This is a genomic window from Hymenobacter swuensis DY53 (genome assembly GCF_000576555.1).
In the GTDB taxonomy this organism is placed as follows: domain Bacteria; phylum Bacteroidota; class Bacteroidia; order Cytophagales; family Hymenobacteraceae; genus Hymenobacter; species Hymenobacter swuensis.
In genome coordinates, this window is record NZ_CP007145.1 from 803,131 (window position 1) to 918,473 (window position 115,343).

General features: G+C 59.4%; 90 protein-coding genes and 3 tRNA genes (2 of these 93 only partly in view). 51 read left to right on the forward strand and 42 right to left on the reverse strand.

All coding sequences use genetic code 11. From position 1 onward, the window contains the following. Together HSW_RS04930 and HSW_RS04935 are read left to right on the forward strand one after the other, a co-directional pair. Nucleotides 1–451, forward strand: partial view of a DUF3050 domain-containing protein gene (locus HSW_RS04930; protein WP_044001059.1) — the 3' portion only. It extends 344 nt beyond the left edge of the window; only the last 451 of its 795 coding nucleotides appear in the window; its start codon lies beyond the left edge, outside the window; it ends in the stop codon at nt 449–451. 94 nt (nt 452–545) lie between these two features. Beyond that, nucleotides 546–860, forward strand: coding sequence for a hypothetical protein (locus HSW_RS04935; protein WP_197031943.1), 315 nt, complete (start codon nt 546–548; stop codon nt 858–860). A gap of 81 nt (nt 861–941) precedes the next feature. Here the strand turns inward: HSW_RS04935 and HSW_RS04940 are convergent, their stop codons facing one another. Further along, the gene (locus HSW_RS04940) at nt 942–1,544 is read right to left on the reverse strand and encodes a hypothetical protein (RefSeq protein ID WP_044001061.1); all 603 of its coding nucleotides are present in this window, start codon (nt 1,542–1,544) and stop codon (nt 942–944) included. Between the two features lie 265 nt (nt 1,545–1,809). On the opposite strand from HSW_RS04940, the gene metG reads away from it, so the two are divergent. Continuing rightward, complete coding sequence (gene metG, locus HSW_RS04945) at nt 1,810–3,855, forward strand: methionine--tRNA ligase (RefSeq protein ID WP_044001062.1); 2,046 nt, start codon at nt 1,810–1,812, stop codon at nt 3,853–3,855. 181 nt (nt 3,856–4,036) lie between these two features. Here metG and pth read toward each other — a convergent pair whose 3' ends face one another. From pth to HSW_RS04970, 5 genes are all read right to left on the reverse strand, one after another. Next, a complete protein-coding gene (pth, locus tag HSW_RS04950) occupies nt 4,037–4,606 on the reverse strand; it encodes an aminoacyl-tRNA hydrolase (RefSeq protein WP_044001063.1) in 570 nt (189 codons plus the stop codon). A 210-nt stretch (nt 4,607–4,816) separates the two neighbouring features. Then, on the reverse strand, nt 4,817–5,389 hold the full coding sequence (locus HSW_RS04955; protein WP_044001064.1) for a 50S ribosomal protein L25/general stress protein Ctc: 573 nt from the start codon (nt 5,387–5,389) through the stop codon (nt 4,817–4,819). A gap of 152 nt (nt 5,390–5,541) precedes the next feature. Next, nucleotides 5,542–5,718, reverse strand: a complete 177-nt coding sequence (locus HSW_RS24105) for a hypothetical protein (protein WP_155832825.1) — start codon at nt 5,716–5,718, stop codon at nt 5,542–5,544. A gap of 32 nt (nt 5,719–5,750) precedes the next feature. Next, on the reverse strand, nt 5,751–6,680 hold the full coding sequence (locus tag HSW_RS04965) for a ribose-phosphate pyrophosphokinase (RefSeq protein ID WP_044001066.1): 930 nt from the start codon (nt 6,678–6,680) through the stop codon (nt 5,751–5,753). A 200-nt stretch (nt 6,681–6,880) separates the two neighbouring features. After that, a tRNA-Gln gene (locus tag HSW_RS04970) sits at nt 6,881–6,953 on the reverse strand. Between the two features lie 264 nt (nt 6,954–7,217). Between HSW_RS04970 and atpD the strand changes: the two genes are divergently transcribed. The 3 genes from atpD (at nt 7,218) to HSW_RS04985 (ending at nt 10,312) form a co-directional block, all read left to right on the forward strand. Next, a complete protein-coding gene (gene atpD, locus HSW_RS04975) occupies nt 7,218–8,723 on the forward strand; it encodes a F0F1 ATP synthase subunit beta (protein WP_044004136.1) in 1,506 nt (501 codons plus the stop codon). A gap of 108 nt (nt 8,724–8,831) precedes the next feature. After that, nucleotides 8,832–9,071, forward strand: a complete 240-nt coding sequence (gene atpC, locus HSW_RS04980; protein WP_044001067.1) for an ATP synthase F1 subunit epsilon — start codon at nt 8,832–8,834, stop codon at nt 9,069–9,071. 119 nt (nt 9,072–9,190) lie between these two features. Beyond that, complete coding sequence (locus HSW_RS04985) at nt 9,191–10,312, forward strand: trans-sulfuration enzyme family protein (RefSeq protein WP_052346776.1); 1,122 nt, start codon at nt 9,191–9,193, stop codon at nt 10,310–10,312. A gap of 186 nt (nt 10,313–10,498) precedes the next feature. Here the strand turns inward: HSW_RS04985 and HSW_RS04990 are convergent, their stop codons facing one another. The 3 genes from HSW_RS04990 to HSW_RS05000 form a co-directional block, all read right to left on the reverse strand. Then, nucleotides 10,499–11,647 (reverse strand): DegT/DnrJ/EryC1/StrS family aminotransferase, encoded by a 1,149-nt coding sequence (locus HSW_RS04990; protein WP_044001069.1) that lies wholly within the window; start codon nt 11,645–11,647, stop codon nt 10,499–10,501. A gap of 104 nt (nt 11,648–11,751) precedes the next feature. After that, the gene (locus HSW_RS04995; RefSeq protein WP_071883063.1) at nt 11,752–12,453 is read right to left on the reverse strand and encodes an acetyltransferase; all 702 of its coding nucleotides are present in this window, start codon (nt 12,451–12,453) and stop codon (nt 11,752–11,754) included. Continuing rightward, nucleotides 12,450–13,094, reverse strand: a complete 645-nt coding sequence (locus HSW_RS05000) for a sugar transferase (RefSeq protein ID WP_052346130.1) — start codon at nt 13,092–13,094, stop codon at nt 12,450–12,452. The genes HSW_RS04995 and HSW_RS05000 overlap by 4 nt, the downstream gene beginning before the upstream one ends. 83 nt (nt 13,095–13,177) lie before the next feature. On the opposite strand from HSW_RS05000, the gene ispE reads away from it, so the two are divergent. Next, nucleotides 13,178–13,999, forward strand: a complete 822-nt coding sequence (gene ispE / locus HSW_RS05005) for a 4-(cytidine 5'-diphospho)-2-C-methyl-D-erythritol kinase (protein ID WP_044001071.1) — start codon at nt 13,178–13,180, stop codon at nt 13,997–13,999. Nucleotides 14,000–14,081: 82 nt separating this feature from the next. On the opposite strand, the gene HSW_RS05010 is transcribed toward ispE, so the two are convergent. From HSW_RS05010 to tgt, 3 genes are all read right to left on the reverse strand, one after another. Continuing rightward, nucleotides 14,082–15,017 carry a DMT family transporter gene (locus HSW_RS05010; protein ID WP_044001072.1) on the reverse strand — a complete coding sequence of 312 codons (936 nt, stop codon included), beginning with the start codon at nt 15,015–15,017 and terminating at the stop codon, nt 14,082–14,084. A gap of 122 nt (nt 15,018–15,139) precedes the next feature. Beyond that, nucleotides 15,140–16,216 (reverse strand): LptF/LptG family permease, encoded by a 1,077-nt coding sequence (locus HSW_RS05015; protein WP_044001073.1) that lies wholly within the window; start codon nt 16,214–16,216, stop codon nt 15,140–15,142. A 138-nt stretch (nt 16,217–16,354) separates the two neighbouring features. Then, nucleotides 16,355–17,485, reverse strand: a complete 1,131-nt coding sequence (gene tgt / locus HSW_RS05020) for a tRNA guanosine(34) transglycosylase Tgt (RefSeq protein ID WP_044001074.1) — start codon at nt 17,483–17,485, stop codon at nt 16,355–16,357. A gap of 144 nt (nt 17,486–17,629) precedes the next feature. Between tgt and HSW_RS05025 the strand changes: the two genes are divergently transcribed. From HSW_RS05025 to rsmG, 3 genes are all read left to right on the forward strand, one after another. Next, on the forward strand, nt 17,630–18,751 hold the full coding sequence (locus HSW_RS05025) for a glycosyltransferase (RefSeq protein ID WP_155832826.1): 1,122 nt from the start codon (nt 17,630–17,632) through the stop codon (nt 18,749–18,751). Beyond that, the gene (locus tag HSW_RS05030; protein WP_044001076.1) at nt 18,742–19,356 is read left to right on the forward strand and encodes an RNA polymerase sigma factor; all 615 of its coding nucleotides are present in this window, start codon (nt 18,742–18,744) and stop codon (nt 19,354–19,356) included. The genes HSW_RS05025 and HSW_RS05030 overlap by 10 nt, the downstream gene beginning before the upstream one ends. An 86-nt stretch (nt 19,357–19,442) precedes the next feature. Beyond that, nucleotides 19,443–20,063 carry a 16S rRNA (guanine(527)-N(7))-methyltransferase RsmG gene (gene rsmG / locus HSW_RS05035; protein WP_044001077.1) on the forward strand — a complete coding sequence of 207 codons (621 nt, stop codon included), beginning with the start codon at nt 19,443–19,445 and terminating at the stop codon, nt 20,061–20,063. Nucleotides 20,064–20,215: 152 nt separating this feature from the next. Here rsmG and HSW_RS05040 read toward each other — a convergent pair whose 3' ends face one another. Together HSW_RS05040 and HSW_RS05045 are read right to left on the reverse strand one after the other, a co-directional pair. After that, nucleotides 20,216–21,790: a MutS-related protein gene (locus HSW_RS05040; RefSeq protein ID WP_044001078.1), complete on the reverse strand. Its 1,575-nt coding sequence runs from the start codon at nt 21,788–21,790 to the stop codon at nt 20,216–20,218. A 531-nt stretch (nt 21,791–22,321) separates the two neighbouring features. Beyond that, nucleotides 22,322–23,308, reverse strand: a complete 987-nt coding sequence (locus HSW_RS05045) for a YheT family hydrolase (RefSeq protein ID WP_044001079.1) — start codon at nt 23,306–23,308, stop codon at nt 22,322–22,324. 239 nt (nt 23,309–23,547) lie between these two features. On the opposite strand from HSW_RS05045, the gene rpsT reads away from it, so the two are divergent. Next, nucleotides 23,548–23,805, forward strand: a complete 258-nt coding sequence (rpsT, locus tag HSW_RS05050; protein ID WP_044001080.1) for a 30S ribosomal protein S20 — start codon at nt 23,548–23,550, stop codon at nt 23,803–23,805. 255 nt (nt 23,806–24,060) lie between these two features. Here rpsT and pyk read toward each other — a convergent pair whose 3' ends face one another. Continuing rightward, the gene (pyk, locus tag HSW_RS05055) at nt 24,061–25,500 is read right to left on the reverse strand and encodes a pyruvate kinase (RefSeq protein ID WP_044001081.1); all 1,440 of its coding nucleotides are present in this window, start codon (nt 25,498–25,500) and stop codon (nt 24,061–24,063) included. A 162-nt stretch (nt 25,501–25,662) separates the two neighbouring features. Further along, nucleotides 25,663–26,091 carry an IPExxxVDY family protein gene (locus HSW_RS05060; RefSeq protein WP_044001082.1) on the reverse strand — a complete coding sequence of 143 codons (429 nt, stop codon included), beginning with the start codon at nt 26,089–26,091 and terminating at the stop codon, nt 25,663–25,665. A gap of 162 nt (nt 26,092–26,253) precedes the next feature. On the opposite strand from HSW_RS05060, the gene HSW_RS05065 reads away from it, so the two are divergent. The 7 genes from HSW_RS05065 to lgt all read left to right on the forward strand — a co-directional run bounded on the left by HSW_RS05065 (nt 26,254) and on the right by lgt (nt 33,425). Further along, nucleotides 26,254–26,490, forward strand: coding sequence for an acyl carrier protein (locus tag HSW_RS05065; RefSeq protein WP_019948606.1), 237 nt, complete (start codon nt 26,254–26,256; stop codon nt 26,488–26,490). A gap of 178 nt (nt 26,491–26,668) precedes the next feature. Further along, nucleotides 26,669–27,916 (forward strand): beta-ketoacyl-ACP synthase II, encoded by a 1,248-nt coding sequence (gene fabF, locus HSW_RS05070; protein ID WP_044001083.1) that lies wholly within the window; start codon nt 26,669–26,671, stop codon nt 27,914–27,916. Nucleotides 27,917–28,039: 123 nt separating this feature from the next. Then, complete coding sequence (gene rnc / locus HSW_RS05075; protein ID WP_044004138.1) at nt 28,040–28,789, forward strand: ribonuclease III; 750 nt, start codon at nt 28,040–28,042, stop codon at nt 28,787–28,789. Between the two features lie 323 nt (nt 28,790–29,112). Further along, nucleotides 29,113–31,047 (forward strand): NAD(+) synthase, encoded by a 1,935-nt coding sequence (nadE, locus tag HSW_RS05080; protein WP_044001084.1) that lies wholly within the window; start codon nt 29,113–29,115, stop codon nt 31,045–31,047. Between the two features lie 259 nt (nt 31,048–31,306). Continuing rightward, nucleotides 31,307–32,005 (forward strand): DUF433 domain-containing protein, encoded by a 699-nt coding sequence (locus HSW_RS05085; protein ID WP_155832828.1) that lies wholly within the window; start codon nt 31,307–31,309, stop codon nt 32,003–32,005. Then, nucleotides 31,983–32,393 (forward strand): PIN-like domain-containing protein, encoded by a 411-nt coding sequence (locus tag HSW_RS05090; protein ID WP_044001085.1) that lies wholly within the window; start codon nt 31,983–31,985, stop codon nt 32,391–32,393. Before HSW_RS05085 ends, HSW_RS05090 begins: the two co-directional genes overlap by 23 nt. Nucleotides 32,394–32,426: 33 nt before the next feature. Next, the gene (lgt, locus tag HSW_RS22525; RefSeq protein WP_052346132.1) at nt 32,427–33,425 is read left to right on the forward strand and encodes a prolipoprotein diacylglyceryl transferase; all 999 of its coding nucleotides are present in this window, start codon (nt 32,427–32,429) and stop codon (nt 33,423–33,425) included. A 193-nt stretch (nt 33,426–33,618) separates the two neighbouring features. Here the strand turns inward: lgt and fbaA are convergent, their stop codons facing one another. From fbaA to yidD, 3 genes are all read right to left on the reverse strand, one after another. Further along, a complete protein-coding gene (gene fbaA, locus HSW_RS05100) occupies nt 33,619–34,707 on the reverse strand; it encodes a class II fructose-bisphosphate aldolase (protein ID WP_044001086.1) in 1,089 nt (362 codons plus the stop codon). A gap of 179 nt (nt 34,708–34,886) precedes the next feature. Further along, nucleotides 34,887–35,777: an SdiA-regulated domain-containing protein gene (locus HSW_RS05105; protein WP_044001087.1), complete on the reverse strand. Its 891-nt coding sequence runs from the start codon at nt 35,775–35,777 to the stop codon at nt 34,887–34,889. A 186-nt stretch (nt 35,778–35,963) separates the two neighbouring features. Then, entirely contained in the window at nt 35,964–36,185 is a 222-nt protein-coding gene (gene yidD, locus HSW_RS05110; RefSeq protein WP_044001088.1) for a membrane protein insertion efficiency factor YidD, read from the reverse strand. A 133-nt stretch (nt 36,186–36,318) separates the two neighbouring features. On the opposite strand from yidD, the gene HSW_RS05115 reads away from it, so the two are divergent. From HSW_RS05115 to HSW_RS05125, 3 genes are all read left to right on the forward strand, one after another. Further along, nucleotides 36,319–38,598, forward strand: a complete 2,280-nt coding sequence (locus tag HSW_RS05115) for a S46 family peptidase (protein WP_044001089.1) — start codon at nt 36,319–36,321, stop codon at nt 38,596–38,598. A 239-nt stretch (nt 38,599–38,837) separates the two neighbouring features. Continuing rightward, complete coding sequence (locus tag HSW_RS05120; RefSeq protein ID WP_155832830.1) at nt 38,838–39,719, forward strand: hypothetical protein; 882 nt, start codon at nt 38,838–38,840, stop codon at nt 39,717–39,719. Then, entirely contained in the window at nt 39,716–41,821 is a 2,106-nt protein-coding gene (locus tag HSW_RS05125; protein WP_044001091.1) for a ComEA family DNA-binding protein, read from the forward strand. The genes HSW_RS05120 and HSW_RS05125 overlap by 4 nt, the downstream gene beginning before the upstream one ends. A gap of 117 nt (nt 41,822–41,938) precedes the next feature. Here HSW_RS05125 and HSW_RS22530 read toward each other — a convergent pair whose 3' ends face one another. The 5 genes from HSW_RS22530 to HSW_RS05150 all read right to left on the reverse strand — a co-directional run bounded on the left by HSW_RS22530 (nt 41,939) and on the right by HSW_RS05150 (nt 53,482). After that, nucleotides 41,939–45,529: a reprolysin-like metallopeptidase gene (locus HSW_RS22530; protein WP_052346133.1), complete on the reverse strand. Its 3,591-nt coding sequence runs from the start codon at nt 45,527–45,529 to the stop codon at nt 41,939–41,941. Nucleotides 45,530–45,904: 375 nt separating this feature from the next. Continuing rightward, nucleotides 45,905–47,860, reverse strand: a complete 1,956-nt coding sequence (locus tag HSW_RS05135; RefSeq protein ID WP_052346134.1) for a DUF3857 domain-containing protein — start codon at nt 47,858–47,860, stop codon at nt 45,905–45,907. 5 nt (nt 47,861–47,865) lie between these two features. Next, complete coding sequence (locus HSW_RS05140) at nt 47,866–49,905, reverse strand: DUF3857 domain-containing protein (RefSeq protein ID WP_052346135.1); 2,040 nt, start codon at nt 49,903–49,905, stop codon at nt 47,866–47,868. A gap of 166 nt (nt 49,906–50,071) precedes the next feature. Continuing rightward, nucleotides 50,072–52,102 (reverse strand): transglutaminase domain-containing protein, encoded by a 2,031-nt coding sequence (locus HSW_RS05145; RefSeq protein ID WP_155832831.1) that lies wholly within the window; start codon nt 52,100–52,102, stop codon nt 50,072–50,074. 177 nt (nt 52,103–52,279) lie between these two features. Next, nucleotides 52,280–53,482 (reverse strand): MFS transporter, encoded by a 1,203-nt coding sequence (locus HSW_RS05150; protein WP_044001093.1) that lies wholly within the window; start codon nt 53,480–53,482, stop codon nt 52,280–52,282. Nucleotides 53,483–53,683: 201 nt separating this feature from the next. Between HSW_RS05150 and HSW_RS05155 the strand changes: the two genes are divergently transcribed. Beyond that, entirely contained in the window at nt 53,684–55,378 is a 1,695-nt protein-coding gene (locus HSW_RS05155; protein WP_071883064.1) for a catalase, read from the forward strand. Nucleotides 55,379–55,469: 91 nt separating this feature from the next. On the opposite strand, the gene HSW_RS05160 is transcribed toward HSW_RS05155, so the two are convergent. Then, on the reverse strand, nt 55,470–56,960 hold the full coding sequence (locus HSW_RS05160; RefSeq protein ID WP_044001094.1) for a hypothetical protein: 1,491 nt from the start codon (nt 56,958–56,960) through the stop codon (nt 55,470–55,472). 151 nt (nt 56,961–57,111) lie between these two features. On the opposite strand from HSW_RS05160, the gene HSW_RS05165 reads away from it, so the two are divergent. From HSW_RS05165 to HSW_RS05185, 5 genes are all read left to right on the forward strand, one after another. Next, complete coding sequence (locus tag HSW_RS05165) at nt 57,112–58,989, forward strand: ABC transporter ATP-binding protein (protein WP_044001095.1); 1,878 nt, start codon at nt 57,112–57,114, stop codon at nt 58,987–58,989. A gap of 198 nt (nt 58,990–59,187) precedes the next feature. Continuing rightward, nucleotides 59,188–59,949, forward strand: a complete 762-nt coding sequence (locus HSW_RS05170) for a hypothetical protein (RefSeq protein ID WP_155832832.1) — start codon at nt 59,188–59,190, stop codon at nt 59,947–59,949. Between the two features lie 195 nt (nt 59,950–60,144). Next, entirely contained in the window at nt 60,145–60,741 is a 597-nt protein-coding gene (locus HSW_RS05175; RefSeq protein ID WP_044001097.1) for a hypothetical protein, read from the forward strand. A 35-nt stretch (nt 60,742–60,776) separates the two neighbouring features. After that, nucleotides 60,777–61,241 carry a GNAT family N-acetyltransferase gene (locus tag HSW_RS05180; protein WP_052346136.1) on the forward strand — a complete coding sequence of 155 codons (465 nt, stop codon included), beginning with the start codon at nt 60,777–60,779 and terminating at the stop codon, nt 61,239–61,241. A gap of 137 nt (nt 61,242–61,378) precedes the next feature. Then, the gene (locus HSW_RS05185) at nt 61,379–61,990 is read left to right on the forward strand and encodes a DUF4136 domain-containing protein (RefSeq protein ID WP_044001098.1); all 612 of its coding nucleotides are present in this window, start codon (nt 61,379–61,381) and stop codon (nt 61,988–61,990) included. A gap of 8 nt (nt 61,991–61,998) precedes the next feature. Here the strand turns inward: HSW_RS05185 and HSW_RS05190 are convergent, their stop codons facing one another. The 4 genes from HSW_RS05190 to HSW_RS05205 form a co-directional block, all read right to left on the reverse strand. After that, the gene (locus HSW_RS05190; RefSeq protein ID WP_052346137.1) at nt 61,999–62,985 is read right to left on the reverse strand and encodes an XdhC family protein; all 987 of its coding nucleotides are present in this window, start codon (nt 62,983–62,985) and stop codon (nt 61,999–62,001) included. 106 nt (nt 62,986–63,091) lie between these two features. After that, nucleotides 63,092–63,589: a hypothetical protein gene (locus tag HSW_RS05195; protein ID WP_044001099.1), complete on the reverse strand. Its 498-nt coding sequence runs from the start codon at nt 63,587–63,589 to the stop codon at nt 63,092–63,094. Then, nucleotides 63,538–65,862: a xanthine dehydrogenase molybdopterin binding subunit gene (locus HSW_RS05200; RefSeq protein ID WP_052346138.1), complete on the reverse strand. Its 2,325-nt coding sequence runs from the start codon at nt 65,860–65,862 to the stop codon at nt 63,538–63,540. The genes HSW_RS05195 and HSW_RS05200 overlap by 52 nt, the downstream gene beginning before the upstream one ends. A gap of 142 nt (nt 65,863–66,004) precedes the next feature. Beyond that, nucleotides 66,005–67,477: an FAD binding domain-containing protein gene (locus HSW_RS05205; protein WP_044001100.1), complete on the reverse strand. Its 1,473-nt coding sequence runs from the start codon at nt 67,475–67,477 to the stop codon at nt 66,005–66,007. 391 nt (nt 67,478–67,868) lie between these two features. Here HSW_RS05205 and HSW_RS05210 point away from each other — a divergent pair, with 391 nt between their 5' ends. The 3 genes from HSW_RS05210 to HSW_RS05220 all read left to right on the forward strand — a co-directional run bounded on the left by HSW_RS05210 (nt 67,869) and on the right by HSW_RS05220 (nt 71,180). After that, nucleotides 67,869–68,987, forward strand: coding sequence for a fatty acid desaturase family protein (locus HSW_RS05210; protein WP_044001101.1), 1,119 nt, complete (start codon nt 67,869–67,871; stop codon nt 68,985–68,987). Between the two features lie 182 nt (nt 68,988–69,169). Continuing rightward, on the forward strand, nt 69,170–70,099 hold the full coding sequence (locus HSW_RS05215) for a hypothetical protein (RefSeq protein ID WP_155832833.1): 930 nt from the start codon (nt 69,170–69,172) through the stop codon (nt 70,097–70,099). 16 nt (nt 70,100–70,115) lie between these two features. Further along, nucleotides 70,116–71,180 (forward strand): MJ1255/VC2487 family glycosyltransferase, encoded by a 1,065-nt coding sequence (locus HSW_RS05220; protein ID WP_044001103.1) that lies wholly within the window; start codon nt 70,116–70,118, stop codon nt 71,178–71,180. Here the strand turns inward: HSW_RS05220 and HSW_RS05225 are convergent. Further along, nucleotides 71,177–71,767: an HD domain-containing protein gene (locus tag HSW_RS05225; RefSeq protein WP_044004148.1), complete on the reverse strand. Its 591-nt coding sequence runs from the start codon at nt 71,765–71,767 to the stop codon at nt 71,177–71,179. The genes HSW_RS05220 and HSW_RS05225 overlap by 4 nt on opposite strands. Before the next feature lie 177 nt (nt 71,768–71,944). Between HSW_RS05225 and HSW_RS05230 the strand changes: the two genes are divergently transcribed. Next, nucleotides 71,945–74,641 (forward strand): cyclic nucleotide-binding domain-containing protein, encoded by a 2,697-nt coding sequence (locus HSW_RS05230; RefSeq protein ID WP_044001104.1) that lies wholly within the window; start codon nt 71,945–71,947, stop codon nt 74,639–74,641. Between the two features lie 47 nt (nt 74,642–74,688). Here the strand turns inward: HSW_RS05230 and HSW_RS05235 are convergent, their stop codons facing one another. From HSW_RS05235 to HSW_RS05250, 4 genes are all read right to left on the reverse strand, one after another. Further along, on the reverse strand, nt 74,689–75,735 hold the full coding sequence (locus HSW_RS05235; protein ID WP_044001105.1) for an adenylate/guanylate cyclase domain-containing protein: 1,047 nt from the start codon (nt 75,733–75,735) through the stop codon (nt 74,689–74,691). Next, on the reverse strand, nt 75,725–76,120 hold the full coding sequence (locus HSW_RS05240; RefSeq protein WP_044001106.1) for a response regulator: 396 nt from the start codon (nt 76,118–76,120) through the stop codon (nt 75,725–75,727). The genes HSW_RS05235 and HSW_RS05240 overlap by 11 nt, the downstream gene beginning before the upstream one ends. A gap of 57 nt (nt 76,121–76,177) precedes the next feature. Beyond that, a complete protein-coding gene (locus HSW_RS05245; protein WP_231501354.1) occupies nt 76,178–77,500 on the reverse strand; it encodes an ATP-binding protein in 1,323 nt (440 codons plus the stop codon). A 99-nt stretch (nt 77,501–77,599) separates the two neighbouring features. Continuing rightward, nucleotides 77,600–77,890, reverse strand: a complete 291-nt coding sequence (locus tag HSW_RS05250) for a hypothetical protein (RefSeq protein ID WP_044001108.1) — start codon at nt 77,888–77,890, stop codon at nt 77,600–77,602. A 191-nt stretch (nt 77,891–78,081) separates the two neighbouring features. Here HSW_RS05250 and HSW_RS23725 point away from each other — a divergent pair, with 191 nt between their 5' ends. Then, nucleotides 78,082–80,073, forward strand: a complete 1,992-nt coding sequence (locus HSW_RS23725; protein ID WP_081768257.1) for a peptidylprolyl isomerase — start codon at nt 78,082–78,084, stop codon at nt 80,071–80,073. Nucleotides 80,074–80,181: 108 nt separating this feature from the next. Here the strand turns inward: HSW_RS23725 and HSW_RS05260 are convergent, their stop codons facing one another. Both HSW_RS05260 and HSW_RS05265 read right to left on the reverse strand, forming a co-directional pair. Beyond that, nucleotides 80,182–83,532: an FG-GAP-like repeat-containing protein gene (locus tag HSW_RS05260; protein ID WP_081768258.1), complete on the reverse strand. Its 3,351-nt coding sequence runs from the start codon at nt 83,530–83,532 to the stop codon at nt 80,182–80,184. 181 nt (nt 83,533–83,713) lie between these two features. Next, nucleotides 83,714–84,055: a cupin domain-containing protein gene (locus HSW_RS05265; RefSeq protein ID WP_044001110.1), complete on the reverse strand. Its 342-nt coding sequence runs from the start codon at nt 84,053–84,055 to the stop codon at nt 83,714–83,716. Nucleotides 84,056–84,225: 170 nt separating this feature from the next. Here HSW_RS05265 and HSW_RS05270 point away from each other — a divergent pair, with 170 nt between their 5' ends. Then, nucleotides 84,226–85,062, forward strand: coding sequence for a serine O-acetyltransferase (locus HSW_RS05270; RefSeq protein ID WP_044001111.1), 837 nt, complete (start codon nt 84,226–84,228; stop codon nt 85,060–85,062). A 94-nt stretch (nt 85,063–85,156) separates the two neighbouring features. Then, complete coding sequence (gene cysK / locus HSW_RS05275) at nt 85,157–86,077, forward strand: cysteine synthase A (protein WP_044001112.1); 921 nt, start codon at nt 85,157–85,159, stop codon at nt 86,075–86,077. 220 nt (nt 86,078–86,297) lie between these two features. On the opposite strand, the gene HSW_RS05280 is transcribed toward cysK, so the two are convergent. The 5 genes from HSW_RS05280 to HSW_RS05300 form a co-directional block, all read right to left on the reverse strand. Then, a tRNA-Ala gene (locus HSW_RS05280) sits at nt 86,298–86,371 on the reverse strand. 37 nt (nt 86,372–86,408) lie between these two features. Then, nucleotides 86,409–86,482 (reverse strand) — tRNA-Ala (locus HSW_RS05285). A gap of 141 nt (nt 86,483–86,623) precedes the next feature. After that, nucleotides 86,624–90,190, reverse strand: coding sequence for a TonB-dependent receptor (locus HSW_RS05290; RefSeq protein ID WP_044001113.1), 3,567 nt, complete (start codon nt 90,188–90,190; stop codon nt 86,624–86,626). 209 nt (nt 90,191–90,399) lie between these two features. Further along, entirely contained in the window at nt 90,400–93,594 is a 3,195-nt protein-coding gene (locus HSW_RS05295; protein ID WP_044001114.1) for a TonB-dependent receptor, read from the reverse strand. Nucleotides 93,595–93,741: 147 nt separating this feature from the next. After that, nucleotides 93,742–94,425, reverse strand: coding sequence for a C40 family peptidase (locus HSW_RS05300; protein WP_231501355.1), 684 nt, complete (start codon nt 94,423–94,425; stop codon nt 93,742–93,744). A 45-nt stretch (nt 94,426–94,470) separates the two neighbouring features. Here HSW_RS05300 and HSW_RS05305 point away from each other — a divergent pair, with 45 nt between their 5' ends. Continuing rightward, nucleotides 94,471–95,880 carry an FAD-binding oxidoreductase gene (locus tag HSW_RS05305; protein ID WP_044001115.1) on the forward strand — a complete coding sequence of 470 codons (1,410 nt, stop codon included), beginning with the start codon at nt 94,471–94,473 and terminating at the stop codon, nt 95,878–95,880. Nucleotides 95,881–95,989: 109 nt separating this feature from the next. On the opposite strand, the gene HSW_RS22535 is transcribed toward HSW_RS05305, so the two are convergent. Then, nucleotides 95,990–96,502: an acyl-CoA-binding protein gene (locus HSW_RS22535; protein WP_052346140.1), complete on the reverse strand. Its 513-nt coding sequence runs from the start codon at nt 96,500–96,502 to the stop codon at nt 95,990–95,992. A gap of 126 nt (nt 96,503–96,628) precedes the next feature. Here HSW_RS22535 and asnB point away from each other — a divergent pair, with 126 nt between their 5' ends. From asnB to HSW_RS05385, 16 genes are all read left to right on the forward strand, one after another. Continuing rightward, entirely contained in the window at nt 96,629–98,536 is a 1,908-nt protein-coding gene (gene asnB / locus HSW_RS05315) for an asparagine synthase (glutamine-hydrolyzing) (protein ID WP_044001116.1), read from the forward strand. Between the two features lie 57 nt (nt 98,537–98,593). Beyond that, complete coding sequence (locus HSW_RS05320; RefSeq protein WP_044001117.1) at nt 98,594–99,325, forward strand: glycosyltransferase family 2 protein; 732 nt, start codon at nt 98,594–98,596, stop codon at nt 99,323–99,325. A gap of 76 nt (nt 99,326–99,401) precedes the next feature. Further along, nucleotides 99,402–100,739 (forward strand): UDP-glucose dehydrogenase family protein, encoded by a 1,338-nt coding sequence (locus tag HSW_RS05325; protein ID WP_044001118.1) that lies wholly within the window; start codon nt 99,402–99,404, stop codon nt 100,737–100,739. Nucleotides 100,740–100,847: 108 nt separating this feature from the next. Next, on the forward strand, nt 100,848–101,834 hold the full coding sequence (locus HSW_RS05330) for a UDP-glucuronic acid decarboxylase family protein (protein ID WP_052346141.1): 987 nt from the start codon (nt 100,848–100,850) through the stop codon (nt 101,832–101,834). Nucleotides 101,835–102,088: 254 nt separating this feature from the next. Continuing rightward, the gene (locus HSW_RS05335) at nt 102,089–103,642 is read left to right on the forward strand and encodes a hypothetical protein (protein WP_044001119.1); all 1,554 of its coding nucleotides are present in this window, start codon (nt 102,089–102,091) and stop codon (nt 103,640–103,642) included. A gap of 64 nt (nt 103,643–103,706) precedes the next feature. Next, nucleotides 103,707–104,654, forward strand: coding sequence for a glycosyltransferase family 2 protein (locus HSW_RS05340; protein ID WP_044001120.1), 948 nt, complete (start codon nt 103,707–103,709; stop codon nt 104,652–104,654). Between the two features lie 200 nt (nt 104,655–104,854). Beyond that, entirely contained in the window at nt 104,855–105,763 is a 909-nt protein-coding gene (locus HSW_RS05345; protein WP_231501356.1) for an ABC transporter permease, read from the forward strand. 41 nt (nt 105,764–105,804) lie between these two features. Then, entirely contained in the window at nt 105,805–107,064 is a 1,260-nt protein-coding gene (locus tag HSW_RS23730; RefSeq protein ID WP_081768259.1) for an ABC transporter ATP-binding protein, read from the forward strand. Beyond that, nucleotides 107,058–107,681: an acyltransferase gene (locus tag HSW_RS23415; RefSeq protein ID WP_081768260.1), complete on the forward strand. Its 624-nt coding sequence runs from the start codon at nt 107,058–107,060 to the stop codon at nt 107,679–107,681. Before HSW_RS23730 ends, HSW_RS23415 begins: the two co-directional genes overlap by 7 nt. Before the next feature lie 63 nt (nt 107,682–107,744). Next, the gene (locus HSW_RS05355; protein WP_052346142.1) at nt 107,745–108,542 is read left to right on the forward strand and encodes an FkbM family methyltransferase; all 798 of its coding nucleotides are present in this window, start codon (nt 107,745–107,747) and stop codon (nt 108,540–108,542) included. A 37-nt stretch (nt 108,543–108,579) separates the two neighbouring features. Continuing rightward, nucleotides 108,580–109,890 carry a glycosyltransferase family 4 protein gene (locus HSW_RS05360; protein ID WP_044001121.1) on the forward strand — a complete coding sequence of 437 codons (1,311 nt, stop codon included), beginning with the start codon at nt 108,580–108,582 and terminating at the stop codon, nt 109,888–109,890. 27 nt (nt 109,891–109,917) lie between these two features. Further along, nucleotides 109,918–111,084, forward strand: a complete 1,167-nt coding sequence (locus tag HSW_RS05365) for a glycosyltransferase family 4 protein (RefSeq protein ID WP_081768262.1) — start codon at nt 109,918–109,920, stop codon at nt 111,082–111,084. Nucleotides 111,085–111,090: 6 nt separating this feature from the next. Then, a complete protein-coding gene (locus HSW_RS05370) occupies nt 111,091–112,074 on the forward strand; it encodes a glycosyltransferase family 2 protein (RefSeq protein WP_052346143.1) in 984 nt (327 codons plus the stop codon). A gap of 59 nt (nt 112,075–112,133) precedes the next feature. Further along, nucleotides 112,134–113,129 carry an NAD-dependent epimerase/dehydratase family protein gene (locus HSW_RS05375; protein WP_197031944.1) on the forward strand — a complete coding sequence of 332 codons (996 nt, stop codon included), beginning with the start codon at nt 112,134–112,136 and terminating at the stop codon, nt 113,127–113,129. Beyond that, on the forward strand, nt 113,129–114,343 hold the full coding sequence (locus tag HSW_RS05380) for a glycosyltransferase family 4 protein (protein ID WP_052346144.1): 1,215 nt from the start codon (nt 113,129–113,131) through the stop codon (nt 114,341–114,343). Before HSW_RS05375 ends, HSW_RS05380 begins: the two co-directional genes overlap by 1 nt. A gap of 47 nt (nt 114,344–114,390) precedes the next feature. Further along, nucleotides 114,391–115,343: the 5' portion of a DegT/DnrJ/EryC1/StrS family aminotransferase gene (locus HSW_RS05385; RefSeq protein ID WP_044001123.1), read on the forward strand. 151 nt of this gene lie beyond the right edge of the window; only the first 953 of its 1,104 coding nucleotides appear in the window; the start codon lies at nt 114,391–114,393; the stop codon falls past the right edge of the window.

A 115,343-nucleotide genomic window follows, 5' to 3' on the forward strand; every position in this document is an offset into this window, starting at 1 on the left:
TGCCGATACCGCTCCCATCGAACGGTTGCTGGATGCCTTGGCCGCCGGCCACACGGTAGCCGAGGCACTGGAAGCGGCCAACGCGCCGGTATCAGTGCGAGAGTTCGTGTTGGGTACGTTTGCCATCATTGAGTCGGGCAAGCCCCACGCCGTGGCCGCCGCCTTCACCTTCGGCCGCGAAGACGTAATTCCCGACATGTTCCGCCACCTAGTAGCCGACCTCAACCACCGCTTCCCCGGCCAACTCGACACGTTCAGCTACTACCTCAACCGTCATATTGAGCTGGATGAGGAGGTGCATACACCCCTGGCGCAGCAGATGGTGCGCGACCTGTGCGGTCAGGACGCCCGGCGCTGGGAAGAAAGCCGCGTGGTAGCGGCCCAGTGCATGCAGGCCCGCGTGGGCCTTTGGAACGGCATCCAGGCCGATCTGCACCTGATTCACGCGTAAAACTCAACTTACCCTGCGTAAGGCTCGTTAACCACGGAAGCTGGCTTGCATTGGGCTGGCTTCTGTGGTTTTTGCTATGAAACGGTATCTTCTTTTGCCTGCTCTGTTGTTACTAGGAGCCTGTACTACGTCGGAAACGGTAACGGAGGAAGCCGCTGTGCGCCGCCCACCGGCCCGCATCCTCACCGATGCTGACCGCCAGGCTGCATATAATAGTAACGCCGGTTACGGCGGCTCCGTGCCCGATGCCACACCCGGCCGGGTACTCGTCCGGGAGCAGGCCAGTGGTATCAATTCCCGTAAGCGCCCCGAAACCCTCAATACCAACGACAACAACACGACCACGCCCGAGACCCGCCTGCGCCGCGTAAACGGGGCCCCCGCCGACACCTTGCGGCTGCCGAATTAAACATCAGCCGGATAGTTTTTAATTACTTCTCATAAGCTAACGGCCCGCGGGCCGTTAGCTTATGAGAAGGGGGAGAGCCGCCTACGCAGTAACCTCGCTGGAACTGTCGGCAGAAGCTGATGGGGTAGGGACGGGTTTCTTGGCCGTTGGGCGCGAGCGGCTGGGCGTGGCCGGTTTGGCCGCTGGTTTAGCCGCCGTCGGAGTTGCTGGTTTGGCAGCCGTTGCGGCTGGGCGGCTGACAGTGCTGCGGGAGCGAGCGGGGCGGGCCGTTGCGGGCTTAGCAGCCGGGGCAGGGCCTTCTGAAGTAGTAGAAATGCTGTCGGAAGCGGCGGGAGTGCCGTTTTCATGGTGGCGCACTATCGTGTGCAGGGCCTGCTCGAAAAGATGCTCCATATCCACATCCAGCCGCTGGGTGGCATCTTTCACTACCTCCTTCAGCTTGGCTTTGGTTTCCTTACGGATGCGCTTTACCACTTCGCTGATGCGGCCGTCCAGCTCTTTCTGTAGCTGCTTGGCGGCCGTTTTCAGGGCTTTTTTCTGGTTGGACTTCTTGGCGGAGCGCGCGTCAGAAATGGCGCTGGAGGTCGATTTAGCAGCTTTAGCGGCCTTCTTCTGGGCTTTCTCGGCTGGGTCTTTCTCCTTCTTGATCTTTTTGGCCGGTTTTTCCTGTTCGGTGTTTTTCATGACGTAAGCAGATGGGAAGAGAAGTGACTGAACCGTATTACGTAGGCCGCCGCCGTAAGTAGTCGAAATATAGAAGGATTTATAGGTGAAGTTGCTTATCCCGCCGACAAGCCTGCGCGAAACCGGCGCGGCGGTTGTTGGTTACGGGAGTCGGCCGCAGGTGCGGTAGCTGTGCGGTCGGCCGGGTGTTTCCTCTTTTTACTCGTTCCTTTGCACTCCCGTTGCCGAATCCGGCGATGCTCACGTTGCTTTTTTGCTTGCTTATATGGCCTCTCTTCCCCAACGCTACACCGTTACGGCCGCGCTGCCCTACGCCAACGGCCCCGTGCACATCGGCCACCTGGCCGGCGTGTACCTGCCCGCCGACATCTACGTGCGCTACCTACGCGCCCAGCAGCGCGACGTAAAATTCATCTGCGGCTCCGATGAGCACGGCGTGCCCATCACTATCCGGGCCCAGAAGGAAGGCGTCACGCCCCAGCAGGTGGTGGACAAGTACCACGCCATCATCCGCGACTCGTTCCAGGATTTCGGCGTGTCGTTCGATGTCTACTCGCGCACGTCCTCCCAAACGCACGCCGAGGTAGCCAGCGGCTTTTTCAAGAAGCTCTACGAGGAAGGCAAGTTCATCGAGCAGACTTCCGAGCAGTACTATGATGAGAAGGCCGACCAGTTTCTGGCCGACCGCTACATCGTGGGTACCTGCCCCAACTGCGGCAACGAAAACGCCTACGGCGACCAATGCGAGAAGTGCGGTACCTCGCTCAGCCCCACCGAGCTCATCAACCCCCGCTCCATGCTCTCGGGCAACCACCCCGTGCTGCGCGAAACCAAGCACTGGTACCTCCCGCTGGATCAGTACGAACCCTGGCTGCGCGAGTGGATTGTGGAAGGCCACAAGCAGGACTGGAAGGCCAATGTGTACGGCCAGTGCAAAAGCTGGATTGACCAGGGCCTGCATCCCCGCGCCGTGACTCGCGACCTGGACTGGGGCGTGCCCGTGCCGGTAGCTGGGGCCGAGGGTAAGGTGCTGTACGTATGGTTTGATGCGCCCATCGGCTACATTTCGGCCACTAAAGACCTGCTGCCCGACACCTGGGAAACCTACTGGAAAGACCCCGAAACCAAGCTGGTACACTTCATCGGCAAGGACAACATCGTGTTCCACTGCATCATCTTCCCCACGATGCTCAAGGCCCACGGCGACTACATCCTGCCCGATAACGTGCCCGCCAACGAGTTCCTGAACCTGGAAGGCGACAAAATCAGCACGAGCCGCAACTGGGCCGTGTGGCTGCACGAGTACCTGCAGGATTTCCCCGGCCAGGCCGATGTGCTGCGCTACGTGCTCTGCGCCAACGCTCCCGAAACCAAGGACAACGATTTCACCTGGAAAGACTTCCAGGCGCGCAACAACAACGAGCTGGTGGCCAACCTCGGCAACTTCGTGAACCGGGCCGTAGTGCTGACGCATAAGTTCTTCGCGGGCAAAGTACCCGCCGCCGTGGGCTTCACTACCGAAGACGAGGACGTGCTGCGGCAGCTGCAGGAGTTCCCGGCGCGCATCGGGGAGCTGATCGACAACTACCGTTTCCGCGACGCGCTGAACGAGCTGATGAACCTCTCGCGCCTCGGCAACAAGTACCTGGCCGATCAGGAACCCTGGAAGCTCATCAAAACCGACGAGGCCCGCACCGGCACCGTGCTGCACGTGTCGCTGCAGCTGGCTGCTGCCCTCGTGACACTGCTGGAGCCCTTTCTGCCCGAAGCCGCCGCCCGTCTGGGTGGCATGCTGAACACCAAGAAAGGCACCTGGCCCCAGGCCGGCCGTCCCGACGCGCTGCCCGCCGGTCACCAGCTGGCCGAGGGCGCCCTGCTATTCACCAAAATCGAGGATGCCACCGTGGAAGCCCAGGTGCAAAAGCTGCTCGACACCAAGAAAGCCAACGAGCTGGCCGCCGCCGTATCGGCCCCCGCGAAAGAGGATGTCAGCTTCGAACAGTTCCAGCAGATGGATCTGCGCATCGGCACCATCTTGGCCGCCGAGAAGGTCGCCAAAACCAAAAAGCTGCTGAAGCTCAGTGTTGACCTTGGTTTCGACGAGCCCCGCACTATCGTCTCGGGCATTGCCGAGCACTTCCTGCCCGAGGCCCTCATCGGCCAGCAGGTGCAGGTGCTGCTCAACCTCGCCCCCCGCGAAATCAAAGGTATCCAGAGCCAAGGCATGCTCCTAATGGCCGAAAACGCCGACGGCGTGCTCGGCCTCATGCAGCCCAGCAGCCCCGTGCGCCCTGGTTCCGGCGTAGCGTAAGTTGCAATAGGGTGTCTGGCTGCGAAAAGGACGAAGCAATCCGTCCTTTTCGCAGCCAGACACTTCCTTCAACCAGAAAGCCCTTGACGTACCATACGTCAAGGGCTTTCTGCTTATTCATGGTTTCGCGCTTTGGTCAGGACAGATTGCTTCGTCGTGCCTCCTCGCAATGACAAACCGGCTACTTTACGTTTACCACGTTCATAGCCCGTTCCACGCCCATAGCGCCGAAGGCCAGCACCGCTTCGGCGGCTTTTTCTAGGCGGCCTTCCAGGTCGATGTTCTCATCGGCGGAGAAGGGGCTGAGCACGTAATCCACCTGCCGGCCCTTCGAGAAGCTGGAGTCGATGCCGAAGCGCAGGCGGGCGTACTCGTCGGAGCCAAGCGTTTCCTGGATGTGCTTGAGGCCGTTCTGGCCGCCGGCCGAGCCTTTAGCTTTCAGCCGCAGCTTGCCAAAGGGCAAAGCCAGGTCGTCGGTGACAACCACCATGTTTTCCTTGGTGAGCTTGAGGGTGCTCAGCCAGTGGGCGGCGGCCTTGCCGCTCAGGTTCATGTAGGTGGTGGGCTTCACCAGCACGTAGGTGTGGCCTTTGTGCTTGATTTCGGTGGTGAAGGCGTGGCGGCCCAGCTGCCAGGGCGCGGCTTCATGCTTGCGGGCCAGGTAGTCGCCTACCATAAAGCCTACGTTGTGACGCGTATCAGCATATTCCGGCCCGATGTTGCCCAGGCACAGCACAAGAAACTTGCTCACGGATTTGTAGCGGATTAGAGTCGGGTTTTCGCGGATTTGGTAGCCGAAAGATATTCAGCCAGCCGCAATCAAACAGCACGTAACGGATGCTGCGTGCCTATAAAAAAAGGCTGCCCTGCGAACAGGACAGCCTTTTTGAAAAGATTTTTACGGAAAATCGTCCACAAAATATGTGGAAATTCGACGCTAATCCGCTAAAATCTGGAAGCCTTACTTGTCGGCCGACATCTGGCCTTTCAGGGCACGTGGGATGGCCACGGTAGCAATGGGAGCCTGCTCACTGGTCAGGATGGTGTAGTTGTTCGGAACAACTTTGCTCACCTTGATCGACTTGCCGAGGCCCAGCTCCGAAATATCTACTTCCACGGAATCGGGCAGGTTCTCGGGGGTAGCACGTACTTTGATTTTGCGCAGCTTGCTTACCAGTTTGCCACCGGCCAGTACACCCGGCGAAACGCCAACGTACTTCACGGGAACGTCCATCTTCACTTCTTTGCCTTCCTGCAGCTCCAAGAAGTCAACGTGCAGCAGCATTTCGTTCACGGGGTGAAACTGCGAGTCCTGCACAATGGCGCGACGGATGTCGCCTTCAATGTTCAGCTCAACTACGTGCACCTCGGGGGTGTACAGCAGCTCGCGGAACAGGATGGCCGGTACGGAGAAGTGAATTTGCTCAGCGCCGCCGTACAGTACGCAAGGTACGTACGAGTCGAGGCGGAGCGCCTTGGCGTCCTTCTTACCGAGATTCGCTCTTTTAAACCCTACAATCTCGAGGCTTTTCATAAATGGGTGCTTTTGAGGAAAAAACGCATGCCCAAAGCAGGCAAACGGGCCGCAAAGATAGGCGGATTGTTTGGGAGTTAAAAGCTAGGCTGCATAATCACTCCCTCGTTCTGATAATCCTGACTCGTCTGCCACTTGTGGGCTCCTCAACATTATTGGAAAGTTACCCAAACGACAAAACGAATGAAGGCCAGCAGCGCCAAGCCGTCAAATAAGCGCAACAGACCTTTACTGACAGATTTAGCAGCAAATGCCCATCCGCCAACACTTATCAAGGAAGCAAGAATTATTGCGCCAGCTATTACTGCTGATACAGAGTGCTTCGGCATGATGCAATTATGAGAAGAGAGCTACATTGAGCTTACACGAACAATGAGCTGATGCTTTCGTGCGAGACTACGTTGTGGATAGCCTGCGCGAATAGCGGAGCCAGCGAGATAACCCGGATTTTGGGGTTTTCTTCCTTCAGCGGCAGCGTGTCAGTGATGACCAGCTCTTCCAGGGCCGAGTTGCGGATCCGCTCGTGGGCCGGACCGCTCAGCACCCCGTGCGTAATCACGGCGCGTACTGATTTGGCTCCGCGCTCCATCAGCAGCTCGGCGGCTTTGCAGATGGTGCCGGCCGTATCCACGATGTCGTCCACCAGCACCACGTTCATGCCCGTCACGTCGCCGATTACCTGCATGGAGGCAATTTCGTTGGCCCGCAGGCGCATTTTATCGCACACCACAATTTCAGCCCCGAACTTCTTGGCGAAGGCCCGGGTACGTACCACGCCGCCCACGTCAGGTGAGGCGAAAATGAGGTTATCGAGATTCAGGCTCTTGATGTAGGGAGCCGTCACGGTAGCGCCGTCGAGGTGGTCCACCGGAATATCGTAGAAGCCCTGAATCTGGCCGGCGTGCAGGTCGCAGGTCATCAGGCGGTCGGCCCCCACGCTCTGAATCATGTTGGCCACCACTTTTGCCCCGATGCTCACGCGCGGCTTGTCTTTACGGTCCTGACGGGCATAGCCCATGTAGGGCATCACAATGTTTACCTTATACGCCGAAGCCCGTTTGGCCGCGTCCACCATCAGGGCCAGCTCCATCAGGTTTTCGGCTGGCGGATTGGTGCTCTGAATCAGGAATACGGCGCAGCCCCGCACGCTTTCGTTGAAGCTGGGCCCGAGCTCCGTATCGGCGAAACGCTGGATGCTCAGGTCGCCGAGCGGAATGCCGTAAGCGGCGGCAATCTGGGCACCTAGCTCGTGAGACGCATTGCCGGCGAAAATTTTAACCTGCTGTGACATGAAAAGGGGGAAAGGGAAAAGGGAAAAAGAATCCCGGCTCCGGTCAGCTCGTTGGGGTGTTGCTGCCACAGGGTGTTGGGGCAGTCAGCAAACCAGGAGCCGGCCAAGGCCGGGATGAAAAAGACAGAAACTGAAAAAGCGAAAGGCGCCGACTCTTCCGGATGAGGAAGAATCAGCGCCTTTCGCGTTGGGATAGTCGGTTGTCCGACCAGGGCTCGAACCTGGACTTTCTTGAATCAAAATCAAGCGTGTTGCCAGTTACACCATCGGACAATTTCAAGCGGCTGCCGGTGTAAGCGTGCCGTTTGGTTGTGCAAATGTACGGCGAGTTTTATTCGAGGCAAATTTCCGGGTAAATATTTTTTGCGGGTCTGGCACTTCAGTAGGGCTAAATTGAGGTTTTAAACCTGATTTTCAGAAGCTCAGCTTCTGAAAAAAAAGTTGAAAGACGTGTGCTGCGTCCTGCTTTGGCAATGCCGGGATTAAGCCGTAGTTTTGCGCCCTGAAAAGATGCACCCCATCCAACCATACAACGCAATGGCGAATACCGGCAAAATCACCCAGGTTATTGGTCCCGTCGTGGACGTGAGCTTCGCGGGTGAAGGCTCCAAGCTTCCCAATATTCTCGACGCTCTCGAAGTCACGAAAGACAACGGCCAGGTGGTCGTGCTGGAAGTCCAGCAACACTTAGGTGAAGACCGGGTGCGCACTATCGCCATGGACTCGACCGAGGGCCTGACCCGCGGTGCCGCCGTGCGCGACCTGGGCGCTCCCATGTCGATGCCCACGGGCGAAGGCATTAAAGGCCGCCTGTTCAACGTTATCGGCCAAGCCATCGACGGCATTCCGCAGCCCAAGAGCGACGGCGCCCTGCCGATTCACCGTCAGGCCCCGCCTTTCGAAGACCTCGCTACCTCGTCGGAGATTCTCTACACGGGTATCAAAGTAATTGACCTGCTCGCTCCTTATGTAAAGGGTGGCAAAATTGGTTTGTTCGGTGGTGCCGGCGTAGGAAAAACCGTACTCATCATGGAGCTGGTAAACAACATCGCCAAGGCCTACGCTGGTCTGTCGGTGTTTGCCGGTGTGGGTGAGCGTACCCGCGAAGGCAATGACCTGCTGCGCGAATTCATCGAGTCGGATATCATTAAGTACGGCGACGAGTTCAAGCATTCGATGGAAGCCGGTGGCTGGGACCTGACCAAGGTTGACCAGAACGAGCTGCTCAAGTCGCAGGCAACCCTCGTGTTCGGCCAGATGAATGAGCCTCCCGGAGCCCGGGCCCGCGTAGCCCTCTCGGGCCTCACGGTAGCCGAGAACTTCCGTGACGGCGACGGCACCGGTGCCGGCCGCGACATCCTGTTCTTCATCGACAACATCTTCCGCTTCACGCAGGCGGGCTCGGAAGTATCGGCTCTGCTGGGCCGGATGCCTTCGGCTGTAGGGTACCAGCCCACGCTGGCTACCGAAATGGGTGCCATGCAGGAGCGCATTACCTCCACCAAGCGCGGTTCCATCACGTCGGTACAGGCCGTATATGTGCCAGCCGATGACTTGACTGACCCGGCTCCGTCGACGACGTTTGCCCACTTGGATGCTACTACCGTACTGAGCCGCAAAATTTCCGAGCTGGGTATCTACCCCGCCGTGGATCCGCTGGACTCCACTTCCCGCATTCTGTCGGTAGAAGTACTGGGCGAGGAGCACTACAACACCGCTCAGCGCGTGAAAGAGATTCTGCAGCGCTACAAGGAACTGCAGGACATCATCGCCATTCTGGGTATGGACGAACTCTCGGAGGAAGACAAGCTGACCGTAACGCGTGCCCGTCGGGTGCAGCGCTTCCTGTCGCAGCCCTTCCACGTAGCCGAGCAGTTCACCGGTCTGAAAGGCGTATTGGTTGACATCAAGGAGACCATCATCGGCTTCAACGGCATCATCGACGGCAAATACGACCACCTCCCCGAGGCGGCCTTCAACCTGGTGGGCAACATTGATGATGCCGTAGCCAAGGGTGCCAAACTGATGGCCGAAGCCAAGTAATTTCTTCTAATGTGAGGAATGTACTGATGAGAGAAATGTGAGTACGCTCCGGCGGCACACTCTCAGCAGCACATTCAGCACATTTTCACATTGCTCACATTAGAAAAGATGCATCTGGAAATCATCACGCCCGACCGTAAGGTGTTTGAAGGCGAGGTTACATCGGCCCGGTTTCCGGGGGTTGATGGCCTGTTTGAGGTTTTAAACAACCACGCCCCGCTAATTTCGGCCCTGAAAGCCGGCGACGTGGTGCTCAACGGCGGTACTACTTCCTTCCACATTGAGGGCGGAGTAGTAGAAGTGCTGCGTAACAACGTAATCGTGCTGGCTGAAGGCGCTTCGGCGTAAGGCTACCCCGGTTTCATACTTGCTTTGAAAAGCCTTTCCTTTGCGGGAAAGGCTTTTTCTTTTTTCACGCAGTGTTTCGGGGTGCCGTCCACTGCGAACTACTGCGCGAAATTCACCCTATGCATATCCACCCCAAAATCACCCCGATTTACCAGACCTCCGTTTTCAAGTTTGAGGATTTGAACGAGCTAGAGCTGTACTTCGGGGAGCCTGGCAGCCGTTACCTGTACTCGCGCAACGGCAACCCCAACTCCGACGAGTTGGCCGAGGCCGTAAACCGACTGGAAGGCGGGGTTGGGGCAGTGGCTACAGGCTCGGGAATGGCGGCCATTTTCGCGGCCCTGCTGGCGTTCTGCCAAGCCGGGGACCATGTGCTGTGCGCGGCCGATATCTACGGCGGGTCGTCGTCGTTGCTGAACCAGGAATTGAGCCGAATGGGCATTACGGTGACGTACGTGCCATTTGAGGAACTGTACGCGCTGGACCGCTTCGTGCAGCCCACCACCCGACTGCTGCTCTGCGAAACCATGAGCAACCCGCTGTTGCGCGTAGCCGACCTGCGCCGCCTGGCCGACGGTTGCCACGGCCTGGGTCTGAAGCTGGTAGTGGACAATACCTTTGCCTCACCCATTATCACCCGGCCGCTGGCGCTGGGGGCCGACGTAGTGTTGCACAGCGTGACGAAGTATATTTCCGGCCACTCCGATGTAACGGCCGGCGTCACTGTGGCCGCCGATGCGGCCGTAGCTGCCCGGCTGAAGCAAGTGGGGGTATTGTATGGCCTTACGTTGAGCCCAATGGAAAGCTGGCTGGCCGTGCGGGGCCTCAAAACGCTGCACTTGCGTATGCCTGCCCACAGCCATAACGCCCTGGCTATTGCCAAGTTTCTGCAGCAGCAACCTGCTGTGCGGGCTGTTTACTATCCTGGCCTGCCCGATCATCCGCAGCACGTGCTGGCACAGGAGCAGGGCGGCGGGCTGTTCGGCGGCATGATGTCGATTCTGCTGGCTGATGATGCAACGGTGGTGAACCGTTTTATGCAGCGGAGCCAGCGGTTCCCGTTTGCGCCTTCCCTGGCCGGCGTTGACTCGTCGCTGTCGTATCCACTTGGTACTTCGCACCGCTACCTCACACCCGAGCAGCAGGCCGAGCTAGGTATCACGGTGGGGTTGGTGCGGCTGTCGGTAGGTATTGAGCCGGTGGAGGAGTTGCTGGCCGACTTGGCGCAGGCGCTGGCATAAACTATAGACCGCTGTTGCCCGAATCCGAATAAAAGGTATATATGGACCAGAGAAGATGTGAAACTCGTTGAAAAACTAGTTGTATGCGTTTGACAGGCAGATTTGCGTTAAACTACTGCGTGTAGGTTTTGTGCGTTGAATACCCTCTTTGGAACTTTATATACTAAAAAGAGTCAGCAATTCTGCTTATTTTGGCATAAGTAGGTCGTGTATAGCTCCGGCAACCCGCTGTAAATCAACTTCCGTCATGGCCGAGCCAGAGGGCAGGCAGAGGCCACGAGTAAACAGATGAGTGCATACCTCACCGCCGTAGGAAGGTACAGTAGCAAACAGCGGCTGTAGGTGCAGCGGCTTCCAGAGCGGACGGCTTTCGATGTTGTGGGTTTCTAGGTGCAGGCGCAGCTGTTCCGGTGTAATGGCGGTTTCAATGGGGTTGAGCAGCAGGCAGGTGAGCCAGCGGTTCGAGTGGCTGCCGGCCGGCTCGATGGGGCCGAAGGATAGGCCGGGAATAGCAGCAAGGTGCTGCCGGTACCACGCGTAGATTTCACGGCGCTTCTTGACCCGGTCTTCCAGCAGTTCCATCTGGCCCCGCCCGATGCCGGCCAATACGTTGCTGAGGCGGTAGTTATAGCCCAGTTCCGAGTGCTGATAATACGGGGCGTCGTCTTTGGCCTGGGTGGCCCAGAACCGGGCCTTCCGGGCCCATTCGGCCGAGTTGGTTACCAAGGCCCCGCCGCCGCTGGTAGTCAGGATTTTGTTGCCATTGAAGGAGAAAACGCCTACATCACCAAAACTGCCCAGCGGCTGACCTTCGTAACGGCTGCCCAGCGCCTCGGCGGCATCCTCCAGTATGGGTACGCCAAATTCAGCGGCCAGCGCCAGAATTTCGCGCAGTCGGCAGGGCATGCCATACAGATGCACGATGATTAGGGCTTTAGGTAAGCGGTTCTGATGTTTGCGTGCCTCTAGGGCTTCGCGGAGTCGTTCTGGGCAAAGATTCCAGGTTTCGGCCTCGCTATCAATGAAAACAGGCGTGGCCCCCAGATACAGAATAGGGTTGGCAGTGGCTACGAAGGTAAACGAAGGACACAGCACCTCGTCGCCGGGACCAACGCCCAAGAGCCGCAGCCCCAAATGAATGGCGGCCGTACCTGAGGTGAGAGCCACGCAATACCACGCCCCGGTAAACTCGCAGATGTCGCGCTCAAACCCATCCAGATTAGGGCCTACGGGCGCTACCCAGTTGTCTTCGATAGCCTTACTCACGTAGTTAAGCTCGTGGCGGCCCAGGTGGGGTGGGGAAAGAAACAGCCGGTCGTAATCCTGACTACGCATGAAAAAGCGGGAACTGAAAGCGAATACGGGGACAAGATGTGAAAACTACCGTTTGCCGGAGCGTTTTCGATCTAGCGGTTCCGAAAAATCGACTACTTCTACCGCTATGTGCTCCCGATTCGGCGAGCCAAGACCCTGGCCGGCACACCTACCGCCGTGCAGTCAGCCGGTAAATCACGCACGGCTACGGCCCCGGCTCCCACTACGGTTTGCGCTCCTACCCGCACCTGGTTGATGACGGTGGCATTAGTGCCCAGATACACACCGGTTTCGAGGTAGGCCTCACCGCCAACATTGGCATGCGGCATGAGGGAGCAGAAATCCTCCAGTACGGCATCATGGCCAATTGTACAGCCAAGGTTGAGCAGAACGTGCTGCCCCAGCGCAATATCGCAGGTTAGAATACAGCCCTGACTGATGATGCTGCCCGCCCCGATGGTAACGCGTTGGTAAGGCTGCAGTGCTACGCTGGGGTGAATGAGCGTAGCAAATGTGAGTTGAGACGACATGATACGTGCCACCACGGCGGCCCGGCTTTGGCTGCTGCCTACTGCTACCACCACCTGCTGCGGTTCTGGCCGGGCGTTCAGGTCGGCCACGGAGCCGAGGTAGGGCAGCCCGTGCACGGTAGCGGCAGCTGGGGGCCGGTCATCGTAAAAGCCGGTCACGTTCCACCGGGGCGCTACCTCATTGATCTGGCGAATCAGGACCAGCACTTCCCGGCCCAGCCCACCCGCGCCCACAATAACCAGACGGGGCAACGTGGCCAGAGTAGCAGGTGAAGCAGCAGGGACGGGACGATTCATGGAGCGGAAGAGGAGGGAGGCGTGCCCGTAAAAGCCGACATGGTGGCTTGGCCTGGGGCGGCAATATCGCGCGCACCCAGCACGCGGCCTACGGTATGCAGCAAAATTCGTATATCCAGCCCAAACGACAGGTTATCGACATACCACACGTCGTAGGCAAATTTCTGTTCCCAGCTGATGGCATTGCGGCCGTTTACCTGCGCCCAGCCCGTGATGCCCGGCCGCACGGCGTGGCGGCGGGCCTGCGTGGGTGAATAAAGCGGTAGGTATTGCTCTAATAGCGGCCGGGGACCTACTAAGCTAATGTCGCCGCGTAGCACGTTCCACAGCTGGGGCAGCTCATCGAGGCTGGTGGCACGCACCCAGCGGCCCAGACGCGGCAGGCGCGCGGCATCGGGCAGCAGTTGGCTGGCCGCGTCGCGCTGAGTGGTCATGGTCTGGAGCTTGAAGAAGGTAAATACCTGGCCATGTAAACCCGGTCGGGGTTGTCGGAACAGCCAGGAACCGCCGTTCTGCCAGGCCAGCAATGGGGCCAGCACCGCTAGTACCGGCAGCGACAGCAGCAGCGCGGGCGCAGCCAACGCCACATCGAGCAGGCGTTTACCGTGGCGGGCGTACCAGGAAGTGACGGCGGTGGACATAGCGGCAAAAATACGGGGAAATGTAGGGCGCGTTTGACTTCGGCGGTCAGGGGTTTAGCTTGCGCCATATTTTACCGCTTCGTATGCTCGTTTTTCCCAACGCTAAGCTCAACCTCGGCCTGTACGTTACCAGCCAGCGGCCCGACGGCTTTCGTAACCTCGAATCGGTGTTTGTGCCCTTACCGTGGTGCGATGCGCTGGAAGTGCTGCCGGCCCCGGCCGGTACTGATACGACGTTGACACTAACGGGTATCCCCATTCCCGGCGAGCCGACTACTAATCTGTGTTTGCGTGCCTACGAGTTGTTAAAGGCCGATTTCGCGTTGCCGGCCATTCGGATGCACCTGCACAAAGTAGTGCCCATCGGGGCCGGACTGGGCGGCGGCTCCGGGGATGCGGCGTTTGCCCTGCGCGCCCTCAATGACCTGTTTACATTGAATCTATCGGCCGAAACGCTGGAAGCCTACGCCCGTCGCCTGGGCTCCGACTGTGCCTTTTTCATCCGTAATCAGCCGGTTTTTGCCTACGAGAAGGGCGACGTATTTGAGCTGGTGGCACTGAACCTGACGGGTACGGCCTGCCTGGTGATTTATCCCGGCCTGCACATCAGCACCGCCGAAGCGTACAGCCGCGTGCACCCCCGTACCCCGCGCCACGACCTGCGCACCGCCCTCAGCCAACCCCTGGAGACGTGGCGCCACACTATTAGCAACGACTTTGAGGAAGCCCTGACGCCGTATTATCCGGTGCTGGCCGACCTCAAAGCGCAACTCTACGCTGCCGGAGCCGCCTACGCCAGCCTCTCGGGTTCCGGCTCGGCCGTGTACGGCCTGTTTCCGGGCCTGGAAATACCCCCGCAGCTGCCGCTGCCCGCCGAATATCAGGTGTGGGCCGGACGGCTGTAAATGGTGAGATAGTGAACTGGTGAGTTTGACGTTCAATATGCGCAGTTGGCGCAAACAGGACGTCAAACCCACCAGTTCACCACTAGCCCACCAGCACATCAACGGCCTCAGCCTGACGCTGGCGGCGCTTCATCCACTGGTCGAGGACGGGGTGAATGAGTACGCTGAGCAGGATAACCACGGTGCCTAGGTAGAAGCCGGTAGACAGCTTCTCCTGACCGAAGCCGGGGATGTGCAGCGTGTACATCAGCACGGCCAGCAGAATGCCGTACACCGGCTCCAGGTTGATGGTCAGGTTCACCACGAAGGCCGAAATGCGCTTCATCAGCTCTACCGAAGAAGAAAACGCATACACCGTGCACACGCCCGCCAGTAGCAGCAGCCACAGCCAGTCATAGCCCTGCCAGGCCAGCTGCAGGCCTTGGCCCTCGGTGAAGTAGTGGCCGTATACAGGCATGAACAGGACGATACTCAGGCAGGCCCCGGTCATTTCATACAGCGTGAGCTGAAACGGGGTGTGGCGCTTCACCAGCTTAGAGTTGAACACGCTGAACAACGCCGACAGCCCCGCCGACACAATAGCGACCAGTAAGCCGGCCATCTGGTCCAGTTCGGCCTGCGACACCAGGTACAGGCCCACCATCGTCAGCAGGCCTAGGCCCACCTCATAGGGGCGTACTCGCCGCCACAACACCAGCGGCTCCAGCAGGGAAGTCCAGAGGGCCAGTGTGGCCAGCCCGGCCAGACACACACTTACTGAGGAGAGGCGGGCGGCTAGGAAAAAGGTAATCCAGTGCGCCGCCACCAGCACCCCGATACCCAGCATCTTGAGCGCCTCGGTACCAGCTACGCGCCAGGGCTGCCGACGTACTATCAACAGTACTGCCAACCCCGCTGCCGCCAGCAATGTGCGCCAGAATACCAGCTCCACCGGCGGTACCGATATCAGCTTGCCCAGAATGGCCGTGAAGCCCCAGAGCAACACAATAAAATGCAGACGCAGGTAGTCTTTTAGCATGAGGTAAAATGGTGATTCGGTGAGTTGATGATTTAGTGAGGTGGTGAGCTTGACGTTCAGTCCGCGCAGTTGGCGCAGGCAGAACGTCAAGCTCACCACCTCACTAAATCATCAACTCACCGTTATTGCGGTATTACCCGGTACAGAATGGCTCCGACGGCGGTGAATACGATGCTGGGGACCCAGGCCGCCAACATAGGCGAGAGAGTGCCCACGGCCGCCAGGTTGCGGCTCAGAATCACGAAGATGATGAATACAAAAGCCAGCACGAAGCCCAGCGCAATCTGCCCGCCCACGCCGGCCCGGCTCTTGCGCGCGCTCATAATCACCCCAATGACGGTGAGGATAAACATGGCGTAGGGATAAGCGAATCGCTCGTGTTTTTCGCTGAGGTACACCTGCGTATCATCGGAGCCGCGCGCTATTTTCTGGTTGATGTAGCGGTTCAGCTCCGGCAGCGTGAGGGTTTCGGCCAGGCGGTAGGTGCTGGCGAAGTCCTTCGGGTACAGGTTGAACACCGTATCGCGGGCGGGCATGGTTTTGAGGGTTTCCTTTTCGCCATCAAAGGTGCGAATGAGCTGGGGCGTGAGGTGCCAGGCCCGCTTGGTAGAATCCCAGGTAATGGCCTCGGCCGTTATGCGCCGCTTGAGCAGCTGCCCGTCAATGGTTTCCAGCGCAAACTTGTAGCCCACGTTGTTCACATTGTCGTAGCTCTCCATGAAGGCATAGTCACGGGGGCCGATTTTGATGTGCACGTTACGGCCGCTGAACCGATAGGGGTTCTTGATATAGGCCTTCTCGAACTGCACCCGCGTCTTGTTGGCAATGGGAATCAGCCAGCCCGTCATGGCCATCGTGAGAATCCCCAGAATGGCGCTGCCCATGATGTAGGGTAGCAGAAACCGCTTGAAGCTGATGCCCGAGGCCAGCATGGCTACTACTTCGGTTCGCTCGGCCAGCTGGGCCGTCACGAATACCACGGCAATGAATACCGTGATGGGGGAAAGCAGGTTGGCGAAGTACGGAAACAGGTTCACGTAATACTCCGACAGAATCTGCCACGCCCCCAAATCGTGCTTGAGAAAGTCGTCGTTCTTCTCTGTGAAGTCAATCACGCAGATAACCGACACGAGCAGCACCACCGCGAAGAAAAACGCGGTGAGAAACTTCTTGAGGATGTATTTATCGAGGAGCCGCACGGGTCGTGTTGAGTTGTTGGTTTTTCGTTTTTTGAAGCAGATTACCCCGCTGTATTGTGAAAGAATAGATGGGGGCAAGACGCTTTGCGCAGGTCATTGGCAGATCGAAAAACGAAAAACCAACAACGAAAAACGAACCTACAATCTTGTCATCACCTGCTTCACCATTCGGTCCTTCCACTCGCGGAAGGTGCCAGCCAGAATCTGCTGGCGGGCCTGCTTCACCAGCCACAGGTAGAAGGTAAGGTTGTGGATGGAGGCAATCTGCGGGCCCAGCATTTCCTTGCTGTGGAACAGGTGGCGCACGTAGCTGCGCGAGTAAAAGGTGCTCACGTAGCCGCCCAACTCCTCGTCAATCGGCGTGAAGTCGTCGGCCCATTTCTTGTTGGCAATGTTCATGATGCCTTGCGTGGTGAACAGCATGCCGTTGCGGGCGTTACGGGTCGGCATCACACAGTCGAACATATCTACGCCCAGCGCAATGTTTTCGAGGATGTTAGCCGGCGTGCCCACGCCCATCAGGTAGCGCGGCTTATCCTTGGGCAGGATGTCGCACACAATTTCCGTCATCTCATACATCATGTCGGCCGGCTCGCCTACGCTCAGGCCCCCGATGGCGTTGCCCTCGCGGCCCTGCTCGGCAATAAACTCCGCCGATTTCACGCGCAGATCCTTGAACGTGGAGCCCTGCACAATCGGGAACAGCGTCTGGGAGTAGCCGTAGTGGCCCTCGGTGCCGTCGAAGCGCGTGATGCAGCGCTTGAGCCAGCGGTGCGTCATATCCAGGGAGCGGGCGGCGTAGCTGTACTCGCAGGGCCAGGGCGTGCACTCATCGAAAGCCATGATGATGTCGGCCCCGATAGTGCGCTGGATGTCCATCACGCCCTCGGGCGAAAACAGGTGCTGCGAGCCATCAATGTGGGAACGGAACTTCACGCCTTCCTCCTTGATTTTGCGCGTGCCCGACAACGAGTACACCTGGTACCCACCCGAGTCGGTGAGGATGGGCCGGTCCCAGCCGTTGAACTTGTGCAGCCCGCCGGCCTTACCGATGACTTCCAGCCCGGGGCGCAGGTACAGGTGGTAGGTATTACCGAGAATGATCTGGGCGTTGATATCGTCTTTCAGGTCGCGCTGCTGTACGGCTTTCACGGTGCCGGCCGTGCCCACGGGCATAAAAATGGGCGTTTCAATGGCACCGTGGTCGGTGTGCACTACGCCGGCGCGGGCTTTGGAGTGCGGGTCTTTGGCTACGAGGTCGAAGGTCATGCGGAGGTTGAGTTGTCAGTTGCCGGTTGGCAGTTGCCAGTCAGCATTCCAAAAAGAACCATCTGATAACTGACAACCAGCAACTGCTACAAGCGCAAAGGTACTCCGAATGCCTACTTTTGCCCTCCGAAACCCCGTGCTGCTTTGTCTTTCTCCCTTTCCCCCGCCATGTGGCTCCTGCTGGCCGTTGTGCTGGTGCAGCTCTATTACGCGGCCTACTACTTTCTGCCCTTTGCCCACCGCCCTCCGGAGCCCGCCACCGGCCCCGACGACGAGCCCGTATCGGTGCTGGTGTGCGCCCACAACGAGCTGGAGAACCTGCGCCGCCTGCTGCCCCTGATTCTGCAGCAGGACTACCCCGCCGGCTTCGAACTGGTACTCATCGACGACAGGTCCGACGACGACACCTACCTCTACGTGCAGCAACTCACCCAGTACTACCCGCATGTACGGCTGGTATCGGTGGCGCGCACACCTGACGGTTTGTCACCTAAAAAGTATGCCCTGACACTGGGCATCAAATCGGCCCGCTACGAGCGGCTGCTCTTCACCGATGCTGACTGTATTCCGGCCACCAATCAGTGGATCAGATATATGCAGCGAGGCTTCAATCGGCCCGCCGATATGGTTCTTGGGTACTCCGCCTACGCGGAGGAACCGGGTTTTTTGAATAAATTAATCCGGTTTGAAACCTTGCTGACGGGGGCACAGTATTTGTCCTTCGCGTGGCGTGGCCAGCCTTACATGGGCGTTGGGCGCAACCTGGCCTACACCCAGCCGGTCTTTTACCAGACAAAAGGATTTGCCTCCCATATCCGCAGCCTCAGCGGCGACGATGACCTGCTGGTGCAGGACGCCGTGCAGCAACAGGCGCGGGTGGCGGTGGCAGCGGAGCCGGGAGCCCACACGCTCAGCGAACCAGCCCACACCTGGGGCGAGTGGTGGCGGCAGAAACGGCGGCATCTTTCGGCCGGTCGGCAGTACCGCCTCGCCGACCGGATCCGCATCGGAACGTTTATCGGCGCGAATCTGCTGTATTACTGCATGGCAATCGGCCTGCTGTTTTCCCGCCCCGATTGGGTACCTTTGGCTACGGTGTGCCTCGTGCGCACCGGCGCTATTCTGGCCGTGTACTATCAGCTCGGCCGCCGGCTTGAGGAGCGGTTGCCCGTAGCGTGGCTGCCTTTTCTCGATGCTGTGTATTTTTTTTATTATCTCGCTCTGGGAATCTCGCTGTTCCTCTACCGTACGCTCCGATGGAAGTAAATCAGGAAAAACAGTTCTCCGCCAAAGCCAAGCACGACTTCAAGCTGATTCGGGCCGCTGTGGAAAAGAACGATGGCAAGGCGTACGCCGAGCTGATGCAGATCTACAAGAAGCCCGTGTACCACGTGGTGTTGAAGATGGTGCGTAACCCCGACGACGCCGAGGACCTCACCATCGAAGCCTTCGCCAAGGCCTTCCGCAACCTGCATAAGTTCAACCCCGAGTTTGCCTTCAGCACCTGGTTGTTCCGCATTGCCACCAATAACTGCATCGACTTTATTCGCAAGAATAAAATCAAGACGATGTCGATTGATTCGGCCATCAAGATTGACAACGGTGACGAAATAACCATCGACTTCCGCGACCAGAACCTGAACCCGCAGGAGACGGCCATCAAAAACCAGAAAATCGAAATTATGCAGCACGTGGTGTCCCGGCTGCCCGATAAGTACCAGCGCCTCGTGACGCTGCGCTACTTCGATGAACTGAGCTACGAGGAAATTGCGCAGGAGTTGAAAGCGCCCCTCGGCACCGTGAAAGCCCAGCTACACCGCGCCCGGGAGCTGCTCTATGACATGGTGAAAAACAAAAAGGAAATCATCTAGTGTAAAGCCCCGCCGCAAGTCGGGGCTTTTTTTGTGTTATCCTGAGTGGAGCGAAGGATGACAGACGTGTTTACCTTTGCCCCACGATGAACCTGATCAACCACTACTTCCCGCACCTCTCCGACCACCAGCGCCAGCAGTTCCAGCAACTTGATACCGAGTTCCGGGACTGGAATGAGCGCCTCAACCTGGTAGCCCGCACCGATGTGGACAACCTGGAAGAGCGTCATTTTCTGCACTCCCTGGCCATTGCCAAAGTGGTGGAATTTGCCCCCGGCTCTTCGGTGCTGGATGTTGGTACGGGCGGTGGCCTGCCGGGGCTGCCGCTGGCCATTTTGTTCCCGGAGGTGAAGTTTCACCTAGTGGACAGCATTGGCAAGAAGATTCGGGCGGTACAGGAAATGGCTCATTCGCTCCACCTAACCAACCTCACCGCCGAGCAAATCCGCGCCGAGCAGTTGCGCCCCAAGTACGACTACGTGGTGAGCCGCGCCGTGGCCCGCCTGGCCACCTTCCACACCTGGATTGCCCACCGCTACAAGCCCCGCCACGAAGCCGCTCCCAACAGCGGCCTCTACTACCTCAAAGGCGGCGACCTGACCGAGGAAATCCAGGAATCCGGTCTGCAAGCCACCGTCATCGACTTGCCGGACTTCTTCCAAGAGCCGTTCTTTGAAACCAAGAAGGTAGTAGTGGTGCCCGCGTAGGGCGCAAGCACTTGCTGCCCCACCGTTTGCACTACACAAGAAAGCGCAATACAACATAGCTTGCTACTGTTGTATTGCGCTTTTTGGCTTGCTATGGCTTCCTGCTACTTAGCTGAATCAGCCGCAGAAATCAGTTCTTCCGTTTGGGGCAGTTATATACTCTCGGCCTGCGCTTGTGTAGACAATATGGCGCTAAGCGCCTGCGCGGCGGCTACCACCTGTGCCGGGTAGTGTAGGCGCGCCAGCAACCGGATGGCGTTGCGCGTGGTCAGTGGCCCGGCTTTGAGGCGGTAGTCGAAATACCAGTCTTCCGCCGTGACCGTCTCGCAAAAGTGGTATTCGGCAAAGCATGACTGCAATAGCGCGCCCAACTCTCCATCGTGGGTGGCCGCCATTACCCAGCTGCGGGGCTGCAGGTATTCCAGCACGGCTTTGTTAGCCGCAATGCGCTCCTGGGTATTCGTGCCTTTGAACAGCTCATCCAGCAGCAGCAGGTAGCTGTTGGGAGCCGCGTCGCAGGCCAGCAGCAACTGCCGCATGGTTTCGGCCTCCACTAAGTAGTAACTCTTGCCCGTGGGCAGGCTATCAGCCAGACTGAGGCTGGTGAGCACCCTGCAAAAAGGGGCATGGTAGGCGGTAGCCGGGCAGGTGGCTATGGTCTGGGCCAGCAGGGAACTCACGCCCAATGTGCGCATAAAGGTGGTCTTACCCGACATATTCGAGCCGGTAAGTAGTACGCCTGACCCGGCCAGAGTCAGGTCATTCGGCACGCACCCCAGTACCAGCGGGTGGTAACCGGCCTGCAGCCGGATGCCCTCGGCCGTCGGCCCGAAGTGGGGCACGCAGGTGGCGTGGCGCTGGCGGAAGCTGGCCACCGCCAAGGCACAATCGACGTAGCCAACTGCCTCAAAGACCGTCCGGATGGCGGGCGCGTGTTGCTGCACAGCCACCCGGCAACGGGCATACAGCAACACGTCGAGCAGCAGTAGCATCTTGAGCAGTTCCAGCAGCCAGCTGTCTGCTACCTGAAAGAACGCTACCTGCCGCACGAAAGCCCCCAGCTGGACCAGGGGCGCTGCCAGTTGCTGAAGCGGCCGAAAGGGTAGGTCCGCCTGCTGCAACTCCCGCCCCGCCCGGTGCAAGCGGCCCAGTTGCAGCAGCGGGCGAACACAGTGCTCAATCCACTGACGCTGCCAGAAATGAAACACCGCATTGGTGAGGGCCAACGAGAGTGTCCCTACCCAGAGCAAGGGCAGCCAAAAGCCCCCCAGCAACGTGGCCACCAGCCCCAGCGCGAGCAGCGGCGCGAAGCGGGCGCCGGGCACTGTGGGGAGCGGTTCGCCACTAATCAAATCGACCTGGTAGTACGCCTCGTGAGCAGTCAGCTGGCCGAGGGCGAGCAGGGCTTGCCCGCGCGCGCCGGGTTGCTGCGCCAGTAGCGTTGCGGCGGCATCAAACTCGCGTAAGGCGGCCTCGTCGGCGAGCGGGCTGCGCAGGCGGTGGTACAAGCACTGCTGACCTATTCGGCTCACCGTGGTATCAAGCAATTCGAAGAGCAGGTCGCCGTTCAGGTCCGCCCAGGTTTGGTCCGGCAGGCGGTGGTAGGTAGACTCGTGCTGTACGAGGTCGTAGTAGCGGGTTACCAAGGGAAAGTGGGCGGAGCGCGTAGCTGGCTGCTGCCAGGCCGCCTCCAAGCGGGCTAAGCGCTTGCGGGAAGAAGTCCACATAAGAAACAGGAGCCGCTACCAGAGCGTGGGCAGTTCCCCCTAGTAGTTGCGGACATCATGAAAGGTAGCTAGATAGCGAGGATAAGAAAACTTCCCGCGTCGGTGTTAGGAGCGGCAGGTGTAAAACTGGTGCGATTCTGAAATAGAGGCTGTAACAGGGGTGGGGGAATGAGGAATAGGAGAAGAAAGAGCTGCAAGCGTTACAGCGCCTTGGGCACAAACGCCTGCCGGTACGCAGCTGCGCACCAGCAGTAGAAGGCGTGCAATCTAAGCAGATGCAGTTATAGCTGTTTCGTGAACAGTGTATGGCTGTTATAGAGATGCGACACTTTGCGTCTCTGCGTTGAACGGCATCGTTGAATCGGCCCGACTAGAAGACGTGAAGTTTCGCATCTCTACACTGTTCGTGAAACCACTATAGCATGCTTTATCGGTTGTCAGGCATCTGTTGACCAGGTTTCAGAGCACTACAAAAAGCAAATCAAACCGGAACAGGCGGAAAACGTCAAACAATCCGCCGCTCCGACTCCATCATCCCGGCACTTCCGCCGTCAGAAACTGCACCGCCCGCCGCTCGGAATAATAGTCGCCGTCCGGCGTGCCCTCGCCGAAGCCGACGTGGCCGCCGTCCGTGGGCGTTTCCAAGAACAGGTAGGGGCTGCCGCTGGCCGCGTCGCGCGGGAAGCAGGAGGGTGGCAGAAACGGGTCGTTCTGGGCGTTTACCAGCAGGGTGGGTATCCGGATGCCACTCAGGTACTGGCCGGAGCTGGCATGCGCGTAGTACGCATCTGCCGACTTGAAGCCGTGCATGGGTGCCGTAAACCGGTCGTCGAATTGGGGGAAGTCGAGAAGCGCGTCGAGGTCGGTGAGGTCTACCTGGCCGGGGAGGAGAGCCGCTTTCTGGCGCATTTTGGCGCGCAGGGTTTTCATGAAGCGGTTGAGGTACACCCGGTTCTCGAAGCGGCCGATCTGGTAAGAACTGGCTTTCAGGTCAGTCGGCACCGAAAACACGGCCGCCCGCTGCACTTCCTTCGGCACCCGGGCCGCATTTTCGCCCAAGTACTTGAGTGTGACGTTGCCGCCGGCCGAGAAGCCCGTGAGGAAGACGCGGCGGTAGCGGGCCGTGCCCAACGCGTAGCGCACTACAAAATCCAGGTCGTCGGTGTCGCCGAGATGGTAGGAGCGGAGCAGGCGGTTCATTTCGCCGCTGCAGCTGCGGTAGTTCCAGGCCAGCGCATCAAGGCCGGCGTGGTTGAGGGCCCGTACCATTCCGCGCACGTAGGGCCGGCCAGCGTCACCCTCCAAACCGTGCGATACAATGGCCAGTGTATCGCACGGTTGCCCGACGGGCCGGCGCGACCAGTCTAGGTCCAGAAAGTCGCCGTCGTCAGTTTCCACCCGTTCGCGCTGGTAGCGCACCTCCGGCACCGTGCGCCAGAGGCTGGGAATGATGGTTTGCAGGTGGCCGTTGAACTGGTAGAACGGCGCTTGGTAAGGGGAGTCGGCAATAAGTGGCATGGCGAAAACGGCTAGGGATGCGCAATCAGAAATGCCCGGCAGGAACGGCAAATAAGATACGCAAAACAGACTTCAGCAGCACAAATAACCGCCGAAAAGTTCGACCGACCGGGAAAGCGGAAACGGCTGTGCTGCTCCAGCTATTGGTTGTGACTTCCATTTGCAATTTCCAATCAAAGCCTTACCTTTGCACTCCTCAATTGAACTGAATTCGAGCAGAAGACCTTTTTCATATCCTCATGGCAAACCACAAGTCGGCCCTCAAGCGCATCCGTTCCAACGAAGCAAAGCGCGTATTGAACCGTTACCAGGCTAAATCTACCCGCACCGCCGTTAAGAAACTGCGTGCTACCACCGACGTTTCGGCTGCTCAGGAGCTGCTGAAGAAAGTATCGTCGATGCTGGACCGTCTGGCCAAAAAGAACATCATTCACAAGAACAAAGCCGCCAACAACAAATCGAAGCTGGCTAAGTTCGTGAAGTCGCTGGCTGCGTAAGTAGTTCATCGGCTTTCTGCTCTTGATAGATGAAGGCTCCGGGCGCAAGCTCGGAGCCTTTCTACATTGGCATAAAGCCAAGCTGCTGCCGGTGTGCGGGTCAGCTGTCGGGCCATATGTCCTCGTTCGGATGTCAGCTAACGATGAACGGCCCAATGACTTTCAGCCGCCGGACCGAAAAAGCCCTATTCAGTCGCAAAGAAAAGCCCGCGTAACAGCTGTTACGCGGGCTTTTTGCTTCAGTCAAAACGTTGCTTACGCCACGCTCACTTTTACCATATTTGTCTTGCCCTTCTCATTGATGGGCATGGAAGCGGTGTTGATGAAGATGTCGCCTTTCTGCAGGTGGCCGGTGGTCGTTAGGGCGTATTTGATGTCCGAAACGGTGCTGTCGGTACTCACCATCCGGTCGTAGTAGAAACCCCGCACGCCCCACACCAGGCTCAAGGTAGTGAGCAGGGAACGATTATCGGTGAAGATGAAGATGTGTGCCTTGGGGCGGTATTTGGCAATCTGGAATGCGGTGTAGCCCCGGTGCGTCATGCCGGTAATGGCCTTAGCCCCTGTGTTCTTGGCCAAATGGCAGGCCGCCGACAGCACGCTGTCAACCATGAAGGTCGGCGCCTCGGAGGAAATGGGGTGCCAGTGGTGAAACAGCGCGGGCATCTGGGTTTCCACGCTCATAATCGTGCCCACCATCGAGCGGATTACCTCGGCCGGGTAAGCACCCACGGCCGTTTCGGCCGAGAGCATCACGGCATCGGCCCCGTCGATAACGGCGTTGGCCACGTCGCTGGTTTCGGCGCGGGTGGGGCGGGGAGCCGTAATCATGCTTTCCATCATTTGGGTAGCCACGATTACCGGCTTGCCGGCCTTGTTGCACTTGTCCACAATCATTTTCTGGGCCATCGGCACCTCTTCCATCTTCACCTCCACGCCCAGGTCGCCGCGGGCAACCATTACGGCGTCGGTCATGGCAATGATTTCGTCGAGGTTCTTAAGCCCTTCGGGCGTCTCGATTTTGGCAATCACGCGGGCCGTTTTGCCACTCTCAGCAATCAGGCTCTTGATAAAGCGGATGTCCTCGGCGCGGCGGGCAAACGACAGCGCAATCCAGTCCACGTCGTTTTCCAGTCCGAATTTCAGATCCTCAATATCCTTTTCCGTCATCGACGGGGCCGATACCTCGGAGTCGGGTAGGTTGATGCCTTTGCGGGGCTTCACCAGGCCGCCGTAGATAACTTCCACGTCCACTTCCGTGTCCCGGTCGGTGGCCAGCACACGCAGTTCAATCTTGCCGTCGTCAATGAGGATCATGTCACCGGCCTTCACGTCGCGGGCCAGGCCCAGGTAAATCGTGCTCAGGCGCGTGGCCGTGCTGATTTCCTTCTCGCCGCATACCAGCTTGATTTTGTCGCCGGCTTTGATTTCTACGCCGCCGCCTTCTACTTCGCCGAGGCGAATTTTGGGGCCCTGCAAATCCTGCAGCAGGCCCACGTTGGTGCGCATATCTTTATTGAGGCGGCGCACTGTATTAATCACCGAGAGGTGATCTTCGTGGCTGCCGTGGGAGAAGTTGAGCCTGAATACGTCCACGCCTTCCCGCATCAGCATACCCAGCTTCTCATACGTGTTGGAGGCGGGGCCAACGGTGGCAATAATCTTGGTTCTATTAAAGTGTGGGCGAGATTCCATGAGGTGTTGTATGGTCAAAAATTCGTGACTGCAGTAGGCGATATTCCCGGTTTTCTGAGCACGGCGAAGGACCTTAACCCGGTAGAAAGCAAGCGTCATAACGACTTGCGCCAGCGGAATAAGGTCCTTCGCAGGACTCGGGACGAGAATCTATTTCAAAACTCAAAAGAGCAGATTTTCTTTGAATTTAAGGTCATTCGGGTCAAACTGACTGATTAGCTGTACCTCGGGCAACGCGGCTAGCTGCCCAAGCAGGGCCTCTGGCGGCAGGCTGCTGGTACCGGTGCTGACCTGAAGCAGGTAGTCGTACTCTTTGATATCGGGGGCTAGGAAGGGCTTTTTCAGGGGCGAGGGGTCAACGGAGCGGTTGCGCAGCAGGCGCATGGTGTAGTGCTCGGTGGCGTGCAGGTAGTTGCTGATGACGAGGCGGCCCTTGTGCAGCAGGTCGTAAATCAGGTCCTGCTGCTTCACCAGGCGCAGGTGCAACGTGCGGTTAAGCACCCAGGCCAGCGTGTGCTCCCGGCTCGACGAAACAAGCCCGAACAGGTCGAAGTCGCACTCGTAGTCCACCTCCAGCGTGAGGGTTTTCATGGGCAAGGGCAAAAGGAAGGAAACGCAAAAATACGCACCGCAGTACCCGCGTGGAACTCTGCGGGCCATAATCTTGCACCCGGAAGATTCAAGAGGCGAAGTTTGACAATGTTAGCGAAGATGGTGTTATTTGTGCCGAGTTTTCCTTAAACCCCCACGGAAATGTCTGAAATTGCAGAAAAAGTAAAAGCCATCATCATCGATAAACTCGGCGTAGAGGCTTCGGAAGTAACGCCGGAGGCTTCTTTCACCAACGACCTGGGCGCTGACTCGCTCGATACCGTTGAGCTGATCATGGAATTCGAAAAAGAATTCAACGTGTCTATCCCAGACGATCAGGCTGAAAACATCGGCACCGTGGGCCAGGCTATCAGCTACCTCGAAGAGCACGCCAAGTAGTCCAGTATTGAGTAAATGGTATTGAGTAGTTAGATTCCGCTGAGCTGTCAGACATTCCGGCATACTCAATACCACTTACTCACTACCGAAGTACTACCCAAGTGCTTACCGGCCGGCCTGCCGCCGGCCGTTTTGCTTTTCCAGTGATTTCCTTTCTTTCGCTTCTCTGAGCCAGCCTATGTCTCTTCGGAGAGTTGTCGTGACCGGCCTGGGTGCCATTACCCCGCTGGGCAACACCGTACCCGCTTATTGGGAAGGCCTGCGAGCCGGCGTGAGTGGGGCCGCCCCCATCACCCGCTTCGACGCCAGCAAGTTCAAGACCCGCTTCGCCTGCGAAGTGAAGAACTACTCCCCCGACACGTACTTTCCCACCAAGGAAGGTCGGAAAATGGACATCTTCACCCAGTTTGCCCTGATTGCCGCCGATGAGGCCATTCAGGATGCCAACCTGGAGGGAGTGGACAAGGACCGGGTGGGCGTTATTTGGGGTTCCGGTATCGGGGGGCTCACGTCTCTGCAAGCCGAGTGCATTGCCTTCGCCAACGGCGACGGCACGCCCCGCTTCAACCCGTTCTTTATTCCGAAGATGATTGCCGACAGCGCGTCGGGCAACATCTCCATCCGCCACAAATTCCGGGGCCCGAACTTCGTGACCACCTCGGCCTGCGCGTCCTCTTCTGACTCCATCATCTCGGCCTTCAACTACATCCGCCTGAACATGGCCGATGTGATGGTGACTGGGGGCTCGGAGGCGGCCATCACCGAATCGGGGGTGGGCGGCTTCAATGCCCTTAAGGCCATGAGCGAGCGGAACGACGCCCCCGAGCAAGCCTCCCGCCCCTACGACAAGGAGCGTGACGGTTTTGTACTGGGGGAAGGGGCTGCCTCGCTGATTCTGGAGGAATATGAGCACGCCAAGGCGCGCGGGGCCAAAATTTACGCCGAGCTGATTGGTGGCGGTATGTCGGCCGATGCGTACCACATTACGGCCCCCGACCCCGAGGGCAACGGCGTAGTGCTGGTGATGCAGAATGCGCTGCGCGACGCCGGTATCACGCCCGCCGATGTGGACTACATCAACACCCACGGCACCAGCACCCCGCTGGGCGACGGGGCCGAGGTGAAGGCCATTCAGAAAGTATTCGGCGAAGACGCCTACAACCTGAACATCAGCTCTACCAAGAGCATGACGGGCCACCTGTTGGGGGGAGCCGGCGCCATTGAGGCCGTGGCCTGCATCCTGGCTATGCAGCATAGCTTGGTGCCGCCCACTATTAACCACTTCACCGACGACCCCGAACTGGACCCCAAGCTGAACTTCACGTTTAACAAGGCCCAGTCCCGCGAGGTGAACGTGGCCATGAGTAATACCTTCGGATTTGGCGGCCACAATACGTCGGTCATCTTCCGCAAAATCGCTTCGTAATGTGGAAAATGTGATTGAATGTGCTAAATGTGAAAAAGAGGGCTGATTTGCTGCTACGGTCAGTCCGGTAATTACATTTCGCACATTCAACACATTCAACTACATTTCTCACATTTGAAAAAAATGCCCAAGCCCGGTCAGCCCCTGCCGTTATTCGGTTTTTTTCGCCGACTGCTGGGCCGTGACCGGGCTTTTCGGCAGGCTATTGCCACGCTTACGGGCCACTCGCCCGATAACGTGCGCCTGTACCAGTTGGCCTTTACGCACTCCTCGGTGGTGCGGCAACAGGGCGAACAGGCCCGCCACCAGAGCAACGAGCGGCTGGAATTCCTCGGCGACGCGGTGCTGGGCACGGCCGTGGCGGAGTACCTGTTCCGCAAGTTTCCGTACGAGCAGGAAGGCTTTCTGACGGAGATGCGCAGTCGCATCGTGAACCGGGAAAGTCTCAACGCCATTGCCCTCAAAATCGGGCTGGATAAGCTGGTGCAGCTGGACGCCGCCCAAGGCCGGGCCGCCCGGTCGCGCTCCGTGAACGGCAACGCCCTGGAGGCACTGGTAGGGGCCGTGTACCTCGACCAAGGCTACAAAACAGCCCGCAAGTTTGTGCTCCATCGCCTCATCAAGCCCTACGTGGACGTGAAGGCCATGACCCAGACGACCACCAACTTCAAGAGCAAGCTGATTGAGTGGGCCCAGCGCAACGGCAAAAACCTGCGCTACGACCTCACCGGCGAAGCCCGCCCCGGCGGCGTGATGGAGTTTTCGGCCACGGTAGTGGTGGATGAAAACCCGGTGGCCGTCGGCATGGGCCTCTCCAAAAAACAGGCCGAGCAGCTCGCCGCCGAGCGGGCTCTGGAGACGTTGGGGGTGTAAGAATCTGGTTGATTTAGCCGTGAACGATGTAGAGATACAATATTTTGCGTCTCATCGTTGAACGGTTGGCATCAAATGGTAGCGGATTCAGCAACGACGAGACGCAAAATATTGCGTCTCTACACTGTGCCGACAGTTTCAACACTTAACTCAAACGGCTTCTAAGAAAACTGCGCCTTCTGCGTAAACCACCGCGTCCTCTTTGGGCTAACCTCGTACCAACGACGTAGTCCGCAGAGGACGCGGTGGTTTCGTAGAGGGCGCAGTGGTTACTTAATCTGGGGAAATGGAGTTGTTTTGCAGAACGAACCTTCCCCGAACCCATGCGAATAGCCGGCGCCGCCCTCAACCAGATACCCTTCGACTGGACCCATAACCTGCGCACCATTCAGGAGGCCATTACCCAGGCCAAGACCGCCGGGGTGGAGCTGCTGTGCCTGCCCGAGCTGTGCCTCACCGGCTACGGCTGCGAGGACCTGTTTCTGAGTGATTGGCTACCCGAGGCCGCGCTGGGGTATCTGCAGCAGGTGCGTCCTTGGACGGACGGGATTTGCGTGGTGGTGGGCCTGCCCATTCGCCTCAATCACCGCACCTACAACACGGCTGCCGTGCTGCGCGACGGGCAGATTCTGGGCTTCGCGGCCAAGCAGTTTCTGGCCAACGACGGCGTGCACTACGAGCCACGCTTTTTCCACCCCTGGCCAGCCGGCGAAACCACCACGGTGCAGTGGGAAGGGGAGGAGTGGACCCTGGGCGACATGATTTTCGAGCACCAGGGCGTAAAGTTCGGGTTTGAAATCTGCGAGGATGCGTGGCGGCCCGACGACGTGCGGCCCGCCTGCCGCCTCGTGGGCCGGGTAGATTTGATTGTGAACCCCTCGGCCTCGCACTTCGCCATGAGCAAGACCGACGTGCGCTACCACCTCGTCACGGAGGCCTCGCGCAACTTCCGCTGCACTTACCTCTACGCTAACCTGCTAGGCAACGAGGCCGGCCGCATGATTTACGACGGCGAAATTCTGGTGGCCCGCAACGGCCATCTGCTGCTGCGCAACCAGCTCATGAGCTTCAAGGAAGTGGACATGGAGTTTGTGGACGTGGATTTCAGCCAGCCCCTGGAGCCCGCTGCCGAAATTGCCGCCCAGCCTGTCCCCGACGAGTACCGGGAGCTGAATCAGGCCCTGAGCCTAGCCCTGTTCGACTACCTGCGCAAGGCCCGCAGCCGGGGCTTCGTGCTGAGCCTCAGCGGCGGGGCCGACTCGGTGATGTGCGCCGTGGCCGTGGCCGAGCTGGTGCGCCTGGGTACTGCCGAACTGGGTACCGCCGAGTTCATGCGGCGGGCCGGCTGCTTCACGGCCGAGGAAATTCAACAACTAGCCGGCCCCGTGGCTTCGGTGTCAGACCAGCAAGCCCCCGGACCGCAGGATGCTTCGGTATCGGACCCGGACCAACAACAAAAAACCATCAACCAAAAACTAACCAACCGGCTGCTCACCTGTGCCTACCAGGGCACCGTCAACTCCTCCGACGACACGTTCAACTCGGCCAAGGAGCTGGCCGATTCCATCGGGGCCGTGTTTTACGACTGGACCATTGACGAGGAAGTAACCGGCTACGTGGGCAAGATTGAACATGCCCTGGGCCGGGAGCTGACCTGGCAAACCGACGATTTGGCCCTGCAGAACATTCAGGCCCGGGTGCGGGCGCCCGGCATCTGGCTGCTGGCCAACGTGCAGAACTGCCTGCTGATGACGACCTCCAACCGCTCGGAGGCCAGCGTGGGCTATTGCACCATGGACGGCGACACGGCCGGTTCCATCTCGCCCATTGCCGGCGTGGACAAGGCCTTCGTGAAGCAGTGGCTGCGCTGGGCCGAAACGGAGCTAAACTACCCGGCCCTGCGCCACGTGAATAACCTGGAGCCCACCGCCGAGCTGCGCCCCCTCGAAGACAAGCAAACCGACGAGCGGGACCTGATGCCCTACCCGCTACTCAACCGCATCGAACGGTTGGCCTTCTACGACCGGCTCAGCCCTCGGCAGGTGCTGGCCACGCTGGTGCAGGAAGACCCCGTCGCCGACGCCGAGCAGCTCAAAACCTACGTAAAGCGCTTCTACTCGCTCTGGAGCCGCAACCAGTGGAAGCGCGAGCGGTACGCCCCGGCCTTCCACCTCGACGACTACAACGTGGACCCGCGCTCCTGGCTGCGTTTCCCCATCCTGAGCGGCGGCTTCACCCAGGAGCTGAATGCGCTGTAAAAACAGGCCGAAAGTACCGACCCAAGAACGTCATTCCGAGCTTGCCAAGGAATCTCGCGAGCTGATGTTGAAGTGGTAACCCAACGTCAGTACGCGAGATTCCTTGGCAAGCTCGGAATGACGTTCTGGAATAATTTAAGCAGTGGCTCTTTATTACTTCTGAAAATGCTTGTTCGCTCCCTATCTCACATGGGCAGGCTGCGAGTACCGGTTCTGCGGTAAACCCTGTACTTTCGTAGCCTCAACTCCCAACAGCACCGTGGCGGCAAGCATTCTGACTCAACTATACCAGGAACGCGAGGCCTACCGGCTGCCGGTGTACTCGGCGCGGCAGGTAGCACACCTCACGGGGCTTGCGGCCACTACGGTGCAGGCCTGGACGCGCGCCGACGATGCCCTGGTGCAGCCGGCCAGCGCCGAGGGCCTGTCGTTTCTGAACTTGGTGGAAGTACACGTGCTGGCCGCCATCCGGCACCAGCACGGTATTTCGCTGCAGCGGGTGCGCCACGCGGTGCAGTTTGTGCGCCAGGAGCTGCAGGCCGAGCACCCGCTGGCCCAACACCAGTTTGAAACCGACGGCGTGGATTTGTTTGTGCGGGCGCTGGAAGATGAAAACCTGCTCATCAATGCCTCCCGCCGCGGCCAGATGACCATTCGCCAGCTGGTGGAAGCCTATCTACGCCGCATCGAGCGGGCGCCCGACGGGTTTCCGCTGCGCCTGTTTCCGGTGTACGGCACCGGGTCGGGCTTCGCGCCGGAAGGTCTGCCCACCCTCATTGCCGTCGACCCCACCATTGCCTTCGGCCGGCCCGTGCTCACCGAAAACTACGTGCCCGTGGACGTGGTGGTGGGCCTGTACCGCGCCGGTGATTCGGTGCGCGCCATTGCCGAGGAATTCGGCCTGACTACCCGCGCCGTGGAAGAAGCAATTCGTTATGAGCTTGGAGCCGCAGCCTGACCCCGTATTTTTTCTCGACCGCACCGTGGCCACGCCGCGGGTGCAGGCCGCCCTGCGCGAGCAGCAGACGGCCTTCGTGAGCCACGCCGACCTGTTTCGCCCCGAAACGCCCGACACCGAGTGGCTGCCGGCCGTGGCGGCCCGGGGTCTGTGTGTGCTCACCCAGGAGCGCCGCATCCGCTACAACCCGCTGGAGCAGCAGGCGTTGCTGGCCAGCGGGGCGGGCACGTTTATCATTGTGGCCAAGGGCCTCACCAGCGCCGAGCTGGCGGCCTGCGTGGTGCGGGCCTTGCCGCGCCTGCACCGGTTTGCCAGCCGCACGCCGCGGCCGTTTCTGGCCAAAGTGTACGTGGATGGCAGCGTGCAGCTGCTTTCTTCTCCTTCTTAACCCTCCCCCGACGACCTTTTACTTTCCCTGCGTATGAGTTTGCTAAGTGCCATTCTTTGGAATCAAAACCCCATCATTGCTGAGCTGGGGCCCCTCACGCTGCGCTGGTACGGCCTGCTGTTCATGTCGGGCTTCGTGGTGGGTACCTTCATCCTGGGTCACGTGTACAAGTCGGAGAAGGTGTCGCCGCGCTGGGTGGATGTCATCACCATTTACGTGCTGGTGGGCACGGTGCTGGGCGCGCGCCTGGGCCACGTGTTTTTCTACGACTGGGCCCAGTACAAGGATGATTTGCTGAGCATCTTCAAGATCTGGGAAGGCGGGCTGGCCTCGCACGGGGCCACCATCGGCATCATCTTCGCCGTGTGGCTGTTCAGCCGCAACAACAAGTTCGATGTGCTCTGGACCCTCGACCGGATTGTGCTGGTAGTGGCCGTGGGCGGCGCGCTCATCCGCATCGGCAACCTGATGAACTCCGAAATTGTGGGCCAGCCCACCACCGCGCCCTGGGCCTTCGTGTTCCCCCGCGACACCGAGCACCTGCAGGAGCCGCGCCCCGACCAGCCTGTGCCCGCCGGCTCAGTGGCCGTGCAGCGCGTGCGCCCGCCCGATGGCAAGGTGGCCTACGAAACCCAGCCCGTAACGGGTAGCGTGGCCCCCGGCACCGAGGTAGCCGTGCCGCGCCACCCCACCCAGATCTACGAGTCGCTGTTCTGCGTGTTCCTGTTTGTGGTGCTGTATTCCATGTGGAACCGCACCAAGGAGCATACGCCCCGCGGCCAGCTGTTCGGGCTGTTCGTGGTGCTGCTGTTCTCGTTCCGCATTACGGTGGAGTTCTTTAAAGAAGCCCAGGTGGATTTTGAGAAGGGCATGACCCTGAATATGGGCCAGTGGCTGAGCATCCCGCTGGTGTTCATAGGCCTCTACGTGCTGTTCACGGCCCGCAACCGCCCCGGCCGCCCCCATGATGCCCCCCGCGACCTGCACGAGCAGGAAGCCCGCGAAGCCGCCCTGGCCGCTGCCAAACGGTAATTTCAACGCATACACCGCGTGTCATTCCGAGTGGAGTTAGGAATCTGAGTGAATCAGGTAAGGCTACTCACGCCGCAATCCAGATTCCTCGCTTCACTCGGAATGACAATCACGCAAAACGGCCCCGTGCTCTGGTTGAGCACGGGGCCGTTTTGTATTAGGGCGCGAACTACAAAGCTCGCGCTACAGCCACTTAGGGGCGACGGTTTACGGCGTTGAGGTCTTCGAAAGCCGATTTGAGGCGGGTTACGAAGCTTTCCTCGCCCTTACGCAGCCACACGCGCGGGTCGTAGTACTTCTTGTTGGGCGAATCCTCGCCGGTGGGGTTGCCGATCTGGCTTTGCAGGAAGCCTTCGTTCTTCTGGTAGTACCCGCGGATACCGTCCCAGAATGCCCACTGCATGTCGGTGTCGATGTTCATCTTGATGGCACCGTAGCTGATTGCCTCGCGGATTTCCTCCTGCGTGGAGCCCGAGCCGCCGTGGAATACGAAGTTGATGGGACGCTCGGCGGTGAGGCCGAATTTCTCCTTCACGAAATCCTGCGAGTTTTTCAGGATAACGGGCTGCAGCTTCACGTTGCCGGGCTTGTACACGCCGTGCACGTTGCCGAAAGCAGCGGCAATGGTGAAGCGGGGGCTCACTTTGCTCAGCTCCTCGTAGGCGTAGGCCACTTCTGAAGGCTGGGTGTAGAGCTTGCTAGAATCCACGTCCGAGTTGTCCACGCCGTCTTCCTCGCCGCCGGTTACGCCCAGCTCAATTTCCAGCGTCATGCCAATTTTGGCCATGCGCTCCAGGTACTCTTTGCAGATTTCGATGTTCTCCTCGATGGGCTCCTCCGAGAGGTCGAGCATGTGGGAGGAGTACAGGGGCTGGCCGTGCTCGGCGTAGAATTTCTCGCCGGCTTCCAGCAGGCCGTCAATCCAGGGCAGCAGCTTTTTGGCGGCGTGGTCGGTGTGCAGAATCACGGGTACGCCGTAGGCCTTGGCCATCAGGTGCACGTGGTGCGCGCCCGAAATACCGCCGGCAATGCTGGCCTGCTGCTTATCGTTGGCCAGGCCTTTGCCGGCAAAGAACTGGGCACCCCCGTTCGAGAACTGAATAATAACCGGCGAGTTCAGGTCGCGGGCGGCTTCCAGCACGGCGTTTACCGTGTCGGTGCCGGTTACGTTCACGGCGGGCAGGGCGTAGCCGTGGGCTTTAGCGTGTTCGAAAAGCTGCTGCACTTCGTCGCCGTGCAGCACGCCGGCGCGCAGGCCGGTGAGAGTGGTTTGTTCAGCCATTTGCTGGAAGATGGTGGCGCTGGTCGGGGAAAGGCCGCGCCGGGTTTCGGAATCTTAGGTCAAACATACTCAAAAGAAAAAGGTCCTGCTACACGCAAAAGCGGGCCCTTGGCGAAAATTCGCTAAGGGCCCGCTCAACGCTGCGCTTCGGTCCGCCTGCGGCTGGGCCGGCGATGGTTTTACTGGAACGAGTACGTGTAGAGCGCGCCCTGCTCGTTGCTGATGTAGAGCGTATTGTTATCGGTGAATACGGCACCCTCGGTCTGGCCGGCCCCTTTCAGGGAAATCTGGCGGGGCGTGGCCTTCAGAATTTCCTCGAAGCTGTTGCCTTCCAGCACAAACATTTCCTGGCGGGCCAGCAGCACTAGGCGGCGGCCATTGGGGCTCAGGGCGGCATCGGTTACCTGGCCGGGGATGGCCAGGCGGGTAATTTGCTGGGCGGTGTAGTTACCGGGCTGGTCGGGCACGGCATACACCTTGCTGGTTTGCTCCTGGGCGCGGTCCTTGGTGAACAGGTACACCTTGCCGGCGTGCCAGAGCGTGGCCTCGCAGTCGAAATTCCGTTCTTCCTTGGCTGGCGGGAAGTCCTTCTGGTCGGGGTATTTCAGGTGGATTTCCTGCACCTGCTGCACGTTGGCAGGGTTGAGGCGATAAATCACCAGGTCCTGGCGGCTGTTGTTGTTATTGCCCACGTCGCCGATGTACACGTGGCCGTTGGTGTCGCGGGTGATGCTTTCCCAGTCGTGGCTTTTCACCGGAATATCCAGCTGGGCCAGCGTTTTGCCGGTAGTGCTGATTTTGTAGAGGATGGGCTGGGTGCCGTCGTCGCCGTGGGTGAAGAACGAGCCGGCCTCGCCGGTCAGGGCCAGGCCCGAACTTTCCGGCACACCGCTCATGGTGCCCACTTCCGTCAGGTTGGCAATGGCAGCGGCTCCTTTACTGCCTTTCTTCCCCTTCTTCTTGCCCGATTTTTCTTCCTTCGGTTTACCGCCGGTTTCCTGGGTCTGGGCTTCGGAGCAGCTGCTCAGCAACGTGCCGGCCAAAGCGGCGGCAAAAAACAATACGCGCATACAAGGCTTCGTCAATCTGAAAAAAAGCTGCCCGGCCAAGGCCGCAGCAGCAACAGAATGCCTTATACGGGGAAAGTGAGTTAGTGAATTGGTGATTGAGTGATTTAGTGAATCGGTGAGTTTGATGTTCTGGCGAAGCTGCTTGTGCAGGTTGAACATCAAAACTCACTAAATCACCAAATCACCTTACGGTACCGGGTCGTAGCCGTGGCCGCCCCAGGGGTGGCAGCGGCCGATGCGGCGCAGGGCCAGACGGCCGCCGCGCCAGGGGCCGTACTTGGTGACGGCCTCCACGGCGTAGGCCGAGCAGGTGGGCACGTAGCGGCAACTGGCCGGCGTGAGGGGCGAAATCAGGCGGCGGTACACCCAGAGCAGGCCCAGCATCAGCTGGCGGAACAGGTAGGTCATGATGGCGGCAAAGATCGGGAAAGTACGGGTCAGGGCCGGCCGATGAGCAGCGCAGGTAGAGCAGAACACGGAAACGCCCGGATTTGTACCTTCGCCGACAGATCCTCATTTCCCCAAACCCACCCACCAGACCATGCAAAAACAACACTGGGCCAAGGCCCTGCTGCTGACGCTGCTGCTGCCCCTGGCCGCCCACGCCGACGAAGGCATGTGGCTGCCGCTGTTCGTGAAGCGCCTCAACCAGGCCGACATGCAGAAGAAAGGCCTCAAGCTCACCGCCGAGGAAATTTACGACGTCAACAATGCCAGCCTTAAGGATGCCGTAGTGCAGCTGGGCGGCTTCTGCACCGGTGAGTTTGTGAGCAGCCAAGGCCTGCTGCTGACTAACCACCACTGCGGCTACGACGCCATCCAGAGCCACAGCACCCCCGAAAACAACATCCTGCAGAACGGCTTCTACGCCGCCACCAAGCGCGACGAGAAGAAGAACCCGGGCCTGTTCGTGGATATTCTGGTGCGCATGGAGGACGTGACCGGCAAGGTGCTGGAAGGCATTACGGCCACCACGCCCGAGCAGGAGCGTATGGCTACCATCCAGAAGCGCCAGCGCGAAATGGCCGATAATGCCAAGGAAAACGGCAAATACGTGGCCTATGTGCGCGACATGTTCGGGGGCAACGAGTACTACCTGTTCATTTATCAGCGCTTCGGCGACGTGCGTCTAGTAGGGGCTCCGCCAGAAGCTGTGGGCAAATTCGGGGGCGACACCGACAACTGGATGTGGCCCCGCCACACCGGCGACTTCTCGATGTTCCGGGTGTACGCCGATAAAAACAACCAGCCCACCGCCACGCCCCAGGAAGGCAACGTGCCCTACGTGCCCAAAAAGCACCTGCCCGTAGCTATGCAGGGCATCAATGAGGGCGACTTCGCCATGGTGTTCGGCTTTCCCGGCCGCACCCAGCGCTTCCTGCCCGCCGCCGGCCTCCAGCTGACGCTCGACCAGACCAACCCCGCCCGCATCAAGCTGCGCGATACCCGCCTGAAGCTCTGGAAAGAGGATATGGACCAGGACGCGGCCTTGCGCCTGAAGTACGCCTCCAAATACGCCAACATTGCCAACTACTGGAAGTACTTCATTGGCCAGAATGAAGGTATGAAGCGGCTGAAAACCGTGGACGCCAAGAAGGCCGAGGAAAACGCCCTGATGCAGTGGATTGCCCAGGATCAGACCCGCGCCCAGCAGTACGGCGAGGCTCTGAACACCATCAACCAGGCTTACGCCGGCATCCGCCAGTTCAACCTCAGCACGCAGTACGTGAACGAGGGCGCCTTCGGCACCGAAATCGTGACGCTGGCCGCCCGCATGATGCCGCTGGCAACGGCCCTGAAAGCCGGCGACAAAGCCGGTATCGACAAAGCCGTGGCCGAGTTGCAGGAGCCCGTGGCCGACTACTTCAAGGACTACAGCGCCCCCACCGACAAAAAGGTGTTTGCCGCCCTCATGGGCCTGTACATGCAGGACGTGCCCAAAGACCAGCAGCCCAACGTGTTCCAGACGGTGCAGCAGCAATACGGCGGCTCGATGACGAAGTACGCCGACTACGTGTTCAGCAACTCCTTCCTGACTTCCGAAGCCAAAGTGAAAGCCTTCCTGGCCGCGCCCACCCTGGCCAAGCTGGAAGCCGACCCGGGCTACAAAACGTACCAGTCGGTGTACTCGAACTACGTGCAGAACATTGTGCCCAAGCTGCAGGGGCTGCAGGCCGGCCTGGGCCGCGCCAACCGCCAGTACGTGGCCGCCCTGCGCGAGAAGAACAGCACCAAAGTGTACTCGCCCGATGCCAACTCCACCATCCGGCTGAGCTACGGCACGGTGCGCCCCTACCAGGGCCGCGACGCGGTAGCCTACGACTTCAAAACCACGGCCCAGGGCATTCTGGAGAAGGAAGACGCCACCAACCCCGAGTTTGTGGTGCCGCAGAAAGAGCTGGAACTGCTCAAAATGAAGGATTACGGCCGCTTCGCCGACAAGCAGGGCAACCTGCCCGTGGCCTTCATCACCGATAACGACATCACCGGCGGCAACTCCGGCTCGCCCGTTATCAACGGCCGCGGTGAGCTAATTGGGCTGGCCTTCGATGGCAACTGGGAAGCCATGACCGGCGACCTGGCCTACGACCCCGACCTGAAGCGCTGCATCAACGCCGACATACGCTATGTGCTCTGGTGCATCGAGAAGCTGGGCGGTGCCAAGCACATCGTGGATGAAATGACGCTGGTCAACAACGGCCCCAACCCCGGCGTCGGCCCCGCCACCGGTGCTGACATGAGCGACGTGGAAAAGATGAAGGTGAAAACCGACAAAGGCAAAACCAAAATCAAGCGCAAAAAGGAAGCGGCCATGCTGTAAGCCCCGTCTTTGTCATTCCGAGCAGAGCGAGGAATCTGAGTGCAACATCCGGTGAATTGTCGCGGATTCCTCGCTCCACTCGGAATAAAAAACCCTGAAAAAAGACCCGATGCCAGTTGGCACCGGGTCTTTTTTTTTGACCCGGTGGGAAGGTATTGTACGGTTCAGTTGGAGTAGCTATTTTCCAGCAATAGAATCCTTTATCCTTCTCTATGCTGAAACGTTACCTACTATCAGGAGTGCTTATTGCTCTTGCCGCTACTGCCCACGCCCAGGGCAACGGCCCCGGTTTGTGGGGTGCCCGCGCCGCCGGCTTGGGCCACATCGGGAGCGTGCTGGAACAGGACGGCTGGGCCGGTGCCGCCAATGCCGCCGCCCTGGGCGCCCTGAGTCGGCCCACGGTAGGCGTGGGGGCCGAAAATCGTTACCTGCTGCCCGTGCTGAATACGGTTTCTCTCATGGTTGCCATGCCCATTGGGTACCGTGCCCCACAGCCGGCTGCGGCGGTGACGGGCGTGTCGGCGGCGGTGGCGGCAGTGGAAGCGCCGCGTTATGGGGTAATCGGTTTCACGGCCCAGCGGTTTGGTGGCAAGCTGTACTCCGAGCAGCGGCTGGGACTGGGCTACGGCTACCAGTTGGGTACCGTGCGGGTAGGGGCACGGGTGGAAGTGCTGCAAACCAGCTTCGAGGGGCTGGGAAGCCGGCGGGTGGTGGCCGCGTCGTTGGGCGGGCAGGCCGATATCATTCCGCGCAAGCTCACCTTCGGGGCCACCCTGTACAACCTCAACCAGGCCCGCCTCTACGAGTATCAGGATGAACGTCTGCCCACCGTGCTGCGGGCCGGTCTGGCCTGGCGCGCCTCCGAAAAAGTGCTGCTGCTGGCCGAAACCGAAAAGGACGTGGAGCAGGACGCCGATTTTAAGGCGGGCCTGGAGTACCGGCCGGTGCCAGTGCTGGCCGTGCGGGCGGGCCTGGCTTCGCTCACCAGTCAGCTGACGGGCGGAGTAGGGCTGAAAATCGGGGCGTTGCAGGTAGACTACGCCGCCGTCTGGCACGAAACGCTGGGCCTGAGTCAGCAGCTGAGCGTGGCCTACGTGTGGGCGAAACCCGCGCTACCATGAGCCGCCACTGCGTGCTGACAGGGGCGTTGCTGCTGGCTGTCGGGGCCGCGCAGGCCCAGGAGTACCCGCGCCCCGCCGTACCCGACCTCGACCGGCTCACCCAGGAGCTGTTTGCCGAAATTCAGAGCGAGCAGGTGCCCTACGAGGACCTCTACGAAACGCTACTGCAATATTACCAGACGCCGCTCAACCTGAATACCGCCACGCGCGAGGACCTGCGTGGCCTGCTGCTGCTCTCCGAAACCCAGATTACCAATCTGCTGGAACACCGCCAGCGGAATGGCGTGCTGCTGAGCCTGTACGAACTGCAAAGTATTCCTGGCTTCGAGCTGCGCACAATTTACCGGGTGGCGCCCTTCGTGGCGGTACTGACCCTTGACCCCAACGCCGCCCGTGGGCCGTTGTGGCAGCGTGTGTGGCAGGAAGACAACAACGCCCTGTTTCTGCGCTACGAGCGCACAGTGCAGGGCCGCCCCGGCTACCTCCCGCCCGATACCACCAGCACCGGCGCGCCCGCCTCGCGCTACCTGGGCTCCCCCGATAAGCTGCTGGTGCGCTACCGCGTAAGCCGCAGCAAGGATTTTAGTCTGGGCTTCACGGCCGAAAAGGACGCCGGCGAGCAGTTTGCCTGGGACCCTGCCCGCCGCCGCTACGGGGCGGATTTCTACTCCGGCCACTTTATGGTGCAGGAGCGAGGCCGGCTCAAAACCCTAGCCCTGGGCGACTACCAGCTGCAATTCGGGCAGGGGCTGTTGCTGTCCTCGGGGCTGGCGGTGGGCAAGGGGGCCGAAACCATTACCACCCTGCGCCGCAGCTCGGTGGGCGTACGGCCGTATTCCTCGGTGCTGGAAAGCACGTTTTTCCGGGGCGCGGCGGCTACGGTGGCCGTAACCAGCACCGTGCGGGCCACGGCTTTCGTTTCGCGCAAGCGGGTGGACGCCTCCGTACAAACCGCCCGCGACTCCCTGGCCGATTTCAGCGAGTTTACCTCGGGCCTGCTGCTGACGGGCTTCCACCGCACGCCCACCGAGCTGGCCAACCGCCAGGCCCTGCGCGAGACTGTGCTGGGCGGCAACGTCAGCTACGCCAGCCGCGGCGGCGACCTGCAGGCTGGTCTCACGGCGGTAAATACCCAATTCAACAAGCCCTTGCTGCGCCGCGACGAGCCCTACAACGCCTTCGAACTGCGGGGCCGCCGCAACCTGGCCCTGAGTGCGCACTACAGCTACGTGTGGCGCAACCTGCTGCTGTTCGGCGAAACGGCCCGCAGCAGCGGCGGCGGCTTGGGTACTGTGAACGGCTTGCTGGCCAGCCTCGCGCCCAACGTGGATATATCGGCCCTGTACCGGCATTACGCCCGCGACTTCCACACCATCTACGGGAATGCCCTGAGCGAAAACACCCGTAACATCAATGAAAGCGGGCTGTACCTGGGGCTGAAGTTGCGGCCCGCCGCGCGGTGGGAGGTGTCGGCATACTATGACCGGTTCCGGTTTCCGTGGCTGCGGTACCAGGCCGGCGCGCCCGGCGCGGGCCACGACTGGCTGGTGCGGCTCACCTTCAGTCCTACCAAAACCAGCCTGCTCTACGCACAACTGCGGCAGCGCACCAAACCCTACGACGCCGATACGCTGCGCCCTATGCCGCTGCCGGTTCCCACCCAGCGCCGAAGTTTGCTGCTGTTCTACGATGCCAGCCCCACGCCGGGCCTGAGTTTGCGCACCCGGGTGCAGGGCACCGCCTACCGCGAAGATGGCGGCCCCGCCCGCCACGGCTACGTGCTGGCTCAGGACGTAACGGTGCAGCCACTGCGCCATCTGCGCCTCTTGGCCCGCTATGCTCTTTTCGACACCGACGATTATGATACCCGCCAGTACGTGTTCGAGCAAGATGTGCTGTATGCGTTTTCGGTGCCGGTGCTCTACGGCCAGGGCACCCGCGCCTACGTGCTGGCGCAGGTCGAAGTCAACCGCCACCTTACGCTCTGGCTGCGCTACGCCGATACGCACTACCGCCACCAAACCACCGTCGGCTCCGGCCTGGAGGAGATTCAGGGTGCCCGCCGCTCCGATGTGAAAGCCCAGCTGCGGTACCGGTTCTAAACTTGAAAAAAGAGTCAACGCATACAAGCAAAAAGCCAGTTCCTGAATCAGGAACTGGCTTTTTGCTTGTATAAGCGAGAAGCACAGCAACGGCTATGCTTCTCGCTTACAATCTGGCTATTGCTTCAGCAGGCGTACTACCGTCGAGCCGTTGGGCATATCGAAGTGCAGGTTGTACACGCCGGTACGCAGCGCGCTCAAATCGAGCGGCAGTTGCAGGGCAGTGCTGCCTTTCGTCAGCGTCTGGGTCAGCACCTGACGACCAACCGCATCGGTAACCCGCAGCGTAATGGGCCCACGCTGAGCGTTGTCCACTCTTACGTTGAAGACACTGGTGCTGGGGTTCGGTGATACCTCGATGCCCTGCAGCAGGGCGGCGTTGTGCGTAGCCGTTACCCCGGCTACCGTCTGGCAGCTTTCATTGGTGTAACCCGAAGCGCCGGTAGCGTTTACCGCCCGCACGCGGTAGCAATACGGGCCGTTGGCGGTTACCTGGTCGGTGTAGAACGTGGTGTTGGCCGGTACGGTGGCAATCCGGGCAAATGCCGCAGTGCCGGTACGGGCGCGCTCAATCTCAAAGCCGGTTTCGTTCCCCGAGTTGTCCAGCCAGATCATATCGATGGTGGCGGCGGTAGCGGTAACGGTGGGAGCCAGGGTAGTGAGGGAGCCGGGAGCCGCAGGAATTTCGCCTACGGTGCACAGCTCAAGCGTCCAGCCGGTGAGGGTACCGCCATTGGCCGCCGTGTTATCCGAAATAGTCAGCGTCCAGTTGCCGTTGGCCGGATCGTTGAGCAGGTCACCGAGGGCATTGGCCGGGCGTACAGTAGCACCGCTGGTCAATGGGCAGGCAAGCGCAGCGGTGGCGGCGTCGTCAAACGTCAGGTTCAGGTTGGCCGTGCCGGGGCATGCCCGGGAGAACAGTACCACCCGCCGACCTGCCGGATTCGTGAGCGAAATTTCCAGCTCGCTTACATCCGGATGGGTAATAGCCAGGCCCCGGATGCGAATATCCGACACCCGCTCAGTGTTCGTAACGTTGATAACGGACGTTACCGATGAGGCGGAGCCGGTTGGGATGGTACGCGGTACGTTGGTTGCCACAATATTCTGGCAAGCCTGAATACCGGTAGTAAACTGCGTAACTGCCGAATACGGTGCCGTGCCACAGGGGCTCAGGCCGCGCACCCGCACGTAGTACACGGTGCCGGGCTGTAGCGCAGCCAGCGGCGTGAAGCTGGTGCCGGTGAGGTTAGTCTGGGTTTGAACGCCGGTGGTAAAGGCCGCGTCCGTCGCAATCTGCACCTCGTAGGCCGTCGCATTTGGTACCGTGGTCCAAGTGATGCGGGGGCGTAGCGTAGTGATGCCGCCGGTGCCAGGCGCATTGATGGTCGCGGCCTGCGTAGCCGAGGGCTGCACTGTCACGGACACATCCAAGAGGCGCGTTACGCCGCCACTGGTGCCGGTAAGGCGAATAGTGTACGTGCCGGCTGCTGTCGTGCTGGCCGCGCTGATGGTGGCCGTGGTGCCGGAACCGGCCTGTACTGTCGCGTTAGCATAGGTAACTGTTACACCCGCTGGCAGGTTAGTGGCCGAGAGGGTAACGGCACCGGTAAAGTTCTGCAGCTGACTCACTGTTATAGCCCGTGTGCCGGAAGCTCCGGGGCAGAATGACAGCGCAGTGGCCGCGCAGCCCGGTCCCTGCAGGAAGAACGTAGGGCCGGTGGGCGTTTCCAGCGTGAAGTTCTGGTTCGATACATCAAAGAAGATGCTGCCCGTGGCTTGCACCCGAATACGGGCCTGGGTAGAGCTGCCGACGCTGGCCGGTACCGTTACTGCCTCGCACCCGTCGTTGGGCGTGTTGGCAAGCAGAGTGGTAGGATAGGTCAGGCCGCCATCAGTGGAAAGCAGAATGTCCACATTCGTCGCGCTAATGGGGGCCTGGGTAGTGTTGGCCACGTCCCAGTTCACCTGCTGCGGAGCGCCCACCAGCCAGGTAGTAGCCGTGTTGGGAGCCGTCACGACAAAGGGACCAGCCGTGGAAACTACTACCACGTTCATGGAGTCGTAGTCCACGCCACCCCCACCCACGCGGTTGTCGCGGGTTACGAGCCGGAATACCAGCCGCCGCCCGTAGGTAGGCAGCAGCTCGCCCTTGGTGGTGATGTTGCTGAGAATATCCGATAACCGGGGAAACGTGCGCGAAGGGCTGGTAGTGGGCGAGAAGGCCCGGAACAGCGGCGCGTCGCCGGTAGCGGCGGCCGGAGCCCCGGCCGCACCCAGGTTGTACTGCTCCCAGGAATAAGTCAGGGCGTCAGCGTTGGCATCCGTGGCCGAACCCGTCAGGACAAAGGGTGTGCTGACCGGAATGGCGTAGTTGCGGCCGGCATTCACTACGGGCGGCGTGTTGCCGGTAGCTGTATTTACCGAGCAATTGCCCAGCCCGGTGATGTGGGCCACAATCTGGTCGAAGCTGCGCGAATGGAAATACGGGTCGGAGTTAGGCTGAATGTCGTCGGCTCCGCAGATACCGGCGTAGGCCATGATGGTAGTACCTGAGCCCGGCTCGTAGGCCGATGTAGCTGCGCGGTTACCGCCGCCGCAGCTGCCGGTCTGGCTGTTGAAGGTATGGTCGGCCCCAAACTGGTGCCCTATTTCGTGAGCAACGTAATCTACATCGAAGGCGTCGTTGACGGGGGCCGGAGAACCGGTTACACCCCGGGCTTTGCCAGAGGCAATACACACGGAAGGCTTCTGGGCAACACCGCCGCCACCGGTGCTGAATACGTGGCCGATATCGTAGTTCGCGGCTCCAATCCGTTCCGTAACAGTCGTCTGGTTCTGGTTGAGCATTGCCGAACCACTGTTGTTGGTGTAGGGGTCGGTGGTGGCGTCCAGGAAAATCAGGGTATCATTCTTGGGAACGATGACCAGTCGTACGGCCAGTTCCTTCTCATAAATGCCACTCACCCGGTTCACCGAGGCCACCATGCCGGCCATTGCGCCAACTTTAGTCCCGCCGTGGAAGGTGGTGTACTCGCCGGTGCAGGCCAGGGCCAGCCGGTACGTACGCAGCGTGGTGCCGTTGGCTACTGCGGCGCGCTGGGCCGCCGTTACCTGGGGCAGCTCTTCGGTACCATCGGGCGAGGGGGTGGCGCACACAAATGGAAAGGCACCCCGGTTCATGGAACGGCGCTCAAATACCAGGTGGGTATCGAGGCCCCGCGTGGCCGGATCAATGTACACCGTGGAGTTGGCCGCCAGTATCATGGCATGGAAGCCATCCGGACTCACATCAAGGCGGGCCGAGGCCGAGGGGTCATCAATGCCCTGCGCCGCATAGGTGCGGATGCTGGGGTACTTGGCCGCCAGCTGCGGAGCCATTACCGGCACCTGCACCACCCGGAAGCGTTGCGAAGTGCCATCGGGCATCGGCAGGGAAATCACCGTCGCCGAGCCTTTGGCTCCGGCTCCGCGCTCTAATGGAGCGGTGCGGAGAGCATCACGTACGGCATCCAGCTGGAACGTAACCGCGCGGAAATGGGATAAAGGCTGGGTAGCCTGCCGGGCTGCTGCAGGTACCTGGGGCGCATCGGCCCACAACACCCGCTGAGCCGAAGCGGTGGTAACCGTCCCGAGGCCGGCTATCAGCGCGCCGCCAGCCAGCAGCGGCCGCCAGGCCCGACGGAACAAAGTAGAGGTTTCAAGCATATGGTAGAAGAATGAAAAGAAGGAAAGAAAGAAAGGAGGATAGGTGCTGAGAGGCAGGAATAGAGCGCCTCAAGTTAGAATTTTTGCCTGCGGAAGCTGCTGTTTCCCATAGATATATTTTGTGCAACTGGCAATTATTTGCCCATAAATAAGGCCTTTGAACAAGTTAATAAGGTATTCATTGGAATTGTGGGGCAGGTTTTCAAAGGATATATAGACTTGTTTTTATATTGAAAATCCAGATTGGCTGAAAAACGAGAAACCCACTGCCTGTTGACAGTGGGTTTCTGCCACAAGGCAGCTGGATGAAATAAGCATCATCGGGAAACAATGCGCCCGGTACTTGTCCTGGCCACTCGGTAAAGTATCCGGGGCTTACGCGTCGGTTTTCAGCAGCACGATCTGGGCCTTATCGGCCGCGCTGATCTTCCGCCGAAACTCCAGGTAGGCCGGGTAATCGGTACGGGCGAAGCGGGTGCGGGGCAGCTCCAGGCGACGGATGTAGCGGATGGTCCCGTCAGGCAGGGTCTGGAGGTGGCTGGAATAGGTGCCGAACCGGGTGCTAAGCTGCACCGGTGCCGGCAGCTGCTCGGGGCGCAGACTGGCGGGCAGATGCAGGTGCACCGTATCCATCTGGGTAAGGGCATGATCCAGCCACAGTTCGCCCTGCCGCTCCCCTACCGTTGCCTGCGGCGCGGGCAACCGGCTGAGCAGGTTGGGGGCTAGAAATACCCGCTTGCCGCTGGGAGGGGCCAGGCCGGGTAGCGTGAGCGTCAGATTTTCAGTGAGGCCCGGCACGGCCGCGCCGGGTACCGAGTGCCGGAATGATACCTTGTTCAGGGTGAAATTGGCCAGCGCCAGCCGGTTGCCGATGTACTTCTTCTGCTCGGCCAACTCCAGGCCCGGTACTCCCGATACGGCATCATACTCCAGGCCTGTACGCAGGGTGCGCAGCGTGGCCGTGGCGTTGCCATTGGCATCCAGCACTACATCAGCCAGCCGCTCCCGGCGGTTTTCGGCCGCGCCGTAGCGGGGCGTAGGAATGAGCTTACCACCTTCGGGCAGCAGCAGCAGCGCGTGGCGGTTGCCCGTGAAGCCGCCCATGTAGCCAAACGGGTTGGTCTGGCTGGTGCATTCCAGCCACACGGTATCTGGCCTGGCCGCCTTCGTCAGCGGCACGCACAGCACTACGTGGTTGAACTGGGAGCTGGGAAAATCAGTGCGGATATCCTGCTCATCAGAACCGGCGCGTACCAGGGCGGCGTAGGCCTGAATGCCCGCCGCGCCTAGCAGGGCCTTGCAGTAGTTGGTCAGAGCCTTGCAGTCACCGTAGCCGTTGGCTGCCACCGAGGAGGCTGGGAACGTCTGCCAGCCACCCAGGCCCAACTGCACCGAGATGTAGCGGGTGTTGGCCTGCAAAAACTGATACACCTTCCGGATTCGGGCCCGCTCGTCGGTTTCACCCTGTACCAGAGCAACCATTCCGGCCTTGAGGGCCGGCGGTAGCTCGTCGCGGCCGGCATTCAGCTCATAGGTCCAGCGGCTCAGGTCGGCCCAGGTGCTCAGGCGGCCGGCGTGACCCTGTACCTCAAATTCGGCCGGCGCGGTGAATACGGCGGGCGTCAGCTCGGCTACCGGCGGGGCATCGGCTTCTTCCTCACGGGCGGCCAGATCATGTACCTGCCACTCATAGATTTCCTGGCTGCCTTGGGTGTGTTTGGCCTGTGCAGTACCGGCCGGCAGGCGCGCCTCCTGGTAGCGCAGCGCCAGTCCGGCGGGCATTAGCACCTTAAATGAAGCCTGCTCTACACTAAGCTGCTCTACCGGCTGGGGCCGCCAGGTAGAGTAGAACAGTGGGTTGTCGGACACCACTTCGTACTCAAACTCCACCGTGTAGGGGTAGGTAGGCTGGCTGAGGTCGGCTACCCGGCCCCGGGCATCGGAGGCCAGGCTGAAACCATCGGACAAGCTGATATCACGAATATCCTGCGCCCGCAACTGGCGCAGCTGCCGGCCGGTGGCATCATACACCGCGCCTCGGAAGTAGCTGATGCTGTTGAGCTGGCTGTAGTACACCAACTCCGAAGCCCAGCGGGACCCGGCCTCATCCAGAATCGTTACGGCGCGGCGAGTGGTTTCCACCGTGCGGCCCACCGACTTCACCAGCAGGATTTCTTCCTGCTGGCGCACCACGGCGTGGGCATTTTCCCGCAGGCCTGCCGCCAGATCAGCTACGGCATACTTGGAGGCGGGCCCGGGGGCAGCATAGGCCGGAGCGGCTCCCGTAGCCGCCACCCAGCCGGCAGTCAGAGCAAAAAACAGATTGCGCATAGCCGTTATACTTTCTTTTTGAGGACCAGCCGCTCACTCTGCTTGGCCATCATGCGGGCAAAGAACTCCCGCAGGTACGCGTATTCCTCCGCTGAGTATACCGGCCGGCTCAGGTTCATGCGGCTCACAATCTGGATGATGCCGGTGCCCGGCTGGATGGCGTAGGTGAAGCGGCCCCCGCTTTCCGGCAGCTCCATGGTCATGGGCTTGGGCGTTTCCTCCAGCTCGTAGCCGGCCGGCAGCGTGATGTTTACCATAACGGTTTCGTCCAGCGCCGTCCCGAAGTCCACGGGGAAGCGGCGACCTTCGTGCAGGAAGGGGTTTTTATCGGTACCGAAGTCGCGCAGCGGGTTCAGGTAAATAGTGCCGGCGGGCGCATCGCCTCCGGCGCTGGCAAACTCATATTCCAGCGTGAGCGGCCGGTGCAGCGCGTCACGCTCCTTGAAGGTATAAGCCGGAATATTCCAGCCCTCATGACTGGCTGCCAGCTCTTCCACGTACTTCTTTTCCCCCAGCTTGCGCAGCTTTTCCCGCTGACTCAGGGCCAGATAGCCGGCATGCTCCTGGTGGACTTTACCGCTGAAGCCACCTTTTTCATCCACAGTCAGGCTGATCTGGCGGTAGGAGAGCAGCCGGTCATTGGTTTTAAGCTCTACCCAGCGCGAGGCCCCGGCTTTGGGCAGCACTAGGCGGCCCACTCCGTTGAGGCAGCGGTGAGGCAGCATGCCGCAGGGAGCCAGCTCCTCCGTGGCATCCAGCAGCATTTCCTTCCCTTCGGGCAAAGCTACGTGGGCCAGCACGTAGTTGAAGCGCGAGAGGAGCGGCACGCCAGTTTCCATGCGGCCGTGGTTGCGGGTGCTCAGCAGCACGGGGCTGGCCTGGAAGCCGGCTTCGCGCAGGGCCGCTACCAGCAGCAAGTTGACGTCGGCCGCGCTGCCGGTTTTCTGGTCGTAGGCCCGGCGCACGGTGCTGGAGGCATATATGCCGTTGTTGCCGTTGTGCTTCACGCTGCGGCGCACTAGGTCATGAATGGCGGCCACGCGGCCGGCCGGGTCGGTGGTCTGGGCCAGCAGCGGGGTCAGCTGCTCTTTCAGAAAGCCACCTTTGTTGAGCTGGCTGCCAAACTGCTCATCATTGAGCAGGTCAGTGTCAATTTTCTCCCAGGAGTTGGCTACGGCTTTGTACGGCTCATCGGGCCACTTGATACCAGCCAGCTCAAAGTCGATTTTGGAAATATAGTCGTTGGTGGTGGTCATGTAGGGCTCCTCGCGCATGGCGGGCACCGCTTTCATGGCCCAGCGGTGGTTGGTCACGCGCGGGGTTACCACCGTCGAGCCGCCGGAGGTACGCTCCCCGTACTCCATCTTCGATGACCAGCTGATGGTGTACTGGGTAGTCGCTTCGTTGCGCTCCTGCACTTCCAGCGGCTCATAGCCCTGCATGAGCATTTTGTAGTCGAAATACTCCGGAATAGCCGCCCGGTACTCGCTCCAGCGTACCGGGATATCGCGCTGGAACGTCCAGTCCTGGAAGTTGAAGGTGAAAGGCGAAACCACCGAGTACGTGTATTCTATCACGGAGCCTACCCGTACGTTGGGCAGCGTAAACTTGCGAATGGTAATGTTAGGGGTGCTTTCCTCCCGGAAAATAGCGTCGGAATTCAACTTTTCCTTTACCACTTGGCCGTTCACCAGATTGTAAGTGAAGCCCCGCAGACCGGTGAGCTTTTCTTCGTTGGTGGCTTTATGGTACAGCGGCACCTGCACGGTAGCCTCATCGTACCCCGATTTTTTCAGGATTTTGATGCGGGTCACGCGCTCAAATACCACCCGGAACTGCCCGTCGTTGTACTCGAAGCGGGAGCGGCCAAAGTCGCACAGCACTACGGCCGAAGCGGCACTATCGGCCGCGAAGTTTTGCGCCGTAAGGTCCAGCTCGTCAATCTTGCCGAATTTGATAGGGTCGGCCTGGGCGTGGGCCAGTGATACGGACGCCGTACCGCAGATACCGGCCAGCAGCAGCCGGCGGAGTAAAGGTGAAATCATACCAGCAAGGGGTAGAAGATGGAAATATCAGGGGAAAATACTATTTCCGGCTCCAGCAACAGAGCAGGCAACAAAGCACTACAAATAGGTGTAGAGAAGTATGGACAGAGAAGCGGAACCGAAATATCCTGTTTATCCGGCTCCTGTACAACCCCCGCTGCGCAACTTATTGCCGCTGCAGCACAATTGGTTCAGCCAGCTTGGCAAGGGCCTTGGTGTATAGCTCCCGCAAGGCATGATACTCCTCGGCCGAATAATGCGTTTTGGTCAGCTGCAGCCGGCCCAGCAGCGCAATGGTCTGCGGGTTTGGCTGGCTGACATTGAACAGAAAGCGGCCACCCTCGTTGGGTAGCACCAGTTGCATGGTAGCCGGCAGCTCGGTAGCGGCATAGCCGGCGGGTAGGGTAATATTCACTATGCATTCCAGCCGCCGGGCGGTAGTAAAATCGACGGGATAGAGGCGCTCCGCCTGTGTGAATGGGTTCGTCGGCAGAATCAGCTGCTGCAATGGCCGCAGGTAGAGGGTGGCGGCCGGAGCTTCGGCGCCGGGCAGGCTGGCTTTCAGCTCCAGCACCACCGGCCGGGCCACGTCGGGCGCCGATGCTTCTATCGTGGTAATCTGCCAGTCGGGGTGGGCCTGTTGCCACTGCTGGCGCAGGGCTGGCAGCGGCCGGCGGTGCTCGGCGGCGGCGTAACCAGCATATTCCTGACGGATGTTGCCTTGAATTTCGCCCCGGGCGTTTACCATCAGCTGCGCATTGGTATAGAGCAGATGCGGTGCGTTATCGGCCAGGTTTACCCATTTGCCTGCTGGCCCCAGCAGCCGGCCCTGGCCATTCAGGCAATAGTCGGGGAGCAGAGTGTGGGGCAGGCTGGCATCAGTAGCATCCAGGAGCAGCTCTTTTCCCTCGGGCAGCGCTACGTGGGCCACCACGTAGTTGAACTGACTCACCACAGGCAGCTCCGTCTGGATACGGCCGTGGGCGCGGGTGCTCAACAGCAAGGGCTGGGCGTCTAGGCCGGCGGCCCGCAACGCCGCGACCAGCAGTAGGTTTACCTCGGCCGCGTTGCCCTGGCGCAGCTCCACCACCCGTTTGGCTGTGTTCCGAACGTGAGTGCCAGTGCTGCCGCTGTAGCCTACGGCCGCCAGCACCTGCTGCCGGACGGCTGCGGCCCGCTCCGTGGGGTCGGGGAGGGTGCGCAGAGGTGCGGCGGCGGTACTCACGGCGGTAGTGGCGCGCAGATACTGCCCGAAACTCTCTTTTTCCAGCAGTTCCTTCTCAATTTCGGCCCAGTTGCCGACGATGAACTGCGGCGGGCGTTTTTCATCAAACTGAATGCGCTCCAGCTCAAAATCAACCCGGCTCAGGTAGTCGCGCTCCGTGGTCATGAACGACTCGGGGTGGAAAGCGGGTAGGTTTTTCTGCACCCAGCGGCGCGTGAGGGCCTGGGTGGTAATGGTGTAGCTGTTGCCGCTGCCCGTCGGGATGGAGCCGTAGGAGGTGCGGGTGTCCTCGCGGTAGGTGGTGGCGTAGGCCTTGGCCCCGGTTTCGTTGAGGGCGAAAGGCCAGTACGTGCGCGTCAGCTCCTTATAGCGGTAAAAGCTGGGAATGGTCGTGCGGTACTCACTCCAGCGCACGGGTATGTCCTGCTGAAACTGCCAGTCTTGGAGGTTAAACAGGAAGGGCGACTTAATCACGTAGGTAAATTCCACGATGGAGCCTTCGCGCACGTTGGGCAGCGTGAAAGCATACTCATCCAGGCGCTCATCCACTTTGCGGCTGAACACGGCTTCCGTGCGCAGGGGCTCTTTGCTGAGCGTAGTGCCCGTTAAATTGTACGTCAGGCCTTTCAGCTGCAGCAGCTCTTCCCGGCCCCCACCTTTAGGATCGTGGTACAGCAGCACGCGCACGGTGGCGTGGTCGTAACCGGCCCGGCGGCGGATAAGCAGGCGGGCCGTGCGTTCAAACTTGAGCTCGAAACCCTCGTTTTTGCCCTGGATGCTGGACTGGCCAAAGTCGCAGAGAACTTCAGCGGCAGCTGAATCAGCTGTGGGCACGGCCAGTAGGGCGGTGGCTTCTTTGGCCTCCAGCTTACCGAATTTCAGGGGTGCTTCCTGCGCCCGGACAGTGCCTGCCAGCAGTAAACCGGTGGATAAAGCCAGCGCAAACACTGGTCGTGAATAGAGAGAAGCCACGGAAATAGGGAAAAGAAGGTCCGGCCGTTGGGGCGGGTTGTATAAAATTCGGCACTAAAGATAACAGGTTCCGGAGAGAAGATTAAAAGTCCGCTGTCAGGACTTATAAAATCGGGAAGTCGCCACCGGTTATGCTTTCTGATGCTCCGTAACGGCAAAAAAAGCACGCCCGGCTCCTTACGCCGTCCGTGCCTTGCGCCGGCTCAAGATCAGCAGATACCCCAGGCCTGCCAGTACGCTGAGCGCGCTGAGCCCGTGGACGAAGGGCAGGTGAGCGGGCTCGTTGGCAAATACCCAGCCCGCCAGCAAAGCCCCCAGCCCGATACCGGCCTCCAGAGCAATGTACATGGTAGCCACGGCCCGGCCGCGCCGTTCGGGGTGGCTCAAATCCACCGTCCAGGCGTACAGGGTTGGCGAGTTCAGCCCGGTTCCCAACCCAAACAGCACCGCGCCCGCCAGAAACATGGGGGCCGACTGCGCCAGCGCCAGCAGCACCAGGGCCGCCACAATTACCATGGAGGAACCGATGAGCACCGGTACACGGCCATACCGGTCGGAAGTGCGGCCGGCCACCAGCCGCACCACCAGCGAGGCCCCGGTGTAGCAGGTATAAAACAGGCCCTTATCTTCCCCAATGAGGCCCAGTACCCGGCTCTGGTCGGGAATGACGGTGAGTACGGCCCCGAACGGGAACAGGCACAGCAGCGTGACCAGGGCCGGGGCCAGCACCCGGGGCTCGAATACCTCCTCCCAGCTTTCAATGCGCAGTAGCCGCCAGCTGAACCGCTGCCGCTGGGCGCGGGGCAGGGTTTCCGTCATAGTGCCCTGCACCACCAAGCTCAGCAGGGCCAGGCCCGAGGAGCAGTAGAACATGGTATCAAGGGAGAAGTGCAGGGCCAGCCAAGAGCCCAGCATAGGGCCGGCCGCCATGCCCACCGAGCCCGCCACACCCAGCAGGCCCATGGCCTCGCCTCGCCGCTCCAGCGGAATAATATCGGCAATGAAGGCGGCCGTGCCGGTGGGCTTAAAGCCGGTACTGAAGCCGTGCAGCAGCCGCAACCCCATAAACGCCGCCACCGTGGCCGTAAACGGGTAAAAGAAGCCGCACACGAAGCACACCAGTGAGCCGAACACCATCACCGGAATGCGGCCCACAGTATCGGCCAGCTTGCCACTGAACGGGCGGGAAAGGCCGGCTGTGAGCGTGAACAGGGCAATGATGAAGCCCTTGTACTCGGCCCCGCCCAGGCGCGTGAGGTAGTCGGGCAGCTCCGGCAGCAGCATGTTGAAGCTCATGAAAAACAGCAGCGACGACAAACACATCAGCCAGAAGCCAACGGTGTACACGCGAACGGGGGCAAGGGCGGAAGGGGCAGACATCAGGCCGCAAAGGTAGCCCCGGATGCTTCGGCCGGACGCACGAAAAGTGGTTTTTTGACTTGCCTCCTGAGTGGCCGGAGTGTAGGGACAGCATGGGAAAAAGTAAAATGCCAAAATCCTAGTGGAGAAAAATTCTCCACTAACTCTAACTTCCAGCCACCTCACGAAGTACTATACTTATCACTCACCCGACATCAGACAATGGAAGACAAGGAGAATCAACCGCACAACAGCCAGCCTGGCAATGGTACAGGCACCGCCGTAACGGGCGCCGGCACCGCGCACGATGGCCGCACGGCCGCCGGCGAGCAGGCCCAGACGCTGACTACCCGCCAGGGCCACCCCGTTACCGACAACCAGAACTCGCGCACGGTAGGCAACCGCGGCCCCGTAACGCTGGAAAATTATCAGCTGCTCGAGAAAATCAGTCACTTTGACCGGGAGCGAATTCCGGAGCGGGTGGTACACGCACGCGGGGCTGGGGCCCACGGCGTATTCACGGCCTACGGCACAGTGGGCGGTGAATCAATTGAAAAGTACACCCGTGCCAAGCTGTTTAATACGAAAGGCAAGGAAACGCCGGTATTCGTGCGCTTTTCCAGCGTAATCCATGGCGGACACTCACCCGAAACCCTGCGTGACCCGCGTGGTTTTGCGGTGAAATTCTACACCGAAGACGGAAACTGGGACTTGGTGGGCAACAACCTGAAGGTGTTCTTTATCCGCGACGCCCTCAAGTTTCCGGACATGGTGCACTCACTTAAGCCCGATCCGGTGACCAACCGCCAGGACGGCGGCCGCATCTTCGACTTCATGAGCAATACGCCCGAGTCGGTGCACATGCTCACGTTCCTGTTTTCGCCCTGGGGCATTCCGGCTAATTACCGCCAGATGGAAGGCTCAGGCGTAAATACCTATAAGTGGGTAAATAAGGAGGGCGAGGCCCAGCTGATCAAGTACCACTGGGTACCCAAGCAAGGCGTGAAAAACCTCACCCAGCCCGAAGCTGATGCCATTCAGGCCACCAATTTCAACCATGCTACCCAGGATCTGTACGACGCCATTGAGGCCGGTAATTTTCCCGAGTGGGAGTTCCAGGTGCAGATGATGCCCGACGGGGAGCACCCGGAGCTGGATTTCGACCCGCTCGACGACACCAAGATCTGGCCCGAAGATCAGTTCCCGATGCTGCCCGTGGGCAAAATGGTACTTAACCGCAACCCCGAAAATTACTTCGCCGAAGTAGAGCAGGTGGCTTTTGGTACCGGCGTACTTGTAGATGGTCTCGACTTCTCCGATGACAAGATGCTGCAGGGCCGTACGTTCTCGTACTCCGATACGCAGCGCTACCGTGTGGGCACCAATTACCTGCAGTTGCCTATCAACGCGCCTAAAAAGCATGTAGCCACCAACCAGCGCGACGGCCAGATGACGTTCCATGTGGATACGGCTCCCAACCAGAACCCGCATGTCAACTATGAGCCATCCTCGCTGAATGGTCTGACGGAGTCGTCGAAGGCGGGCAAAGACCACGAGCCGATGTACAACGCGCCGCTGATCCGTCAGAAAATCAGCCGCCACGGCGAGGTTGATTTTGCCCAGGCTGGGGCCCGGTGGCGTAAGCATGATGAGCGGGAGAAAACCGACCTCATCAATAACCTGACTGACGCACTGAGTGCTGCTACCACCGAGATTCAAAACCGGATGGTGGAGCTGTTCACCAAATGCGACTCTGATTACGGCCAGCGCCTGCGCCAGAGCCTCGACAAGGCCGCCAAAAACCCTAGCCCAGCTACCAGCCGCTACATGGGTCGGCGCGTAACCAATGGCCAGAATGGTCAAGCCACAACTGGTGCGGCCGTTTCTCAGCCGGAAATGGCTTCGCAGGAAAAGTAAATCAGGACTGACACCCTATAAGCAGCCAACGACCCCGTCTCAGGAGAGGCGGGGTCGTTGTGCATTGGGGGCGGAGCGGTTGAGAAGCACTCTAAATATCGCCTTCCGGGGTTTCGGCGGCTACGGAGTCCAGGATTTCGCCGGGGTGGGCCTGTTGCTCCAAAGAGTCGGCGGCAATGATATGCTCCTCGGCCGGGGTGAGTGGCGCATCCTCCGCCGTCGAATCGAGGGCCACGGTATCGGGCTGAATGTCGAACAGAGTGGGGGCGGCGGCTTCTGTGTTGTCGTCGGCGGGTTCAACGGGTGTGTTAGTCTGGCCGGCGGCCGGCCGCTGGGTGCCCAGCCACACCGGCAACTGGGTAACGGCCCACAAACCGCCGCCCAGCGCCGCAATGGAAGCCACCACTACCGCACCCCGTTGCCACTGCAGCCGCCACAACACTGCCGGGCTAACAGGCCGCCCAGCCACGGGGCGGGTTGTGGTGAGCGGCGTACTGTCGAAGGCAGTCGGCATAGCAGCGGCCACTGGTGGCTGGGCCTGGAGTTGGGCCAATTGCTGTCCGAGCTGTTGAATGCGGGCGTCGAGGGCTTGGTTGCGGGTTTCCGCTTCGGTACGAGAGGCCTGGATAGCGGCTTGTAGCTGCTGTTTCTCCTGAGTTTCGGCTGTCAGTCGGGCCTGTAGGGCTGCTACTTCGGCGGTGGCGGAGGGGGCCTGGGTGAGTTGGGCCCGGAGCTGGGCAATGCTTTCTTCCCGCTCGGCTTCGCGGGCTTCCATTTCCCGGCGCTGCTGCTGCAGCTCCTGCACTACCTGTTGCCGCAGCTGCTCCAGCCGCTGTTTTTCCTCCTGGCCAGCGGCCACGGCAGCAGCCGGTGCGTTGCCATAGGGTGGGTCGGCGGGGACGTCCTCCGCCCCGAGCCAACCCCAGATCTGTCGGGCCTTCTGCCCCCAAAAAGTGCTCGGAGCTTCTTCCGGGGTACTTTCCTCCGCTTCAGCCTGAGGTGGCTCGGGACCATATTGCACCAACGCCTCCGCCCACTCGGCTAGCGCGGCGGCGGGCAGCCGCAGCCGCGTGGGCAGCTGGGCTAGCCGGCGAGGCAGTTGGCCCACCTGCGGCACCAGCTGAAACTGGTCGGCAGCGAGCAGCTGGTCCAGCTGATACTCAACTTCCGCCGCGAAACGAACCAATTGATCAAATACCAGCAGGCCCGCCACGTCGACTTCCCCGATAGGCTGGGGCAGTTCGGGCTGTTGCGCCAGCCAGCCGGCCAGGGTGGCACGCTGCCGCCGGAACAGGCGAAGCGGGTTGTCATCGGCTTCAAAACCTGCCAGTTGCTGGTCTTCCAGTCGCCAGGGCTCGGTTTCCAACATCGGAATAGAAAGCTGGCCGCCGCCTGCCGCCAGTAGAAGGATGACCGCTCCGCCCTGCTGCACCAGCACGGCGGGCAGCACCATGCTGGCTACCGGCAGGTTGCCCAGCAGTACGCCCTCGGTGCCGGCTGCCGTGAGGGTGGCCAGCGCGGCCTCGTAGCGGGCCTGTAGGGCCGCATCAGTAAAAGGAGCGAACAGAATGCTATGCAGCATAAGTGGAGCAACGACGAGTAGAACGGTAAAAGTACGTTTCTGGTCCAGAACGGGTATCCGTCCGCCCGGGTGTCCTCCGGAGGCCCCAATTTCACCTGCCAAAAAGGCTGCCTGCGCACTCCGGCCCGAAGTGTGCCGTGCAACCGGTTCTATGGCTCGTTCTGATTCGTTTTTCTCTACTATTTCCGCCAAAAAGCCCCGGCCCGACGGCAAACCCAGCCTCTCGGTGCGGGAGCGGTTCTCGGCCCTCAAAAATCTGCCGGAGTTTCTGCGCCTGGTGTGGCAGACCAGTCCGGGCCTCACCTTGGGCAACGTGGCGCTGCGCCTGCTGCGGGCGGCCCTGCCGGTGGCCATGCTCTACGTGGCCCAGCTGATTCTCGACGCGGTGGTGCAACTCAGCCGACAGCCCGCGCCGGAGCGGGTGTTGGCCCCGGTGCTCACGCTGGTGGCCCTGGAATTTGGGCTGGCGGTGCTGTCGGATGCGCTGGGCCGGGGCGTGGCCCTGCTCGATTCATTGCTCGGGGACTTATTCGCCAACCAGACGTCTATCCGGCTGATGCAGCACGCGGCCGAACTGGACCTCGACCAGTTTGAGGACAGTGCCTTTTACGACAAGCTGGAACGGGCCCGCCGCCAGACACTTTCCCGCACCGTGCTCATGTCGCAGGTGCTCAGTCAGGCCCAGGATGTTATTACGATGGGGTTTCTGGCCGTGGGGCTGGTGGCCTTCAACCCGTGGCTGCTGCTGCTGTTGCTGGTGGCCGTGGTGCCGGCATTTCTGGGCGAGAGTCATTTCAATGAACGGAGTTACTCACTGGTGCATGGCTGGACACCCGAGCGGCGCGAGCTGGACTACCTGCGCCAGACCGGCGCTTCCGACGAAACGGCCAAGGAAGTCAAGATTTTCGGCCTCTCGGGGTTTCTCATTGACCGGTTCCGGACGCTGTCGGATGGGTTTTACCAGCAGAACAAAAGCTTGGTAATCAAGCGGGCGGGGTGGGGTACGTTCTTCGCGGCGGTGGGCGCGGCGGGCTACTACGCGGCCTATGTATATATCATCAGCCAGACAGTGTACGGGCAGGTGAGCATTGGGCAGCTCACGTTTCTAGCCGGCTCGTTTGCTCGTATGCGGGGGCTACTGGAAGGCATTCTGAGCCGCTTCAGCGCGGTGGCCGAAGGTGCGCTGTACCTGCAGGATTTCTTCGACTTCTTCCACCTGCAGCCGAAAATCCGGCGCGACGAGGCCCGGCCGGTGCTGCCGTTTCCGCGCCCCATCCGCTGGGGCTTCACCTTTGAAAACGTGGGCTTTAAGTACCGCAATGCTGAAAAATGGGCGCTACGCAACCTCAGCTTCGAGCTGCAGGCCGGCGAGAAGCTGGCTCTGGTGGGCGAAAACGGAGCCGGTAAAACCACGCTCGTCAAGCTGCTCTCCCGTCTCTACGACCCCACCGAGGGCCGCATCCTGCTCGATGGCCACGACCTGCGCGACTACGACCCCCAGGAGCTGCGCCAGGAAATCGGGGTGATTTTCCAGGATTTCGTGCGCTTCCAGCTGCCGGCCGGCCAGAACTTGGCCGTGGGCCGCATCGATCAGAAAGACAACCAGCCGCGCATTGAGCAAGCCGCCCAGCAAAGCCTCGCCGACTCGGTAATTGCCAAGCTACCCGGCGGCTACGAGCAGATGATTGGTCGCCGCTTTAATGGCGGCGTGGATTTGAGTGGGGGCGAGTGGCAGAAAATTGCCCTCGGCCGCGCCTACATGCGCGACGCCCAGCTGCTCATCCTCGATGAGCCCACCGCCGCCCTCGACGCCCGCGCCGAGTATGAAGTGTTCCAGCGCTTTAAAGAACTCACGCAGGGCAAAACCGCCGTGCTCATCAGCCACCGCTTCAGCACCGTGCGCATGGCCGACCGGATTCTGGTCATCGAGAACGGCCAGTTCCAGGAAATCGGGAGCCACGAGCAGCTGCTGGCACGCGGCGGCCGTTACGCCGAGCTATTCCGGCTACAGGCCGCCGGGTATCAGTAACTGGGTAGCGGGAAGTAGGGGTTTTGGAGCGTTGCCGAGTTGATTAAAAGAAGGTAATTTGTTGTCCTGTTACTTGCTTATTCCGGTGCCTGTTTCCGGTTGAGACGCCGGCAAACCTTAGCGCCACGTATGCAGGCTGCGCTACGCCTGAATTGCCCGGAAAGGTGTACAATCCCTCCTTCTTTAATCATCCGAATTATGCCGCTACCCAACCTCCGCCGAACGACTACTACCCTGTTGCTGGCCCTAGGGCTGGCGATGAACGGACCCGGCCCGATACCGGCTGCCGGCGCGGGTAAAGTGGCTGCAGCAGTTACCCCTACACGCTACTGCATCAACCGGGCCGGTACGGCGGTGTATGGCCAGCCCAGCCTCCGGGCCGCAGTACGGCAGTACCTGCCGGTAGGGCGCGCTATCGGGGTGCTGGAAGTGCGGCCTTCGGCGGATACCCGGCTTATTGGTAAGTCTCTGGTGCTGCCGGGCGACTGGCTGCGGATAGAGTTGAATGGCACTCCGGGCTACGTATTCAGCTCCGATGTGACGGCGCATCGGCCACAGGTGCTGCACAGCTCCGATGGCCGGCCATACGTTGTACTGCTGGGCGCAAAGAAGAGTAGCTACAGCAAAAAGCATAAGGTGCGCGTGGCCAATCACAACGAAACGATTACCGATGACATCACGCAATACGCGCATTGCACCTACACCTACACGGCCTTCGACGGATGCTTCGACCATTCATACCGGTTTTCCGGGCTTTCTCTGGCCGAAGTATATCACCACCTGGCCAACGGCTACTCCGGATACCAGAATGGCAAGTTGGTGCTGCCGAAGGTCCTGACTCACCAGGGCCGGACGTTCAGCTTTACGCCGGGGCTGGGCGATGCTGATGCCACCCAGGAAATCAAGCTCATTATTCATCCCGATAACCGCATCGAGCTTCAAACGGCCGATTGCACCTGATGCTTGCGTTAGAAGGCTATCAGACTATCCGGGGCTTTTCGTTGCTTGATCTTGTGCCGTTTACTCCGCTGTAGCGAGATGTTGAGCTGCGTTACTACCTGCCAGGTACCAGTAGAAAGATAACATAGCCGCGGTGCAACCAGAAGTTGGTCGCGCTTCTCTACAAGAAGAACCCGAACTCGACCTGTAACGGCTATGAAACGACTTTTCCTTTTTACCTCGCTGGTGCTGGGGTTGCCCGCCTGTGGTGACCTGTTTTGTGCCGATTCCTGCGGCTGCAACCCCGCGCCCAATGCTGGCAACTACGATATTACGGGCACCACCGTCACGGCCATTGCCAATGCCAGCAACTCGGTAACGGTGCTGGCGGCGGCCGAGCCGGTTTCCCGCAGCCAATTTGCGTTGCGCTTTGGCCTCGATACCCGCCTGGTAGCAGCACACCGGGTTGGGTGGGGAGCGGCCTACGCGTGTTCTCCAGTCGAGCCAAAATTTACGGAACTGGTAACGGCCATCACCGTCACCAGCAACAATGCGCTGGATGCTCAGCACCCCGCCGGCAGTTCACTCAATGATCTGCTGAGCGTGTATGAGGTGGTGGGTAACCCGGTAGCCGACGGACTGCTTAGTGACTACGTACAGCGGCGGGCGCAACAGCCGGCGCTGGTGCTGGAGTTGCGGCTGGCCAATCCGGCCGCCGCCAGTACCGGCCCGCAGCAGTTTACCGTGGTATACCAGCTCAGCAACGGGGAGACCTATACTGCCCAAACTTCTCCGCTGACGCTCACGCAGTAAGCCGCTGGTTAGTATTCGACACGTTAGACAGACATATGGCACCTGCGTTTTACTTAGTAGCCAACTTACTGCCAGAGTCTGCCGAATACGGCCAGGTTGTTGAATTATTAGTCGCTGCCCTGGAAAGCACGGCCCCCGAACTGGAAGCCGACCTACGCTACCAGCAGGTGCGCGGCCCGGTACAAGCGTGGCTTACCTTGGCCGATGGCAACGTGATAGGCTGCAAGCTGGGCTACGAGCGGAAGCCAGGTCACTACTACAGCTGGCTGGGCGGCGTGCATCCTGATTTTCGGGGCCGGGGTATGGCGGCGGAGCTGATGTGCCGCCAGCACGCATGGTGCCGGGCGCAGAACTATCGGCGCATCCGCACCCAGACCTACAACCGTTGGCGCGCCATGCTGTTGCTGAACCTGCGCCACGGCTTCGATATTATCGGGACTTTGCAGGGTGCCCACGGGCTGACTATCGTGCTGGAAAAAGAGCTGCTGCCAGCTACTTGAACCGGGCCTGTGCGCTGCCGCTTAACTTATAGCTCAACAGGGGAAATCTTATACGAATTATTTAAGTCGGACCCAATCGAATAGCGCCGGTAGTTTCGTATTTTAGTGAGTACGACCTTCTTACTTCCCCAGCGCCTATGAAATGGTATGTTACTCTGCTGGCCGGCAGCGGCCTGTTGCTTTCCGGTTGCCTCATGTCACGCGAGGCCCGCGTAGAATCGGATTATAGCTATGCCGGGCAGTTCCGGCGGTACCGGACGTACGAGTTCATCAGCGGCGACGGAATTAACTCCGACACCAGCCGGCTGGGCAAGGCCGTGCGTGATGCCATCCGCAGCCGGCTTAAGATACAGGGCTACCGCTCCGCCGCTATCCGCCGCCGCCCCGATCTGCTGGTGAATTTCCGGCTGTTTGAAGGGGATATGCGCTTTCGGGGATACGCCCAGGACGATTTCAGCAGGTGGGTAAAAGCGGGCTATGCTGAAGATGAAGAAACCCCTAAAGAGGCCCGCAAAGGCTACCAGCCCGTGCGCCTGATTCTGGCCGAAGGCACGCTGCTGGTCACGCTCATCGACAACCGTACCAACCGGGCCGTGTGGAACGGCTACGCCTCGGGCGTGTCGGTACCCTCGGGGCCGCAGGGCGAAATTGTGCTGCGTCGCTCTGTCCGCTCCATTTTTGATCAGTACCACGTCTTCACCGAAGGTTACCTCAGCGGCCAGAACACGACCAGCGAAGCCGACGACTAGCGTAACTGTTATGCGTTTCGCTCCCGGATCAGCTCGGCGGCAATGCTGATGGCTATTTCCTCCGGTGTGCGGCTGTTGATAGGCAGCCCAATGGGGGCGTGTACGCGGGCCAGCAACTCCTCAGAAACACCTTCAGCACGCAGCGTAGCCAGCAGCTCGGCTATTTTGGCAGCACTGCCCATCACGCCCAGGTAACGCACCGGGTGGCGCAGTAAGGTGCGCAGCGCAAGCAAATCGGTGCGGTAGCCAAACGTCATCAGGATGACATATTGATGTGGCCCGGTGGGAATTTCCTCCCGCAGAGCCGCGTAGTTTACCGTGCGTTTATGGTGGGCAAACGGGTTCAGCAAATGCGTGTTCAGGCCGGGCCGGTCATCCAGTACCGTCAGTTCAAACTCCAGCGAAGCCAGCACCCGGGAAAGGGCTAGGGCTACGTGCCCGGCTCCCACAATGGTGGCGTGGTCCCGGAAACCCAGCTGCTCGGAGTACGCCCAGTCAGCACCGGGCTGCCAGGTATAGTGAGAGGCTGCGGCGTTCTGGCCTTGTTGCAGCCGCAGCCCCTCGGAGACCGATACCTGCAGCTGGCCGCTGCTATGCTCCCGCAGCAGCTGCTTAATGGCGACGATGACCGGCAGGTCAGTGTTCCGCAACGGCTGCACCAGCACCCACTGCTCTCCTGAGCAGATCATGCCGGAACGATCAGCCGGGGCATCCTTGCGGTGAATCTGCTGGCGCAAAATAGGCGCGGTGGTAGCGTCGCGCAGCAGGGCCCGGGCTACTTCCACAAACTTGTGTTCCATGATGCCTCCGCCAATGGAGCCCGCCAGGCTGTTGGCCGTCACACTCATTTTGAAACCCTGCCGGCCGGGGCTGCTTCCCTCGCTGGCCAGCACACAGAGCAACGCCACCGGAATACCGGCGCGCAGATTGGCTGCCGCGTGTTGCCACACCAGCATATCGCGCGGAGCCGGTGGTGAGGCGTTCAGGATATCCACGGAAGGATAACTAGGAGAAGTAAAGGGTAGTTCTTGCTCCGGCAATATAGTATTTTTTATATGTTTTTTTGGGTGTTAGGATGGTTTATATGAACGGCAAATTCCGTTACAGCCACGTAGCACTGAGGGCGTAGTACACCGCCATAATGCCTGAAAAAAGCGCGCTGGCTACAAAGCGCCAGTCCGGAGCTACTTTGTTCTGGATATAGTAGTTCACGACCAGGGCCACCGGAACATTCACCAGGAACGAGCGGCCCGCCAGCGGCAGCAGGGCCCAGGAAATCTGCTCGACCTGGCCCCCGAACAGCCGCAGAAACACGTAGTGCCGCACAATCCAGAGCGGGTTGAAGTATACCTGCGACAGCGCCGCCCGGAGCCACTGCCGGCCCAAGCCGCCGTCGGGGCGCTCGGGTACCTGCCGGTCAATCCAACGGAAAAAGGCGGGCACTTCCCAGGAGTACAGCACGCCACCCACCAGGGCCATGCCCAGCAGGCGCGTCCAGGAAAACTGGTGAAGCAAAAGGGCAGCCAGCGTGTCGCCGACGGCGTAAATCAGGAATCCGCGGAGGTGGTTGCGAAGGTGGGTTGAGCGGGTGAGTTCCAAGCGTCAGAAGGGGTGGTCGTAAAATGGGGGTGCAAATTTACGAGAACCTTTTCCGGCGTCATAGGAGCGGAGAAAGAAATAGTTGCCTGCGGATTAAACGCCCGCACTGCGTCGCGCAAAGCAAAGTAGGTCCCGATGCCGTACATCAGCGGCGGCTCGCCCACGGCTTTGGAGCGCAGCACGGCGCGCGGGTGGCCCGGGGTATCCAGGAAATGCACATCCAGCACCTTGGGGGCCGAGTACAGGTCGGGAATCTTGTAAGAGTTGAGCGAATTGCTGAGCAGGCGGCCTTCGTTGTTGAACACCAGTTCCTCCAGCGTCATCCAGCCGATACCCTGCACTAGGCCCCCCTCAATCTGTCCCCGGTCGATGGCCGGGTGCATGCTCTGGCCGAAGTCGTGGGCAATCTGCACGGCTTCCACCTCGTAGGTGCCCCGGCGGCAATCCACGCGCACGGTGGTCAGGGCCGTGCCGTACACGTGGTAGGCGAAGGGGTAGCCCTGGTTGGTGGTGGCATCGAAATGCAGGTCGGGGGTGGCGTAGTGGGCGTTTTCCGTGAGGCTGATGCGCTGCCAGTAGGCCGCCGAAACGAGCTTCTCCCAGGTGGTATCGGCAGGCTTGCCGGCGGCCAGTACCTGCTCGTTCTCGATGTGCATGCCCTCGTAGTCTATGCTCAGCTCCGTGGATGCCAGCCGGAGCAGCCGCTCCCGCAGGGCCCGGCAGGCCAGCTCGGTGGCTTTGCCGTTCAGGTCGGCGGTGGCGGAGGCAGCCGAGGGGGACGTGTTGGCCACGCGGGTGGTATTAGTACTTTCCACCTTAATGCGGTGCACAGAAATGCCCAGCGTCTGGGCCGCTACCTGAGCAATTTTGGTGTTCACGCCCTGGCCCATCTCCACGGCTCCGGTGCTCACGCCCACCGAGCCATCAGTGTAAATGTGCACCAGCGCCCGGGCCTGGTTCATGGCGGTTTTGGTGAAGGAAATGCCGAAGCAGATAGGCATTACGGCCAGGCCCTTCTTCTCCCAGCGGTGGGTGCGGTTGAACTCTGCCACCTCGCGGCGGCGGCCGGCCAAGTCGAACAACTCGGCGGCTGTATCCCAGGCCTGCTCGGCGTGGCATCCCTCGGTGGGTTGGCGGTACGGAAACAGGTTCCCTTCGCGCAGCAAATTGCGGCGCTGAATATCGGTGGCGGGCACGCCCAAGTGCTCGGCCGCGCAGGCAATGGCCGACTCAATCACAAACATGCCCTGCGGCCCGCCGAAGCCCCGGAAGGCGGTGTTGGGCGGTAGATTAGTGCGGCAGCTGTAGGCCGTAGCTGTCACGTTCGGGATGAAGTACGTGTTGGTGCTGTGGAACAACGTGCGCTCCAGCACGGCCGGCGACAAGTCGGCGGCGGCCCCGGCGTTCTGGTAGAACGTAGCCTCGTAGGCCACAATTTTCAGGTCGGCATCCAGCCCGATTTTGAAGTCGGAGGAGTAGGGGTGCCGCTTGCCGGTCATGCGCATGTCGGCCATGCGGTCGAGCACCAGCTTCACAGGCCGCTGGGTCATGAAAGCCCCCAGGGCGGCCAAGGCGCCCCAGGTAGTGGCTTGGTCCTCCTTACCGCCGAAGCCGCCGCCCAGGCGCGTCACGTCTACTTCCACCTGGTGCATGCCCAGCCCCAGTACGTGGGCCGTGTGGCGCTGCACGGCCGTGGGGCCCTGGGTAGAGGAAATGAGGCGCACCCCACCCATTTCGGTCGGGAAGGCATACGCACCCTGGGTTTCGATGTACAAGTGCTCCTGCCCACCCGACTCGGCCACCCCCTCAACTACGTGTGCGCACCCGGCCCAGGCCCCGGCAGAGTCGCCGATGCGGAAGGTACGGGGCGGCACAATCAGCTCGTTCTGAGCGGCGGCCACGCGCGGATCGGTGATGATAGGTAGGGCCTCCACCGAGACGCGCACCTGGGCCAGGGCCGCGTGTGCCGCGTGTTCCGAGTCGGCCAGGACCAAGGCCACCGGCTGGCCCCGGAAGTGGACGTGGCCCTCGGCCAGCAGCGGCTCATCGGGCACGATGCCGCCAATCTGGTTTTCGCCGGGAATGTCCTGGGCCGTAAGAATGCGCACCACGCCGGGCAGCTGCAGCGCCGCTATGGCATCAACGCCCAGCAGCTTGCCATGCGCCACCGGCGACTCCACCACGGCCGCGTACAGCGTGCCCTGCTGCACCGGCACGTCATCCAGATACTGAGATTCGCCGCGCACGTGGCGGATGGGGTCGAGGTGGTTCACGGGAGCGGTGACTTGGTGACGTAGTGGTTGAGTGAGCGGGGCAGCTGTAGAGACGCGACCCTTCGTGTCTTGTTCGTTGAACGACTATAATTGAGCGGATCGAATAACGCCAGCAACGATTGGGACGCGAAGGAGCGGAGCCCTACAATTGTTCTTCGATGAGCAGGCCGGTTTCCACGAAGTGCGCTTCCAGCAGCTGGTGCAGCAGCAGACGCTTGTAGTGCTCGGTGCCGCGCACGTCGCTGATGGGGCTGATTTCCTGCTGGGCCAACTGCTGGGCGAGGCGCACGGTTTCCAGCGAAACCGGCCGGCCCACCAGCGCAGCGGCCGTCTGGCGCAACAGCAGCGGAATGGGTCCCACGCCGCCAGCCGACAGCCGGGCTTCCCGGATAACGCCGTTGTCCACCCGCAGCCAGGCGGCGGTGTTCACGCTGGCAATATCCAGATGGGTGCGCTTCGATACCTTCTCGAAGTTGAAGGCGTCGGTGGCAGTCGGGGCCTCGAACCGGATTTCGGTTACCTGCTCGTCGGCGGTTTTGGTGAGCTGCTTGTAGCCCAGGTACAGCTCCGCCAGCGGCAGCGTGCGGTGCTGGCCGGCGACCGTAGAAAGCCCAATTTCGGCTCCCAAGGCCAGAAATAGGATGGTCAGGTCGCCGATTGGGGAGGCGTTGATGAAGTTGCCGGCCACCGTGCCCATCTGGCGGATGGGCGTGCTGCTGACCAGCTTCAGATACCGGGGCAGCTGCGGCAGCACCGCCAGCAATACTTCCGATTCCAGCAGTTGCTGGGCCGTGGTGGTACCACCCAGAATTACCAAGTTGCCCTCGCGCCGGATGCCGCGCAGCTGCGGCTGGTTGTAGAGCAACTGCACCGGCGTAGCCCGGAGCTGCTCGGGCTGCTGCACCAGTAAATCGGTTCCGCCCCCGAGGATGCGGGCCTGCGCGGCGGCCGGCGCATCCAGCACCGGGACTGGAGCCACAACCGGGTTGGTTGCTTCGGAGCCACCGGTGGCGGCAGCGCGGGCGGCCTCGTGCAGCGCGGTAAGTCGGGCGGGCATATCGGCAAAGTACGGCGGCACGAAGCCCTCGGCGGCCAGCCAGCTCACGGCGGCGGCGGCGGGCCGCTGTTGGAGCTGCGCGGTAAGGTGTTGAGCGGCCCGCTCCAGGCTCTTGTAGCCGGTGCAGCGGCAGATGTTCCCATCAATAGAAGCCAGAGCCGAGGTGGGGGTGCTGGTTTTTTCGCTGAGGGCGTGGCCGGTCAGGCTCATCACGAAGCCCACGGTGCAGAACCCGCATTGCGAGCCACCTTCCTGGACAATGGCCTGCTGCACCGGCGTGAGCGTACCCCGGGCCGCGTTAATACCCTCTACCGTAACAACGTGCTTGCCGTGGGCATTACCCAAAGGCGTGAGGCAGGAGGTCATGGCCTGGTACTGCACCATTGCACCGGCCGCGTCCAGCTCGCCCACCAGCACTGTGCAGGCCCCGCAGTCACCTTCCCGGCAGCCGATTTTGGTGCCTTTCAGGTGCTGGTGGTAACGCACGAAATCGAGCAGGGTGCTGCCCGCTGGCTGGTCAGTGCGGATGAGCTGGTTATTGAGGTAAAACTGAAGCATACGGGAGCAAAAAGGCATAAGCGGAAAGGAAAGTTACGGGATTTTCACTTTCGGCGTAACAATTCGGTAATGTTCGTAATCAGGGACGGCTACCCGGTCTGGTGGGAAAATCAGCACTCGACGGAAAATATATTATAGAGCTAATAATTGTGGCCAGACGGCTGTCATACAACGTAATTGCCGCGCCTTGCCAGTCTATGGGTGGCGGCTGACGGCTACTTCTGCCCAGCCGCAACGAACTGAACAGGTGGCCTGCCGGTTGAGGGAGCAAGTTAGGTGCCACGCAGGTGCCGCTGGCGGCGTATGGCGCAATGCTGTTACCTTGCCGGCCTCGAAACTCATCTGTGGACAGGCGGCCCGGGCTGCTGTACTGCATCATTACTATATCAGTATGGCCAAAACATTGAAATTCACGAATGTTCGGAAAACCACTTTTTTCGCCACGGTGCGCGAGCGGGTGGATGCCTACTTTGTAGCTGAGGGAATTTCGCGCCACGCCAACGGGACTATGTGGGCCAAAACCATCTTCTTCCTGAGTGGCTACGTGGGCCTGTACGTGCTGATTCTTTCGAACCAGTTCGGGTTGCTGGCTATGGCCGGGCTGGCGGCCCTGATGGGCGCGTTTGCCGCTTTTATCGGCTTCAACGTGTGTCACGACGCGCTGCACGGTGCGTTTTCAGCCAATAAGAACGTGAATAAGTGGCTGGGCATGGTATTCAACCTGATTGGGGCCAGCCCTTATGTGTGGAATATCACCCACAACATCGTACACCACACCTACACCAACATTGCCGGCCACGATGAGGACATTGAAGTGGCCCCCGGCCTGATCCGGCTGTCGGAGGAGGAGCCGGTGCGCTGGATTCAGCAGTTTCAGCATTGGTACGCGTTTCCGGTGTATGGGCTGGCTTCGCTCTCGTGGGTACTGCGCAAGGATTACGTGAAGTTTTTCCAGGGCAAGATTGGGGAGCACGTCACCAAGCACCCGCGCCGCGAGTACGTGAATTTGTTTCTGTACAAAGCCGTGTATTACGCTTTGTTCATTGTGCTGCCGCTGGTGGTGCTGGATGTTACGTGGTGGCAGTTTGCGCTGGGCTTCGTCTGGATGCACTTCGTGGAAGGGCTGGTGCTGGGCCTCGTGTTTCAGCTGGCCCACGTGGTAGAAGGCACTGCCTTCCCACTGCCCGATGACCAGGGCGACATGCGCGAGGCCTGGGCCGTGCATCAGATGCAGACCACGGCCAACTTCTCGCCCGACAGCAAGCTGGCTAGTTTCCTGTGCGGCGGCTTGAACCGGCAGGTGGAGCACCACTTGTTCCCGAAGGTTTGCCATATTCATTATCCGGCCCTGGCTCCTATCCTGCGCCAGACGGCCCTGGAGTTCGGGGTGCCCTACATTGAGAACAAGACGTTCTTCGGGGCCTTGCAGTCACACTACCGAATGCTGCGCCAGATGGGTCCGGAGGCTTACCGGCAGGCGCGTACGGAGCGGGTGGCGGTGGCGGCCTAGGGGCGAAATTATTAGCCTATCATATAGAAGCGCAGTTGGGCAAGATGCCCCGGCTGCGCTTTTGTATGATGGGCGGATGGGTGCCGTTGGCAAAATCCCAAGCCAAGGTTACGGGGGAGTTGGCTACTTTCGGCCCGGTTTTGGCCGTGGCCGGCCGTCGCAACTTCCCTCTTATGCTTCGTATGACTACTTTTTCCCCGTTTCGTGCCGCGTTGAACCTGTTGGCTGGGGCCGGTTTGCTGTTTTCGGCCTCGTGCACCGCGCCGCGCGCCATTGTGAGTACCGGTAAGGTCACGCCGCGCGGCGAATTCCGAGTAGGTGGCAACATGGCCTTCAACGTACCCACCGAAACCCTTGGTAAAACCGGCACGGCGCTGCTGGATGCGGCCAAAGCGGCGGCTAACAAAGACACCATCCGCTATAACCAGAGCATCGAAAATATCCAGGTAGCAGCCCTGGCCTACGTGCTCGATCCGGTGCGGCCGACCTCAGACGTGTATGTACGCTACGGCGTAATTGACCGGCTCGACGTGGGGTACAAGTACGGCTTCGGCTCCCACGTTTTTGATGCCATGTACCAGTTTCTAGGGCCGACGGGCACGGTGGAAAACCCCGGTACGCGGCAGCCAGGCGCTACGTACGGCAGCATCGGGCTGCAGTTTGCCACCCAGCGGGCCAAGCTGCCTAGCATTCCGTTTCTGGATAACGTGACGGACTTCCTGAACTTTCGGGCCAGTCGGCAGGATATCCTGATTCCACTGGTATTCAGCAAGTCGCTCGGGGTAGAGGAGGAAATCGGAGCCATTTCCTACGGCGTGGTGTACGCGCACAGCTTCTTCAAATATGGCTTCCAGCCACAGAATCTGTACAATGGCGTCGGCAGCTCACTGCTTCCTTCTCTGCCCACAGCCAAGCAGAACTTCAGCTCGTTCGGGGCGTTCTTCAATGCCAAGCTGGGCTACAAGTATGCCTACTTTATCCCGGCACTATCGGTGTACTACCAGAATTATGGCGAGTATCAGCTGCTGAACAACCGCACCGCCAAACTCAGCGGCCTCACCTTCATTCCCAGCCTGGGCCTGCAGTTCCGCATTCCCGGCGCGCGGCGCTAACGGCAGTCTCGAGCGTATGAATATTCTCTACGGAGTGCCCGGCGAAGGGCTGGGGCACGCGACGCGCAGTAAGGTGATAATCGGGCATCTGCTCAGTCAGGGCCATGAGGTATGCGTGGTGAGTAGCTCGCGAGCTTACCAGATGCTGGCCGCCAACTTCCCCGGGCGGGTGCACGAAATCCGGGGCTTTCACCTGGCGTATAAACACCTCACCGTTTCGAAGTCGCGCACGGCGGCCCTGACATTGCGCTCGGCGCCGGAAAACCTGCGGGTGAACTTCCGCAAGTATCGGGAGCTGCTCTGCGACTTCGAGCCCGAGGTGGTGATTTCCGATTTCGAGTCGTTCAGCTTTCTGTTCGCCAAGTGGAAAAATCTGCCCGTCATCAGCATTGATAACATGCAGATTATCAGCCGGGCTGCCTTGGATGTGCCCATACCGGCGGCGGAGCGCGGCAACCTGGCCTTGGCTCGCCAGATTGTACGCGCCAAACTGCCCGGTAGTCAGCACTACTTCATCAGCACCTTCTTCCCGCTGCCGCTCATCAAGGAGCGCACCACGCTGGTGCCGCCCATTCTGCGGCCCGAGGTGCTGGCCCTGCGCCCTACGCATGGCGCGCACATACTGGTGTATCAATCGGCTACCACGCAGAAGGATTTGGTGGCGCAGCTGCAGCAGTTGCCGGGGCAGGAGTTTCGGGTGTATGGCTTCAACAAGGAAGAAAACCACGGCAACGTGCAGCTGCGGGCCTTCAGTGAGGCCGGCTTTCTGGCCGACTTAGCCAGTGCCCGGGCGGTGGTCACCAACGGCGGCTTCTCTCTCATCAGCGAAGCAGTGTACCTGCGCAAGCCGATGTGCGCGGTGCCCATTCCGGCCCAGTTCGAGCAGTTTCTCAACGCGGCCGAAATCGAGAAGCTGGGCTACGGCCGCCACTTCTCCGCCATCACTCCTGATAACCTCAAAGCCTTTCTCTACGACCTGTCCGGCTTCGAAACCGCTCTGCAAGGGTACACGCAGCAGGGCAACGACGAGCTGTTTGCGGCTCTGGAGCAGGTGCTGACTGCTTTGGTCGTGTCGCGCTAGAGCCGCGCCAACTGCTCCCGCACTTCGGCTAGTCGGGCCTGCTTGGCGGCCTCGCGGCGGGCGGTGGCGGTGGGTGTCCAGTAGCGGTGGCCGCTCAGGAAGTCAACCTGCAGGCGTAACCAGGCTTCCTCTCCTGCTATCATATTGCGCACCGTCAGCTCCTCGTACAAAGTTGAACTGATGGGCCAGAAATCGGAGCGGCCGAGGTAATCCAGGTCGGCGTCGCAGAGGATCCGGGCCAAGTGAAGCGGCCCAGGGCTTTGGGGCATCTGCGTCGCCAGGATGAGCTGGCAAATCAGTTCGATGTGGGCCGGCTCGTAACCGAAGCCGGGCAGGACCTGGCGCGCCAAGGCACAGCCGGCGGCCTCGTGGCCTTGGTAGGTAGTCAGGAAACCGGCATCGTGGTAGTGGGCGGCGGTGCGCAGCAGAGCCAGTTCGGTGGGGTCGGAAACGCCTTCGGCCAGGGCCAGAGACTGGGCCTGCTCAACCACGTCGAGGGTGTGATGTAGGCCGTGGTAGAACAGGGTAGGAGCAAGGTGCTGACGGAGCTGGTCGAGGACGTAGGTTTCGGCGCGAAGGCAATCCATGAGGAGCAAACGAGGCTTAGAAGGTGTAAGTAGCGGAAAAATCCGGCATCAAGCCGCCGCCGGCTCCTATCTTGCACCCGTGGTAGTGCTTAGTGCCCAAGCCCTGGTACCCAGGTGAACCGGCAGAAGTTACCTCTGTCAGCTACGCGCTACCACCCAGGCACTAAGCATTACACAATGACATTACTTGCGCGTTGGCAGCAGCTGTTGGGCATCCGACCCGAAGAGGGGCGTACGGTGGGGCTGTTCTTTCTGCACAACTTTCTGCTGGGCATCGGGACCATTCTGGTGTACGTGGCGGCCAACGTGATTCTGCTCGAAAATCAGCCGGAACGCAACCTGCCGCTGGCCTACGGGGTGGCCGCGCTGGCTATGGTAGCTGCCGGCCAGGTATACGCGCACTATGAGCACCATCTGGGCCTGCAGCGGGTAGCCGTGCGGGTGCTGCTGGCCGTGGTGGTCCTGATGACGGTGATTGGGGTGCTGGTTGCCGTGGGCCACTCGGTGTGGGCGGCAGTGGCCATCATGACGGGCTACCGCGTGATTTACCTACTCACCAACCTGGAATTCTGGGGCGTGTCGGCAGTGGTGTTTGATGTGCGGCAGGGGCGGCGGCTGTTCAGCGTCATCAGCTCCGGCGACATGCCCGCCAAGGCCCTGGGTGCTGTGCTGGCGTTGCTGGTGCACCATCACGCGGAGCTGCTGTGGCTGCTGCTGCTGGCTTTCGGGGCCTATGTGGGGGCGTTGCTGGTGCTGCGTACTACGGGTCGGGAACATCTGGTGGAAGCGCGTTCCGGCGGCCGGGCCGCGCGGGCGCAAGCCGTGGCCGCACCGCTGCAACGCTGGTTCGGCAGCAGCCGCCTGGTCCTGAGCATGTGCCTGAGCATGCTGGCTATTGCGGCCGTTACTACCGGCGTGGAATATTCCTTTTTTGTCAACGTCAAGCATCAGTTTCACGACCAGACGCTGGTGATGCGCTACGTCAGCACCGTGCTGGCCCTCACCTACTTGGTGGCACTGGTGGTGAAGCTGCTGGTAACCGGCAAGCTGCTTGATGTGCTGGGCGTACGAACGATTTTACTGGCCCTGCCGGCCCTCGTATTGCTGGGCCTGGGGCTGTTCAGTCAGCATAGCAGCTGGGGGCCGGGTGGCGTCATGCTTTACTTCTGCGCCTTATTCCTGACAATGGAAATCTTGCGGCGGGCTTTCTTCGACCCAGTGTTTCTGGTGCTGTTTCAGCCGCTGCCCGCTGCCGAGCGGTTGCAGGCGCATACCCTCTCGAAGGGCGTGTATGAGCCCTTGGGCATGGGTCTGGCTGGTCTGTTGCTGCTGGTGCCTCACTTCTGGCCTAAGCTGGACGCCAACTTTACCTTCGGGTGGATGGCGGTACTGCTAACCGGCGCAATTTTCATGCTTTACCGTACCTACGGGCACTACCTCGATGAGCTGCACCACGCCGTGAGCCGCCGGTTTGCCCTGCCCCATGAGCTGCCCGCCGCCGGGCAACCCAACAGCAATAACACGGTATCGGAGGCGGAAACAGAGGCGTTGGTGGCGGCATTAGCCGATAAGCCCACGCGGGCTGCTGCCTTCACGGAGCTGCAGCACCTGGGCTTGGCCGCACTATCAGTGCTGGTTCGTACGCTGCAAAGCAGTACCGATGCGGTGGTAACGCGGCGGGTGGCGCAACTGTGCGGCCGTCTGCCCACCGCTCAGAGCCGCGTTACGCTGGTGGCGCTGGCACAGCGGCCCGATTTGGGGCAGCGCGAAGATGCCCTGCGCGCCCTCCGCAACTTTGCCCCGGAGCCAGCCACTACGCCTGTTTTTCAGGCATTGGTGCAACAGGAGCTACAACTGGCCCGCGAGCTACTGCACGGGCAGGCTACTACGGCAAATCAGCCCGTGCAGGATGCGCTGGCGTACGAGCTGACGCGGGTGCAGCAGCGCCTGTTTGGGGAGTTGCAGCAGCTCTACGCGCCCCAGGCCATTGCCGATGCGCAGCGCAGCGTGGCGCACGCCACCCGGGAGCGGCAGGCCAATGCCCTCGAAATCCTGGATAACATCATTCCCCGCCCCATGTACCAAGGGCTCCAGACGCTGCTGGAAGTGGGCACACCCGCTGCCAAAGCGGCCCGTTTCGACCGGCTGTTGTCAGCTGCTACCACTCCTGGGCCTATTGTGGCCACTATTGTGGAGCGGGGCGAAACGGCCTTTTCCGATTGGACCGTGAGCCTGGCCCTGCGCTACTGGTCGGCCACTGAGGTGCATTTTGCCCTGCTTCGGCCCCACTTGCATAGTACCAGCCCACTGGTGCGAGAAAGTGCCTTAGCGGTGCTGGCCCGCTGGGCCGAAACCCAGCCAGCGGCCTACCAGGCGGCCGTTACGCAAGAACCTTCCCTGCCCGATTTACTTATGAGCCATTCTGCCACTACTGCCCACGTTTCTGCCGCCGACCGGGTGGCTATTCTCCAGCGCACCGCGTTGTTTGCCGCTACGCCCGCCAACGTCCTCAGCAGCATTGTGCCCATCATGAAAGAGGTGAGTTTTGGCGCCGGAGAGCAGATCTTTGCCAAGGGCGACTTGGGTACTTCCCTCTTCATCGTGTCGGAAGGGGAGGTGGGCATTTTTACCGGTTCGCAGCTGCTGGCTACTTTCCGTCCCGGCGACTTTTTTGGGGAACTCGCCCTGCTCGATGCTGAGCCACGTTCGGCTACTGCCGTGGCCCAAAGCCCCGTTACAGCCTTCCGCCTCGACCAGGACGATTTCTATGATGTGATGGAGGAGCGGAGCGAAGTGCTGCGCAATATTCTGCGCGTCCTCTGCCAACGCCTGCGCAAGCAGAATGAAGCAAGTGAAGTCAAAGCGCAGAAGTAAAAAGACACAGAGTTGTGCCTTTTTACTTCTGCGCTTTGACTTCACCACTACGCCACTACCTCGTAAATCATCATGGGCTGGGCCTTATTCTTGAGGGTTACCTCGTGGAGCGGGCGGCATTGGAACGACTCCTTTACCCGCTCGTAGGTGGCTTCCGTGATAATAATCTGACCGGGCTGGGCCACGGATTGCAACCGTTGACTCACGTTCACATTGTCGCCGATGACGGTGTAGTCGAGACGCTTGAGGGAAGCTGAGCCGATGTTACCCGACACCATTTCGCCGGTATTGATACCGATGCTGACCAACGGTTGGTAGGGTCGGCCATCGGGTAACACGTCCTCGTTGGCCTGCACCACGGCGCGCACGGCTAGGGCTGCGTCCACGGCCCGGTCGAGGTGGTACTCGCCCCGAAAAACGGCCATTACCGCATCGCCCATAAACTTGTCGATGTAGCCACCCTGCGCAATAACCTCCTTCACCATCTGGTCGAAGTAACGGTTGAGCATGGTGACAATGTCGGCGGGCGGCAGTACTTCGGAGAGAGACGTAAAGCCGCAGATGTCGATGAAAACCACCGAGGCATCGACCGTTTCGGAGGCCATCAGCGTGTTTTCGAACTCCGGCCGCCCCACAAAGTTGAGTACGGTTTCATCCACGTACATGCGCAGAATGTTGTTTTCCTGGATGGCCCGTAGCGTCTCGCGCAGCTGCTGTACGTGCTGGGCGGTCTTGTCCATTGTCAGCTCCAGGTCCAGGAAGTCCACGGGCTTGGTCACGAAATCAAACGCCCCCCGGTTCATGGCCGTGCGGATGTTCTGCATGTCGCCGTAGGCTGATACCATCACGGTTTTGAGGACTGGATTGGCCTCCTGTAGCTTGCTGAGCAGCGTGAGGCCATCCATTACCGGCATGTTGATGTCGGAGAGAATGATGTCGAGGTCGGGGTGCTGCTGCAGGGTGTTCAGGGCCTCTTGGCCATTGCTGGCAAACACGAATTCGTACACACTTTCCCGAATCTTGCGCCGGAACTTCTGCTTGATGAGCAGCTCCAAGTCTGCCTCATCATCAACTACCAGAATCTTAGTTTTCATGCTCGGTGAGGTGCAGTAGTTTTTCCTTGAGGGCCACAAAATCCACGGGCTTCGAGAGGAAGTCGTTGGCACCCAGGGCCAGGGCCTGCTGGCGGCTGTCGTCGTCGCCGTACGCGGTAATCATCATTACCTGAGGCGGGGTAGGCGGCGGCGCGCCGTACTCCTGCCGGATGTGGCGCAGCAGTTCCAGCCCACTCATGCCGGGCATGTTGATATCAGATAAAATCAGCACTACTTCGGAGGCATGGTCGTGCAGGTAATCCAGCGCTTCCTCACCCGAGTAGGCAAACGAAAAGGTAAATAGCCCGTTGCGGATTTCACGCCGGAACCGTTGCTCGAACAGCGTCCGCACGTCCTGCTCGTCGTCAACTACCAGTATTTTCATGGGGCTAAAGGTACGGGGTGGAAGATGATAGCGTAACCGTTTTCTAGCTACAAGGCGTTACTGCCCCGCTGGCAACGTAATAATAAACTCGGTACCCTGGCCTTCCTCCGTTTCCACGGCAAGGGTGCCGGCGTGGCCTTTCGTTACAATATCGTAGCTGAGAGAAAGGCCCAGGCCGGTGCCTTCGCCGGTGGGCTTGGTGGTGAAGAAGGGCTGGAAAATTTTCTGGCGCACAGCTTCCGGAATACCGGTGCCATTGTCGTGTACGCGCACCTCCACGCCGCCGCCGGGCAGGGCGCGGGTGGCCACGCGTACGGTAGGGGCATAGCCGGTTTCGCCCTGCTCTTTACGCTTCTGTACGGCATAAAAGGCATTGGTGAACAGATTGAGCAGCACCCGGCCCAGGTCCTGGGCCACGGCCTCAATTTTGGGGAGGGGAGAAGCAAAATCGGTTGTGAGCGTGGCATTAAAGGATTTGTCCTTTGCTCGCAGGCCGTGGTAAGCCAGGCGCAGGTATTCGTCGGCCAGCACGTTGAGGTCGGTGGGTTGCCGCTCGCCGGTACTGGCGCGGGAGTGTTCCAGCATGCCCCGCACGATACTGGCGGCACGCTGTCCGTGGTGGGTAATCTTTTGCAGGTTTTGCTTGAGGTCGGCCAGCAGCTCGGCTTCCAACTCCTGGTCCCGCTCGGGGCGTTGCTGCTCTTCCTCCAGCTCCATTACCAGCTCGGCACTCACATCGGAAAAGTTGGTGACGAAGTTGAGCGGATTCTGAATCTCGTGGGCAATACCGGCCGTCAGCTCGCCCAATGAAGCCATTTTCTCGGCCTGAATCAGTTGGGCCTGGGTGGTTTTGAGCTCTTCCAGCGCGTGTTGCAACTCCTCGGTCTGCAGGGTGAGCGAAGACGTGCGCTCGGCCACCATGCTCTCCAATACCGCATTCTGGGCCGCTATTTCGCGTCGTTCCTTTTCCTCCGCTTCCCGCTGCACCCGTTCGGCTTCCAGCTGCTTCTTCTGCTTTCTGGCAATGAGCACGAAGGTCACCAGCCAGATGACGGCAAACCCCTGACTATTGCTGAACAGGTTTTTGTACTCGCGCATAAAGCTACTGCTCAAGGTCCCTGACAGCAGTTCAATAGCCGAATATGCCACATAGGGTACCACGGCCAGCAGGATGGTCCGGGCCGGCCGGTAATCCTGCACCCGTACCAGCACCAGCACCACCATGGCCATCAGGAACAGCGTGTATATCTCATCCAACTGGTCCGTCTTCCACTGAATGAGTAGGGAAAACAGGTAGAGCAACAGCCCCGGCACCCAGAAATACCCAATCAGCCGGTTCAGGTGGGGCATCCGGGTGGGCAAATCCAGAAACTGCCGCATACTCCGCACTATTACAGCGGCTATGCCCACGGAAATTAAAATAGACGCGTTTACTTCCATGCGGGGAAAGAGGAGGAGGAACGGGAAATAAAAAAGTGCCTACGGCTTGCGCGGAGCTGCCGGCTTGTCATCGGAGCCGCTCAGAAACCGGGGCAAGGGCACAGCCAGCGTGACAACCGGGTTATCAGTAGAAGTCTGGCGACTGGTTTTGGAGGTGCGCGGCAGTACGCCGGCCAGCTCGCCCAGCTTGCCCAGCACCGTAGGCAGCGTCAAATGCACGGTCAGGACCTTCTGCGGCGGCGTTTTTGGGGGCTCCGGGGCTTGGCTGTAGCCGGGTAGTCCGACCAATAGCAACGCCAGCGTAAGCCAGATACAGTAGGAGCGAGGCATGGGAAAGGGGAGATGCGCGGGTAAATATAGGAGTTGCCGGTGGTGCGGCGGCACGGGTGGGCAGTCAGCTGAAAAACAGGTACGGCCTCTGTCCGCCGCGTCGGCTGCAAACCAACGGCAACGCATACGCCAGATGCTTTTTGCGGGAGGGGCGTTGCCTTCCCTGCCGGAGTATTTACCTTAGGCCAACCATGACCTACTCTGCTCTTTGTCGGGCTGCGGCTCTTGCGGCTACTGCCGGCGCGGCCTTGCTTACCGCCTGCGCCCCGCGTCCGGCCGCTTCCTCAGCCGCGGCTGCCACCCAACTCAACCAGTTTGCCACCGACAGCGTCCGGCGGCGCATTGCCACGTTGCAGGACGAGCGTCGGACGGCGGACCTGCTGCCTTATCTGATCCGCTCCGAAGCTCCTTACCGCCAGGCTGCTGCTGAGGCCCTGGCTTCGGTCCAGGATAAAAAGGCCACTCCACAGCTGCTGGTTGCGTTGCAGGACCCGGAGTGGCGCGTCCGGCAGCTGGCCGCCTACGCCCTAGGCCAGACGGCCGACTCGACGGCCGAAGCCGGCCTGTTTCAGCGCCTGCCTCTGGAACCCGAGGCTATGGTGCGGAGCTACGTGCTGGAAGCCCTGGGTCGCTGCACCTCCCGTTCCGGGCTCAATGCGCTTACCCGCCTGCCCAGTTCTCTGGCTACCGATACGGCTGCCCTCAATGGGCAGGCCTGGGGCCTGTACCGCGCCGGCCTGCGTGGCCTGACATCGGAGGCTGCCGTGGCCCGGCTGGTGCAGCTGCTGAGCCGCCCAAACCCGGCGGGTGCCCGGCTGGCGGCGGCCAATGCCTTGGCCCGAACCCGGGGGCTGAATCTGGCTCCGTACGCGGCGGCCATCGGGGCGGCGGCCCAGCAGGATGCCAGCTACGCCGTGCGCAGCGGCGCGGCCTCGGCCCTTGGCAAAGCTGCCACCGAACCGACGGTGCCCGGGATGCTGGCCGGCCTCGCCCGCCGCGACCCGGACTACCGCGTGCGGGTGAGTGCCTTGCGGGCAATGAATGCCGCCATGTACGCGCCGGTGAAGGAAGCTGCCTGGGCTGCCCTCACCGACGACAATGCGCAGGTAGCCCTGGCTGCCGCTGAGTTTTTTCTGGCCCACGCCACCAATGAGCCCGGAATGGTATTTTTGGAAAAGGCCAACCGACTGAGCCAGTGGCGGGTGCGGGCTACGCTGCTGGCGGCCGCCCTGCGCCAGCCCGGCGAGGAGCGGGCCGCTATCCGGAATGCCGTACAGGAGCGGTACGCAGCAGCTACTGATAACTATGAGAAAGGCTATCTGCTGAAGGCGCTGGGCGAGGATCCTACCGCATTTGATTTCGTGCAGCGGGCCACGTTTGCCCCCAATCAGGCCGTTGTTATTGGCACTTACGGAATGGAAGCGTTGGTTGCCATGCGTCACCACGCGGATTTCCCGGCGGCCCGCTACCCTGAGTTTGCTCTGACGCTGCGCCGGGGCGTGCTCAGTAATGACGTGGCCGTGATGGGTACCGCCGCCGAAGCCATTCGGGACCCGAAGCTGAATCTGCGCCGCCTGCTGCCTAGTGCTGACTTTCTGGTGCAGGCTCGCAACCGGCTGGTGCTGCCCCGCGACCTGGAAGCCTGGCAGTCATTGCAGCAAACCATCGACTTTCTGCAGAACCGCCCGGCCACGCCTTCACCCGTTGCGGCCGCCGCCACCCACCCCATCGACTGGGCCGTGGTGGCTACTATTCCGGCCGCTCAGCGGGTGGTGGTGCGTACCAGCAAGGGCGACGTGTTTATGCAACTGCTGGTAGAGCAAGCCCCTGGCTCCGTGGCCAGCTTTGTCACGCTCACGCAGCAGGGATTCTACAACGGCAAAAACTTCCACCGCGTAGTGCCCAATTTTGTGGCCCAGGGCGGCTGTCCGCGCGGCGACGGGTGGGGCAGTTCCGACTATAACCTGCGCTCCGAATTTGCTGATCTGCACTACGGGACCGGTGCCGTGGGTCTCGCCTCTGCTGGCAAAGACACCGAAAGCTGCCAGTGGTTTATCACCCACTCGCCCACGCCTCACCTGGATGGCCGCTACACCATTTTTGCCCAAGTGGTGCAGGGAATGGACGTCGTGAGTCGTCTCGAAATTGGGGACCGGATAGAGAAGGTGGAGTTGGTGAAATAAACCTGAAGAGATATACCGCTGTTGCAACGCCCCACTCCATTATGCAGCAGTAGGGTGCGACGCTTACCCTACTGCTGCGTAATGGAGTGGAGTACATATAGAAAAGGTTTAATGCACGGTCAGCCGCTTAGTAACCACACCGTCTACTGTGTACAGGCGCAGTATGTACAGGCCGGGTACTTGTGCAGGGGCTGAGAAAGCAATGGTTCCCGGATGGGCGGTGGCCACCGGTGTGAGTTGGGCCAGCACCTTGCCGGTATTATCCACCAGTTCGGCGCGGCTGGTCCTAAAATCTGCTGCCGGATTCTGCACGGTAATAGTAAAGGCCCCGCGTACCGGATTCGGGTAAATACTCACGGATCCGGGGTGGGCCTGGCGGTTGGCCGTTAGGGAGGTTACGGTGAAAGGCTGTGTGCTGCTGGTTGTGCCACCAGCTGCCAGCAGGGTAATGGGGCCGGTGGTGGCTCCGGCGGGCACCGTTAGCTCCAGGGCGGTGGGAGTGACAAGAGTAAAGGCAACCACCTTTGTGCCATTCAGCAGAATGGTTGTTACCTCATCCAGCTTCGTGCCGGTAAGCGTAACGGTAGTGCCCACCGGGCCGCTGCGCGGGGCAAAGCCCGTCAGCGTAAAGGCAGCTGCCTGGTTTAGGCGGACATGCACGCCCCCAAAACCGAAGTCAGCAACTGCCATATCCAAGTCGCCATCCTTATCCAGATCAGCCAGGGCAACCCCACTCATCATGGGGAAGCTGGCCGTTGAAAGCAGAAGTTCGGTAGCGGCTGAGAACTGCCCCTGGCCATTATTGAGCCGCAGCTGAACCCGCCCGCCCGTGGAACCCCCGGCCATTAATAAATCCAGGTCGCCGTCGCCGTCAACGTCCCCGGTTGTAACTCCTTCTGGGGCTAAAAAGCCGCTCCGGGTGATAGGGAAGGAGGCATTCAGGGTGAACTCACCCCTACCGTTGTTGCGGTATACGCAAACGCTTTCCGCTATAGTCACCAAGTCGACGTCCCCGTCGTTGTCCAGGTCGGCAGTTATAATGCGGGTGGCCGCTTTAGTCAGGGCCTGTGGGCTGTTGGGGGCGGCGGAAAATTGTCCTCGACCGTTGTTTAGGAAGAAATTCAGGCCGTTGCCAGTTGCCGCCGCCACATCCAGGTCACCGTCGTTGTCTAAATCGGCCAGTGCCAAGCTGGTGATGTTGTTGCTTGTGGGCACGCTGCTCATCCAATCAAAGATGCCGTCACCCCGATTAAGTGCTACCGAGAGGGAGGCAAAGTCGCCGATAAGTACGGCATCAGGGTATCCGTCCCCGTTCAAATCGCCGGTGGCGATGCTGCGGGCTTCCCGGCCGATGTAGGTGGCCGTTCCGTTAGTAAAACGCCCCTTGCCATCGTTCAGCAGCACGCGCACGTAGCCCGCAACGCTAAAGGCCGGGTCTGCCGTGCGGCTGCTCACCAGGTCTAGGTCGCCATCCTGATCCACATCTTCTGCCCGGGTCATATCGGCCCCGGCTCCGAGAGAGTTAGTCGGGCCAAAGTCAGCATTCCCAAGGTTGAAAGAAACATTCGGGCCATCCGAAATCAGGTCCAGGTATCCATCCCCGTTCAAATCCGCAGCCGATACGTAGGTTTTCCGTGCTCCCAGACCGTACAGGCCGGCGGCATCAAGCTGGGTGCCGCCGGTAAACGTGCCGGGCCCGGGTTGGGTAGCCGCCGTGAACTGATAAACGAGCGGGGCCAGTAGCGGCGCATTGCGGCTGCTGCGGGCGGCCGTGGTTACGGTCATGGACACCTGCTCACCGGCGCTGAACGGCACCGTGGGTCGTAGCGTGAGCACCGAGTCCGTTACGGTACCCGGCACCTGCGCCTGGCTAACCCGCTGCCCCAGCAGTTTAACGGAGGAGCGTGTGGCGCTGGCCTGGCTAAGGGGTTGGTTGAACGTAACTTGCAATGCGCCCTGTACAGGAACATAAAGGCCATTAGGGGCCGGGCGCGTGCCCATTACCCGCAGGGCGGGACCGGTACTGCGGTTGATGTTGCGGAACAGCTTGAAGGCTGTGCCGATGGTTTGCTGCAGGGCCACAATGTCCAGGTCCAAGTCCTGATCCAGGTCGGCGAGCAGCACGGAATGGCCGCTGGCGTCCGCAGGCAGGCTGGCACCCCGCGAAAACTGCCCGGTGCCATCATTATGGTACACCAGCAGAGCATTATTACCGGAAACGACAAAGTCAAGGTCTCCATCTCCATCCACGTCGCCGGTGTCCAGAGTCTGCATGTTATCTATTGCTGCCACCTTCTGCTCCGGGGCAAACTTTCCGCCCCCATTGTTGCGGAACAGGCTGATGGTGCCAGGTGCGCTGCCGGTGCCCAGCAGGTAGTCTAGGTCCCCATCTTTGTCTACGTCAATTGCCTTGAACAGCCGAAAGCTATACGGGCTGAAGAAAAATGAAGTGCCGGCGGAAAAATTGCCGCGCCCATCATTCAGCCAGAATTCCGGCCGATAGTTTATGCCACTGCTGGCCAGAAAGTCAATGTCGCCATCCTCATCCGCGTCGGCAAGCAGAATATCTAGGTCAGAGAAGCCTGCCAATTTCATCTGGACGCTGCTACTCGTGCTGAACCCGCCGCGGCCGTTATTTTTCAGAATTGTAACTAGCTGAGAAGTGGCCGAGAAGCTTTCGGAAGTAATAACCAGTAAATCCGTGTCCCCGTCACCATCTACGTCGGCTGCTTTGGTGCTGCGGGTAAAAGCAGTTATGGGTAGCGGCGTGGCGGCCCCAAACCGTCCCTGCCCGTCATTGAGCAGCGCCGTTACATAGGGCTGCTCCGAGGAGGTAACTACCATATCCGGGCTGCCATCCTGGTTGAGGTCGGCTACGTTAATGCCACGGGTAGAAGACGTGGTGGATACCGTAAACGAGCGAGTAAAGGCGCCGTCGCCCTCATTCAGGGCCACCGTGATGCTGTTTGTGGTAGTGGAGGAGGATCTTCCCGCCAGCAGATCCAGGTCGCCATCAGCATCCACATCTGCCACCGCCATGACCGACGGTGTTTCGCCCGCCGTTACTTTGTAGTAGGGCGCGTAGGTACCCGTTCCATCCTCGGCAGCAGCGGTAAATTCGTACACGAATCCGGTAGTGGAGGCTGTTCCGTTGGTACTCGGCAAGCCGGCGGGAACGGTGACGGTCACCACCTCGCCCGGGGCAAATTTTCTGGATGGCTGCACGGTCAGGGTGTTGCCGGCGGTGGTGGCGGCGCCCCCAAGCTGCCCGCTCTGCCGGCTATGTATCCCAATCTTGCCCCCTGATTGCATCGGTTGTGAAAACGTAGCACTTACTGCCGCCGTTGCGGGCACGGCAATGGCATTCTGCTGCGGCGACAAGCCCGTGAGGGCAGGCGTTTGTGCAAAAAGTGCCAGCGGGATACTGTAAATAGCAAAGCAGAATAAACGTTTCTTCATTTCCCAGGATTAATAATGCGCTTGAATCAAATGTTTGTAAACAAAGTTGCGGAGAATTATTCTGAATAGTAACCAGGAAGTGTATTGATAGATACAGGCCGCATCGGCTATTTGTGGTCCTTTGTTCTGAGTACATGCAAAAGCCAGGGCTTTTGCATGTACTCAGAAAAAAGGAGTCGGCTTATTCCTCGTCGCGGCCGTGTACCTGGGCCGGTGGTGAAGTAGCCTCTACCGCCGAAAAGGCTTCTAGTACTTTGTAGGTATGGGAGGTACCCCTAGGAACTACCCAGGAGTTGCCGGGCTCCAGCAACACCATCTGGCCTTCCAGATGCAGTTCGGCCCGGCCCTGGAGCACATAGCCTACGGTTTCATAGGGGCGGACGGAGGGTTCCTTCGCTTCGCCGGGCTGTTCATTTTCCCACATCCGCATAGCTATGTGAATGCCGGAGGCCAGGTATTTCTCGCCATCAGGACCGGTTGGAGAGTATCGGGAATCAATTTTGGTGAGGGTGGTGTCAGCCATAATCAGGAGGAAAGAAAGTGGAATAGTAAGCAGATGAAGAGCTAACGCGGCCCCCGGGCAATGGGTTATCCGGGCGTGGGGTCCAAACCTTACGAGGCGCGGCTGGTTACAAAACGTCCCGGCCGCTTTATCTTCCGCCGTTGCGGCCGGTGGCTGCTTTTCCTTCGCCCATGTCTGCTTACGAATCCGACTTTCTACATACCCTCGCGCAGGCTCACCGGTACACGGCGGCTCCGTTGCCGGCGGCGGCATTCTGCCAGCTGGCCGAGCAGTTGCTGGAACTGCTGTTCCCGGAGCGGGCGGCCCGGCCCTTGCGCGACGCCGATGCCATTGCCGCTACCCTGCGCCTGCTGCAGGATGATCTGGCCTATCTGCTTCGCGCCGTTGCCGCCACCCCGTCCGCCACGGAGCTGGCCGTGGCCCTGATGGCGGGACTACCCGTGCTGCGCGAAACACTGTTGCTTGATGCTGCCGCCATTGTCGCCGCCGACCCCGCCGCCCAGGGCGTGGAGGAAGTGATAAGCACGTACCCGGGCTTCTATGCCATTGCCATGCACCGCTTCGCGCATGGGCTGTACCTGCGCGGAGTGCCGCGGGTACCCCGCCTGCTAAGTGAATATGCCCATCAGCGCACCGGCATCGATATTCATCCGGGAGCCCGCATCGGCCCTTCGTTCTGCATCGACCACGGTACGGGGCTGGTAATTGGGGAAACCTGCGTAATCGGGGCGGGCGTCAAGATTTTCCAGGGCGTTACGCTGGGCGCGCTCAGTGTTGCCAAGCATTTGCAGGGCATCAAGCGCCATCCTACCATTGAGGATAACGTGGTGATTTACGCCGGGGCCACTATTTTGGGGGGCAGTACCACGGTGGGCAGTCACAGCATCATAGGCGGCAATGTGTGGCTCACGGAAAGCGTCCCGTCGCACTCCCGCGTATACCATCAGGCCCATATTACCGTAACCCGTTCCCAGGACCCCAGGGAGGATATTATGTTTTCCATTTGAACGGAAATACACGGCATCTGTAAGGCTTTGCGGCTTTGCCAGATAGAGCCTATGTACGGCTCACTACTCACGTCTCACTACTCAGTACTAAAAAATGAAAGCGAATTCCATTCTGGATACCATCGGCAACACGCCGCTCCTACGCCTCAACAAGCTGTTTGCCCATCGCCCCGATGTAGAAGTATGGGTGAAGCTGGAACGCGCCAATCCCGGCGGAAGCATCAAGGACCGCATTGCGCTGAGCATGATTGAGCAGGCCGAAAAAGACGGCCTGCTCACGCCCGACAGCACCATTGTGGAGCCGACTTCCGGTAACACCGGTGTGGGGCTGGCCATGGTAGCCGCCGTGAAGGGCTACAAAATCATTCTGGTGATGCCCGAAAGCATGAGCATTGAGCGTCGCCGCCTGATGGCTGCTTACGGGGCTAATCTGGAACTAACGCCGCGCGAGAAAGGTATGAAAGGCGCCATCGAGAAAGCCCACGAACTGGTGCAGAGCACGCCCGGTGCCTGGATGCCCATGCAGTTCGAAAACGCGGCCAATATCAAAGTACACCAGGAAACCACCGCTCAGGAACTGCTGGCCGACGTGCCCGAAGGCTTCGACTTCTACATTACCGGCGTAGGCACCGGCGGCCACCTCACTGGCGTAGCCGAAGTGCTGAAGCCGAAATTCCCGGCCATGAAAGTGTTTGCCGTAGAGCCCGAGCTGTCGCCCGTTATCAGCGGCGGCGCGCCCGGTCCGCACCCCATCCAAGGCATCGGTGCGGGCTTCATCCCCGCCAACCTGCACCAGGATGTCTTGGATGGCACCATTCAGGTCAGCCAGCAAGAAGCCTTCGATATGGCGCGCCGGGCGGCCCGGGAAGAAGGCATCTTTATGGGCGTATCGTCAGGTGCTTCTCTGGCCGCCGTGGCTAAAAAGCTGGATGAATTGCCCCAGGGCGGCCGCGTGCTCACCTTCTGCTACGATACCGGTGAGCGGTACCTTTCGGTGGAAGGTCTGTTCGTCTAAATCAAGGATCTGAACAAGGTTTTCCGGATTGCACGGATTAGCTCCGCACAAATACCAGACAGTACCCGCGTAAAGCAAACAGGCCGTCCTATCCGGGCGGCCTGTTTGCTTTCGGGATGTAGACAGCAGTAGAGCAAATCCATACAATTCGCTGAATCTGTTTCACTCGGTGATAAAACAAAAAAGCCCAACCAGTAGGTTGGGCTTTCAGGAACAGGAGTGGAGAATATCGGAGTCGAACCGATGACCTCTTGCATGCCATGCAAGCGCTCTAGCCAGCTGAGCTAATCCCCCGTTGTAAGTTGAAATATTCGCCTGTCACGAATAGGAGTGGAGAATATCGGAGTCGAACCGATGACCTCTTGCATGCCATGCAAGCGCTCTAGCCAGCTGAGCTAATCCCCCCTGTTATTTCAATAACCAAATCACCGGTTGTGTTTGGTCTGGCAAAAGTACGACGCCTTTTCGAATCCGCAAGGAATCAATAAAAAAAAGTGGGCTGACGATACCGCCAGCCCACTTTTCAAGCAGCTAAGTGGTTGATGCTTAGTTGAAGATGTAGCGTATGCCTACCTGTGCCTGCCACCGCGAACCAATGGTGGTTACGTTGTCGCGGAAGGTGCGGCTAAGCGGAACACCCGGCGTGACCGTGGTAGTAGTACCGCTGGTGGAAGACGAGGGGTTCGTCAGGTAAGGGAACTGGAACACCGGGCGGAAATTCGTGTCGTACCCGGCGAAGCTGATGGGGTTATTCTTGTTGGTGGCTTTAATCGTGCCCCAGTCGCTGTTCAGTAAATTGCCCAGGTTGAAGATATCGAAGCTCACTTGCAGCGTGTGCTTGTTCTTCTGGTTGATGAAAATATCCTGAATCAGCTTAGCATCCACTTGGTGCAGCCAAGGGAATTCAGCCCCGTTACGCTCGGCATACTCTCCCCGATGCTCCTTGAGATAGTCATCCTGGTTGATAAATGCATCCAGATCGGCCCATTGCTGAGCAGCGGTGTAAGTGCCACCACCTTGCGCAGCAGTCAGCGTGATGTCGCGCAGATTGATGTCGCCCTGGTTGCGAGGAATGTACATCAGGTCGTTCGAGGTCTGTCCGTCGCCGTTCATGTCGCCGCCGTACACGTAGCTGAAGCGACCCTGGGGTGCCCCGGTGTAGAACAGCGAAATAGTAGTGCCCAGGTTGCCCAGATATTCTTTGCGGTACGAACCCACGGCCACAATGCGGTGGCGCTGGAAGAACTGCGAGTAGCCCAGCACGTTGGCGTTCGGGTCGCCGGATACCTGCCGGTCGCGCCACTGCGACTGCGCAATGGAGCCGCCATCGTTCACCGAGCGGGCATCGGTGTAGGTGTAAGCCAGGCTGGAATAGATACCATTGCTGAACGACTTCTGCAGCTGCCCGGTAACAGCGTACGAATAGCCTTTATTGGTATTGCGCAGCACAATGGCATCCGAAATATTTGGTCGGGCTACCGTGTTGCCGCCCTGGTTGGCCGGTACCGAGCCATATATGCGGTTGTTGGCTACCAGCGAAGTAGGCGTGCCGGTAGGTACGCTGGCCGAGTAGAAGCCCTGGTACAGCGTGCCCGGCGTGTAGAAGATGGGACGGTTATCCGGCCCGGCTGCCCGCGCAAACGGTGCCGACTCGGAGCCGGGCAGGTTCACGTTCTGCAGGTACACCGCGTTCAGGTCACGGGTATAGAAGGCTTCCAACGTACCCACGATACCACCGGGTAGCTGCTGGTCAACGGCCAGGTTGGTGCGCCATACCTGCGGAAACTTGAAGTTCTGGTCGGTAACAGCCAGGTTGTAGGCCGTATTGGCCTGGGCCGGGCCGGCAACAGGGCCACCCGAGCCGGGCACGTAGTAAGTGGGGCTGGGGTTGAAGCGGTTGTACACTGCCCCGGCCCCCGTGAAGTTGCTGATCGACTGGGAACCAAACAATACCCCATTGTTGCTGGCTTGGTTGGAAATCCACACGAACGGCACCCGGCCGGTGAAGATGCCCGTCCCACCGCGCAGCTGCGTGGTTTTGTCGTCTTTCACGTCCCAGTTAAAGCCCACCCGGGGCGAAAACAGCACCTGACGCTTAGGCAACCGGCTCGTGTTGATCTTTTCGCCGTCACGGAAGGTCAGGCCGGGGTAGGTGACGCCATTGTCGGGATTCTGCCCACCCGAAACGGCGTAGTTCTGGGCTACATCCGAAGTGATGATGGGCAAGTCAGCGCGGATACCAGCCGTAATGCGCAGGTTGCTGACCGGCGTGTACTCGTCCTGCGCGTACAGGCCCAGCTGCGCCGCCTGAATCTTGGCGAAGGGAAATTCGTTGTTGGCGTTGGCGCCGTACTGAATCTGGAACAAAGAAGGATTGGACCGCGAGGCATTGGCCGCCAGCGGCGTAAGGGCCTGCGTCGCGCGGTTGTAGCCGAATCCTACGTTGCTGTAGAAGTCTTCCAGCGAGTTGAAGCGGTAGAAGCTGTTGTAGTTCGGCGCAAAACCGTTTTTGAAGGTATAGTACTCATTGTACGTGCCCACCGTCACGTTGTGCTTGCCCAGGAAAGCCGTGAAGTTGTCGCCCACCTGATACACATCCGTATTCAGGATGTTGCCCGCCGTGAAGGGCTCATACCCCAGCGAGGTAAGGGTAGCATTAGGGTTAGTGGTACCCTGAGCACCCGCCAGCCCGACGCCGTTGCCGATTTCCACGAAGGGAAACAGAGAGGAAAAAGGCGTCCGGAAGTCGCGGAAGGCCGTGTAGCCCGCTGTGAAGTTGTTGGAGTAGCGCGAGCCGAACGTGCTGTTCAACTCAGCAATGAACGAGTTGAGGTTGTTATTGATAGTATAGTACGACGACTGGTAAGGCAAGCCGAACTGGTTGCCGCTGCGTCCCAGTGTGGTATTAATAGCTCCGCTGCCGCTCGGTGGTACATCGGCGTACGACTTCAGGAAGTTGTACTTGATGTTGAAGCGGTGGTTGGGGCTGATGTTCCAGTCAATCTTAGCCGTAATCTTGTCGCTGTTCTGACGCTGGCTGTATCCTTGATAAGGACCTGTATTGTAGCCGTACTGCGACTGTAAAAAGCTGCTCAGCGTGTTCAGCGTCGCCTCGCTCACCTGCGATACGCTGGTGCCGTTGGGCGTCTGGGTGGCGCTGCTGGCCACGAAGTTGCCCGCCGGCGGGTCCGTGCGCCGCTCCCGCTCGCCGTTGACGAAGAAGAACACCTTGTCTTTGATGATGGGACCACCCAACCGGAAACCGTAGTTCTGCAACCGGAATTCCGTAATGGGCACCTCCTGGTCGCCTACTTTACGGCCCAGGAACAGCTTCCGCTCATTGCGGTTGAAGAAGTAGGCCGAGCCGGTTACTGTGTTAGAGCCCGAGCGGGTTACGGCATTGATGCCCGCACCCGTGAAGGAGCCCTGCCGCACGTCATACGGGGCCAGGTTAACCTGAATCTGCTCAATAGCATCAACGGAAATTGGCTGCGCATTGGTCTGACCACCTACTGCGCCCGAGAGGCCGAAGGCGTTGTTGAACACCGCTCCGTCAATAGTCACGTTGTTGAAAGAACTGCTGCGGCCGCCAAAGCTGTTGGTCGGGCCGGCCTGCGGCGTCAGGCGGGTAAAGTCAGCAAACGAGCGGTTCAGCGTGGGTAGCCGCTCAATTTGCTCACGTTGCACGGTGGTGGCCGCACCGGTACGGCCGGCGTTGATAACCGGATCTTGGCGGCCCGTTACCACTACCTCGCCCAGCGTCTGTTCCGATTCGCTCAGGTTGATGTCGAGGCGCTGGTTCTGGCCCAAGCTCAGGAAGATGTTCTCCCGCACCGCCTCTTTAAAACCTACAAACGTAACGCGAATGGTGTAAGGGCCGCCCACGCGCATGTTCTGAATATTGAAACGACCCTCCGAGTTGGTAGGGGCCACGTACTGCGTATTCGTGGGGTTGTGAATGGCAATAACTGTTGCACCAGGTAGGCCCTCACCCGCCTTGTCGGTGATGACACCGTTCATGGCAGAAGTAGTGGTACCCTGTGCCCAACTCAACTGCGCCGACATGACCGCCAGTGGAACCAAGGCCACAGAAGCGTAAATATTACGTTTCATAAAAGAGGGGAATGGTGAAAAACCGGTGCAAAAGTACTTTACAGTTGACCTTGGGTAAGTTATTAAAATGTTATTAAAATAAGTCTCTATTACTTCAATTACGGTTGAGTAAGAGAAAGTCACGACTAACCTGTGGGTACAAAAAAAGCGGACGGAGAATATCTCCGTCCGCTTTCAAAACAATGTGTTGCGTAACAGTTAAGCCACGCTTAGTTAAAGCTATACCGTACGCCTAACTGACCCTGCCACCGTGAAGCGAAGGGAGCAACGTCCCAAGCCCGGTTTGTGGTAGCAAAGCTGTTAGGGAAAGTAAAGGTAGGTTGCGTGTTAGCCCCGGTAGAACTCACGCGTAGCAGTTCAGTGGCGTTGTTCGCCACGGTGTACTGACGGCCCCACTCATTGTTGATGAGGTTGCCTACGTTCGTAATGTCAAACGTAATCTGAAGCGTGTTCTTCTTTCCACCAGCTTGGAAGTTGAAGTCCTGGGCTACCCGGATATCAACTTGGTGCGTCCAGGGCAGACGAGCCGCGAAACGCTCGGCGTACTGGCCGCGGTGGCTGCGCAAGTACGGGTCGTTTTCAATGAAGGCATCCAACTGCTGACGAACTACTGCCTCAGTACGGCCTTCGCTAGCCGCAATGCGAATTTCGTTGGCATCAAACGTATTGCGTGGGATGTACAACAAGTCGTTGCCGGTGTTGCCATCACTATTCAAGTCAGTGTTCTGCCCATAAATATAGGTGAGAGGCTGACCCGACAGGCCTTCGTACACGGCGGAGATGGTAGTAGCGAATTTATCACCACCATAGCGGAACGTGTAACCGGCAGTAGCCAGAAAGCGGTGCCGCTGGTCGTTGCGGGAGAAGCCCAGTTCGGGGTTGTTCGGATCGGCTACAATCTGGTTGAAGCCAAAGTTAGACGAAGCCGTGCTGCTGGAGCCGCTGTTGATTTCCTTGGCTACGCCGTAGTTATAAGATACAGATGTATTAAGGCCGTTTACGAACTGCTTCTGCAACTGAGCCGTTGCGTTATAGCGATAGCCCTTGCTGGTGTTATCAAGCAGGTATACGTTCGTAAACCGGTCGTTTACGCGGCGCGCGGTTTGGTTGCTGCTGTATACAGGGCGCTGGTCGGGGCCGGCGAGGCGGCCAACCGGAGCATTTAGGTTGATATCCTGGTAGTAGATATCATTGAAGGTTTTCGAATAGGCACCTTCCAGGGTAGCTACTACGTCACCCGGCAGGCGGAAATCCACGGCTAAGTTGGAGCGCCACACCTGCGGCAGCTTAAAGTCCTTGTCCAGCACGTTTACCTGCGTGCGGGGGTTAGTACCTGATTGATAAGCCGTTGGAATGTTATCGATGTTGGTCTCGATGCGGTCCAGGTAGCGGGGCTGCTGACCGGTAGGAGTATTCAGGTAGTTGATATCCAACGCGCCCTGAATTACACCGCTGTTGGTGTAGCTGTTGGAAATCCACACATACGGTACCCGGCCGGTGAAAACACCCGTACCACCGCGCAACTGTACTTTCTGGTCGTTGTTCACGTCCCAGTTGAAGCCCACACGTGGCGACCAGAGCAGTTGGCCGCTGGGCACGTTGGTGGTGCTGATGTCGCCGTAGGCGGCGTAGGCTTGTTTGCTGTCTTCCAGGGTTTGGTTGAAAGCCGGCTTATCTACAAATACCGGAATATCCAAGCGGATACCACCCGTCAGACGCAGGTTCTCAATAGGTGAGAACTGATCCTGAGCGTAGAAGCCCAGCTGCATAGCTTTGAACGCAGCTTCTCCGTTGTCGGCAGTAGCGAAAGCGGCCTGCACCCGGCTGGCCCGGTTGTTATAGAAGTTGTTGAGCGAGTTGAAGGAGTAGTAGCCGTTCCCGTTGTTGATGAACAGGTTGCGGAATTTGAAGCCCTCATTATGCGTGCCCACCGTAACGGTGTGCTTGCCGAAGCTGGCCGTCAGGTTATCCGTAACTTCAACGATGTCCTGATCCAGGGAGTTGAAGCCGGAACTGCGCTCCGTGCCGAAGGTGAAGCGGTTAGCGCCCTGGTTGATTTCAATGGTGGGGAACAGGTTGCCCGGAATAGTGCGCGAGTCTCGGATGCTGCTGTAGCTCAGCAGCAACTTGTTGGAGAAACGGCCCAGAATGCTGTTCAATTCAATTACCGAGCTGTTGGTAACGTTGTCGAACTTGTACCCGTTGCTACCGAACCGGATAGTGCGGGAGCCCCGGGACAGGTTGTCGTCAAATGCCTTTACGTAGTTGTGCCGTACCGTCAGCTGGTTGTTGTTGGACAAGTTGAAATCCAAACGAGCGAACAGACGGTTGCTTTCCCGACGGATAGTTTCACCTCCTACATTTCCCACCTCATAGTTGCGGTACACGTCGCTCCCTCGTACGAAGTTGGCAATAGAGTCGATAGTAGCCTGACGAATCTGGGAAGTTGACGTGCCGGGGTCAAAGCCCAGCGGAGTAGCCTGGCGGCTGATTTCGGCGTTGGCGAAGAAGAAGATCTTATCCTTCACGATGGGGCCGCCCACCCGTACACCAGTCTGGTAGTTATAGAACTCATCGGCCTTTACGCGCGGTTCAGTAACGCTCTTGCCAATGGTGTTCTGGTTACGGCCGAAACCGTAGATAGAGGCCGAAATGTCGTTGGTGCCGGAGCGCGTAACGGCGTTTACGCCAGCGCCGGTGAAGTTGCCCTGCGTTACATCGTAAGGTGCCAGTACTACCTGAATTTCCTGAATAGCGTCCAGGGAAATAGGGTTTGTACCTGCTTGACCGCCAGGAGTACCTGTAGGAGCAAGACCAAAAACGTCGTTGTTTACCGCGCCGTCAATGGTGATGTTGTTGTAGCGGTTGTTGGAACCTCCGAAGGAACTGCTACCCCCGCCGTTAGCCTGAGGGGTCAGGCGCGTGAAGTCGTTCAACGAACGACTTAGCGTGGGCAGGCGCTGAATCTGCTCGCGCGAAATGGTAGTTTCAGCGCCAGTGCGACCCGAGTTGATAACGGGGTCCCGACGGCCACTTACTACTACTTCACCCAGCGTCTGCTCTGTCTCGCTCAGATTGATATCTAAACGTTGGTTCTGCCCCAGTGTCAGGAAGATGTTTTCACGTACAGACTCCTTGTAGCCCACGAAGGAAACCCGGATAGTATAAGGGCCGCCTACCCGCATGTTTTGCAAGTTGAAGCGGCCCTCCGAGTTTGTCGGTGCAACATATTGGGTATTGGTTGGCGTGTGAACGGCAATTACCGTAGCGCCCGGCAGACCCTCACCGCTTTTGTCGGTAATAATACCGTTCATAGCGGAAGTCGTCACCTGTGCCCAGCTCAGTTGCGCTGACATGACCGCTAGGGGCACAATAGCCACCGAAGCGTAAAGATTGCGTTTCATAACAAAGGGGGGATTGGTGAAAATGAGTGTTTTCTATGCCGAGAAAAACGCCGCAAAAGTACTGGTTCCAGCAGCTGGTTGCGTTACCGCAATGTTACGCTTTGAGGAAAATTACGTGCTTTTCGGACGCAAAGGTAAGAGGGAAATTCACAATCTGGGACGTACGGCCTTAATGAATCTACTGAGGTAGTAGTCCGTCTCTAGGGCGTTTTCAATAACACCTAAGGAGCTGGAAGAGTGAATGAACTGAACGCTTTCCGGCGAAGCTTCCGTTACCATTCCGACATGGGTAATAGTGCTGCTGCCAGGTGAAGCTCCGAAAAATACCAAATCACCCGGCCGTAAATCCTGTGGTTTGATGGGTTCACCCCACACAGCCTGCTCATTGCTGGAGCGCGGAATGTTCAGATTAATGGCGGCAAACGACTCGTGCAAAAGTCCGGAGCAGTCCATTCCGAGGCGGGAGGTGCCCCCGTATTTGTAGGGAGTGCCCTGGTAAGAGCGGGCGGTTTCGATGACGGCCGCCAACTGGGCGGGCACGTTGGCCGGTAGCGCTTTGCCGGTGGGGCGGCGGGCTACCGTCTTGCTTTTACCGGCCGCCGTGGAGGTCTTGACTTTCGATTTTGTAGTGGCCGGAGCAGCGCCCCGGCTGCGGGCGGTAGCCTTCATCCGGGCCATATCCCGCGCCGAGTAGTACCGGCCGTTTCGGTAGTTTACCTTGCTGGTAGTGCCACAGGCGGCCAGCCAACTCACCAGTAGCAGCAGCAACGCTGTAGAGAGTGGCCGGTGCCACTGCGTTGAATGCCGTACCTTCGCAACGTGTTCCCGCATTGGGGCAAAGATACGTGAAGCAGTCATTTTACTCCTCATTTTTCTATGGACTTTCAACCCCTGACTCCTGCGCTGGTGGCCGAATTTGAGGCTATTGTTGGCCCGGTGCACGTTCTCACGGCCCAGCGTGTGGAGGCCGATGTGTACGCCGACTATGGTCGTGACCACACCGAAGACCTGTATTTTGCCCCCGATGTAGTGCTGCGTCCCGGCAACGCTGAGGAAATCAGTCGTATTGTGCGCCTCTGCCACGAGCACCATATTCCCATAACGCCGCGCGGGGCCGGTACCGGGCTGTCGGGGGGGGCGTTACCCATTCACCACGGGGTAGTGCTGAGTACCGAGCGGCTCAACCGCATCCTGGAAATAGATGAGCGGAATCTGCAGGCTACCGTAGAGCCGGGCGTGGTAAACGAGGCATTTCAGCAGGCCGTGCAGGCTGTAGGGCTGTTCTACCCACCCGACCCCGCCAGCAAAGGCAGCTGCTTCCTGGGCGGCAACCTGGCGCACAGCAGTGGCGGCCCAAAAGCCGTAAAATACGGCACGACTCGTGACTATGTGCTGAACCTGCAGGTGGTGCTGCCCACCGGAGAAGTCATCTGGACGGCGGCCAATACGCTCAAAAACTCCACCGGCTACAACCTCACTCAGCTGATGGTTGGCTCGGAAGGTACGCTGGGCATCATTACCAAAGTAGTGTTCCGGTTGCTGCCGTATCCCAAGCACAATATCCTGATGCTGGTGCCCTTTCGTCAGGAGGCGCAGGCGGCCGAGGCCGTGTCGGCGGTGTTCCGGGCCGGGATTATCCCGTCGGGCATGGAGTTTATGGAACGGGAGGCCATTGCCTGGTCGTCGGATTACCTGAAAATCCCGCTTACGCTGCCCGAGGACATTACCGCTCACCTGCTCATTGAACTGGATGGCCAGGACCTCGATGAGCTATATAAGGAAGCGGAGCAGGTGTACGCCGTGCTGGAATGCTACGACGTGGGCGAAATCCTCCTGGCCGATAACGCTACTCAAAAGGATGAGCTCTGGAAAATCCGCCGCAATATTGGCAATTCGGTGCGCTACAACTCCGTATACAAGGAGGAAGATACCGTGGTGCCCCGCGCCGAACTGCCTACGCTGCTCAAGGGCGTGAAGGAAATAGGAGCCCGTTACGGCTTCAAAAGCGTGTGCTACGGCCACGCCGGCGACGGTAATCTACACGTCAACATCATCCGGGGCGACCTGGACGACGAAATGTGGAACGTAGGCCTGCGCCAGCCCATCACCGAGATATTCGAGCTGTGCGTGAAGCTGGGCGGCACCATTTCGGGAGAGCACGGCATCGGGCTGGTGCAAAAAGGTTACATCGGCATTGCCCTGCAGGAAGCTAATCTGAACCTGATGCGCGGTATCAAAGGCGTCTTTGACCCCCACGGTATTCTGAATCCGGGCAAAATATTCTGATTCACAAAGCACAGATGTAACCGGATAACCGATAATAAAAAAGGCCTCCCGTACGGGAGGCCTTTTTTATGCGGCAAAGATGGCAAAACGAATTCAGCTGAATCCGTGGCTACTGGTTGTTTTTCAACTTGTCTTCACCGCCGTAGGGCGTACCGGCGTTCAAGTCGCCCTGGAGGCCACCTTGCGGGCTTTGGCCAGCCTGGCTTTGCGCTTGGGCCGCAGGGCTGGCTTCGGCGGTACCGGGAGTCGCATTGCCGTTCACTTCCGAGCCAGTGGCCGGCTGACCGTTGCCAGTAATAACGGTGGTTTTCTCCTTAACCGGGCCGGCAAGGCTGTTCACCTTCTCAATGTACTGGCGGCGGGCCTCGTCTTGGTCAGTACCTTTAAACTTGCTCCAGGCGTCCCACTGAGCCTGTGACAAGCCTTTGGGGCCGTTCGGGTTATCGGGCGTGTCGTCGCCTACTTCGTCGCGCTTGGTGTCATGGTCGCCTTCGGTGGCTTGCTTGTAGAGGCCGTACAAATCGGTCATGTGGGCGGCGGCCTGGTCGCCGGGCAGCCCGTCTACGCGGGATACGGCGGCTTCAAAATCGTGCTGGAGGCTCATTTTATCTTGCAGATTCATGGTGGGTAGAAAGTAGTGGAGGCAGAGAGTATAGAGGGTGTACTAAGGTGGCACGGCTTTGGTTGCGGGCGTGCGCGGTAGTTTTTAAGAACTCAAGTCCCGATAGTTCGTACTTTTGCCCGCCTTATGTGTGGAATCTCCGGAGTATTCGCTTTTACCGACGCAGGTCGCAATTCGCTGGCCTCGCTACGCGCCTCAACCGACGCCATCGTCAGCCGTGGCCCTGACTCTCAGGGACATTTTATATACGAGCGGTGCGGCCTGGGCTTCCGGCGCCTGGCCATCCTCGACCTCTCGGCCGATGGCAACCAGCCCATGACCGATGAGTCGGGCCGCTATACCATCGTCTTCAACGGCGAAATTTTCAATTTTAAAGAGCTACGGCAGAAGCTGGTAGCCAAAGGCCACCGCTTCCACTCCCAGACCGATACCGAAGTCGTGCTGCACCTCTACATATCGGAGGGTCGTAACTTTCTGAAAAAGCTTAACGGTTTTTTCGACTTCGCTATCTATGATAAGGAGGAAGATTCCATCTTCCTGGCCCGCGACCGGATGGGGGAGAAGCCCCTGTTGGTGTACCGCGACGAGGACAAGCTGCTGTTTGCCTCCGAGATGAAGTCGTTGCTGGCGTTGGGCATTCCGCGCAAGCTAGATTATGTGGCGCTGAGTCATTATTTGCAGCTCAACTACATTCCCGGTCCCGCCACCATCTTCAAAGGCGTGAAGAAATTGTTGCCCGGCCATTACCTGTTTGTGAAGGGCAAGAAGGTAGTAAAGAAGCGCTGGTACAAGATTCCCTACGACCCCAAGAAGGTTGAGAAAAACAAAACCAGCTACGAGCAGCAGCAGAAAAAGCTGGTGGAGCTACTCGATGACGCTACCGCTCGCCGCCTCGTGGCAGACGTGCCCGTGGGCGCATTCCTGAGCGGGGGCATTGACTCTTCGGTGGTGGTGGCCCTGGCCACGCGCCATACCCAGCACCTGAATACGTTCAGCATCGGCTTTGCCGACGAGCCATTCTTCGACGAAACCAAGTACGCCAAGCTGGTAGCTGACCGGTACAAAACCAACCACACGGTTTTCTCGCTCAAGAATCAGGACCTCTACGACCACATCTTCGACGTCCTTAACTACCTCGACGAACCGTTTGCCGATTCTTCGGCTCTGGCGGTGTACATTCTCAGCAAGCGCACCCGTGAGAAAGCCACTGTGGCTCTGAGCGGCGACGGAGCCGACGAAATCTTTGCTGGCTACAACAAGCATATGGGCGAGTTCCAGGTGAGGCAAGGTGGCTTTAAGGCCGAAGCCGTAACCGGCCTCAACTTGCTCTGGGACGTGCTGCCCAAGTCGCGCAACTCGTTTTTCGGCAACAAAATTCGCCAGTTCCAGCGGTTCTCGCGCGGCATGCTCAGTGGCCCCAAAGACCGGTACTGGGACTGGGCCTCGTTTGCCTCCGAGAAGGATACCCGGGGGCTGCTGAGTGCCGCCTCCCGCCGTAAAGTGGGCAAAAAGCTGGCCGAGAAGCGCCGCCGCGACATTCTGGAGGACCTGCACGCCGACGGCGACTTGAACGAGGTACTGCTCACCGATACCAAACTGGTGCTGCCCTACGACATGCTGGCCAAAGTGGACCTGATGAGTATGGCCAACTCCCTAGAGGTGCGCCCGCCCTTCCTCGACCCCAACGTGGTGCGTTTCGCCTTCTCCCTGCCCGTCAGCAGCAAGATTGACGCAAACATGAAGAAGAAGATTGTGCAGGATGCCTTCCGGCCTATGCTGCCCGAGGAACTGTACAAGCGCCCCAAACACGGCTTCGAAGTGCCGCTGCTCAAGTGGTTCCGCGGCGAGTTGCGCCCCTTAATTGAAGATGATTTGCTTTCCGATGGTTTCATCGAGGCGCAGGGCGTATTCGACGTAGATGCCATCCGGGGCCTGAAAAAGCAGCTCTTCAGCAGCAGCCCCGGCGACGTGCACGCCCGCATCTGGGCCCTCATTGTGTTTCAGTGGTGGTGGAAGCGGTGGATGGTGGCATAACCGCTTCGTTTTTTACCACTTTATCTCCTGATTTTACCTTCTGCTTTTCCTTCTACTATGTCGGCACCCGTTCCCCCGCGTAAGCTTTCCATCATCATCCCGGCTTACAATGAAGGAGCAACCATTCATCTGATTCTGGATCAGGTGAAAGCAGTGGAGCTGATAGGAGGCTTTACCAAGGAGGTAATCATTGTGAATGACTGCTCCCGCGACAATACGGAGCAAGCCATTCAGCAGTACATGGTGGCCAACCCCGACCTGCCCATTCAGTACCGCAAGCACGAGGTGAACCAAGGCAAAGGGGCGGCGCTGCACACCGGCATCCGGGAAGCCACCGGCGACTACCTCATCATTCAGGACGCCGACCTAGAGTACGACCCCGAGGAATACAACGTGCTGCTGCGGCCCGTGCTGCGCGGCATGGCCGATGTGGTGTACGGCTCCCGCTTCATGGGCGGCAAGCCTCACCGGATCCTGTTTTTCTGGCACAGCATCGGCAACAAGTGGCTAACTTCGCTATGCAATGCGTTTTCCAACCTTAACCTCACGGATATGGAAACCTGCTACAAGCTGTTCCGCCGCGACATTGTGCAGGGCCTGACGCTGGAGGAAAAACGCTTCGGCTTCGAGCCGGAGGTGACGCTCAAAATGGCGCGCGTCCCCAACGTACGGATTTACGAAGTGGGCATCAGCTACTACGGCCGCACTTACGCCGAGGGCAAGAAGATAGGCTGGCGCGACGGATTCCGCGCCATCTATTGCATCGTCAAATACGGCCTATTTAGCTAACCAATAGCCAAATTAGCCGTGTGCCCTGACGGCACACATGACCATTTTCTGACACTCTACCGATAGACTTCTTCATATGAAAATTGCAGTAGTAGGCACTGGCTACGTAGGCCTCGTGACGGGCACCTGCTTCGCTGAGGTGGGCATTGATGTAACCTGCATCGACATCGACCAACGCAAGATTGACAACCTGCACCAGGGCATTCTGCCCATTTATGAGCCGGGACTGGAGGAAATGGTGTCGCGCAACGTGGCTGCCGGCCGCCTGCACTTTTCCACTAAACTCAGCGAGGCCATTAAAGACTGCGACGTGGCCTTCATTGCAGTGGGTACGCCTCCCGGCGAGGATGGCTCCGCCGACCTGAAGTACGTGCTGGGTGTGGCCCGGGAGATTGGCGAAAATATGACCAACTACGGTGTTATCGTGACCAAAAGCACGGTTCCGGTAGGTACGGCCGCTAAGGTGCGTAAGGAAATTACCGATGCCCTGGCCAAACGCGGTGAAGCCATTGACTTCGATGTGGCCTCCAACCCCGAGTTCCTGAAGGAAGGTGCTGCTATTGATGATTTTCTGAAGCCTGACCGCATTGTGGTAGGCGTGGCTTCTGAACGCGCCGAGGAAGTAATGACCAAGCTCTACAAGCCATTCCTGCTCAACGGCCACCCGATTATCTTCATGGATATTCCCTCGGCAGAAATGACGAAATACGCGGCCAACTCCATGCTGGCTACCAAAATTTCGTTCATGAACGACATTGCCAACCTCTGTGAAATCATGGGGGCTGATGTAAACATGGTACGTAAGGGCATCGGCTCCGATGCTCGTATTGGTACCAAGTTCATTTATCCTGGCATCGGCTACGGCGGCTCCTGCTTCCCCAAAGACGTGAAGGCCCTCATTAAAACGGCCCAGGAAAACGGCTATCAGATGCAGGTGCTCCAGGCCGTGGAAAGCGTGAACGATGCCCAGAAAGAGGTGCTGTTCGATAAGGTGAAAAAGCACTTTGGCGGCGAGCTGCAAGGCAAAAAAATGGCCGTATGGGGCCTGTCGTTCAAGCCTAAAACCGACGACATGCGCGAAGCCCCGTCGCTGGTAATCATCGAGAAGCTGCTGGCCGAAGGCTGCACCGTAACGGCCTACGACCCGGTGGCCATGCCCGAGGCTAAACACTCACTGGGTGATACCATCACCTACGCCAAGGATCAGATGGAAGCCCTTATTGATGCCGACGCCCTGCTCATCGTGACGGAGTGGCCTGAGTTTCGGGTGCCTAACTTTGAGGTAATGAGCCGGTTACTCAAGCAGAAGGTGATCTTCGATGGCCGCAACATCTACGATGCTGCCGAGCTGCAGGAAGCTGGTTTCGCCTACCACTGCATCGGTATCCGGACGGCTCACCACGAGCCCGCCTAATGGAGCGAACCGCTGATAGCTGCTGGCTATTGGCTTGGCTCTCCTGATTTCGCTTCTGTCACAGAAAAGCTACTAGTTAACTGCTACTAGCCAAAATATCAACGTAGTATGGCTGACAAAAAAAGAATTCTGATAACCGGCGGCGCTGGTTTTCTCGGCTCGCACCTCTGCGACAGGTTCATGGCCGAAGGGTACCACGTCATTGCCATGGACAACCTGGTAACCGGCGACCTGAAGAACATTGAGCACCTGTTCGGCAAGGAAAACTTTGAGTTTCATCACCATGATGTATCGAAGTTTGTTTTCGTGCCCGGTAAGCTGGACTACATCCTGCACTTTGCCTCCCCCGCGTCTCCCATCGACTACCTGAAGATTCCGATTCAGACGCTGAAGGTAGGCTCGCTGGGTACCCACAACCTGCTGGGTCTGGCCCGCGTGAAAAACGCCCGTGTCCTGATTGCCAGCACCTCAGAGGTGTACGGCGACCCGGAAGTACACCCCCAGGTGGAGGAGTACTACGGCAACGTGAACCCCGTAGGCCCGCGCGGCTGTTACGATGAGGCTAAGCGTTTTCAGGAAGCTATTACCATGGCCTACCACACGCACCACGGCCTGGAAACCCGCATTATCCGCATCTTCAACACCTACGGCCCCCGCATGCGCCTCAACGACGGTCGGGTGCTGCCAGCTTTCCTCTCGCAGGCACTGCGGGGAGAAAACCTGACGGTTTTCGGTGATGGTTCTCAAACCCGGGCTTTCTGCTACGTCGATGATCTGGTGGAAGGAATCTACCGGTTGCTGCTGTCTGATTACCCGTTGCCTGTCAACATCGGTAACCCCGATGAAATTACCATCAAGGAGTTCGGGGAGGAAATTGCCCGTCTCACTGGTGTAGAGTTCAAGCCCGATTACCGTCCGCTGCCCACTAACGACCCCATGAAGCGGCGGCCGGATATCACCAAGGCAAAAGAAATTCTAGGCTGGGAACCCAAGGTTGACCGCGCGGAAGGCCTGCGCCGTACGCTGGAATACTTCAAAGAAAACGTGCCCGGCGTAGTGAACGGGCAGGTCGACAATACGCCCCGAACGTTTTAGTAGGTGTGTTGCGTAATTCTCCCCCGCACAGTATTTCCCGGACCTGTTACCCTCCGGAAAACACTGTGCGGGGGAGAATTGCATACTACCCCACGCAGTAAGCCTGTGCCCGGCATGCAGCACTCAACGGGTACCGTACAACCGATGCTGGCATCCGCCACTTGCAATCCGACGAATTGTACTCGGTAATTTCAGGTATTCAGGAGGGTCTGCAAGTGATAATTGGGCTGTTGCTTTCACGCGCTTTTACATTTATGAGTTGGCTGTACCGCAATCCGGCGTGGGTGTTTACGGCGCTGTTGCTGCTGGTATCGGGCTGGTTTATGATATTCCCGGATATCATTCCAGTAAACCACGGGTTCGGTTTCGAAGGCGCCTACTTCTATAAAGCTGTAGCTACGGATTTCTACCAGACAGTCTTCGTGCGGGGCGTCAATTCGTACAGCATTCAGCGGATTCTGCCTTTTGGACTGCTGCATTACACGTTTCGGCTACTGGGTCTACCGTTTACAGATGCAGCTATGCTCCGCTATTTTGAACTGTACAACGTGGTGGTGGCGGGGCTGTTGGTATATTACTGGCACCGCATATCCCACCTGCTGCATCTGAACCGGGCTGCTACCTGGAGTGGGTATCTGGGGTTACTGCTCAACTTCGCCACGCTGAAGTACGATACCTACGTACCGTTTACCTACGACCGCACGGCGTTGCTGGTGGGCCTGATGAGCGTGTACTATCATCTGGCCCGGCAACCAGTCCGGCTGCTGCTGACGGCCCTGGTGTCCTTGCTGGTCTGGCCTACTGCTGTGTACTACAACGTGTGCCTGCTGCTGCTGCCGCCTTTTCTGCAGGCCAATCCGCAGGGCAACCGGCCGTTGAGCCTGTTGTGGGCCGCTGCCAGTAGTCTGTCCCTGGCCGGGCTGTGCATCGGCACGGTGTATGTTAAGCACATCAGCCTGGGTATGCTGGTTGCCCCGACGGAAGAAGCCTTGGTGCCGCTCAGTATTGCCTTGATTACCGCTTACTGCGCCTTCACCCAATACACGCTGGCCCGGGCATTGCTGGGTAGCCCGCAGGAACTGTGGCGGATTGCCGAACAGGTACTTTGGCAATCCAAGACTTGGGGGCTGGTGGCCGTGCTGGTAGCCGCGTATCTGGGCCTGACCCGAGGCCTCGGCACGCAGGGCAACGAGCACCTGAACGGGGCCACCTTTCTGGTGAATGTGGTGTATGGGGCTATTAGCCGGCCGTTGCAGGCGGTGGTGGCGCACAGCAACTATTATGGTTTGCCGGTGGTACTGGCTATGCTACACTGGCGGCGTGTGTGCAATGCTCTACGCGAACTGGGCTTGGGTATAGGGGGCCTGTTTGTGCTGCTGCTGCTGCTGTCAGTAAACTGCGAAACGCGGCAGCTGGCTAATCTGCTGCCGGTGCTGGTGGTGGTGGTGGCCGTGGTGGTGCAGCAGCTGAAGCCGCGCCCATGGGCGGTGGCCATCACTGCCGGGCTGTGCCTCGTGCAGTCGAAGGTATGGCTGCGCATCAACGACTTCGACCCCACCTTCGGGCAACCCAACGACCAGTTCCCGCTGGGAGATAGTGCCGGTAACGAATACGTCTGGAATTCTCCTTTCCAAGCCTACTGGATGAACGTTGGCCCCTGGACCAGCAACCAGTATCTATTGTGGCAGACTCTGATTCTGTTGCTTCTGTTGGGCTTGGTCCGCTGGCTATACGGCCCCGCCCGCTGGTCAATGCCTGCTGCGGAAGTGTCGGAAACTGCAAAGGTTACTTCGGGAGGCCGGGTTTGATTCCGCATCTTTGCGTTCCGGTTCTGGTTGCAGCGCCGGGTTGTCTTCTGCTGCTGTCCTCGTTATGCCCAAGCTCTCCGTCATTGTTCCCTGTTACTACAATGAGCTGAACATCCCCATCACCGGGCCCGAGCTGATTGCCAACGAGCAGAATTTCCCCCCGGAAGTCAGCTTCGAGTACGTACTGGTGGATGACGGCTCGCGCGACGGTACTTGGAAGGCACTGCTGCACCTGCAAGCCCAGTATCCGGAGCGGGTGACGCTGGTGAAGCTGGCCGGCAACGTGGGCTCCTACAACGCCATTGTAGCCGGTATGGCCGCCGCTACGGGCGACTGTATGGCCGTCATTACGGCCGATTTGCAGGACCCGCCGGAGCTGCTGGCCCAGATGTATACTTACTGGCAGCAGGGCCTGAAGCTGGTGCTGGCCAACCGCGCCGACCGGGAAGAAGGCTTTGGCCAACGGCTGGTAGCTAACACCTTTCACTGGCTCATGCGGCGCATTGCACTGCCCGGCATTCCCTCCGGCGGGTTCGATATGGTCTTTTTTGACCGGCAGCTGCGCGACCAGGTGGTGCGCATGCAGGAACGCAACGGCAACGTGTTCTACCTGCTGGTATGGCTGGGCTACCCTTACGTGAGCATCCCGTACCGCCGCCGCCGCCGCCAGGTAGGCAAGTCGCGCTGGACGCTAAGCAAAAAGGTCAAGCTGTTTGTCGATTCGCTGCTGTCCTTTTCCTTCTTTCCGGTGCGTGCTATATCGGTGCTGGGAATGCTGCTGGGCGGTATAGCCACGCTGTATGGTGTTTTTCTGGTGGTCTTGCGCCTGGGTGGGGCCCCGGAACCGCAGGGCTGGACTACCCTCATGCTGGTTGTGCTGTTCGTTTCCGCTTTCCAGATGATAGCCCTGGGCGTCATTGGGGAGTACGTCTGGCGCAGCCTCGACGCCGCACGTCGCCGCCCCATGTACGTGGTGGAGGAGCAACGGCCGGCGGCGTCACCGGGCGCCTGACGGAGGCGCGAACCATGGCAGATTGCGCGTATAATGTTCTGTAAAGGGCAAGTGAGTAAGTAGCTGCCCGCCGGGAGTGTCTCAGAGAAAAAACTGGTAGCGAAGCTTTGGCTATCTTTGCCGTGGCGTATGTGCTAAATGGCGCACGGCTGTAGGATGTTTTCTGGAAGCAGAAGAGCGAAACCTTAACCTCATACTTTGTGCAAACCGTAGAAGCCCCGCCGGTGGCGAATAAGTCTGTGAGCAACTCCCGCTTGGCAGAGGAAGAGTGGACCGAAGTCATCCAGCCCCGTACCCGCCTACTCGATTTGGGCCTGGCCGACGTTTGGCGCTACCGCGACCTAGTGCTACTATTTGTGCGGCGCGACTTCGTATCCACCTATAAGCAAACCGTGCTGGGGCCTATCTGGTTTTTTATCCAGCCTTTGCTCACCACCATCATGTTTATGGTGGTATTCAACGGCATTGCCAAAATTCCTATTGGCGATGCGCCGCCGCTGGTATTCTATCTGGCTGGCGTCACCATCTGGAACTACTTCGCGCAGGCCCTGACCTCCACCTCCACGGTATTTACCACCAATGCCGCCATCTTCGGCAAGGTGTACTTTCCGCGCCTAACCATGCCGCTGTCCATCGTGCTGTCTAACCTGGTGCGCTTCGGGATTCAGCTGACGTTGTTTCTGCTGGTGTGGGCCTACTACATGCTCACTACCGATGTGCTGCACCCCAACGCCTGCCTGCTCCTGACGCCGGTGCTGGTAGTGCTGATGGGCCTGTTGGCCCTGGGCTTGGGCATGATCTTCAGTGCCCTCACCACTAAGTACCGCGACTTGGCCATGCTGCTGGCCTTCGGGATTCAATTGCTGATGTACGCCACGCCGGTTATCTATCCGCTGGCTACCATCAACGCTCGCACCGGCTGGTTGCGCTGGGCGCTGCTGGCCAATCCGCTGAATTCCATTGTCGAAACGTTCCGCTACGGGTTCCTCGGGTCCGGTACGTTCAGCTGGGGGTACCTAGGATACAGCGCGGCCGCCACGCTCATCATCCTGCTCGTTGGCACCATCGTTTTCAATAAAGTAGAAAAGAGCTTCACCGATACCGTCTGATTTGGTCAGGTTGATGTATTGGTGCGCTGTAAGCTGAATGTATGAGTGATATTGCCATTCAAGTTGAAAACCTGGGCAAGCTGTACCGCTTGGGCGAAATCGGGACGGGTACGCTGAGCCACGATCTGAACCGGGCCTGGGCGCGGCTGCGGGGCAAGGAAGACCCGTTTGCCAAAATCGGGGAAACCAACGACCGTACTACCAAGGGCGACAGTGACTTTGTCTGGTCGCTGAAGGACATCAACTTTGAGGTGCGCCAGGGTGAGGTGCTAGGCATCATCGGCCGCAACGGCGCCGGTAAGTCTACGCTGCTCAAAGTGCTGTCGAAGGTAACGGCTCCTACCACGGGCCGCGTGAAAGTGCGCGGGCGCATTGCCTCGCTGCTGGAAGTAGGCACCGGGTTTCACCCGGAGCTGACGGGCCGGGAAAACATCTTCCTGAACGGGGCCATTCTGGGCATGACCAAAGCTGAAATCCGCAGCAAATTCGACGAAATTGTGGATTTCTCGGGCGTGGAGCGCTACATCGATACGCCGGTGAAACGCTACAGCAGCGGCATGTACGTGCGTCTGGCCTTCGCTGTTTCCGCTTTCCTGGAACCCGAAATACTCATCGTAGACGAGGTACTGGCGGTGGGCGACGCTGAGTTTCAGAAGAAGTGCCTGGGCCGGATGAAGGATGCCAGTAGCAACGAAGGCCGCACGGTGCTGTTCGTTAGTCACCACCTGCCGTCCGTCAAGAATTTGTGTGAAAAGGGACTTTTGATGTCGAACGGGACAGTGAAGGCATTTGGTGGCATTACTCAAGTGCTGGAACAATACCAAAGCATTGACTCTAGTCAGCAGGACGGTGGTAGAGAGACTATTCCGCAGAATACGCCGGTGTGCTTTACTGGCTGGTCACTGACAAGCGGCACCTCAGAGAACGTACACGCCACGTATTCTAAAGAGTCAGTTATATTCAAGCTGAATGTTAGATGCAGCCAAGATTCCGATAGAGTGGAATTTGGCTTTATCCTGCGAGATGCTGAGAATAATATTATTGTCGGTATTAATAGCCGGGATAATAATGAGGATTTTTTGACAATTAAGGAGGGAGAACATAGTTACCTATTCGAGATGAATTTGCCTTTGAAGCCAGCACAATATGAAGTCGATATTGCAATTGCTGTTAATGGTGCTATAGTGGATCATTGGGTTAGTGATACTAAGCTTCGTGTTTTAAGCAGGTATGAAACGGTACTTGATGACAGGTGGTCAGGTGTAGTGAATCTTGACTTTAAATTTCTGGAAAAATGTTAGGCTTTGTAAAGAATAAGATAAATTCCTTTCTATTTAATAGAATAGAGTCTTATTTGAAACAAAAGTTTACTTCAGGAAATAAATGGGGAGTGTCTCTGCCATATACTTCATGGTTTGAGCTTCCAATGGATGTAGAAGGCGGTAATAAGATTATTATTGGTGATTACTCTTCTATTGGAAAAATGGCTTGGTTAGGAGCATTTAGTTCCTATCTGCCTGGCGATACATTTCAACCGAGTATCAAAATCGGGAATCAAGTAAGAATTGGAAATTATGCCTGCATAGTCAGTGTGAAATCGGTTGAGATAGAGGATAATACGCTTATAAGTGAATATTTTTATGTTTCAGATCATGGACATGGATACAATCCAATATTAGGAATTCCACCGGCTAAGCAGCCATTAGAAGTCAAAGGTGAAGGAGTCCGAATAGGTAAAAATTGCTTCATAGGATATCGGGTGACTATTTTGCCCGGTGTTATACTAGGTAATAACTGTGTAGTTGGTAGCCATTCGGTAGTAACTAAATCATTTCCTAATTATAGTATGATTGCCGGAGTGCCTGCTAAGCTGATAAAAAAGTATGATGCAGGCTTGAATGATTGGGTTTCTGTTTAAATTACATACATGACCAACCTGAAAAGAACAATTCATCAAAACACGTTGGCTAGATTTCAATATATGAAATCTTTCCAAAAGCTGGGTGTTACGTTTGATGAGTATTGTGACTTTCTGTATTTTAATACGGAAACTGGCTTCGCATTACAGAATGCTACACTTTTTGGTAAATCGATTAAGCGTAACAACGCTTTTTGGTTTGTTCAAAATGTGGAGGAAGTATTTATTCAGGAGGTGTACCGCTTTCAGGCCAAAACATCCACGCCGTATATTCTGGATTGTGGCTCCAATATTGGCCTGAGCCTGATTTATTTTAAGCGGCAGTTTCCGCAGGCGCGGGTAGTTGGCTTTGAGCCCGACCCGATTATCCACGAAACCTGCCGATACAACCTCAAGGCATTTGGCTTTGATGATGTGGAGGTACTGAACGCGGCCGTGTGGAAGCAGGCGGGATCTATTCACTTCCTGCCCGATAACTGCCTGGGCGGCAAAATTGTGGAGGGCGAGCTGCCCGCCGGCGTGGATGCGGCCCAGGTGACCAGCCTGAAGGCCGTGCGGCTGAAATCGTACCTGACGGAGAAAATCGATTTCATGAAAATCGATATTGAAGGGGCCGAGATGGATGTGCTGCGCGACTGCCAGGACGAGCTGCACTGGGTAGAAAACCTATTTATTGAATACCACAGCGCAGGCAATAAGCCCCAGGAGCTGCCGGAGTTGCTGAGTATGCTGTCGGCTGCCGGCTTCCGGTACTACATCAACTCTGCTTGGCAGAAGATGAAACACCCGTTCGTGGAGCACCCGATTCATACGACCAGCTCCTACGATTTGCAGCTCAATATATTCGCTTACCGCCGGTAGCCTGCCGGCAGAAGCCCACCGCCTAACCCCGCCCTGAATGTTGCGCACCAAGTGGAACATTGATGACATAGAAGAAACGCGCCAACACCTCAACCAGCTCCAGCAGCAGGCCGAGGACTACGTGGGCGTGAAAAAGCTGGGTAGCGCCTTTGTGCAGGCAGTGGTGGCCGCCGTGAAGGCCCGCCTGCCTCAGAAGGCCGCCGCTCCATCATCGGCTTCCAATCCTTCGGCCGATTTCTTTGCGCGCAACCCCGGCTTCAAGCCCTACCAGATTCAGCTCAACGCGCCGATGGATGGCCGGAAACGGCCGAAGATCCTGCACGTTATTCCGTATTTCGTAACCGGCGGCTCCCAGCAGCTTGTTGTTGACTTGATTGAAGGCCTGAGCGACGAGTATGAGCACGAGGTAGCTCTGTCGGCCATTCACGCGGAGCAGGGCTATGTGGGCGTAAAAGTTCACGACTGTTCGGGAATGCGTGATCCGGCCGCCTTTACGGCCCTGCTTCAGCAGGTGCAGCCCGCGCTGGTGCACGTGCACTACTACGGCCGCTGGCCCTACGCCTTTTGGTACTGGTACCACGTCATATTCCAGGGCGCATTCGCCTATGGCTGCCCGGTGATTGAGAACTGCAACATCCCGTACATGCCTTACTATCACCGCCAGATTGCGCGGTACGTGTACGTGAGTCAGTATGCACAGGACACCTACGGCATCCGCAGCATGCCCAACCAGGTAATTCACCCAGGCTCCAACTTCTCGTTCTTCGAGCGCAACGGCGTGGCCCCCGACCCCGACACCATCGGGATGGTGTACCGGCTGGACAACGACAAACTCAATGAACGCGCCATTGAGCCGTTTATCCGGGCGGTGCAGAAGCGGCCCCGCACCAAAGTGCTGATTGTGGGCGGCGGGCAGTTTCTGGAGCTGTTCCAGCAAAAGGTAGCCGCCGCCGGGGTGGAAAGTCAGTTCACATTCACCGGCTACGTGGCCTACGAAAAGCTGGCCGACCTCTACCGGCAGATGGCGGTGTTCGTGGCTCCGGTATTCAGCGAGAGTTTCGGTCAAGTCACGCCGTTCGCCATGAATATGGGTATTGCAGTGGCCGCCTACAACATGGGTGCCCTGGAAGAAATCCTCGACAACCCCACGGTGCTGGCTCCCGGCGACGACGCAGAAGCCCTGTCCGATATCATTGTGGACCTGCTCAATGACCCGGTGCGCCGCGCCGAGGTAGGGGCCCACAACCGCCAGCGTGCCCTCGATTTGTTCACGGTGCAAACCATGAATGCGAGCTACCGGGCTGTGTACCATTCGTTGGTGCCGGTAGTCGGCGCGCCCGCTCACTAATCTTAACTCCCCGACTTTTCCGCGCTTATGGCCCGAATACTGTGCGTCCTGCATGAGGCATCCCGAACGGGAGCCCCCTTCACTCAACTGCACCTGATGCGCTGGCTCCGGCAGCATTCCGGCCACGAGCTGATGCTGGTGCTGCTACGGGGGGGGGCGCTGGAGCCGGAATTCGCACAGGTTTCCCAGGTAGAGGTAATTACGCCTACGTACGTGCCCGGCCGCAGCCTGGCGGCCCGCGCCTTTTCACGCTTGGGTCAGGTAGTAGCGTCGAATGAAAAACGGGTGCTGAAGGCCGCGCAGCAGTTTGCTCCCGATGTTATTTATGCCAATACGGCCGTGGTAGTGGAGTTTGCCGCGCAGCTCAAGCGCCTGTTGCGGGTGCCGCTCATCAGCAACCTGCACGAGCTGGAAACCACCTTCTATTACCATTCCAAGGCCGAATTTGCCAACTCGGCGGCGCAGGTTGATGCCTTCGTGATGGGCTCAGAGGCGGTGCGGCAGTATTATCTACAGGAATTCGGCGTTGCGCCGGAACGCGCCCACCGCATCTACGACTTCACCGGTCCGGTGCCCACAGCCGCCCCGGTTCTGCGCGACATCCGGGCAGAGTTAGGGTTGGCACCCGGTACCCGTCTGGTAGGTGGCATGGCCTCGTTGGGTTGGCGTAAGGGGCCTGATCTGTTCGTGGACGTTGCCCGCCGGATTGCGGCCCAGACGGAGGACGTGCATTGCCTGTGGGTAGGAGGGAACACGCTGTCGGGCACGTACCAGGAGTTGCGGCGCGACGTGCGCCTGCTGGGCTTGGAGCACCGCGTGACCCTGGCCGGTGAGCAGGCTGATATTGCCAGCTACTACGCCGCCTTCGACGTGTTCCTGCTTACCTCCCGCGAAGACCCGTTTCCGCTGGTGTGCCTGGAAGCGGCCCTCTCCGAAACCCCCGTGCTGTGCTTCGCCAATTCCGGCGGCATGCCCGAGTTTGTGCGGGACGATGCCGGCGTGGTAGTGCCTTATCTGGATACAGCCGCCATGGCCCAGCAGGCTCTGAACCTGCTGAATGATGAAAGCCGCCGCCGCCAGCTGGGCTACACGGCCCAGCAGCGCGTGCTTAGCTCCCACACCATTGATGCCGTGGGACCGGCCATTCTTCAACTCATCGAAGCTACCATTGCCACCCGCCCGGTGGGCGCTTAATTGCCTATGTCTGTTTCGTCGCCCACGGTTTCTGTCATCATTCCCAATTACAATCACGCCCGCTACCTGCCCGAACGGCTGGATAGCGTGCTAAACCAGACGTACCGGCAGCTGGAAGTGATTCTGCTGGACGACTGCTCTACGGATGAGAGCCGTTCGATTCTGGAAGAATACGCGCGGCAGGATTCCCGCATCCGGCTGGTGTTCAATGAGCAGAACAGTGGCAGCACGTTTCGGCAGTGGAACAAGGGCCTGGGGCTGGCCACGGGCGAGTACGTCTGGATTGCAGAAAGCGACGATGCCGCCGAACTGACGCTGGTGGAGCAACTGCTGGGCCAGCTGGAAACTCACCCCGATGCCGGTCTGGCCTACTGTCAGTCCTGTTACATTGATGCCGAAAGCAAGCGGGCCGGTGTGGCCTTGCTGTTTGAGGACGGCTTGGGTAGCGCCGACTACTACCGCCCCGGTCCTGAGCTGGTACGCCGGTATATGCCCATCACCAACATCGTTCCGAACGCCAGTGCCGTGCTGCTGCGCCGCAGCACTGTAACGTCCGTAGGGCCGGCCCCAGAGGATATGCGTCTGGCCGGCGACTGGCTCTACTGGATCCGATTCATGTTGCAGACCAACGTCTGCTACCTTGCTGCCCCACTGAATTACTTCCGCTCCCACGGCCAGAACGTGCGCTCCCATACCTTGGCGGAAGGCCGGAACCTGATAGAAATGGCCCGCGTGCTGGGCTACGTGCGAGCCCAGGTGGAACTGACGCCGGTCGTGTACCGGCAGGCGCTGCACATGCTGGTGGAGCGGTGGTTTCACACCTTTATTTATTCGCCGCTTACCTGGCGCGGGCATCAGGCCTTTATGCACGAAATGCAGCGTACGGAACCCGGCTTTCCCCGTATCTTTGCGGGTCTGGTACTGGCCCGGCTTGCACAAAACCGGTTCAGCGGCCTGAAAATGCTCGTGGCTGATAAGCTGCTGGGGTAGATTCATTGATTTTCAGCTTCCGGCCCGTCCGGAAGGTTCATTGTCCAGAATAAGCGTTCATGATGGGAGATTCTACTGCCGCGGCCAGTCCGGTTACCTGCGTAATTGGCGGTAACGGCTTTATTGGGCGGGCGGTAGTGGCCGAACTGCTGGCCCGGGGGCGTCAAGTAATTGTGGTGGGTCGGGAAAACGGGCCGGTGAATCTACCGGCCGGAGTCCGCTACCTGGAAAACGCACCCGACGCCGGTATAAGCGTAGTACGCGAAGCCCTGCAGGCCGCCACCGAAGTGGTGGACCTAGCTTATGCCACCAGTCCCGGCACCAGCTTCCAGGACCCCGTAAACGATATTCTGGTCAACGTGCCCGAAACCGTACGGCTGTTTGAGCTGGCCGCGTCCATGACCCATCTGCGCAAATTCGTGTGGATTTCTTCGGGCGGCACCGTGTATGGCCGTACCCCGGCCGTGCCCATTACCGAGAATCACCCGACGCTGCCGCTGTCCCCGTACGGCATCACCAAGCTGGCGCTGGAGAAATACGCGCACATGTACTTTGAAACCCGGCAGCTGCCCATCGTGTGCGTGCGGCCTGCCAACGCGTACGGTGAAGGGCAGCGGCCCTATGGCGGGCAGGGCTTTGTGGCCACCGCCATTGCCTCTATTCTCGACGGCAAGTCCCTAACTTTATTCGGGGAGCAGGGCACCGTGCGCGACTACCTGCATGTAGCGGACATGGCTACCGGTATTGTAGCGGCGCTGGATGGCGGCCTGCCCGGCGAGGTGTATAATCTGGGCAGCGGCCAAGGCCTAACCAACCGACAGATTCTGGACTTGCTGGTTCCGCTGGCAGCAGCAGCGGGCCGGCCCATGCACCTGCTCCGGCAGCCCGTCCGCCCTTTTGATGTGCCCGCCAACATTCTGGACTGCAGTAAATTGCGTGTCACCACCGGCTGGCAGCCGCAAGTGAGCATTACGGCCGGACTAGCGCGCACCTGGGCTTGGATGGCCTCTGCCCAGCCTATCAATATGCCCTTGCAGGGCCAAGCGGCAGAGTAATGGCGAACCTTCCTGCTTTGCCCCGCATTGGTTTTCTCACCAGTACCGACCCCTTGAACCGCCGGTCCTGGTCGGGAGTACACTACTCCATCTTCCGGGCGGCCGAACGGGTGCTGGGGCCGGTAACGGCGCTGGGGCCAGTGCCCATGACCTGGCCAATCCGCATCGGCAATAAACTCAACCAACACCTGATTACGCCCCTCACCGGTAAGCGTTACCATCATGCCTGGAGCGTCGTGTTGTCGCGGCTGTATGCACGTCGGTTTGCCCGCCAGCTCCAGGCTCAACAGTTTGATTTGTTATTGGCTCCGGCTTCCTTCACGGAAATTGCTTATCTGAGCACCACGGCCCCAATTGTCTACATCGAGGACTCCACGTTGCGGCAGCTGATCGACTTCTACCCCGGCCTGATGGGGCTGCTGAATGTATCGAAGCAGGAACTGAACCACATTGAAAAGCGGGCCCTCGACGCAGCTTCGCTGGTTTGCTATTCCTCTGAGTGGGCCGCCCAGTCAGCTATTCAAGATTACGGTGCCGATCCGGCTAAAGTGGTAGTCATTCCGTTCGGAGCCAATTATCCGTCGCCGCCTGTGCGCGCGGAAGTGGCCGATAAGGTCCGTGGGGCCGAGTGCCGGCTGTTTCTGCTGGGCGGCGAGTGGGGCCGCAAGGGCGGGGCCATTGCCTACGATGCCATGGTGGCCCTCAACGAAATGGGTGTGCCCGCCACGCTGACGGTGGTAGGCTGCGCGCCCCCGGTCCATGAGGCGGCCCGATACCAGCACCCGGGCTTCACCACTATTCCGTACCTAAACATGGGCGAGCCGGCCGACTTAGCCCGGCTGGATATGCTCTTCCGGACGGCGGACTTTTTTATCCTGCCGTCCCGGGCCGAATGCGCGGCTATTGCTTTCGCGGATGCCAACTCTTTCGGGCTTCCCGTCGTAACGACCGACGTCGGCGGAATTGCCAGCTTTGTGGAGCAGGGCAAAACCGGGCTGATGCTGCCGCTGAGCGCTACCGGCCCGGATTTTGCGGCGGCTATTCTGGCACTGTTCCAGGATGAGGCCACCTATCAGCAGATGCGGGCCGCCGCCCGGCAGCGCTACGAAACTGTTTTAAACTGGGACCAATGGGCTACGCAACTCCGCCGAGAGCTGGTAAACCGTAAGCTCTGGCCGCCGGTTGATACAGGGTTACCGCTTGCGCATTCCTGATTTGGCCGGACAATCCCGTACCTTTGCCCTCCGATTTTTAACCGCCCATGCAGATTCCCTTCCTCTCTTTCTCGTCCCAGCATCATCCCATCCGGGAAGAAGTGCTGGCTGCTATTGCTCGTGTCTACGATAGCCAATGGTACGTACTGGGCCAGTCCGTAACCGATTTTGAAGCGGCGTATGCGGCTTTTAATCAGGTAGAAAACTGCATTGGCGTGGCCAACGGACTGGATGCACTACATCTGTCCCTCATTGCACTCAACATTGGCCCCGGCGACGAAGTAATCGTGCCTTCCAATACCTACATTGCTACTTGGCTGGCAGTATCGTTCGTGGGCGCTACGCCGGTGCCCGTAGAGCCAAACGCGGCTACCTACAACCTCGATCCGGCGCTGATTGAAGCCGCCATTACGCCCCGTACCAAAGCCATCATGCCGGTACACCTGTATGGGCAGGCCTGTGAGATGACGGCCATTATGGACATTGCGCGCCGCCATAACCTAGTGGTGGTGGAAGACAACGCCCAAGCCCAGGGTGCCACCGCCGATGGGGGCGTGACCGGCAGCTTCGGTAACGCCAACGGCACAAGCTTCTACCCCGGCAAAAACCTGGGTGCCCTCGGCGACGGTGGAGCCATTACTACCAACGACGCCGAAGTAGCCCAGCGTCTGCGCAGCTTGCGCAACTACGGCTCCCAGAAGAAATACTACAACGAAGTAATCGGCTATAACTCTCGGCTCGATGAATTGCAGGCGGCCGTGCTATCGGTGAAGCTGCCATACTTGCCCGACTGGACTGCCCAGCGCCAGCAGGTAGCTGCCCGGTACACAGAATTGCTGGCCGGTGTCGAGGGGCTGCAACTGCCCATAGTTGCTGCCGGTAGTACCCACGTCTACCACCTCTACGTAGTACGCACGGCCCGCCGCGACGCTTTGCAACAGCATTTGACGGCGCAGGGCATTGGTACGCTCATTCATTATCCGGTGCCGCCGCACCTGCA

Excerpts from the sequence above, each read along its gene's own strand:
- asnB (WP_044001116.1), top strand. The coding sequence starts at position 96,629 with ATGTGTGGAATCTCCGGAGTATTCGCTTTTACCGACGCAGGTCGCAAT.
- HSW_RS05140 (WP_052346135.1), bottom strand. The coding sequence starts at position 49,905 with ATGATTTCACCTTTACTCCGCCGGCTGCTGCTGGCCGGTATCTGCGGT.
- HSW_RS05270 (WP_044001111.1), top strand. The coding sequence starts at position 84,226 with ATGTCTGCTTACGAATCCGACTTTCTACATACCCTCGCGCAGGCTCAC.
- HSW_RS05220 (WP_044001103.1), top strand. The coding sequence starts at position 70,116 with ATGAATATTCTCTACGGAGTGCCCGGCGAAGGGCTGGGGCACGCGACG.
- HSW_RS05065 (WP_019948606.1), top strand. The coding sequence starts at position 26,254 with ATGTCTGAAATTGCAGAAAAAGTAAAAGCCATCATCATCGATAAACTC.
- HSW_RS05235 (WP_044001105.1), bottom strand. The coding sequence starts at position 75,735 with ATGAAAACTAAGATTCTGGTAGTTGATGATGAGGCAGACTTGGAGCTG.
- yidD (WP_044001088.1), bottom strand. The coding sequence starts at position 36,185 with ATGACCTACCTGTTCCGCCAGCTGATGCTGGGCCTGCTCTGGGTGTAC.
- HSW_RS05355 (WP_052346142.1), top strand. The coding sequence starts at position 107,745 with ATGAAATCTTTCCAAAAGCTGGGTGTTACGTTTGATGAGTATTGTGAC.
- HSW_RS05330 (WP_052346141.1), top strand. The coding sequence starts at position 100,848 with ATGGCTGACAAAAAAAGAATTCTGATAACCGGCGGCGCTGGTTTTCTC.
- HSW_RS05305 (WP_044001115.1), top strand. The coding sequence starts at position 94,471 with ATGGACTTTCAACCCCTGACTCCTGCGCTGGTGGCCGAATTTGAGGCT.
- HSW_RS05325 (WP_044001118.1), top strand. The coding sequence starts at position 99,402 with ATGAAAATTGCAGTAGTAGGCACTGGCTACGTAGGCCTCGTGACGGGC.
- HSW_RS05000 (WP_052346130.1), bottom strand. The coding sequence starts at position 13,094 with ATGTCCACCGCCGTCACTTCCTGGTACGCCCGCCACGGTAAACGCCTG.
- HSW_RS05060 (WP_044001082.1), bottom strand. The coding sequence starts at position 26,091 with ATGAAAACCCTCACGCTGGAGGTGGACTACGAGTGCGACTTCGACCTG.
- HSW_RS22530 (WP_052346133.1), bottom strand. The coding sequence starts at position 45,529 with ATGCTTGAAACCTCTACTTTGTTCCGTCGGGCCTGGCGGCCGCTGCTG.
- HSW_RS05150 (WP_044001093.1), bottom strand. The coding sequence starts at position 53,482 with ATGTCTGCCCCTTCCGCCCTTGCCCCCGTTCGCGTGTACACCGTTGGC.
- HSW_RS05040 (WP_044001078.1), bottom strand. The coding sequence starts at position 21,790 with ATGTGGACTTCTTCCCGCAAGCGCTTAGCCCGCTTGGAGGCGGCCTGG.
- HSW_RS05115 (WP_044001089.1), top strand. The coding sequence starts at position 36,319 with ATGCAAAAACAACACTGGGCCAAGGCCCTGCTGCTGACGCTGCTGCTG.
- lgt (WP_052346132.1), top strand. The coding sequence starts at position 32,427 with ATGAGTTTGCTAAGTGCCATTCTTTGGAATCAAAACCCCATCATTGCT.
- HSW_RS05380 (WP_052346144.1), top strand. The coding sequence starts at position 113,129 with ATGGCGAACCTTCCTGCTTTGCCCCGCATTGGTTTTCTCACCAGTACC.
- HSW_RS04955 (WP_044001064.1), bottom strand. The coding sequence starts at position 5,389 with ATGAAAAGCCTCGAGATTGTAGGGTTTAAAAGAGCGAATCTCGGTAAG.
- HSW_RS05170 (WP_155832832.1), top strand. The coding sequence starts at position 59,188 with ATGCCGCTACCCAACCTCCGCCGAACGACTACTACCCTGTTGCTGGCC.
- cysK (WP_044001112.1), top strand. The coding sequence starts at position 85,157 with ATGAAAGCGAATTCCATTCTGGATACCATCGGCAACACGCCGCTCCTA.
- HSW_RS05295 (WP_044001114.1), bottom strand. The coding sequence starts at position 93,594 with ATGAAACGCAATCTTTACGCTTCGGTGGCTATTGTGCCCCTAGCGGTC.
- tgt (WP_044001074.1), bottom strand. The coding sequence starts at position 17,485 with ATGACCTTCGACCTCGTAGCCAAAGACCCGCACTCCAAAGCCCGCGCC.
- rnc (WP_044004138.1), top strand. The coding sequence starts at position 28,040 with ATGCCCAAGCCCGGTCAGCCCCTGCCGTTATTCGGTTTTTTTCGCCGA.
- HSW_RS05205 (WP_044001100.1), bottom strand. The coding sequence starts at position 67,477 with ATGCTTCAGTTTTACCTCAATAACCAGCTCATCCGCACTGACCAGCCA.
- HSW_RS05340 (WP_044001120.1), top strand. The coding sequence starts at position 103,707 with ATGCCCAAGCTCTCCGTCATTGTTCCCTGTTACTACAATGAGCTGAAC.
- HSW_RS05260 (WP_081768258.1), bottom strand. The coding sequence starts at position 83,532 with ATGAAGAAACGTTTATTCTGCTTTGCTATTTACAGTATCCCGCTGGCA.
- atpC (WP_044001067.1), top strand. The coding sequence starts at position 8,832 with ATGCATCTGGAAATCATCACGCCCGACCGTAAGGTGTTTGAAGGCGAG.
- HSW_RS04940 (WP_044001061.1), bottom strand. The coding sequence starts at position 1,544 with ATGAAAAACACCGAACAGGAAAAACCGGCCAAAAAGATCAAGAAGGAG.
- HSW_RS05045 (WP_044001079.1), bottom strand. The coding sequence starts at position 23,308 with ATGCCACTTATTGCCGACTCCCCTTACCAAGCGCCGTTCTACCAGTTC.
- fabF (WP_044001083.1), top strand. The coding sequence starts at position 26,669 with ATGTCTCTTCGGAGAGTTGTCGTGACCGGCCTGGGTGCCATTACCCCG.
- HSW_RS05265 (WP_044001110.1), bottom strand. The coding sequence starts at position 84,055 with ATGGCTGACACCACCCTCACCAAAATTGATTCCCGATACTCTCCAACC.
- ispE (WP_044001071.1), top strand. The coding sequence starts at position 13,178 with ATGCTCGTTTTTCCCAACGCTAAGCTCAACCTCGGCCTGTACGTTACC.
- fbaA (WP_044001086.1), bottom strand. The coding sequence starts at position 34,707 with ATGGCTGAACAAACCACTCTCACCGGCCTGCGCGCCGGCGTGCTGCAC.
- HSW_RS22535 (WP_052346140.1), bottom strand. The coding sequence starts at position 96,502 with ATGAATCTGCAAGATAAAATGAGCCTCCAGCACGATTTTGAAGCCGCC.
- HSW_RS04965 (WP_044001066.1), bottom strand. The coding sequence starts at position 6,680 with ATGTCACAGCAGGTTAAAATTTTCGCCGGCAATGCGTCTCACGAGCTA.
- HSW_RS05010 (WP_044001072.1), bottom strand. The coding sequence starts at position 15,017 with ATGCTAAAAGACTACCTGCGTCTGCATTTTATTGTGTTGCTCTGGGGC.
- HSW_RS05290 (WP_044001113.1), bottom strand. The coding sequence starts at position 90,190 with ATGAAACGTAATATTTACGCTTCTGTGGCCTTGGTTCCACTGGCGGTC.
- HSW_RS05250 (WP_044001108.1), bottom strand. The coding sequence starts at position 77,890 with ATGCCTCGCTCCTACTGTATCTGGCTTACGCTGGCGTTGCTATTGGTC.
- HSW_RS23415 (WP_081768260.1), top strand. The coding sequence starts at position 107,058 with ATGTTAGGCTTTGTAAAGAATAAGATAAATTCCTTTCTATTTAATAGA.
- HSW_RS05105 (WP_044001087.1), bottom strand. The coding sequence starts at position 35,777 with ATGCGCGTATTGTTTTTTGCCGCCGCTTTGGCCGGCACGTTGCTGAGC.
- HSW_RS05320 (WP_044001117.1), top strand. The coding sequence starts at position 98,594 with ATGTCGGCACCCGTTCCCCCGCGTAAGCTTTCCATCATCATCCCGGCT.
- HSW_RS05210 (WP_044001101.1), top strand. The coding sequence starts at position 67,869 with ATGGCCAAAACATTGAAATTCACGAATGTTCGGAAAACCACTTTTTTC.
- HSW_RS05030 (WP_044001076.1), top strand. The coding sequence starts at position 18,742 with ATGGAAGTAAATCAGGAAAAACAGTTCTCCGCCAAAGCCAAGCACGAC.
- HSW_RS05245 (WP_231501354.1), bottom strand. The coding sequence starts at position 77,500 with ATGCGGCAGTTTCTGGATTTGCCCACCCGGATGCCCCACCTGAACCGG.
- HSW_RS04985 (WP_052346776.1), top strand. The coding sequence starts at position 9,191 with ATGCATATCCACCCCAAAATCACCCCGATTTACCAGACCTCCGTTTTC.
- HSW_RS05180 (WP_052346136.1), top strand. The coding sequence starts at position 60,777 with ATGGCACCTGCGTTTTACTTAGTAGCCAACTTACTGCCAGAGTCTGCC.
- atpD (WP_044004136.1), top strand. The coding sequence starts at position 7,218 with ATGGCGAATACCGGCAAAATCACCCAGGTTATTGGTCCCGTCGTGGAC.
- rsmG (WP_044001077.1), top strand. The coding sequence starts at position 19,443 with ATGAACCTGATCAACCACTACTTCCCGCACCTCTCCGACCACCAGCGC.
- HSW_RS05165 (WP_044001095.1), top strand. The coding sequence starts at position 57,112 with ATGGCTCGTTCTGATTCGTTTTTCTCTACTATTTCCGCCAAAAAGCCC.
- HSW_RS05335 (WP_044001119.1), top strand. The coding sequence starts at position 102,089 with ATGAGTTGGCTGTACCGCAATCCGGCGTGGGTGTTTACGGCGCTGTTG.
- nadE (WP_044001084.1), top strand. The coding sequence starts at position 29,113 with ATGCGAATAGCCGGCGCCGCCCTCAACCAGATACCCTTCGACTGGACC.
- HSW_RS24105 (WP_155832825.1), bottom strand. The coding sequence starts at position 5,718 with ATGCCGAAGCACTCTGTATCAGCAGTAATAGCTGGCGCAATAATTCTT.
- HSW_RS23730 (WP_081768259.1), top strand. The coding sequence starts at position 105,805 with ATGAGTGATATTGCCATTCAAGTTGAAAACCTGGGCAAGCTGTACCGC.
- HSW_RS05125 (WP_044001091.1), top strand. The coding sequence starts at position 39,716 with ATGAGCCGCCACTGCGTGCTGACAGGGGCGTTGCTGCTGGCTGTCGGG.
- HSW_RS05160 (WP_044001094.1), bottom strand. The coding sequence starts at position 56,960 with ATGCTGCATAGCATTCTGTTCGCTCCTTTTACTGATGCGGCCCTACAG.
- HSW_RS05240 (WP_044001106.1), bottom strand. The coding sequence starts at position 76,120 with ATGAAAATACTGGTAGTTGACGACGAGCAGGACGTGCGGACGCTGTTC.
- metG (WP_044001062.1), top strand. The coding sequence starts at position 1,810 with ATGGCCTCTCTTCCCCAACGCTACACCGTTACGGCCGCGCTGCCCTAC.
- HSW_RS23725 (WP_081768257.1), top strand. The coding sequence starts at position 78,082 with ATGACCTACTCTGCTCTTTGTCGGGCTGCGGCTCTTGCGGCTACTGCC.
- HSW_RS05135 (WP_052346134.1), bottom strand. The coding sequence starts at position 47,860 with ATGCGCAATCTGTTTTTTGCTCTGACTGCCGGCTGGGTGGCGGCTACG.
- HSW_RS05370 (WP_052346143.1), top strand. The coding sequence starts at position 111,091 with ATGTCTGTTTCGTCGCCCACGGTTTCTGTCATCATTCCCAATTACAAT.
- HSW_RS05090 (WP_044001085.1), top strand. The coding sequence starts at position 31,983 with ATGAGCTTGGAGCCGCAGCCTGACCCCGTATTTTTTCTCGACCGCACC.
- HSW_RS05365 (WP_081768262.1), top strand. The coding sequence starts at position 109,918 with ATGGCCCGAATACTGTGCGTCCTGCATGAGGCATCCCGAACGGGAGCC.
- pyk (WP_044001081.1), bottom strand. The coding sequence starts at position 25,500 with ATGGAATCTCGCCCACACTTTAATAGAACCAAGATTATTGCCACCGTT.
- HSW_RS05230 (WP_044001104.1), top strand. The coding sequence starts at position 71,945 with ATGACATTACTTGCGCGTTGGCAGCAGCTGTTGGGCATCCGACCCGAA.
- HSW_RS05175 (WP_044001097.1), top strand. The coding sequence starts at position 60,145 with ATGAAACGACTTTTCCTTTTTACCTCGCTGGTGCTGGGGTTGCCCGCC.
- HSW_RS04990 (WP_044001069.1), bottom strand. The coding sequence starts at position 11,647 with ATGCGTAGTCAGGATTACGACCGGCTGTTTCTTTCCCCACCCCACCTG.
- HSW_RS04995 (WP_071883063.1), bottom strand. The coding sequence starts at position 12,453 with ATGAATCGTCCCGTCCCTGCTGCTTCACCTGCTACTCTGGCCACGTTG.
- HSW_RS05155 (WP_071883064.1), top strand. The coding sequence starts at position 53,684 with ATGGAAGACAAGGAGAATCAACCGCACAACAGCCAGCCTGGCAATGGT.
- HSW_RS05300 (WP_231501355.1), bottom strand. The coding sequence starts at position 94,425 with ATGCGGGAACACGTTGCGAAGGTACGGCATTCAACGCAGTGGCACCGG.
- HSW_RS05225 (WP_044004148.1), bottom strand. The coding sequence starts at position 71,767 with ATGGATTGCCTTCGCGCCGAAACCTACGTCCTCGACCAGCTCCGTCAG.
- rpsT (WP_044001080.1), top strand. The coding sequence starts at position 23,548 with ATGGCAAACCACAAGTCGGCCCTCAAGCGCATCCGTTCCAACGAAGCA.
- HSW_RS05185 (WP_044001098.1), top strand. The coding sequence starts at position 61,379 with ATGAAATGGTATGTTACTCTGCTGGCCGGCAGCGGCCTGTTGCTTTCC.
- HSW_RS05375 (WP_197031944.1), top strand. The coding sequence starts at position 112,134 with ATGATGGGAGATTCTACTGCCGCGGCCAGTCCGGTTACCTGCGTAATT.
- HSW_RS05215 (WP_155832833.1), top strand. The coding sequence starts at position 69,170 with ATGACTACTTTTTCCCCGTTTCGTGCCGCGTTGAACCTGTTGGCTGGG.
- HSW_RS05360 (WP_044001121.1), top strand. The coding sequence starts at position 108,580 with ATGTTGCGCACCAAGTGGAACATTGATGACATAGAAGAAACGCGCCAA.